Source organism: Campylobacter sp. US53 (assembly GCF_004378995.1).
Lineage (GTDB): Bacteria > Campylobacterota > Campylobacteria > Campylobacterales > Campylobacteraceae > Campylobacter_D > Campylobacter_D jejuni.
Genome location: NZ_RYYH01000002.1, coordinates 1 through 114,279, shown reverse-complemented (window position 1 = coordinate 114,279; position 114,279 = coordinate 1). Strand labels below are relative to the sequence as shown.

Below are 114,279 nucleotides of genomic sequence, written 5' to 3'. Positions count from 1 at the left end.
TGCTTACTTTTTTCTCCGCATATTGCAAAAATTTTACGCTTGCCTCTTTCAGCTACTGAAATTATTTTAGGGGCAATAATAGCATATTTTGGTTTCATAGGAAAAAGTGAAAATTTTGCACTTTTAGCCAATGTAGGTTTTTATTATCTAATGTTTATAGCGGGCATGGAGGTAAATTTAAGAGCCTTTTTTAATATGGATAAAGAAGTTGTCAAAAAAAGTTTTTTTTATATTTTTTTACTTTACGCTTTATCTTCTCTTATAGTATGGATTTTTGGACTTTCTTTAGTATTTGTTATCATTATACCTGTGATGAGTGTAGGGCTTTTATCTTTGCTTTTTAAGGATTTTGGAAAAGAGTGTTATTGGCTAAATATTGCTATGATAGTAGCTACTTTAGCTGAGGTGATTTCTATTGTGCTTTTGACTATAGCGGGAGCTTTTTTGCGCGAAGGAACAGATATTATTGATGTAGCGCAAAGTATTTTATATCTTAATATCTTTTTGGGGCTTTGTTTACTCGGATTTAAAATGCTTGGTGTGCTTTTTTGGTGGTATCCTCAGCTTAAAGTTGTGCTTATGCCATGGGAAGATAAAAATGAAAAAGATATAAGATTTTGTATGGCCATTTTTATACTGATCATTGTTGCTATGGTTATTACAAAACTTGAAATCGTTCTTGGTTCTTTTATAGCAGGTTCATTTATAGCTACTTTTTTTGATCATAAAAAAGATCTTGAGCACAAGCTTTCTACTTTTGGACACGGGTTTTTGATCCCTATTTTTTTTATCCATATAGGTTCAACCTTTGATCTTAAAATGATTTTAGATTATAAAATCGTTTTACAAGCATTTTTACTTATGTTTGTTATGGTGGGTTTAAGAATTTTATGTGCAAGTGTTTTTTTAAAAAGAATTGGTTTTAAAAATATGATTTTATTTGGTCTTAGTCATTCTATGCCTTTAACCTTGCTTATAGCAACAGCTACTTTGGGTTATTCGGGCAAGGTTATTGATGAGAAGCTTTATTCAGCACTTATTTTAACAGCGTTATTTGAGGCTATTATTGTTATGAGTATGATTAAATTTCTTTCTAATTCTAAAAAATGAAAGTTACTTTTTTACTCAAAAAAGCAAACAAAATCTTAAAAATTTAATAATAAAAAACTCATAATCGTCCTTTTTTGTTAGAATTAATAAAAGCAACAATAAAAGGAGCGAAAATGTCAAATTCCGTTACTATAACCGATAATAGAAATGGAAAAAGCTATGAATTTCCTATATATGATGGTACAACTGGGCCAAGCGTTGTAGATATGTCAAGTTTTTATAAACAAACAGGAATGTTTTCTTATGATGAGGGCTTGACTTCTACAGCTACTTGTAAATCAAAAATCACTTATATTGATGGAGAAAACGGGATCTTAATGCACCGTGGCTATCCTATAGAGTGGCTTGCTGAAAACAAACTTTATTTAGATGTGGTTCATCTTTTACTTTATAAAGAACTACCCGATGCTACGCGTCTTGAAGCGTTTCGTTATGAAATGAAAAAACGTTCTTTTATCCATGAAGGTATGCATCGTCTTTTTGATTCTTTCCCTGATAATGCTCATCCTATGGCAGTTTTACAAGGTGCTGTTTCATCGCTTAGTGCTTTTTATCCTGATCATTTAAACATGAATGTAAAAGAAGAATATATGGAAATGGCAGCTAGAATAGTCGCTAAAATCCCTACTATAGTCGCCACCGCTTATAGATATAAACATGGCTTTCCTATGGCTTATCCAAATTTAGATCGTGGTTTTACAGAAAATTTCTTATATATGCTAAGAACCTATCCTTACGATCATGTGGAGCTTAAACCTATAGAAGTAAAAGCACTTGATACAGTTTTTATGCTTCATGCAGATCATGAGCAAAATGCTTCAACTTCAACGGTTCGTGCTGTGGGTTCAACTCATGCTCATCCTTATGCCTGTATAGCAGCAGGTATTGGTGCACTTTGGGGTCATGCACATGGTGGAGCTAATGAAGGTGTTATTAGAATGCTTGAGCAAATAGGTAGTGTTGATAGGGTAGATGAATTCATTAAAAGAGCTAAAGATAAAAATGATCCTTTCCGCTTGATGGGCTTTGGGCATAGGGTTTATAAAAATTTTGACCCTAGAGCAAAAGTGCTTAAAAAACTTCGTGATCAACTTATTGATGAGTTGGATATTGATACCAATCTTATTAAAGTAGCAACTCGTATAGAAGAGATTGCTTTAAGTGATGATTATTTTGTTCAAAGAGGGTTATATCCGAATGTTGATTTTCATAGCGGACTTATTTTAAAAGCCTTAGGTATTCCAAATGAAATGTTTGCTACTTTATTTGTTATAGGGCGCACCCCAGGATGGATAGCTCAGTGGATAGAACAAAAAGAGCAAGAAAGTCTTAAAATAGTCCGTCCAAGACAACTTTATTTGGGTGAAACTAGTAAAGTTTAATTAAAATTTTTGTGGAAATTAAAAATTCCACAAAATCTTCTTGTATAATTTTAAAAAATCTTATAGAAAGTCTTATAATCATGCTTAATCTTGATAAATTTTTAGAAATTGCTATAAATGCTAGCAATCAAGCTTCTAAAGCTATTTTAGAAGAGAGAAAAAATTTCAAAACTTGGGAAAAAGAAGATAAAAGCCCGCTTACATCAGCAGATCTTGCTTCTAATAAAATTCTAAATGATATTTTAGGTTCTACGGATATTAAAATTTTATCAGAAGAAAAATTACTCAGCAAAGAAGAGTGTGAAGAATTAAAAACTTTTTGGCTTATCGATCCTCTTGATGGAACAAGTGGTTTTTTAAAAGGCAGTGATGAATTTTGCGTTATGATAAGTTTGGTTCATGACAATCGCCCTGTTTTATCGCTTATACAAAATCCATCAAAAGGTGATATATTCTATGCTCATGCAAAAACCAAGGTTTATAAAAACGATAAACCTTTGCAAATTGACCAGCAAGAATACGAGAAAAATAAATATAAAGCCTTATTGAGTGTTAATCATCTTAGCAAAGAAGATGAAGACTTTGCAAAAGAGTATCAACTAGAAGCTATTAATATAGGCTCTGGATTGAAATTTTGTGCTATTTTAGAGGCTAGGGCAGGAGTTTATAAAAGATTTGAAAAGCTTAATATTTGGGATATTGTAGCAGGAGATTTTTTGATTAATCAAAATGGAGGATTTATGGGCGATTTTTCTAAAAAATACATTTTATATAACCCTTTAAATTATAAATCCAGTCCTTTTATTTGTGTTTCATCTAGGAATTTTTTACAAGATTTTTTATAAAATAAAGAGTATAATTTTATATTTAAATAGTTTATAAGGATGAAGATGAGGTATTGTTTCATTTTGTTTTTAAGTTTAGTTTTAAGTTCTAATCTTTTAGCGAATAATTTTTCTCAGAAAAAGGTTATTAAAATTGAAAAAAGCGCAGATAGCTTTGAAGTAATAGATCTAAATCAAAATGTTGCAAATCCAAATTTAAATCAACAAAAAGCATTGTTTGATAGTTCTACTTTAATTGAAAAAAAATCGCAAATCACCAAAGATAAGGATATTGATTTTGCTATTGTATTAACTTCTAGGAAAAATTTTGGTTATTTTTTAGATGGTTTTAGGGTGAGTGATAAGGAATTTTCTACATTATTTGCTAAAAATTTGATTCAAAGTTTAAAGCTTAATTGGGTTAATTCTGTTGCAAATGGTATTTATCAAAGTCCTAAAACTTTGTCATATTTTAGCCCTAAAGATGCAAAACTTATAAATGTAAGTCCTTTTTTAACACAAGAAAAAGATAAGGCTAAAATGTATGCTAAATTTACAGATTATGTTGTGGTGGTAAATTTGCAAGATTTTTATGTAAATATTACAAATTATTTTATCACAACTAGTAAAGAGGGTGTGGCTAATGTTAATTTTAAAATTATTTCTACAAGGAATGGAAAAATTCTTGCAGCAAAAAATGCAGAATTAAATTTGACATTAAAAGATCAAGATGCAAAACAAAATTATCAAGATATTGTAAATCAAATGCCAAAAATGTTAGCTAGTGTTATAGATAATGAAATAAAAAAATTAAAATCAACTATCAATTAATTTAAAGATATATTGAAAAATTTTTAGATAATAATCACTTCATTTTCTAAGTTTATGCCAAATTCTTCAAAGACTTTTTTTCTAGCCAATTCGATAAGAAAAAACGCATCTTCAAAACTTGCATTTTTTTTATTGATTAAAAAATTTGCGTGTTTATCGCTTAACATAGCATCTCCTTTACTAAAGCCTTTAAGCCCTACAGCTTCGATTAAACGTCCTGCAAAGTCGTTTTTTGGATTTTTAAAGATAGAGCCAAAGCTTGCTCCACTAGGTTGGTTGCTTCTTGCATTTTTTAAAGCTTCATCTTTAAGGGTATCAAAGCCAAAATTTAGTTTAAATTCAGCCCAAAAAAAAGGCATATTTAAAGGACAAAAACGATAATCAAAATTTATATTTTCTCTTAGAATTTCGCCTTGAGAAGTAGCAATTTTGATTAAATTTTGACTGATGCACTCTCCTTTAAGCCCTGCATTCATTTTCAAAAGCCCACCAAGTGTGCCAGGAATTTTGCTTAAATACTCAAAACCCTTAAGATTATTTTCTTTAGCAAAGCGATACATTTTGCTTGATTTTGTTTTGCAGCCTATGCGAAGATGTATAAAATCTTTATTTTGATCTAAAATTTGTATAAAATCAAAACCATCTCCTAAAATTCCTATATTTTTAGGTTTTGGGCTAACTAAAAGGTTGTTTGCACCACCTATTAAAAAACCATCAAAATCACAAATTTGATCCAAAACTAAAACTTCAAATTCATTTCCTATACGCACAGAAGAGTATTTTTTAAAATCAATGATCATTTGATAAAAGTTGGAATTTGATTTAGTATATTCTCAGTAAAATCAATCATAGTCGTAGTCATCCAAGGCATTAAAAAGATTAAAATAACCACAACCAAGATGATTTTAGGAACAAAAGAAAGTGTCATTTCATTAATCTGTGTAGTTGCTTGAAAAATACTGATTACAAGCCCTGCAATAAGTCCTGCTAAAAGCATAGGCAAGGAAAGTAAAAGTGTGATTTTAAAGGTTTGTACTCCAAGAGCAACTAAGGTACTTTCGTCCATTTTTATCCTTTTTAAGAATTTCTAGCTTCTTCGTATTCGCTAGGGATAAGATAATCATTTACATGTATGATTTTATCATAAAATTTATAATCATATCCTAGTTTAAAAAGCGTATCTACAGCTAAAAGTTGAGTTTGATTCATGCTAATAGAGTTTTTATTGGCATATAAATTAAGATAAGTATTAAGTTTTTCTTCATTAACACGGATAAGTTTTCTTTCCATAAGCATGGGGGCTAAAATTTTACGATTTGCATCGGCAATTTTTACAGCATTGGTTAAATCTCTTTCGATCTTAATCGCATCGCTTAAAGGCAAAGAGCGACGCAAAGCCATTCCACCTAAAGGTAAAGGTAAATTTTCTTTAGCAAATTCAAGCCATATATCCCAAAGTTCTGCTTCTACACAAAGACTTTGATCAAATTCTAAAATGCTTTCATGGATCAAAACTCCTGCATCTACTTCACCACTTAAAACTGCATTTTCAATGTCTAAAAAATTCTTATAAATAATTCTTGCTTCAGGATATTTTATACGAAAAATTAAAGCATTGGTGGTATTTGCTCCACTTAAAGCAACTTTAAAATTTCTTTTTAAATGTGTATCTTTTTTTTTGATAAGCTTTGGTCCATAACCTTCGCCAAAACTTACTGCTGTGCGTAAAAGAGCGTATTCAGAAGCGATTAAAGGATAAAGTCCAAAAGAAATAGCCGTAGCATCAAATTCATTTTTCAAAGCAAATTCATTTAAAGTTTGTATATCTAAAGCTGTATTTTCATAAGCAAAATCATTCCCTATCCATCCAAATTTAATAGCCATATACATAAAAATATCATCAGCATCAGGAGAATGTGCGATAGTGATTTTTTTCATCTTTAATTTCCTTTAAATCTTTGCTTTAATTCTAGCAAAATAAATTGTTATTTAATTTTATTTTGTTAGAATTCTAACTAAAAATTTAGAATTTTTAAGGAAAGTTATGGATGATAATAAAAGAAAATCCCTAGACGCTGCCCTAAAAAGTTTAGATAAAACCTTTGGAAAAGGTACTATCTTAAGACTAGGGGATAAAGAAGTCGAGCAAATCGATAGCATAGGCACAGGTTCAGTTGGGCTTGATCTTGCTTTAGGTATAGGCGGTGTTCCAAAAGGAAGAATTATAGAAATTTATGGGCCTGAAAGTTCAGGTAAAACCACTCTAACTCTACACATTATCGCAGAATGCCAAAAAGCAGGTGGAGTTTGTGCTTTTATCGATGCAGAACACGCTCTTGATGTAAAATATGCTAAAAATTTGGGTGTAAATACAGATGATTTGTATGTTTCTCAACCTGATTTTGGAGAGCAAGCCTTAGAAATTGTAGAAACTATAGCAAGAAGTGGTGCAGTAGATCTTATCGTAGTAGATAGCGTTGCAGCACTTACCCCAAAAGCAGAAATTGAAGGCGATATGGGCGATCAACATGTAGGACTTCAAGCAAGACTTATGTCTCAAGCTCTAAGAAAACTTACAGGTATAGTTCATAAAATGAATACCACAGTAATTTTCATCAACCAAATTCGTATGAAAATCGGTGCTATGGGTTATGGTACTCCTGAAACCACAACAGGTGGAAATGCATTAAAATTTTATGCTTCTGTGCGTTTAGATGTTAGAAAAGTAGCAACCTTAAAACAAAACGAAGAACCTATAGGAAACCGCGTTAAAGTAAAAGTAGTTAAAAATAAAGTTGCTCCTCCATTCAGACAAGCTGAATTTGATGTGATGTTTGGAGAGGGTTTAAGTCGTGAAGGTGAATTGATCGATTATGGTGTAAAACTTGATATCGTAGATAAAAGTGGTGCGTGGTTTTCTTATAAAGATAAAAAACTTGGACAAGGTAGAGAAAACTCAAAAGCTTTCTTAAAAGAAAACCCTGAAATTGCAGATGAAATCACAAAAGCAATTCAAAATTCTATGGGAATAGAAGGTATGATCAGCGGTAGCGAAGATGACGAAGGAGAGGAATAATGTTAGTAATTGAAGATGTTAGAGCCTATGAAGTTCTTGATAGTAGAGGAAATCCAACCGTAAAAGCCGAAGTTACGCTAAGCGATGGAAGTGTAGGTGCAGCCATAGTTCCAAGTGGTGCAAGTACAGGTTCAAAAGAAGCTTTAGAATTGCGTGATAATGATGAAAGATTTGGCGGAAAAGGCGTTTTAAAAGCTGTTGCAAATGTCAATGAGGCCATTGCAGATGAAATTTTAGGACTAGATGCTTTTAATCAAACTCAACTTGATGATACTTTGCGTGAGCTTGATGGAACAAATAATTACTCAAATTTAGGTGCAAATGCGACTTTAGGCGTATCTATGGCAACAGCTCGTGCGGCTGCGGCTGCTTTGGGAATGCCTTTGTATCGTTACTTAGGTGGTGCAAATGCGAGCATTTTACCCGTGCCAATGTGTAATATCATAAATGGCGGTGCTCATGCAAACAACAATGTAGATTTTCAAGAATTTATGATCATGCCTTTTGGTTTTACTAGCTTTAAAGAAGCTTTGCGTTCAGTTTGTGAAATTTATGCGATATTAAAAAAAGAACTCGCAAATTCTGGACATTCTACGGCTTTAGGTGATGAAGGCGGTTTTGCTCCAAATTTAGCTAACAACACAGAACCTATCGATCTTTTAATGACTTGTATCAAAAAAGCAGGTTATGAAAATCGTGTAAAAATCGCTCTTGATGTGGCAAGTACAGAATTTTTCAAAGATGGCAAATATCACATGGAAGGCAAGGCTTTTTCAAGCGAGGATTTGATCGAATGCTATGTAGAACTTTGTGCAAAATATCCAATTTGCAGTATCGAAGATGGCTTAGCTGAAAATGACTTTGAAGGTTGGATAAAGCTTACTGAAAAATTGGGCAATAAAATTCAGCTTGTAGGCGATGATTTATTTGTAACTAATGAAGATATTTTAAGAGAAGGCATCATCAAAAAAATGGCAAATGCTGTGCTTATTAAACCAAATCAAATCGGAACTATTACCCAAACTATGAGAACTGTGCGTTTAGCGCAAAGAAATAACTATAAATGTGTGATGAGTCATAGAAGTGGCGAAAGTGAAGATGCTTTTATAGCAGATTTTGCTGTGGCTTTAAATACAGGACAAATCAAAACAGGAGCCCTAGCAAGAGGTGAAAGAACCGCAAAATACAATCGCTTGCTTGAAATTGAACTTGAAAGCGATGAATACTTAGGAGAAAAGCTCTGAGCGATTTACTTAAAGAATACGACGAAAGCACAAGAAAAAAAAGTTTTTATACCCATGTTATAAAAATGATTTTTTGGGCTTTTCTTGTTGTAATTGGAGCGATTTATTTTGGCAATATGTTTTTTGGGCAGTATTCTTTAGACACTTTATTAAGCTTAGAAAATACCAAAGAAGAGCTTAATAAAAAGATTATTTTGCTCAAAGAACAAAATGCTAAAGCACAAAAAGATTATTTTGAATTAAAAGGATTATACCCAAATGAAAACTAGAATTTTGGCAATATTTTTTATTTTTACCTCTCTTTTATATGCTGATGAAAATCCTTTCAAGGCAGATCAAAATATAACCTTGGTTGCTCCACCTGAATTTCAAAAAGAGGAAGTTAAATTTAATTCTAGTGCAAGAATTTTAAAAAGCATCACTTTTAATTATATCAATTTAGACGGAAGTGAAGATAAGATCGATTTAGATGTCAATAAAAGTATTGATTGGCACGATACTTATACTATATCAAGATTTAAAAGCCCTGATCCTTCAAAAGTACTTGATGTTTCAGTTACTATACCTGAAAAAAATAGCTCTAAACAAGAATCAAACTCAACAGCCAATGTTGAAATACCTTTACAGGTTGCAAAGATTTATGATTTTATTTCTTACGCGGTTTATAAAAACAAAATAAAACTTAACACTAGTGATGAAATGATCACAGATTTTTCAGTAGGAAATCCAAGTAAAATCGTTATAGATTTTAGATCTAATTTGATTAGCCCTACAAAAAACATACGCCTTAGCAATTCTATTTTTAAACGCATAGACTTTGGATCTCATAAAGGATATTATCGACTTGTAATATATCTTGATGGAACTTATAATTATAATATTCAAAAAGATGCAACTGGATATATGATTAATCTGCTTTGATGAGATTTATTTTTTTAATATGTTGTGCTTGTTTAGTTTTTGCTAATGAAATTTTACTTCTTAACAAATTCGATAAGCAAGATTTTAATTCTAAAGATTTTAATGCTTATTTGATGAGCGAAAAACTTGATGGGGTGCGTGGAATTTGGGATGGAAAATATCTAAAAACTCGCCAAAATTACCAAATAAAAACTCCTGACTTTTTTACAAAAAATTTCCCTCCTTTTGCTATTGATGGTGAGCTTTGGATAGCAAGAAATAAATTTGATGAAATTTCAGCTTTAATTCGTAGTGGCGATAGCAATTTGACCTTATGGAAGGAAGTAACTTATAATATTTTTGATGTGCCAAATGCTTGTGAAGAATTTCAAATTTCTACTTGCACTCTTAAAAATCGTCTGGCTGTTTTAGAAGAGTATTTACAAAAATATCCTAGTGCCTATATAAAAATTATTCCTCAAATTCCAGTTGAAAATCAAAATAATTTAAATCAATTTTACAAAAGCATTATAAAAAATCAAGGTGAAGGTATTGTTATACGCAAAAATTTAAGTCCTTATGAAAAAGGCAGAAGTAAAAATGCTATGAAATTAAAACCCTATGATGATGCAGAATGTGAGTTGGTAGGATTTCGCAAGGGCAAGGGTAAATTTGAAAATCAAGTAGGTGCCTTACTTTGTAAAATGCCTAATGGACAAATCATTAAAATAGGCAGTGGTTTAAAAGATGAAGATAGAAAAAATCCTCCAAAAATTGGTAGTATTGTGACTTATAAATTTAATGGATTGACCAAAAATTCCTTACCTCGCTTTCCGGTTTTTTTAAGAATAAGAGATGAAAATCCTTGACTTTAAAATTATTTTGTGATAAAATATTTCCTTTTATTTATTCGGGGTGTAGCGCAGTCTGGTTAGCGCACTTGGTTTGGGACCAAGGGGCCGAAGGTTCGAATCCTTTCACCCCGACCATTTTTTATAAATTTATACAAAATGGTGAGTGTAGCTCAGTCGGTTAGAGCATCAGATTGTGGTCCTGAGGGTCGTGGGTTCAATTCCCATCACTCACCCCACTAAGCGCTCGTAGCTCAACTGGATAGAGCGACAGACTTCGGATCTGTAGGTTATGGGTTCGATTCCTATCGGGCGCACCACCAAGATTTTATATGCGTTCATAGCTCAGCTGGATAGAGCAACGGCCTTCTAAGCCGTAGGTCAGAGGTTCGAATCCTCTTGGGCGTACCACTTTAGCGGATGTGGTGAAATTGGCAGACACGCCAGACTTAGGATCTGGTGCAGCAATGCGTGAAGGTTCAAGTCCTTTCATCCGCACCACTTACTTTTATCATTTTCAAACAAGAGTTGATTTCTCATAAATTTTTATTTCATTTTAAAATTTCTTATGATTGTTAGATGAAATGCAAAAATTAGGTTTAGCTTTAGCAGCTTTAGTTGCTTTAAGTGTTTCAGCATTTGCAGGTGTTATTGCTATACATGATTCTAATTTAGTTAAAGTATCAGGAGGAGATGATGCCTATGCAAAAATAGCTTTAGAAGATGCTAAAGAAGAAATGAAAAATCAATTTAACACTGATAACTTAGAGATTTATGCTATAGAAAGTATCAAAAAAGATGATCCAGAACAATATAATGTTATTCAAAGGGGCAGTTTTAAAGTAATGAAACAAAGGATAGCAAAAGGAAAGACTGTCTATTATAATGAATTCTTTCTTAGTTGTAGATAGAAAAACAAATTGGGCTGCTGAATGGGATATTGAATGTGATCATCTTGATAGACCTATAAAATTAAGCAATGATGTTAATTGTCGTTCTGATATCTCTTCAAAGCACTATAATTTCAAATAATACTTGAAAGCTCTATTATTTTAGAGCTTTCACACCATAAAGGTTTTGATTATAAAAAACATAGTATAAAATATATCTAAATTTTAAGCTTTTTAAGTTAAAAATTTCTAGTTTTTTTAAATCGTTTTATCTTTTATATCTTTGCTGTAAAGACAAAATCAGCACTCATTAAAATCTTTTCTTGATTAAATTTTTGTAAATTCATTTTTAGTGTTAAAAATGTGATGATATTAACTTTATAAAAGTATTATTATATATTTTTTACTTAGGATAGCAATTATGAAAAAAACAATTTTAACCATTCTTTTTTTACTCACTCTTACGCAGGCTAAGGAAATACAAGTTTATGAAAGTCCTACTTGTGGCTGTTGTGATCTTTGGGCTGATTATATGAAAGCTAAGGGTTATGAGGTTAGTGTTCATAAAACCAATGATTTTCTTAAAATCAAAGAAAAAATGGGTATAAAAGATGAGTATCAAAGTTGCCATACAGGTGTGATCGAAGGCTATGCTATTGAAGGGCATGTTCCTGAAAGTGCTATAGCATGGTTGCTTGAAAACAAACCTAAAGATGTTATAGGAATTTCAGCTCCTGGCATGCCGCAAGGAAGCCCAGGAATGGAACAAGGTTATAGTGAAAAATATCCTGTAATTTTGATGAAAAAAGATGGAAGCTATGAGCTTTATGGATATTTTATAGGAGATAAAAAGCTTTAAAGTAAATTTTTAGCTTTTTACTTTTTTGATTTCTTTTTCAAGTATGCTATAAGGAGTTAAGCCTATGAATTTTTCATCCATTTTTCCTTCTTTGAAAAAACTAAGCACAGGTACTCCATATATTTCCCCAATGGCACTTGAAAGGTATTTAGCTGCTCTTTTTTCATAAAACATTGCTAAATTAGATAAACCTTTTTCATCAGCCCAAGTTTTTGCATCATTTGCATCATTTGCATCACCTAAAACCACAAAGATACTAAAATCATAATTTTTAGCCAAATTCTGTAAAATAGGAATTTGTTCTTTACAAACTCCGCAATCTTTTGTGAAGAATACTAAGGCAAAATTTTGTGCTTTATCATTTAGTTTTAGGCTTTTTTCAAAACCATTGTAGGCAAAATTATAGGTTTTATCGCTATTTAAAGCTTTAAAATTTTCTCCACTATCACAAGCTACAAAAAATAAAGCTATGATTAAAGCAAAGAAATAAGCTTGGATTCGAAAAATTCCCATGGTTTTTCTCCTAAAATTCTATCTTTTATCATCCCATCTTTAATGATGATGGTAGTAGGGGTTGCAAACACAGCGTAACGATCATTGGTGATTTTAAGATCGTCTTTTAAAACTTTTACATTTTTAAAGTCAAATTGTTCGGCTAAAACCTTAACCACATTGGCATTATCGATGGAATTTATAGCATAAACACTGATTTTATTGGGGTGATTTTGTATGAATTCATCTAAAGAAGGGAGTTCTTTTAAGCAAGAAGGGCAGCCATTTTGAAAAAAGACTAAGATTTTTAAACTTGTGTTATCATCAGCAAGTTTTACAGCTTTTCCTAAGGTATCTTTAGCTGAAATTTCAGCGCTTTTTTCTCCAACTTTTCCAGTATCTTTTGAATTTTCAAAAGAACAAGCATTGAGCAAAAACAAAATGCTTAAGATTAAAAGGCTTTTTTTCATTTTAACACCCCATGTTGTAAAATAAGGGTTCGATCTGCGAATTTAGCCAAATCAGGATTGTGTGTGATTAAAACTATGGTTTTGCCTTCATTTTTTAATTTTTGCAAGGTTTGAAGAACGATTTGTTCATTGGCTTCATCTAAATTTCCTGTGGGTTCATCTGCGAGTAAAAGCTCTGGGTTGTTGATTAAAGCTCTTGCTATGCAAACTCTTTGTTGTTCCCCGCCACTTAATTGGCTAGGTAAATGAGTGAGTCTATGCGAAAGTCCTGCTTTTTCAAGAACCATTTTGGCATCTTCTTCATCTACGCTTGAGTGATAATACTGAGAGAGCATAACATTTTCTAAAGCGTTAAGATAGGGGATAAGATGAAATTGTTGAAAGACAAGCCCTATTTTTTCACGACGCAAGGTGATTTTTTGCTCCTCATCCATTTGCTCTAGGTTTTCATTGTCTAAGATATACTCTCCAGAGCTTGGAGTATCCATGAGTGATAGTATGTTTAAAAGCGTTGATTTTCCACTTCCTGATGGACCCATGATGGCAAGCCATTCTCCTTCATAGACGCTTAAGTTGATATTGTTTAAGGCTTTAACTTTGCCAAATTCTTTATTTAAGTTGTTTATTTTAATAAGTTCTTTTTTCATCATTCACCTTTCAAATTTTCACACACATTGATTTTTAATGCTCTTTTTATAGGAAAAAATGCAGCCAAAAAGGCAAAAATCAAAGAAATGATTAAGGCTATAAAAACAGCTATAAATCTAAAATCAATACTAGAATTAAAAATCAAATAACCAAAGACATTGGCTAAAAATATCCCACAAAAAGCTCCGATTAAACTAGCAAAAAAACTTACTATAAAGCATTCACTAGCAAAAAGTTTAAAAATTTCACTTTTTTTCGCACCCAAGGCTAAACGCAGTGCGATTTCTTTTTTGCGAGAAAATATAATAGAGCTTAAGGTCGTATTAACGCTAGTAGTGACTATGATCAATACTACAAGTATGATTAAAAACATTAAAGCTTTGATTTTTCCAAGCACTAAACCTTCACTTAAGGATACTGAAGATATAGGTTTTGCATCGATGAATTCATTGCTGATTGCTTGTGTTTTGGCTTTAACTTCATCAAAATTTCCATAAACTACAGCATTAGCATAGTTAATACCGGCTCTATCGCTTAAATTTTGCACCACGCTTAAAGGAGCTAAAACAATGCTATCAAATTCATCATTGCTTGAAAGTATGCCTTTTATGGTAAGTTTTGTGCTTTTTCCGTTGCTTGGATTGTAAATTTGAAGTTCATTGCCTGTTTTTAGGCCTAGTTGCTTGGCTAAATTAACCCCTAAAAAGGCTGAATTTTCATCAAAATCATTTAGAGAAAAGCTTCCTTCTTTAACTTCTAAAAAAGGTTTAGTGATTTTTAAAGCCCTAAAATCAGTGCCTAAAACCACTCCGCTTGTACTGCCTAAATTTAAAAAATCATACAAAAAAGGAGTTAAAGCTCTAGCCTTTAATTTTTCTTTTACTTTTTCATACTCAGCATTGGAGATAAAATTTTCATCCTGCTTAGGACTTATCATTACATTTGCTCCATAAGCTTTTAATTCTTTAGAAAGTTTGGTGTCAATATCAAAATAAATATTTAAAAAAGCTGAGCAAGTAAGTGCTCCTATAAAAACACTTAAAACTATAATAAAAAGTCTTTGATAAGAAAAGCTAATGCTTTTAAAAAGTTCATTAAGGAAAAACTTATCTACCATAAAGCACTCCTGCGGCTGAAAGTTGTGTGATATTTTTGATAGGAAGCAAGCAACCTAGCAAGGCAATAAGTCCTGCAAAAATAAAGCTTAAAGGTAAAGCTACAAAGGCTATATCAATAAAATATCCAAAAATACTAAGACTGATGATTTGAGAAAGTGCTGTGCCAAAAATAAATCCAAATAAAGCAGCAAATAAAGCTACGATTAAATTTTCACTAGCAAAGATGAGATAAATTTGAAAAGTATTAGCACCAAGCACTTTTAAAAGTCCTATTTCTTTTTTTCTACGATGAATTTCAGAACTCATCAGACTTGAAATCGCAATACTTGCAACAATAAGACAAATAATACAAGTAATGCCCATTAAGGATTGGATCTTTTTAACCACCAAGCTTTGAGCATCGCTTATAGCATTTAGAGCTTTTGCATCAGCACCTGGTAAGCCATCGCTAATTTGACTAGCGATTGAGCCTACATAAGCTGAGCAATACCATTTGTCATATTCTAACTGATCTAATTTTTCTTCGCCCATGCGACGCACTTTTTCAGAAAGGGCTGATTCAGGTATGGTAAAAGCTCTTACTTCTGCACTTGAGTAAAGCCCTTGTTTGTTGAGTAAATCTTGAGCTAAATTTAAAGGAGTGATGATTTTATTTGACATTTTAGGATTGGCATGAAGTAAAATGCCTACGATTTTTGCTTCTTTGCTTTGATTGTTTTCTCCTATGAGTTTGATAGTATCTCCTAATTTTAGTTTATTGTTTTTAGCAAAGTCTTCGCCTAGCATGATTTCATTGCTATCATCTTTTGCCCATTCTCCTTGGACTGCTAAATAAGGATAAAGACTTTTTATACCTGTGATATAATCATCATCATCTTTAATTTTTATGGCTTTTTGAAAGTAAGTGCCATAAATAAGTGCTTTTTGCTGGGAGTTTTCAATTGCGATTTTACCTTCTAAAAAAGGAGCAAGTGCGGTGATGTTGTTACGCCAATAAATGTCTTTAATCATATATAAATTTTTTTCTTCTAGGTAGTTTTTGTTTTTTAAGGGTTCATAAAGTTCATTACCTATTTCTATACTAAGACTTGAGCCTTTGGGTAAAACAAGGATATTAGAGCCATAGCTTTTGAGTTGTTTAGTTACTTCATCGCCTATACTTAGGGTAATATTTAGCATAGTAGAGAGCAAAAGCGTGGCTAAAAAACAAGTAAGAAAGGCTAAAAATTTTTGAATTTTGTTTTTAAATATAGAGTTAAAAATCATTTTAGCCAACATCGTTTCTCCTTTGGATTAAAAATTGGGCTTCGTTTTCTTCTACATATTTTATAGGATCTTTTTTAAATTCTTCATAGTTGTTTTGATTTGAAAAATAATAAGTAATCCCTTTATAGCTATAAGAAAAAGGAGCTTGGGTGTTTATAACCTTTGTTTTTGATACAGGATCTTGCACTTCAATTTCCTTGATTTGACTAAAATAATTAGATCCTGCTATTACATCTTTAACATCTATGGTGATTTTTTTACCATCGTATTCGTATTTGAGTGGGATAGGATTGCAACCCCCGCTTTTGCCTACACTAGGTAAGAAAATACGCACATTGCAAGAAATGCAAATGAGTTGTCCATCTTTTTTGATATAGCCCATATCTCCACAAATCATACAAGCATCAAAAACAGCTACAGGAGAATCCCTATCTTCTCTTTTGTTGATAAGAAAAAACCTTATCACCTTGCCTTCAGCACTGATATAAGCAAAGCGGTGGAGTTTGTTGTCCCTTAAAAGAGCTATATCAAAGATAAATTTGCCATTCTTATCGGGTAAAATTTCTTTAGGCTCATCTATGGTTAAAGGCTTAGAGCTTACCATAAAAAAGTATAAAATAATGCAAAAACTTATAACACAGGAGATAAAAACACTGGAAAAATAACGATTAATAAGACTTGTTTTAGCTTCGTTTTTGCGATAATTTATATCTAAAATTTGTTTTTTGCTTATATTTTTTTTGCGAATTTTTAAGCTTAAGAATGCTAAAAAAGCGATGAAAATTAAATAAACATAAATTCCAAAAACACCAAAATAATTACTTTTTCCTACAAAACTCACCAAAAAAGTATGAGTTTCTATGATGGAATTTCGCATTAAAGTAAGCAAGATATTGGCTAGAGCTTTATCGCTTTCCATAAGGATAAGCAGTAAAAACAGCATAAAGCTTGTTTTTTGATTAAAATTTTTTTGCCATTTTAAAAAGAAGAAAATCAAAATACAAACAAGCAAGGCTAAAGCAATAAAACCTAAAGAACTTATACTTTCGCTATCGATTAAAGAGCTAGTAAAAATAGGGAAATCTTGACTTAAAAAATAATAATGCAAAGCGGTGCAAAAACTTAAATTTCCCAATAAAATAAAATTTAAAAGTTCAATTTTTTTCCAAAAATAAAATATAAAGCTTACTAGCAATAAACCTATAAAAACAAAATCAAAATTAAAGATTAAATTTTCGGTTTTTAAAAATTGTGCTGCGATAAAAAAAGCAAAATATCCAAATAAAAAGCCCAAAAAAACTACTAAAAAACTTTTAAAAATATATTTTTTATCAGGAGTGATAAAGGCCATTAAAATACTTAGCGGTAAAACACTGATAAGAAAATGCACAAAATATATACTCATAATTTACTCTTTAAACATTGTTATTTTAATTTTTCAATAAAAATAAAAATATTTAAACACTCGGAAAATCCGAGTGTAAAATCATTTTGGCGTGCCTGTGTATTTGAATTTATAATCTACTTTAAAAGGTTCAAACCACTTACCCACGCCTGTTTCTTCATCAACATGGCGTCCAAAACCTTGTTTTTCTGGATTTGAGATATAAAAAGTAAGTTCATAGTTTCCTACGCCAAAGCCACCTTTTTTATCTTTTTCCATAGCGATATTTGCACCATAGTGAGGACCATCATCAGCCACCATAGGCATCAAAGTTCCGCGTTTAATTGCACCTGTGTCGGTATTTTTAAGTTCATAGGCTATGGTTAAATAAGGCATCCAAAAACCTTCTGGAAAACCATTTGGATTGTTTTTAAGTGCGTGAATGTCAGCTTCTAGGTGAATATCTGCTAAAGACGCAGCTAAATCAATACCTCTTGGTTCCATTTCAATAGGTTGTAAATAAACAGCGGCTATTTCCATACCATTAAGTTCTTTTGGATCACCGATTGGCACTTCGCCTGCAAATAAATTTGTACTAATAACCGCAGCTGCAGCAACTACTGATAAAACTTTTTTTATCATGATTTTACTCCTTTTTTTGAAATTTGTTTTGTTATTAAAATGCCAATAATTAGCATGATCAAAACTATAAATTGAGGGATTAAGGTTTCATAGTAAGGATAAATTCCAAGCCATAAAATCGGTTCAAAATTCATAGGTATAAGACTAGGAATAATGACTTTTCCTTCTATGAGTTCAGCTATGCCTTTGCCTGTAAAAACAAAAACCATGTAAAAAATAATGTAAGAAGTGATATAGAAAAATTGTTTTACAGGTATGCGAATGGCTCCTGCTTTTAAAAGAAAATATAAAACAATAAGTATTAAAATTCCAAGTCCAAGCCCGCCAAAAACAGCACCAAAATCAGTGCTTGTTTTAGCATCAAAAAGCAAGGCTTGATAAAAAAGCACAGTTTCTGCACCTTCTCTATAAACAGCTAAAAATACGGTGATCCAAAGGGTTTTTGCACTATTGTTTGATATGGCATCTATAGCACCTTGTTTGATAAAGCTTGTCCATTTTTTATTTTGTGCGTTTGAAAGTAACCAAAAGCCCACATAAAAGAGTAGCAATACGGCTATAAGCATGGTAATACCCTCTATAAGCTCTCTACTTTGTCCCGCATTTTCTTTAAATAGCCAAGAAACTCCAAAAGCGGTAACAAAACTTAAAATCACTCCTGTAAAAAGAGCACTATAGGCGATATTTAGACGATTTTTATTACCACTTTGCACAAGATAAGAAACAATGGCTACAACGATAATCAAAGCTTCCAAGCCTTCACGCAAAATAATACCTAAAGCCCATATAAACAGCGAATAAGGAGTAGAATCTTGAATTTTATCCACACTGCTTGCTATGAGTTGTTCTAAGTCATTAAAAGTAGCTTCAAGCTCTTTTTTATCTGCACTTGCTTTAATCAGTGCCACACCTTTGGAAAATAAACTTTCTATTTTAAGTTTTAAGCCACTATCTACAGCACCGATTTTATTTTCCATACCGCTTGCTTCAAAAATATCTAGATAAATTCCTTGTAAATCATCTACTATAGAAGCACTAAAGCCATCATAATTTTTTAAAATTTCATCTAAAGCAAGTTTGATATCATTAGAAACTTTGGTATAATCTTTGCCTTTTGTTTCATCATTAAAGCCTGAAATTTGCAAACTTGAAAGTTCTGAATTTGGAATTTGTAAGAAAACATCAAAAATTTGTTCTTCTATGCTATCTAAGCCATCTCTTAAGCCTTTTTCATCTATTTTTGCATCGTTGATTTGGCGTATAAGGGTGCGTATGGCTTGTTGAATTTTTTGATCGTTTCCTGCTTTGGTAAATTTATTTACTAAAATTTCTACTTTGGTATTGCGATAATCACTAAATAAGGCATCATTTAAAAAATCTTTACTAGCTTGGTAGTTTTTTTCTTTAAAAGCATTAGCTGCCTGTGAAAATTTGGTAGAGATATTATCTAGTATAAATTGCAATCTTGCGTCCATTGCAGCGGCAGCTTGTAAATCAGCGCTTGCATTATCATCTGTAAGTTTGCTTGTGTCGTCGTTTGCAGGTATAGGAGCTTGGGTGGTTAAAGAACTTTGTGCTAAATCTTTTTTATCTACACCCATCATTTGTGCGATTAAAGCTTCTGCATCAGCTTCGCGTTTGGCATTGGCTTCTAGGCTTGATTTTTCAGCTTTAGTCTTATCATAGTTTGTATCGCTTGCTTCTGCTTTTAAACGATATCCATTTTGTAAAATAGGGGCTACTTCATCAAGATCATAATAAAGGCTATCCACTAAAGCATTAATTTGTGTTAAAGGAGCTTCATCTTTATACATACGACGCAAATTTACAAATTTACGCTCCATGGTGATGGCTTTTCTTCCTATGTTTCTTCCTATAGGGCCTTCCATATTTTCAAAATGTTGAAAATACGCATCTTCGCTAAGCTTTTTAGCACCTAGATTATCACCCTTTTTGTAAGTTTCTATGCTTTGTTTTAGCATGTCTTTGATAAGATTTGCTTCATTAATATAATCATCTACTCTAGCAAAAGCTGAGCTTGATAAAAAAATACTTATAATTAAAAATATAATTTTAAAAATTTTCATTATCATTATCCTTAGTTTTTGATAAAAATAATATTTATTATCAAAATAAATAATGGCTAGTATAATATTAAAAATCTTAAATAGAACTAAAAAATAAGCTTTTGTATCGATAATATTTTTTATTAATTGTATTTAAGATATATTTTAATAAATTTTTAAATATATCTTATTTTTGTGATTTAATATGGGTTGTTTTTAAGTATCGCAAGGTTTTCTTTTAAGCTATGCACTTTGGGATATTGTTTTTGCATTTTTAATTTTTCCTTTTTTGATGTTTTAAAAGCTTAATAAAAATCAAAAAATCATTTATTGTATTCTTCAAGGAGATGGTTATAGCATATTTTAGATTAAGCAGATATATCCAAAAGTTTATCTTTTTTGTTGGTATCCGTGTTTGTAGAATTGCTATTGTCTTTATTTGCTTCTTCTTTCTCAGCTTTAGCTTCTACTTTTTCTTTTTTTTCTTGAAATTTTAAAGTTGAAGTTATATTAATTCTTTTACTTTCAAAATTTGTATCTACTATTCCCCTACAAGGTGTATTAAGTAACATTAGCAAACTCCTATATAATTGCAATAGCTTTTTAAGTTGTAATTTTTGATTATATTATAAATCGTATAAATAAGATAAAACTTAAATTTATTGAAGTAAAATTTTATCTATTTCATTTGCTTCTAAAAGTATCAACCATTTATATTTTGCTTATTGTTTCATAGTGTAAAAATTTTTAAAATAGGATTTTATCTTAAAAAATTTATGATTTTTAATTTCAGATATTGGTTTCCTTGAAAAATTTTAAAAAGTTTAGTAAAAAATATTAAGTTTTAAAAATATCATCCGATTTAAATAAAGTCTTAAGACTCAATCTAAAAGGAGGATGATATGGTTTCAGATGTTTCTATGGGTAATGCTAATTTAATGACTGCTGTTAATACTTCAGTTTTGAAAAAATCTATGGACACAAACGAGGCATTGATGAATGAACTCATCGAAGGTATGGAAGGTGTCTCTCAAGCCTCCGCTCCACAAGTTTCTAGCTCTAGTGGTTTGGATATTTACGCTTAAATATCTTAAGAACAAGCTTAAGAACTTGTTGGTATCTTGAGCTTGTTTTTTTAAATAATTATTTCTTTAGTATTTTTTCGTTATAATTTTGCCATTTTATTTATCGTATTAAATTTTTATAATATTTATTTAGGAGCAAGGATGCAAATGATAAAGAAGATGGTTTTAAGTGAAACTTTCCCTGGTATTTTGCTTATATTTTTTACATTTTTAGCCTTATTGTGTAAAAATTCTTCTTTAAGTGTTATTTATACAGATTTTTTTCATGCTAATTTTACAGTAGGATTTGATCATTTTCAAATTTCAAAGTCGTTGGATTTATGGATAAATGATGGTTTGATAGCTATATTTTTTCTATGTATAGGGCTTGAGTTAAAATATGAAATTTTACGCGGACAGCTTAAAAATATAAGAGCTGTATCTTTACCTATATTTGGAGCTTTGGGGGGTATGATTACTCCTGCTTTAATTTTTGCTGCTATTAATTATTCCCATGGTTTTGCTATGAAAGGTTGGGCAATACCTACAGCAACCGATATAGCTTTTGCAGTGGGTATTTTGATGCTTTTAGGAAATAAAATTCCTACAAGTTTAAAGCTTTTTTTACTTTCTTTAGCTATTTTTGATGATTTGGGCGCTATTGTTATCATTGCTTTATTTTATACAGATCAGCTTTCAGCTTTGGCGATTATTATTTGTTTGTTTTGTATATTTGCTCTACTTTTGTTAAATTATTATCACATCACCCATCTTTCTTTGTATGTGTTAGTAGGTGTTGTATTGTGGATAGCTATGCTTAAAAGTGGAGTACATGCGACTTTGGCTGGTGTGATCATTTCTTTATTTATACCGCTTGATACAAAAAATAAAAAACCTTATTTGCATGAAGTTCTTAAGGATTTAAATCCTTGGGTGGTTTATTTTATCTTGCCTTTATTTGCTTTTGCTAATGCTGGGATTGATATCCGAGATATGCATCTTGGTTCGGTATTTTCGCCTGTAAGTCTTGGAATTATTCTAGGATTATTTTTAGGAAAGCAACTAGGTGTTTTTACTTTTTGTTTTATTGCTATCAAACTTAAGCTTGCAAAACTACCTGAAAATATTAAATATGGAAAATTTTATGGTATATGTATTTTAACAGGCATTGGTTTTACGATGAGTTTGTTTATTGATGGTTTGGCTTATAAAAATAGTGATATTTTTGAACATGCGGATAAACTTGCTATTTTAATAGCTAGTTTTTTAAGTGCCATTGTTGGTTTTATTTATCTTAAGATTGTTAAATGAATAATATAGTACATAAATTAAAAACTTTAGTTTTAAACGAGGCTTTTGGTGGTGTTTTACTTATAGTTTGTACTTTGCTTGCTTTGCTTGTGCAAAATGGATCTTTTAGCGAACATTATCGAGAATTTCTAAATTTAAAAGTCGGATTTAGCGTAGGTGAATTTGAGCTTAATAAGCCTTTTTTACTTTGGATAAATGATGGGCTTATATCTATATTTTTCTTTGCTATAGGGCTTGAGCTTAAGAAGGAATTTTTGCACGGGGATTTTAAAAATCCTAAAAATATTGTTTTACCTTTTATGGCTGCTTTAGGAGGTATACTTATACCTGCGATGTTGTTTGCTTTGGTAAATATAGGAGATGCTTATACTTTAAAAGGTTGGGCTATACCTACAGCTACAGATACAGCGTTTGCCTTAGCGATTTTAATGATGTGTGGCAAGCATATTCCATCAAGTTTAAAAATTTTCTTACTTTCTTTGGCTATTTTTGATGATGTGGGTGCTATTTTAATTATAGCTATTTTTTATACGACAAAATTATCAATAGTTGCTTTTGTCGTTGCAGGAATTGCTATTTTGGCAATGCTTGTTTTAAATATTTTAGGAATAACAAGAAAGTCTTTTTATTTTATTTGCTCAGTTATTCTTTGGATTAGTGTTTTAAAAAGTGGTGTGCATGCAACTTTAGCTGGAATCATAACAGCATTTTTTATACCGATGCAAACTAAAAATGGAGAAGCATTTTTAGAAGAAATCTATGAAAGTCTAAAATTTTGGCTCGCTTTTGTTATCTTGCCTTTATTTGCTTTTGCTAACGCTGGAGTAAATTTATCCAATATCGATATAGGAGCAATTTTTTCAGGTGTAAGTATAGGTATTTTCTTGGGGCTTTTTGTGGGTAAACAAGTGGGTGTATTTTTGTTTTCTTATTTGGCAATCCGTTTTAAATTTGCAGCCTTGCCCCAAGGTTCAAATTTGAAACAACTTTATGGGGTTTGTATACTTACAGGAATTGGTTTTACAATGAGTTTGTTTATCGATGGCTTGGCGTATGAAGTTAGCGATATTTTTAATTATGCAGATAATTTAGCTATTCTCATAGCTTCATTTTGTTCTGGGATTTGGGGTTTTATTTATCTTAAATTCTTTGCTGCTCGATCTTAAGGGGACTGATGAGGCATATTTTTTTCATCATCACGATTATATTCTTTATAAGCGGATGTAGTTTTTATCAGAATTTAAACTATACTCGTCCAATTTATAATACAAATAAAGAAACAAAACTTAAGACTATAGCACATGAATGGAAAAAAACTCCTTATGTTTTAGGTGGAATTACTAAAAAAGGTGCTGATTGTTCAGGATTTACACAGAGTGCATTAGCTCAGCTTAATATACGCATACCTCGCACCACAAAAACTCAATTAGGTTCTGGGAGAAAAGTTTCTAAATCAAAATTGCAAACAGGAGATTTGGTATTTTTTAAGACAGGTAGAGGGCCAAATGGTATGCATGTTGGTATTTATATGAGCAAGGGAAAATTTATACATTTATCTACTAAAGGTGGAGTAAAAGAAGTCGAGCTAAATAGTTCTTATTGGAAGGCTCGTTATATAGGAGCAAGAAGGTATTAAAGTGAAAATAGGTGTATTTGATAGCGGGGTAGGGGGGCTTAGCGTTTTAAAATCTCTTTATGAAGCTAGACTTTTTGATGAAATTATCTATTATGGAGATACCGCAAGAGTTCCTTATGGAGTAAAAGATAAAGATACTATTATAAAGTTCTGTCTTGAAGCATTGGAATTTTTTGAACAATTTCAAATTGATATGCTTATCATTGCATGTAATACTGCTAGTGCTTATGCTTTAGATGCTTTAAGGACAAAAGCACATTTTCCAGTATATGGTGTAATTGATGCAGGGGTTGAAGCAACGATAAAAGCTTTGCATGATAAAAATAAAGAAATTTTAGTCATTGCAACAAAAGCAACCATTAAATCAGAAGAATACCAAAAGCGTTTATTATCCCAAGGATATACAAATATAAATGCTTTAGCTACAGGGCTTTTTGTGCCTATGGTTGAAGAAGGTATTTTTGAAGGAGATTTTTTGCAAAGTGCTATGGAGTATTATTTTAAAAATATCACAACTCCAGATGCTTTGATACTCGCTTGCACTCATTTCCCTTTACTAGGTCGTTCTTTAAGTAAGTATTTTGGCGATAAAACAAAATTAATTCATTCAGGAGATGCCATAGTTGAATTTCTTAAAGAAAGAGAAAATATAGATTTGAAAAATCATAAAGCAAGATTACATTTTTATGCTTCAAGCGATATTGAATCTTTAAAAAATACTGCTAAAATTTGGCTAAATTTATAAGGAAATAAAATGATAGAATTGAAAAAACCAGATGAAATAGAAAAATTAAGAATAGCAAATCAAATTGTAGCAAAAACTTTAAATTTTTTAGAGAATGAAATTAAAATAGGAATGAGCTTAAAACAAATTGATAAAATGGCAGAAGATTATATTTTAAGCCTTGGCGCCAAGCCATCATTTAAGGGACTTTATGGTTTTCCAGGTGCCATTTGCACATCTTTAAATCAAGTTTGTATCCATGGAATTCCAGATGATAAAATTATCAAAGAGGGTGATATTTTAGGTCTTGATGTGGGAAGTTTGATTGATGGGTATTATGGGGATGCAGCAAGAACTATTGCTATAGGAGAAGTTTCACCCACTGATAAAGCTTTAATCTCTTGTGCTAAAGATGCGTTATATCATGCTATAGATATTATTCGTGATGGAATGCGTTTTAAGGAACTTTCAGCTGCTTTAGGCGAATTTATCCATGCAAGAGGTTTTGTCCCGCTTCGTGGATATTGCGGGCATGGTATAGGACGAAAGCCCCATGGAGAGCCTGAAATTTTAAACTATTTAGAAAAAGGTGCGAGTGCAAAAAGTGGCCCTAAAATTAAAAATGGAATGGTGTTTTGCATAGAGCCTATGATATGCCAAAAAGATGGAACACCAAAGCATTATAATGGAAAATGGGATGCTGGAAGTATTGATGGGCTGAATGCGGCTCATTATGAACATTGTGTTGCCGTGATTAATGGGCGTGCTGAAATTCTTTCTATGATATGATATTAAATTATAAAATAATATTTTTTTCTTAAAATTCTAAAAATTTAAAATTTTTTAAATAATATTGTAGTAATATTCTTTAATAATTTAAGTTACTAAATGATATTTTTATAGCAGATTAAGTGTTTTTAGAATAAAATGTCACATCGTATTAAACTAAAACATAAATATGGTTAGATAATTTAATAATTTTTATTAAATTATCTAAATATTTATTTTAGTTTAAAGAGATCTTTTAAGATCTCGTTTGGGTTAGGCTATTTCCCTCCCCCTTTTTATTCGTAGCCTAACTCTCTTTTAAGAGTTTGGAAAATCTCTTTAAGCTAAAATATATTATATTTGCTTAAAGAGAACAAACGATTACTATTCTTATTTAAATAAATTTTTAAAATCCATTGTAGAGTTATAAATTCCAGCATTATCCATAGTTTCGCCCATAGTAATTGCGGTTGCTAATTCTGATAGAATGATTTTTATTTCATCTCTTTTATCTTGTATATAGGCCAATACACCTTCATAATTACTTGTTTGAAGAATTAAAAGCGGATTAGCAATTTCAAATTCAAAAAGTTTTTTACCAACATAAACATTGAAAATATTTCCAAAAAGGGCTGTTCCCATGAAAGAGCAGTTTTGTATAAGTTGTGATGCTGTGGCATCAAGAGTTCTTTTTTGCATATCATCTGAATTTTCATCTATTCTTTCTAGAATGCTTTTTTCTATTTTTTTTAAAGACATATCAAGTACTTGAAGTGCTCCTATAAAATCATTTGCATCATTGATTTGAGAGCAAATTTGATTTGCTTTAAATTCATTCACGCTTTGAATTTCGCCTAAGTGTTTTTTAAATATATCTAAATCACTTTTCATTGTTTACCTTTCAAAAATATTGCTAAATATTTAAAAAGCAAAAAGTGTTCCTAAATTAGGATAAGTTAGAATTTACCCAAAAAACAATCTCATTGCCAATTTTATTCAAGGCTTTTTGAAAAGCATCATAAGTAGAGCGGATATCTTTTTTTTCTATTTTTTCTTTAGTATTGAAAATTTTATGAGCTATTATTTGATTGTTTTCAAGATTTATGAAATTTACGCTTATAGAAATTTGAGCGTAGTTTTCATTGTTATTAAGAATTTGCTCAAAAGAGTTAATCCTGCTTTCAAGAGCATAATCCGCGCTTAAAGAGCTTGTTGAAGAAAGTAAGGTTGTAAAAATATTGCTTTGTTCAAATTTTGACAAAATTAAAAAAGAATAAAGATTGCTTGGCAAATCTCCCCAGAAATAATGTGCGTATTTGTTGCTAAAACCATTATCTATATAAACAATAGCTCGCGAGTTTAAATACAAAGGTGCATTTGCATTGCGAATTTTAAGAATTTTACTGGTTTTTTTAAAAAAAATATTTGAGTCTATTCCTTCGTCTTTTAATATGATATTTTCATTTTTATTGATGGTTTCGTGTCTTAAAGAGCATCCGCATAACATAAAAATAAAAGTCAAAATATAGAATAATTGCTTTAGCATTATTTTTCTCCTGGTCCTAGTTTAGGTTTGGTTTCTTTAAAAATCAAATCAGCAGGGCTGTTTTGTAAATTTTCTATTAGAATATTGCTTTCAATTAAAACTCGTTTAAAAAGCTCTAAATTTTGCATCAAAGATGCTTTAATATCATCATAAGTGTTTAATTTTTCATCAGCTTTTTTTATGAATTTTTTTAAAATCATCGTACTTTCTTTTATGTCTTTAAGACTAGAGTTGAAATTTTGTGCACTAAGGCTTATATTATCAGCCATTTTTCCTATTTTTAAACTTGCGTTTGAAAGATTAAGGCTTAAATTTTTAGAATTAGCGTTTAAATTTGCACTTAATTCTGCTAGATTTTGCAAAAGGATTTCTAGATTTTTAAGATTTTTTTCGCTTAAAAGTTCTTTTGATTTATCATCGGCCGTTTTAACCAAAGAAAAAATATGTTCACTTTGTCTGTCTATGGTTGCTAAAAAACTTTCTTTAAAAGGAATGACTGGAAGTTTTCCGTGGATAGATACTAGATCTTTACTATTTTTACTTCCGCCTTGAAGTTGGACAAATTTAAGTCCTGTGATACCTTGAAGTTGCAAAGTAGCAAAAGTATCTTCTTTTATAGGCGTGTTATTTTTGACCTTGATGCGTATGTTAACGCCGAGTTCATCTTGATTGTAAATGCTGATTTCTTCTACGCTACCTACTTCCACACCCAAAAGCCTTACAGGTGCTTTTATGCCAAGTCCTGCAACGGATTCTTGTGTGTGAATTTCATAATACTTAAAACTTTCTTCTTTAGAGTATCCACCAAGCCAAAGTATGAAACCAAGGCTTGCAAAAAATACCCCAAAAACAAAAAGTCCTACAAAAAAATAATTTGCTCTATTTTCCACTTTTACTCCATAAATCTTTTAAAAAGTCGTTCATTTTGCAGGCGTAATTCTTCATAAGTACCGCAAAATCCAACTTTTTTATTTTCTAAAATGATAAAGCGATCGAGTAAATTTTTCATACTTTCTTTATCATGTGTAACCAAAATGATATTTAAATCAAAACTTTTTTTTAACTCTAAAACCAAATCGTCAAATTCACGACTACTATGAGGGTCAAGTCCTGAAGTAGGTTCATCTAAAAAAAGCAATTTACTATCAAGTGCTAAAGCTCTAGCAATTGCCACTCTTTTTTGCATACCGCCACTAAGTTCGCTTGGAAATTGTTTTAAAACACTTTCGTTTAAGCCTACCATTTTTAGCTTCATTAAAACCAGTTCTTGTATGCTATTTTCATCTAAATGAGTGTATTCTTTTAAAGGAATGGCGATATTTTCATAAACATTAAAAAAGCTAAAAAGTGCAGCAAACTGAAAAACCACACCCCATTTTTTACGCAAAGTAAGTCCATCTTCTTCGTTGATATTTTTAAGTTTATAGCCTAAAATTTCATATTCTCCACCATCAAAATGTTCAAGCATAAGCATTTGTTTTAAAAGGACGGATTTTCCACTTCCGCTACCTCCTAAAATACCAAAAATTTCGTTTTTTTTGATTTCAAAACTTACGCCATTATGGACAATTTTTTCTCCAAATTTTGTAATGATATTTTGTGCTTTAATAACCATTTAAATTCCTGCAGAAGTTAAAATAACGGAGAATAAAGCATCAAAAGCTATCACCCAAAAAATAGCATTTACAACGCTTTTTGTTGTATAAATTCCTATGCTTTGTGTAGTATTTTTTACCTCAAAACCACGAAAACAAGCAATAAGTCCTATTAAAAATCCAAAAATAGGTGCTTTTGCAAGTCCTATAAAGATATGTTTTATATCGACAGCTTCTCTAAAGCGTCTTAAAAATTCGACAAAAGAAATATCAAGATTTAATTTTGCAACCATCATTCCACCTATAATACTGATTGCATCGCTAACGGCAACGATTAAAGGCATGGCCACTACCAAAGCCATGACACGTGGAATAATAATAAATTCAAAAGAGCGAAAACCCATAGTATTCATAGCTGCAATTTCATCAGTAATTTTCATCACTCCAATTTGTGCGGTATAAGAACTTGCGCTTCTTCCTGCGATCACTATGGCAGCGATTAAAGGTGCAAGTTCTCTAGTGGCTGAAATTCCCATCAAATCCACTATGAAAATATTGGCTCCAAATTGTGCGAGTTGATAAGCAGCCTGATAGGCTAAAACCACTCCTACTAAAAGAGCAGTTAAAATAACTATAGGCAAGGCTTTAAAAGCAGAATTTTCTATATGATATAAAAAAGCAATAAAGCGAAAATTTTTAGGATTTTTAAGGCATAAAAAAAGACTTGTGAAAAAAGCTCCTGTAAAATTGATGAATTTTCTTAAAATTTTTAAAAGTTCTAAACTTAATTTTCCAAGATCGATAAAGTATTCACTGAAATTTTTATGTGATTTTTTTGTTTTGCTTAGTCTTTGGTAGTTTTTTTCACAAAGTTCAAAAAGGGTTTGAAAGCTTGAATTTAAGCCTTCTTTGGTGATTTTAATATTTTTATCTTTAAGATCATTTTCCAAAGCAAGGAAAAATCTCACTCCAGCGGTATCGATTGCTTTTAGATCTTTAAAATTAAAAATCACTTCCTTGCTTTGAATCAAAGCTAAAAAATCTTTTATTTTTAACTTATAAATGCTTGTTTTATCCCAAATTCCAAAGATAAAAAGAGTGTTATTTTGAAATTTGAAATTTGTATTCATTTTATTTGCTAAGGATAAAATTTACAAGCTTTGAAACGCTAAATCCAAAGTGTTCAAACACATCTTTGTCTTTACCACTTTCTCCAAAACTTTCTATGCCATACACTTTGTGGCAAAATTTATAAAGTTCATTAGAATGCGCTGCTTCAACGCCTATAACTTCACCTTTTAACAATCTTTCTTGATAAGCTTTATCTTGTTTTTCAAAAAGTTCAAAACAAGGCATGGAAACAACATTACAAGCAAAACCTTGTTTTTCAAGTTCGTTTGCACTTTCTAAACAAAGCCAAACTTCACTTCCACTTGCTAAAAGTGTAAAATTAGCATCTTTGCTTTCTTTGAGTAAATACGCTCCATTTTTTACATCTCCAAAAATAGGTTCATTTAGAGCTTTGAGTTTTTGGCGTGAAAGCACAAAAGCACTCGGTATATCAGCATTTAGGGCTATTTGCCAAGCTTTGACATTTTCTACCCCATCAGCAGGCCTAAAGGTTAAAAAATTTGGCATAGCTCTAAAAGTGCTAAGTTGTTCTATAGGCTGGTGTGTTGGGCCATCTTCGCCCACGCCTATGCTGTCGTGTGTGAAAATAAAAAAATGTTTGATTTTCATTAGGGCTGCTATTCTTGCGGCAGGTTTTAAGTACTCACTAAAGATGAAAAAAGTTGCCGAAAATGGTAAGAAAATTCCATATCTTGCAAAAGCATTGTTAATCGCTGCCATAGCGTGTTCTCTGATACCAAAATGGATATTTTTACCTTTTACAAAGTCTCCCATACCGTGAAGTTCTGTTTTATTTGAAGGGCCTAAATCCGCACTTCCACCTAAAAATCCTTCTAAATTTTTAGCTAAAACATTTAAAATTTCACCATTGCTATCTCTTGTCGCAAGATCTTTTCCTTTAAAATCAGGATAAGCTATCTTGCTAAAATCAGGGTTTAATAGCCTTTCTAAAAGTTCTTTTTTACCACTTTTTTCAAGCTTATCTTTCCATTTTGCTTCTTCTAAATCCCCAAGTTCTACAGCACTTTCAAAGCGGATTTTGCTTGCTTGTGGGATATGAAAACTGATATTTGGATCAAAACCTGCTTGTTCTTTGGCTTTTTTAATCACTTCTTCACCCAAAGGTGCGCCATGGCTTTTATGACTGCCTTCAAGCTCTCCTGCACCCTTTGCTATAGTTGTTTTTGCGATGATAAGACAAGGTTTTGTGGATTTTTTAGCTTGTTCTAAGGCTTTATTAATTTCTTCATAATCATGTCCATTTATACTTAAAACTTCAAATCCTTGTGCTTCAAAACGCATTTTTACATTTTCATTAAAGGCTAAACCTACATCGCCTTCTATGGAGATATTGTTGCTATCATAAATGAGTATGAAGTTATCAAGTTTGTGAAGTCCTGCTAAAGAACAAGCTTCATAAGAAATGCCTTCTTGTAAATCTCCATCTCCGCAAAGACAATAAATTTTATGATCGATTAAATTGCTACCTAGTAAATTTTGTGCTTTTTTTGCCGCCATAGCAAAGCCTACAGCATTGGCAACGCCTTGTCCTAAAGGACCTGTAGCGATTTCTACTCCAAGAGTTGAAATTTCAGGGTGTCCTGGGGTTTTAGAATGAAGTTGGCGGAAATTTTTAAGATCTTCTAAGCTTAAATCATAGCCACTTAAATGTAAAAAACTATAAAGCAAAGCACTTGCATGTCCGCCTGAAAATACAAGTCTATCACGGTTTAGCCAAGTGGGATTTTTAGGATTGTGTTTTAAATGATAACTTAAAACACTTAAAATATCTGCTAAGCCCAAAGGTGCACCTGGGTGTCCTGAGTTTGCTTTTTGCACCATATCGGCACTTAAAAATCTTAGAGTATTTGCCTGTTCTTGTAAAATTTGAATGTCCATTTTTTACCTTTATAAGTATTGAATTATTAAATTTTGTATCATTTGTGCGAGTTTTTCATTGAGTTTTTCTAAATCTTGTTCGCATTCACTAAGAAGATTTTCTTTTGTTTTTATAGCTTGTTCAAGTCCAAGCAAATTGACAAAAGAATTTTTATGAATATCGTTATTAGTAGGCTTTCCGCTTTGTTCTTGACTTGTGGTTACATCGATAATATCATCATTGATTTGAAAAATCAGTCCTAATTTCAAACCAAGTTTGTAAATTTGATTGCTTTCTTCGTTGTTAAGTTCGCAAATTTCACAACCCATTTTTAAAGCTGCAGCGATTAATCTTGCGGTTTTGTGTGTATGTAAAAACTCAAGTTCATTTAAACTCAGTCTTTTGTCTTCAAAGAAACAATCAATAGCTTGTCCTATGACCATTCCATTAAGTCCTGCATTAAAGGCAAGGGTTTTGATGAGTTTGATTTTGATTTCATCTTTTAAATGAGCATGACTTAGAACTAAAAAAGCTTCAGTATTTAAAGCATCGCCCGCTAAGATGGCTGTAGCTTCATCGTAGCTTTTGTGTAAGGTTGGAATTCCTCGTCTAAAATCCGCATTATCCATAGCGGGTAAATCATCGTGTATGAGTGAATAAGTATGGATAAATTCCAAAGCTAAAGCCACATCTAAAGCTTGATTTAAAAGTTCAGGTTTATTGCTTTGTACTACGCTTAAAAGCAATTGTGCACGAAAATGCTTTCCTCCTGCTTTTAGCATAAGAGCTAAAGCTTCATTAAAAAAAGGATGAAAGCTTTCGACTTTAGGTAGATTTTTTTCTAAGTGATGGATAAAAAGTTCTTTTAAATTCACTTAGTAAGCCTTATGAAAAATTGAAATTTACCATCGCCACCTGAGTTGGCATTTCCGCCTAGTTCATTGTTGAAATTTGATAAAGGTAATTTAGTACTTTTGCGTTCAATTAAGATGCTAAAGTCATTACCAGCGCTTAAAATATTTTGTAATTCTTTAAAATTATTTAAAATAATATTATTAACGCGTAAAATTTTATCTCCTACCATAAATCCTGCATTTGATGCTTTTGATTTTGGATCTATTTTAGTTACAACAAGACTAGTATTAACCGTTAAACCAAGATTGCTTGTGAAATTTGTAATTTTTGGTTTTGGTTTAGAATCAGGAAGATTAAATTTGCTCAAATCTTTTGCAAAAACTTCAGTAGAAATATTTAAATCCATATTATCACGCAACACTTGAAAATAAAGAGTGCTTCCGCGATCTGCAAAAAGAATTTTTTCATTGAGTTTTCTTAAATCATTGGCGGGCAAGCCATCAACACTTATAACTTGATCGTTGATTAAAAATTGTGGATTTTTTCTTACATTGTTAACATAAATTTTATTTTCTCGAACAACAAAATCAACGCCAATATCCCCCCAATAAACATCGTTATATTTCATAAAATGTTTTAAATAGCGATTGCCTATAAAAGAGCTATTATTTAAAGCAATCCCCATCATTTCACAGCATGGAGTCCCTAAAAGTCCTATTTTAGAATTAAAATCAAGTTGATCTTTTTCATCAATATTTTGAGCTAAATACTTAATATGCCCTATATAAGGTTTATTAGGATCCCAAATTCCAACCCAATCATTACGAGTAAGTTTTTCTTCATCACCCATAGGAGTAGGGATTAGGCTAAAGTCAGTTCTTACAAGATATAAATTTAAAAATGGATCGTATTTTACATATTTGTTAAGCTTAGTATTAGGCTGTTTTAACACAGCAAGTAAATTTTCACTGAGTGCAAAAGCTGGCATTCCTTCATAGTTGAGCATGCTTGCCTTATTTCTTTCATAACCTGCTAAAAAATCTTCAAATTTAGGTCTTTCTATACCAAAAGACAAAGTAAAAAGCATGCAAATAATTAAAATTTTTTTCATAATTTCATACCTCCAAAACCGCCTAAAACATCATTCGCCATACTTGAGCGATTTTGCGCAACCATGGCTAAAACATCATTAATTGCAGAAATAAGTAAAATTTGCAAGGACTCTTTATCTTCAAGTAAAGAATCATCAATGCTAACATCGATAATCTCGCCTTTTCCGTTAGCACTTACTTTAACAAGTCCTGCTCCACTTTTGGCGCTAAATTCACGATTTGCAAGTTCTAGTTCTATATTTTTAGCTTTTTCTTGAACTTGATTCAAAAGTTCACCCATTTTAGAAAAATCCATATTTTCAAACATTGATTATCCTTGATTTTTTAAAATTTCATTAACAACTACTTTATCACTAAAAGGATATTTTATCCCTTTAATTTCTTGAGTAGTTTCATCACCTTTGCCTAAAATAACGACTAAATCGTCATTTTCTTTTAGTTCTAAAGCTTTTTTTATGGCTTCTTTTCTATCTTCTATCGTTAAAACTTTTTCTTTTTTAGCAAAGCCTGATAAAATTTCTTCCATGATGGTTTTTGGTTCTTCGCTACGTGGATTATCACTTGTAATGATAGCAATTTTTGCAAAATGTTCGACGATTTTTCCCATTAAAGGGCGTTTGGTTTTATCTCTATCTCCACCTGCTCCAAAAACAACGATGAGTTTTTTATTTTTAAGAGTGTCAAGTACTTTTTCAATGCCATCAGGCGTATGAGCAAAATCCACGATCACACCTTTTGCTACTTGTTCTACTCTACCACAAACCCCGCCAAATCCACTGATAGCTTTTTCCAAGTCTTTTAAATCAGGCTTTACGAGTTCATTCACACAAGCACTAGCAACTAGAAGATTGTAAAGATTAAAAAGTCCTAGCAAGGGCGAGTCTATGTGAAAAGTTTGATTTTTATTTGTTACAATAGCACTAATGCCTTCTTCTAAAGAATAAGCTTTGATTTGATATAAAGCAGGATTTTCTATGCCGTAAGTAAAAGCGTTACGCACATTAAATTTAATAGCCAAAGCATCTTTGTTGATAAATTTTAAACTCTCATCGGTAAAAAAAAGTTCTTTTGCTTCTTTGTAATTTTCAAAAGCACCGTGAAAATCTAAATGATCTTGAGTGATATTGGTAAAAATTTTAGCAACAAATTTTAAGCCTTCGATACGGTTTTGAACGAGTGCGTGTGAGCTTACTTCCATGATGAAAAAATCACATTTTTTTTGAGTGGCTATTTGTAGGTACTCTAAGGTTTTAAGAATAGGGGAGGTGGTTAAGGATTTTTCATCAATTTGTTCATCGTTGATAAAAGCTCCTCTTGTCCCGCAAAGCCCGCATTTATAACCTAAATCCAATAAGATAGAATAAATCGCTGCTGCGGTTGTGGTTTTGCCATTGGTTCCTGTGATTCCTATGATTTGAATCTTTTTATCGATTTTTAAAAGTTTTTTACACTCATTTACATCGATGATTTTTGCACCTTTTTCTAAGGCTTGAGCGTGAAATTTAGCATTTTGTGTGGTTTGTAAAAAAAAGCATTCTTTTTCACACTCTAAGGTATTATCTGTAATGAATGAATTTTCAAGTTTTAATTTCACTTTTAAATCCTATGAGTTTTTCTTGGAGTTTGATAAATCTATCATTTGCCCAAAAATGAGGCATAACATTTTCTATATAATTTAAAGTCATATCTTTATAGCCATTATCAAGTAATTTTTCCAAAAAATCTAAAAAATCATCACGATTATCAATAACTAATTTAGTGCTATTAATGATATTTTCAAAACTTTTTTGAAAGCCAAGTTCTTCTTCGCTTTTTAAAAAATCTTGATAATTTAACGCATGCCCATCTTCAAATTCGTTTTCCTGTTTGTTTTCTTGTTTTTTAAATTCAATTGTACTTAAAATTTCTTCTAAGTCTTTATCAATGCTAGAGATTTTGTAATGTTCTATATAAAAATCAAAAAGTAAAGAAGCTTCTTTAGGAGATTTTAAAGCAAGATCGCAAAGGCAGATAAAATTTAGCAAGCGTTTATTTTTGCGTTTTTCATAAGCCATAGAAAAATACATTTTTGCAGTTTTAAAATCTTTCTTGTAAAAATGTTCAATTCCAAGTTTTTTATAATTTTGCAAATTCGTCTGCTCCGCCGTTTAAATTGATTATAGTGATTTCTGGATGAATATCAATCTTAAGTTGCCTTTCAAGACCGTATTTTAGCGTTGTTCCACTCGATGCACAGCCTTTACAAGCTCCTATTAAATGGATATAAACGATCCCATTTTTAATTCCTAAAAATTCAAGCCCTCCGCCATCACGCTCAAGCATAGGCAAGCTCTTTTCTAAACTTGCTTTAACAGGATTTATAAGCTCTTCATCACTAAAAGGCATCATAATTTATCCTTAAAAATTTTTATATACTTTAGCGTGATTGTGTTTAAAAAAAGGTAAATTAAGGCTTGAAATTTAAATAAATTAAAAAGGTTCGTCACTATCTTGTACGCTAAATTCTAAATCATAAGCTGTAAAGTTTTTGTTACCAAAAATTCCATTTAAGTTTCTAAATGATTGTTGCAGAATTTCTTCGTTTTTTTCATATTTTAAGAAGCTTAAATATTCTTTTAAAAAATTATTTAATTCTTCGGTATTTAAATTTTTAATTAAAAGATTTAAATTTTTATCAATAAGCGTAAAAAGTTGTTTTTTTAATGCGAGTGTAGAATTTTTAATTTTTATATTGTTTAAAAAAGCTAAATTAACCTTGCAAACACCTAACAAGAATTCACTATAGTTTAAATTTTTTCGAATATTTTTACTTTCAAATTCTCTAATATCACTATCTTCATAACCTTTTTTTTCTAAAATTTTATCCAATAAAATCTTATGCTTAAAGCAAACACTATCACTAATTTGCTTAAAATCGTTACATATATCTGGATACTGTTTTAAAAAAGCTATAAGTTCTAATTCTGCAATGTGAATTTTTTCTTTAGGAAAATTGTATTTATTTTGAGAAATTAAAGGGGTTTGTATGGTTTTTTTTGAATTTTGTGATAAGATAATAAATTTTTCATCTACTTTTAATAAATTTGAAACTAAACTAGTGTAAGAATTTGCCACTAAAGGTTCAAGATTAAAGGTGAATTTTTGTATAGTTTCTAAAGCTTTTTGTCTATCAAGAGCAGAAATTATGGAATGGGTGGATATTAAGCGCCTGATATAAAATTCGCCAAGCTCTATTCCTTCATCGAGTATATTATGGAGTTTTGTGCTTTCATTTTTTGCTACGAGCTCGGCAGGATCTTTTCCGCCTTGCAAAATTGCCACTTTACCGTCTATTTTGTTTGTGCTCAATAAAAATGCAGATCGTGTCGCAGCTTTTAATCCTGCTTCATCATTATCAAAACATAAGATCACTTTTGCTTCATAACGACGAATTAAAGGTAGATGATGTTCGGTTAATGCTGTTCCAAGAACTGCTACAGCATTGTTAAACCCTGCTTTGTGAAAAGCTATTGCATCCATGTAACCTTCACATACTATTATTTCTTTTTTTTTGGCTATATTTTCTTTAGCGATGTTAAAAGCATAAAAAATTCTACTTTTATCAAAAAGTATATTTTGAGGTGAATTTACATACTTTGCCGGTACATTGGGATTTAAAGTACGCCCTCCAAACCCTACCAATAAGTCTTTATGATCGTAGATTGGAAAGGTGATACGCCATATAAAACTTGCGTAAAATTCATTATTTTCATCTTTTTTTAAAGCTCCAACACTCACAGCATCTTCTAAAGGAATTTTTTGATTTTGCAATAATCTTATACTATCTTCACTTGCTCCTGCAAAACCTAATTCGAATTTGGCTATATCTTTGTCATTTAAAGCTCTTTGGTAAAGATAGGTTAAAACTTCTTTGTGGTGTTTGAGATTATCTTTAAAATACGCATTTAAGCTTGGTAGTATAGACTTTAGCTCTTTTTTATTTTCTTGTTTTTCTTTTGTATAACTCAAAGTAAAATTACTGAGGCTTGCAACTTTTTCAACTGCATCGGAAAAACTTAATTTTTCATAATCCATTACAAATTTAAAGGCATCTCCACCAGCTTTGCAAGCAAAACAATGATAAAAACCTTTGGTAGGATTGATATGCATAGACGGGTTTTTATCTGCATGGAAAGGACAGATACACACAAAACTAGAGCCTTGTTTTTTTACTTCAATATAATTTTCTATAATATCGACAATATTAAGTCTTTGGGATAAATTTTCTATACTTTCTTTAGTTATCATTTTACAAACCTTGTTAAAATTATACAAAGATTTGGCTATAATTTGGCATAAAATTTTTAGAGCGAGACTATGGATTTTTTCTTTGTAGAATACAGAGACCCTTTAGTAGGGCTTATAATTTTAACCATTTTAGTATTTGTTGTAGCTGTTGCAAATTATATTTGGAAAATATTTGCTAGCAAAGATGAAGAACAAAAGCTTGAAAAATTTATAAAAAAATTTGAAATGGATAACGTTCATAAAGAGTTGTTAAGAAATAGTAGCTTGAGTTTTGGAAATTTAAGTTTTTTGGCCGAAATTTTTACTAAAAGCGGGGAATTTGAAAAAGCAACTCAAATTTATTTGATTGCTCTTGAAAAATGTAAAGATAAACAAGAAAGAGAATTTATTTTCCTTTCTTTAGCAAAAGTTTATTTTAAAGCAGGATTTTTAGAGCGTGCAAAAGAAGTTTTATTACAAGCCTTAAAACTGCGTCCAAGAAATATACAAGCCTTAAAACTTTTAAAAATTGTTTATTTAAAACTTCATTCTTATAAAGAAAATTTAGAACTTTTAGAATGTCTTTTTGAGCTTAATGAAGATGTACAAAAAGAGTATGATTTTATCAAAGCTTTAGAACTTTGTACTTTTAATATCACTGATGAACAAAAAAAGAAAAAACTTTTAGAATTTAAAATAGAAGATAATCCTATGTTAGGGCGTTTAGTTTTTGAAAAATATCATATGTTTTTAGGGCAAAATTTTTTTGATATTTGTGATTTGCTTTATAGAGAAAATGAAGCGTTTAATTTAGAAAATCAAGATTTTTTAGAATTCTTTTATGCTTTGGGTAAAATTTCAAAGCATGATGATACGCATCAGTTTGTTTTTAAAAATTCTAATTTTAAAATGTTAAAAATTTTAAAAGATAATTCTTTTAATGCGGGGTTGGAATTTTCATATCGTTGTTCTGAGTGTAAAAATGTTATACCTTTGTTTTTTTATCATTGTCCTGTTTGTTATGAGTTTAATACTTGTAAAATTATTTATGAAGTGAAAAACAATGAAACACATTGAAATTTATACAGATGGCTCATGTCTTAATAATCCAGGTTTTGGCGGATGGGCTTATATTTTGCGTTATAAGGAGTATCAAAAGGAAGGTTTTGGAGCTGAGGCTAATACCACTAACAATAGAATGGAGCTAATGGCAATTATTGAATCTTTGAAGGCTTTAAAAGAGCCTTGTGAAATTTCGCTTTTTACAGATTCTAACCTAATGGTTCAAAGTATTAATGAATGGCTAGAAGGATGGATAAAAAAGGATTTTAAAGGTAAAAAAAATATAGATTTATGGAAGGAATATATTAAAGTGGCAAAATCTCATAAGATTAAGGCTTTTTGGGTAAAAGCACATAATGGACATTTGGAAAATGAAAGGTGTGATACATTGGCGCGCGAAGCTGCTTTGAAAATTGCAAGGGAAAATGATGAAAAACATTGAAAAACTAGAGCAGAGTTTAACTTATAAATTTAAAGATAAAAATCTTCTTATACATGCTTTAACCCATAAAAGTTTTAAAAAATCTTACAACAACGAACGCCTGGAATTTTTAGGTGATGCCGTGCTTGATTTAGTTGTGGGTGAATACCTTTTTCATAAATTCGCCAAAGATGCCGAAGGAGATTTATCTAAGCTTAGAGCGGCTTTAGTGAATGAAAAGTCTTTTGCAAAAATTGCAAATAGTTTAAATTTGGGCGATTTTATTTTTATGAGTGTTGCTGAAGAAAACAATGGAGGAAAAGAAAAGCCTTCTATACTTTCAGATGCGTTAGAAGCCATTATAGGTGCTATACATTTAGAAGCCGGGTTTGAGTTTGCAAAAACTATTGCTTTAAGGCTTATAGAAAAAAATTTCCCTCAAATTGATGCAAAAATTCTTATAAAAGATTATAAAACAAAATTACAAGAGATTACACAGGGAAAAATCGGACAAACTCCGCAGTATGAAACAGTGCGTGCTTTTGGTCCTGATCATTTAAAGCAATTTGAAATTGCTTTAATGCTTGATGGTAAAGAACTTGCAAGAGCTATTGCAGGAAGTAAAAAAGAAGCACAACAAATGGCAGCAAAAATTGCACTTGAGAAATTAGGAGCTTTATAGTGAATACATTTGGTACGAGATTGAAATTTACAAGTTTTGGTGAGTCTCATGGTGTGGCTGTTGGATGTATTATTGATGGAATGCCTGCTGGAGTTAAATTTGATGAAGAATTTTTACAAAATGAGCTTGATAAACGCAAAGGCGGAAGTAAATTTGCAACACCAAGAAAAGAAAGTGATAAAGCTCAGGTTTTAAGCGGGGTTTTTGAAGGATATACAACGGGTCATCCCATAGCTATAGTAGTTTTTAATGAAAATGCTCATTCTAAGGATTATGATAATTTAAAAGATCTATTTCGTCCTGCTCATGCGGATTTTACTTATTTTTATAAATATGGCATAAGAGATTATAGGGGTGGGGGTAGATCAAGTGCTAGGGAAAGTGTTGCTAGAGTGGCTGGTGGTGCAGTTGCAGCGATGCTTTTGCGTGAATTTGGCATTTGTATTCAAAGTGGTGTTTTTGGAGTAGGAACTTTTGTATCAAATTTGAAAGAAGAAGAATTTGATTTTGAATTTGCTAATAAAAGTGAAATTTTTTGCCTTGATCCAAAACTAGAAAGTGACTTTAAAAATGAAATTTTAAATGCTAGAAATTCAAAAGATAGTGTAGGTGCTGCTGTTTTTACAAAAGTTAGTGGTATGCTTGTGGGACTTGGAGAGGTTCTTTATGATAAGTTAGACTCTAAATTAGCTCATGCTTTAATGGGAGTTAATGCTGTTAAAGCAGTCGAAATAGGCGAAGGTATTAATGCAAGCAAAATGCGCGGATCGTGTAATAATGATGCTTTAAAAGATGGAAAGTTTTTAAGCAATCATAGCGGAGGAATTTTAGGAGGAATTTCAAATGGAGAAAATCTTATTTTAAAAACTTATTTTAAACCTACTCCTTCTATTTTTGCCAAGCAAGAAAGTATAGATAAATTTGGCAATAATTTGGAATTTGAACTCAAAGGTAGGCATGATCCTTGTGTAGGTGTTAGAGGAAGTGTTGTAGCTAGTGCTATGGTGCGTTTAGTTTTGGCTGATTGTTTGCTTTTGAATGCGAGTGCGAATTTAAACAATTTAAAAAATGCTTATGGATTAAAATAAAAAAAGCCCATTTTCATGGGCTTGATTGCAATATTTTGAAAAGATTCATTGTAATATCGTCTATTTTTTAAGATTTTTTATTAAATGTGTAAAAAAAGAATGAAATTTATTTTTTTATTTTTTTAATTTAAAAATATTGATAAAAATTACTATATTTAGTATAAAATAATTAAAATATTATTTTTTAGGAGGGGTTTATGGAATTCAATAAAAAGAAAATTGTTCGTTTATCGTTAAATTTAACGCTTCTTAGTGCTTTATTTCCTTGCGTATTACTATCAGCAGATTTACGTCAAAGAAATGGCAATATTATTGTTTCAAGAACCACTGATATGGTAAAATCTAGCAATAATACAGATGTAATTAATATTAAAAATCCAAATAAAAATGGGGTTTCGCATAATCAATTTGAAGATTTTAATGTTAAAGATGGGGTTATTTTTAATAATAGCTTAATTGATGGCAATTCTCAAATTGGTGGATGGGTAAATAAAAATCCTAATTTAAAACAAAATGCCAATACTATTATTAATGAAATTTTAAGTAAACAAGCTTCTAATATTAATGGTCCTGTTGAGGTATTTGGAAAAAGTGCTAATTTAATTTTTGCCAATGAAAATGGTTTTAGTGTTAATGGAGCAACTTTTTTGAATACTAAAGGAGTTACTCTTAGTGCTGGTAAATTTAATGAAGATTTTACAACAGAAACAACAAGCAATGGTAGAATAGATATTGGAGAAAAAGGCGTTGCAGTTGATGGAGATTATTTCAATGTAATTAGTCGTAGCATAGGTATTGCCGGTAATATTGCTCATTATCAAGCAGGAAAATACTTATCTAATATTAATTTTATAGCTGGACTTAATAAAGTAGATTTAAGCAATAGCAATATTCCTAACATTCTTGCTTCAAGACAAACAAATGATAAAATTGATTATGGAATTGATGGTAGGAATTTAGGTTCTATGTATGCAAATACAGTTACCTTTGTTAGCACAGAAGAGGGTGTTGGTGTAAGACACACCGGGATTATAAGAGGTCTTAAAGATATTATTGTCAAAGTCAATGGCAAGGCAGAATTTCAAGCTCTTGGCGTAAATCAAGGAGGAAGTATTGATGTAAATGCTAGAGATATTACAACTTCTTTGATTGACGCAGATAATATGAGATTAAATGCTGATGGAAAAATCATTAATGAGGGATTATATAGAGGTAAAAATATCAAGATTGATGCTCAAGATTTTGAAAATGCAAAACAAACTCATTTTAATAAAGAGACTAAGGATGTATTTAAAACTAATGTAGAAAATTCACAAATTGATACTGATAATTTAGATTTGCATACTAAAAATAAAACGGCCAATTTTGGTTCTATAAATACTTTAGGTGATGCGAAAATCAATACAGGATCTTTTGAAAACCAAGGTAAAATTTCGGCAAATAAAGATGTATATTTAACTTTAAACAATGATGATTTTGCTAATCAGGGAAAAATTTTTAGTCAAAATAATATTTATTTACAAGCTAATAAAAATTTAACCCTCAATAACGGTAATTTATATGCAAAAAATTTACTTGATATTAAAAGTTTGGGTGATTTATATATTAATTCAAAGCTTGAAAATTCTTCTTCAATAGGACTTGAGGCAAAAGATATTTTTAATAAAGATCTTGTTGCTAGTGGAAAGGATTTAACTCTTAATGCGAGAGGGAGTATAATCAATGATGGATATTTCTTGGCACGCAATGATTTGAAAGCAACTGCTTCGCATATTACCAATAATTCTACTTTTAATAGTTTAAATAATGCTTATTTAAATGCCGATATTATTGATAATAATGGTTTGATTGTCGCTAACAAAGACATTAACATTGAAGTAAAAGAATTGAATAATAATGCAAGTTTAACAGGCTCTATTCAAAGCTCTGATGAAAAAATTAAAGGTAATGGTTGGGCTAATTATGGTGATACACTTTTTAAACGTTGGAATATGGAAGTTGGAATTGATAATTTAAAGTATGTTAATAATTTAGATGCTAAACAAGCTTCTATTCAAGCAGGTGGGAATGTCAATATCAATACTACTTCAAAAAATAAATCAGCACAAATTAATAATAGTGGTAAAATTATAGCTCAAGGTAATATTGTTTCTTATGGAAATATTAATAATAAATCTTTAAGTCAAGATCTTAATATAGAAGATGTTTTATCTCATGTTAAACTAGATGGTTTTTTTGCTAAAGAGTATTTAGGATCTTGGAATACTAACTGGACTGATTATTTTACCAAAGGCGGTAGCTTGCTTGACGCTTTAAAATACTTTGCAAGTAATAAATCAAAAGATCATCAACGAGAATCTGCTTGGAATGCTCTTAAAGATGCTGCTGCTCATAATGAGACTTTGCATTTATATTTTTCTTTATTGTTTGGCAGTGACTATGCTTCAAAAAGATTTGTTCCAGACCCAAGTCAATGGAATCATGATGCTAAAATTGTTTTTAAAGCAAAATCTGAAGCTTTAATAGCATCTAATGGAAAATTAAATTTAAATTCTAAAGAATTTAATCAAGGTTTGGTAAGTTCTTTTGATGAGAATTCTGCTTTGATAAAATCTCATTTAGAAGATGCAATAAATAATAAAGATTTAGCTTCGCAACTGATACCAGATATTGCTAATTCTGGATTGTTTCATTTTACAAATACAAAAAATGGAAATATTTCTTATCAGTATACATCAGATTCTGTAGCAGTGGATGCAGATAAGTATTTTGGATTTAAAGATGTTGCAAAAGAATTTAAAGATAAAAATTTAGATGATGCTACTGTTGTAGGGGATTCTTTCTTTCAAAATCAACTTATTAAAAATATGTATGCAAAATTGGGTATGCATGGTGCTTTAAGTGATGAAGATATTAAACGACTTCTTGAAAATGGGGTAAAATACGCTAATGGGCATGGTTTGAAACTAGGCCAAGGATTGGGTAAAAATCAAACGACTGATGATATGATTTTATTTGAAAAAGTTGATAGAGATGGAAAAACAGTCTTTGTTCCTAAATTTTATTTTTCTCATAAAACTTTAGAGGCAAATAAAGGTGGAGTAAATATTGTTGGAAAAAATGGAGTTGATATAAATACAGATAAATTCGATTCTTCATTAGGTAATATTGCTTCGGAAGGTACGGTTAATATCAATGTTAATGATAAAATGAATTTACATAGTTCAAGCGTAAGTGGAAAAAATGTTAATATCCAAGGTAATGAAGTTAATATAGATACGCTTTTGGGCGTTGATGAAAAAGGTTCTCATAGCTCCATCAATAAAGGTCAAATCAGTGGAAAAGATACTATTGTTATTAGTGCCAACCAGGATGTAAATGTTAAAAATAGCAATGTTGTGGCAGATTCTGAAAATTCTAAAATTACTTTACATTCCAAAGATGGAAATATTAATATAAGCAATGATTATGCTAATTCATCATCTTTTAAAAATACTAATACAGATGTTGAAAATACTAATGCTTTACAGACAACAGATAAAGTTTTAAGCTCAAATTTTAAAGCAGGTAATATAGATATTATGTCTAATAAAGATATTAATATAGTAGGTAGTAATGTAGATGCAAATCATGAAATTAATATTAAGGGTAATGATGTTAATATAAAAGATGCTCATGAAAAATCTAATGTTACTTTTGATGGAATACGATATGGAACAGCATCTATCTCTTATGAAAAAGGTAATTCAGAAATTACTAAATCGATTGGTAGTAATTTGAATTCAAAAGGAGATATTAAAATTGATGCTAAAAATAATATAAATGTTGTAGGTTCTAATGTTAAAGCTGAAAATTCAGTTAATTTAAATGGAGAAAATATTAATATAAAAAATGGAGAAAATAAAATTTCTTCTTCTTTAGATTCTTCAACTCTTAGTGCATTAGGATATAGATATGATTCTGTAAGTAGTGACAGCTCTTTGGCTTCTTCATCTAATGTTGAAGCAGGTAATTTAAATTTACATGCAAAAAATAAAGCAACTATTACAGGAAGTCATTTAGACGGTAAAGATATTAACATACATGCTAACGAGGTTGATTTTGTAGCAGCAAAGAATCAAAATCACATGCAAAGTAATTCTTCAGCTATAGGATTCTTTGGTGATGCTAATATAGGATTAGGTGGACATGAAGTCGTCGCAAAATATAGTTTTACAGATCAAATATCCGGTGCTGGTCAAACATATGATGGTAATTTTAGAGGATCTAGTACTTTAGGTTCTTCTGAAATAGGAATAGAATTTGCTAAAACTCAAAAAACAGAAGATGAATCTTCTTATCTTTCTAGTTCAGTTAAAGGAACAAATATCAATATTGAAGCAGATGACACTTTGGATATAGGTGGAGGTAACTTTGAAGCAGATAAAGATATTAACTTAAAAGGAGGGGAGATTAAAAGCACTAAGTATGAAAATACTAAAACTGAAGATAGTACAAGATTTGGTATTTATAGCAAAGAAAAACTTGAAGCAGGTGGTTTAGCAGTATCTGCTCTTAATCAGGGGATTGGTAATCTTAGTAATGATAAAGGGTCAAATTATGTGGTACCAACAGTTCAAGCTCTTTCAAATACTCTTGGTGTGTTTCATGATAATATTGCAGAAGCAAGCTCCGGCGAAAGTATAGGTTTTACGTTTGAGAAAGAACATGAGCAAAGTTCTAAAGAAAATACCACCCATGTTAAAGCAGGAGGTAAATTAAATATAGAAAGTACAAAAGGAGATATCATTTTAAATGGGACTGATGCTAAGGCAGATGAAATTAATATCAAAGCAAAAGATAATTTTATAACTAATGCTGCAAAATCAAGCTCTTCTTCTTCAGGTGTTTCTTTTGAAATGGAAATGGGCAATAAAAGAGTAGCAGGATATAATGTTTTTGATGGAGGAACCGCTGGAGGTGAAATTGAGTTTTCTGCTGGAGGATCACGTTTTAAACAAGATGAAGCTAAATATTATAATTCTAATTTTGATGCAAATAATGTTAAGATTACTACAGGAAAAGACACCACATTAAATGGTGCCAATATAAAAGCTTCTAATAACATTGATTTAAATATAGATGGAGATTTAAATGTTAATTCTTTAAAGGATCAATTTCATTCAGAACAACGTAGTGGTTCCTTAGGTGGATCTGTAGGGTTAGATTTATCGTCAAATCATGTTATTTCAGGAGAATTTTCAGGGACAATTGGTATAGGATATGCTAAAACTGATAACCAAGCTGTAGAAACTCAAAGTGGTATTAGTGCCGGTAATGAGTTAAATGGTCGTGTGAATGGAGATTTATCATTGGAAGGAGGAATTTTAAATTCTGATGTTAAAAAAGGAAATTTATCGCTTGGTGGAAAAGTTACAGGGTCTAATATAGATGTTCATGAAAAAAGCGATGGAGCTAATGTTGCATTAACTGTAGCGACAGAGCATGTTTATAAAGGTAATATTGATTTAAATGATCATATTGATAGGACAGGCAAAATTAACTCTGCAATGAATATCAATATTAATGATAAAAAGGATTATGACTTGAGTCAAAATACTCAAAATACTCAAAATACTCAAGATCATTCTTGGAGTGGTGGAACTATGAATATTGGGATTTTTACTCATAAAATAAAAGATGGGGTGGATCATTTTATTCATGCTGGTTCCGATTCTCATCTTGATCACACATCAAACTCAGAACCAATTTTTAATCAAAATGATAAATAAGGTTATGAGTGCGATTTGTTAAAATTGTATTTTTGCTTATGAGTCATCTTTGTTTATTGCAGGCAGATGACTCTACAAAAATGTTTAATTTACTAGATAAAAGACAACAGCAATTGCATATACAAAAAGAATTTAATGAGTTAGAAAAAAAGCAACAGAAAAAAGAAGATGAGTATTCAAAAAATGAAGATTTTGAGTCTCAAATTTATATTTTTAAACAAATTCGATTTAAAAAAAATGATAAGCTTACTATGCAAGCTGAAAGTATTTTAAAAAGATACATAAACAAACCCTTAAGAGTTGGTGATATTTATAATATAGTTAAAGAGCTTACCAATTTTATTATTTCAAAAGGTTATTCAACCTCTAGTGTAACTATTGATGAAATAGATTGGCAACATGATATACTTTTTCTTGATTTAGAATACGGTTTTGTAGGAGAGATATATCTTAATGGAGATAATAATACAACAAGATTAGATTTTGGTATGCCTTTGAAAAAGGGTGATAAATTTAACATTTATGATTTGGATACAGGAATAGAAAATCTAAATAATGGCGCAAGAGATGTTAAAATTGCTGTAAAAGCTAATGAAAATTATGGTTATTCTGACATATTTGTTAATCTTGAACCAAAGTTACCTGATTTGATATTAGATTTTGATAATAGCGGTTCTAAGGCTAAAGGAGAATACAAAGCTAGCACATATCTTTCTTTAAGTAATGTTTTCAATCTAAATGATTCTATACGATTTGGTTTTATTAAAGGATTATTGAAAAATATGAGTCAAAATCGAGAAAATGTTTATATATTAAGCTATAACTTACCTATACAAAGTTATCAATTATCGTATTCTTTACAATATAGTGATAATAGAAATTTGATAGCAGGATATGATGATTCTTTTATAAACAATAAAGATACAAGTTTAAGACATAAAATTATGTTAAAAAAAATTTTACATCGTACAAACAAAGATAAATTTTCAATTTATGTTAATGTAAATATTAAAGATGATATTAATGAAATTAATAATTTTCGCTTAGAGAGTTCAAGTGGTAGATATTCAAATATTGTTAGTGGTGTTGAGTATTCAACAGTAGCATTTAGCGGATTTTTATTTGTAAATCTGGAATATGAAAAAGGAATTCCATTTTTAGGTTCTAAAAGGGACTCTAGAGATTCTTTATATAAAATTGAATTTAATAAAGTAAATTTTAATTTAAGTTATCAAAAAAATTTTTATATAAATGATGATATAGCATTTTTATATCAAAATAGTTTTGGTGCAAGTTATTCTAATGAACCATTGTTATATTCTAATAAATTTTTAATAGGTGATGAATATACGGTTAGAGGATTTAAGGAAAGTTCTGCTGCTCTTGATTATGGAATGTATAGTAATAATACAGTTTATTTGCAATTTTTAAATGCTTCTAAATATTTAAGAAAGCTAGAGCCTTTTATTGGAATAGATATGGGTTATGGTAGAGATTATCTTTTGCCCAATAAAGACTTTTTAGCTGGAGTTGCTTTTGGATTTAGATATAATTTAAATCATTTTTCTTTAAATTTAACAGCTTCGAAAGCTATACATAAATCTTCTAATATGCCAAGCGAAACAATTCCTATTTATCTTAGAGCCTCTGTATCTTTTTAGTTTTAAGAAATAAAAAATGGACTAATTTCTTTTTTGTCTTCAAAGGCTAAGTTTTTATAAATTCGGTTTTTAAATTTAAGTTCATAACTTTTTCCTGTTTCGTGTTTAGTATAGGTAAGGGCTATTTTTAAGGCAAGTTCTAAGTCTTTTTCTGAAATTTTTTCATCTACCAAAGAGTAAGCTCCGATTAAATCCCCAAGTTCTATTACTTCATATTTAGGAGTTTTTAAACTTTTTAAAAGAGTATTTTCAAGTTCATTTCTACCTATGATCATTTTAGCTCCATTGGGCAATCTTAAATGACGACCATATTTTAAAAGTTGTGCGTCATTAACCTGCATATCTTTGTCAAATTCTATGAAATCTCGAATTTTTTTAGCAAAACTATCAAGAGTTAGCAAACAACCTCCACCTGGGCTTTCAAAGTCTTCCAAACCAAACTTAGCTGCAAGTTCAAGTTGTCTTTTGCGACTTCTTCCGCTAATATCTTCGAGTTTTTCTCTATCTACCCAACCTTCTCTTTCGGGTTTGGTTAGAGGTAGGTTTTTTGCACACATAGGACGCAAGATCAGATCCTCTTCATCAAGGGCAAGTTTTTTAACCTTTGTCATCGCATCACTTCTTTGACTCATAGGGCGTTGTCCTAAAACTTCTCCTGTGATGATAAAACTTGCATTTTCTTCTTTTAACATAGCAAGAGCAGTTTTAAACATAAAAGCATGACAATCTATACAAGGATTAAAATGTTTGCCATAGCCATATTGTGGATTAAAAAGCACCTCTTGAAGATAGGAGTTTCTTACATCTATCATTTCAAAATCTGCACCTACCATTGCCGCACGCTTTTTCATGATTTCGCTTTTATCGCTTGTGCTTCCAAAACCTATATTGATATTTAGAGCTTTAACTTCTATGCCTTGTGTAGTGATGAGTTTCATTGCAAGCATGCTATCAAGCCCACCGCTAAAAAGAGCTAATGCTTTCATTTATTCCTTTCTAAGATAATAAATTTTTTAAAATTTTGTCGATTATAAAAGGTATAATTTTAACTAAAAAATCTTTAAAATAAGGATTAAAAGTGTAAAAATAATTTTGGTTTTAAGCATTCTGAGTTCTTTTTCTTTTGCAAATTCTTGTGTTAACTACAAGCAAGAACTTAAAAGTGTAATTCTTTAAAAAATTCACATGAGAGAAAAATGTGTCGTTTAGGTTTATTTGTAAAATGTAAAAAAGGATAAATAATGAAAATCGATACTTCTGCTAGTGTAACTCATTCTTTAACTAATAATGTTGATAAAAAAGAGCTTAGCGTATTAAAAAAAGAAGATCAAGATAAAATTCCCGTGCAATTAAATAGCAATAGTGTTAAGGTTGTTTTTGAGAATAAGCAAGGTGAACTTTATAGCTTTAAATTTAAGTGATGAAAATTATTAGTGGTTTACAAAAATTTCGGTTCTTATACGAATTATGTTGCTAGAAATGATGGTAGTATAAGGCTTAATGGCGAGTCAAATCAATTTGTTTCAAATTGGTTTGAAAGTGTAAAAGATAATTTTGGTTCTTTAAATTCAAATTTAAATAATAAACAACAAAGTGTAAAATTAAATTTTAATACAAGTACCCTTCAACAAAGTATGCAAAATTTAGGCTTTAAAACAAGCGATGAAAAAATATCTGATGATGCAAATATAGAAGAAAAATTAAATTTTTTTTATTGATAAAGATGTAAATAAAGATGGTAAGATTGATGTTAGTGATGTTAAAGAACCTAGCATGAGAGAAATTTTAAGCGACATTAGAAGCATCAGGTGGTGGAGCTAATACTATGAAAACCATAGATCCGCAAAAAATCAATAAAAAAGATGATAAGGAAAATAATATCAAAGAAAAAGAAGACGAAGATTTGCTTCAAAAAGTCCAATAAAAGGTTTAAGTGCTGATGAGCAGGTAAAGCTTGAGGCTAGTAATCCTGAAGAATTTGAAAAACTGAAGCAAAAATCTTTTCAAGAATTAAGTCAGAATTTAAGTCAAGATTTTCAAAATAAAATTGAAAATCAAGAAGCACAAATTGTAGATAAGAGAGTGTAGCAAATTATAATTTTATCCTCTTAGGATTTTAAAATCATATATAATAGGTAGTGTAATTCTTAAATCTCCATTATACTGCGGAAAATTTAAAGAAGCTTTTCTTATGCTTTCTAAAGCACTTTTATCTAACAAATCATATCCTGAGCTTTCTATGATTTTTAAATCTGCTAAAGTTTTATTTTCTTTCCATAAAAATTCTACTTTTACAGTTCCTTGCATACGCATTTTTTTTGCTTGCCTTGGATAAAATTGTGCTTGTTGTATAGCTTTTTGGATTTCTTTTAATACAGGGTGATTATCTTTTCCTTGTGTTAATTGGGTGATTTTAGGTTTGACATTTGTATCAGTTGTTTTTGCAAAAGTTTTAACTTCTTGAGTTGGTGCTATTGGGGTTTTATTTGGTATTGGGTGTGGAGGTGTTTTTTTTACCTTTTTTTGAATTTTTTCAGGAGTTTTTTTAATAACTTTTGGCTGAGGTTTTGGTTTGATAGGTTCTATAATGGATTCTGTTGGTTTAGTCTCATTTGTTGGATTAGTTTGGGTAAATTGTTTTATTACTAAAGAAAAAGAATCTTCATTTTTAATTTCCATTTTAAAAAAGTCATTCGAGTGAAAAATGACAAAAAGCAAAGGTATAAAGACTATAAAAGTTATATAAGAAGCTTGGTATTTATGATTTAAAAATAAAGTTTTCATTTGTTTTTCTCAGTAAGAATCTGAAAATTTTCATGTTCTTTGGCTTTTAAAAAATCTATAATTTTTACAAAGCTTTCAAATTTAGCATTTTTATCGCTTTTTAGTTCTACTATGGTTTTTTTATCAAGTGAAAAAATAGCATTTTGAACTTCATTTAAATCAGCTAATTTATCATTTAAATAAAAAGTATTTTTTTCGTCTATGGTTATAAGAAGTTTTTTTTCATTATTGTTTATATTGGTAGCATTTTCACTTGAAGGAAGTGAGATTTGAATTTTTCCATGCGCAATAAAGGTTGAAATACTAAGCACTATAGCAAGTAAAACAAGCATAATATCTATAAATGGAACTATATTCAAACCTTCATTTTTTGGTAGTTTAAGCATTTTTATTTGCCTTATAAGCATTGCTTAAGAGAGAAACTTTTCTAAGTAGAGCATTATAAGCCATTAAAGTAGGAATAGCAACCAAAAGTCCCAAAGCTGTAGCCTTAAGAGCTAAAGAAAGTCCCACGACTATGGATTTGACATCTATATTGCCTGCCAAGCCCATTTCGTAAAATGTAACCATGATGCCTATTACAGTACCTAAAAGTCCTATATAAGGGGCATTGGAATAGATGATATATATAGTGGTCAAATTTTCACTAATCGCATCATTAAATTGCTCTTGATTCTCATAATTTTTAAAGTTAATTTTTCTAAAAAATAGCATTCTTTCTACAACACACCAAAAAGCTATAAATGCCATAATTCCTAGAATTAAAAAGATAATTAAATCGATGTAATCTTTTAGAAATTCCACATTTTTCTCCAAAAATATACTTATAAATTTTAAAAGATTATACTATATAAAAAATAAATTTATAATTAATATCAATTATCATAATTTTTAAGAAATTCTTGTTTATAGTTTTTATTTTTATTAGGTTATAATTTATAAAAAATTAATAGGGTTTAACATGACTATAGATTTAAATCACAATTTTACCTCTTTTGTTCTTCTTGATGAAGTTGATTTTAATTTTTCGGAGTTAAAAAGCATTTTAGAAGATAAATTTAATATAAAAATAGCTGATGAAAATTTTACCAAAGAGGGAGTGATTTTTTCACATGAAAATATGTTGATTACTCTAAATTTGATTAAAAATCCTATACCTAATCACGAAGCAGAATACTATGCAAATTTTAATTTTATGTGGAAAGATGCCTTAGAGCAAACTAAAAAACATAAAGCTCATCTTCTTATAGCGGTGCTAAGTCAAGATCAAAGCAAATTAGAACAAGCTAAAATGTTTACGAAAATTGCAGCTTTATGTTTGGATAATAAACATGCTTTAGGTTTTTATACAGGTGCAGTTGTTTTAGAGCCCAGTTTTTATATAGAAAATGCAAAAATGTTAGATGATAATCGCTTGCCGGTATATAATTGGATATATGTTAGTGTTTATCCTAGTGAAAATGGAGTTAATGCTTATACTTATGGGCTTAGAAATTTTGATAAATTAGAACTTGAAGTTTGTGATTTAAACATAGAAGAAAAAGAACTTTTCTTTTGTATTTATGATATTGTTTTGCATATTTTAACTTATGATATTAATCTAAAAGATAAAGATATTTTAAAATTTGAAGATGGAAAAGAAATAAAATTTATAAAAAGTCAAGGTATAAGTGTTGAGAATGAAAGCTTGAAAATTATTTTTTAAGTTTCACATTCACTTCACAGTTTTGAGTTAAACTTTCGCCAACCAAGACAAAAAAGGAGAAACTATGAAAGCAAAATTAACTTTACTTGCTTTGTTGGGTGCTACGGTGCTTTTAGCTAAAGATATGGTTGTTCCTGCTAGCGAACTTCCAAATAATGCCAAAGAATTTATTTCTAAAAATTTTAAAACCGCTCAAATTGGTTTGGTGAAAAAAGATATAGATTCTTATGATGTAATTTTAAATGATGGAACTGAAATTGATTTTATGATCAATGGAGATTGGAAAGAAGTTGATGGAAAATATAAGGCTTTACCACATACTATTTTACCTAGTGTTATGAAAAAAGTGAGTGCAACTCAACCAAATGCTCAAATTCTTGAAATAGATAAAGAAATTAATGGTTATAAATTTAAGTTTAATAATAACATGAAAGTTTATACGGATATGCAAGGAAATGTCCTAGGTCAAAAATTAGATTAATTTTTGAAAATTTAACTCCCTTAGAAAATTTGATGCAAAAATTTGGAAGCATAGTCTTCCAAATTTTTATTTTTTGATTGCAAAACCCAAAATATATTTAGTTTTAAAATAATACTTTATTGATACAAGTGATTGTTTTTTTATAAAATTAAATTTACAAAATGTTACATAAGATTTAAAATATTTTTTTTAAAAAATAATTATTTATAAATATTTTGCTAAAATAAAAGAGATGTAATCTTAAATTTAAGGAAGAATAATGAATACTCCTAAATGGACTAGTCACGATACAAGGTGGGTTTTATCTCTTTTTGGAACAGCTATTGGAGCCGGCGTACTTTTGTTACCTATTAGTGCTGGGCTTGGTGGATTGATACCTTTGTTAGTTATACTTGTTTTAGCTTTTCCTATGACTTACTTAGCTCATAGAAATTTATGTCGCTTTGTGCTTTCAAGTTCTAATCCAAAAGATGATATTACTTTTGTTGCAGAAAGTTATTTTGGCAAGGGTGGTGGATTTTTAATTACGCTTTTGTATTTTTTTGCTATTTTGCCCATTTTATTGGTTTATAGTGCTAATCTTACAACAACTTTACTTGAATTTTTAGTCAATCAGTTTAATTTCAATGCAGATCTTACTCATGCTGCTCGTTGGTGGGTGAGTTTTTTGATTGTTGGAGTTTTGGTTTTGATTTCTATTCTTGGTGAGAATGTTGTGACAAAAGCAATGAGTTTTCTTGTTTTTCCTTTTATTATATTTTTATTTATTTTTTCATTGCTTTTAATTCCACAATGGAATTCATCATTATTTACAAATGCCGATTTTTCTGTAATTTCAACAAGTAATTTTTGGGTTACTTTATGGCTTGTTGTTCCTGTGATGGTATTTAGTTTTAATCACTCTCCTATTATTTCTTCGCTTGCTTGTTATTGTAAAAAAGAATATGGTGATTATGCTGAACCTCGCGCTAGAAAAATTATTTCTTTGGCAATTATTCTTATGGTTTTTGTTGTAATGTTTTTTGTTTTTTCTTGTGCTTTAACTTTTACACCAGAAGATTTTGCATCAGCAAAAGATCAAAATATCAATATTCTTACCTTTATAGCAAATAAATTTCCTGAAGTTTCTTTGCTGACTTATGTTGGGCCTATTGTTGCACTTGTGGCCATTAGTAAAAGTTTCTTAGGACATTATCTTGGTTCTCAAGAGGGCTTAAATGGTATTTTATATAAAGCAAGTAATGGTAAAATTCAAGGTAAATTCGCTCAAACTTTAACAGCGATCATTACCTTTGCTATCGCTTGGTTTGTTGCGTATAAAAATCCAAGTGTTATAGGAATTATTGAGGCTATTGGTGGTCCTGTTTTGGCTATTTTGCTTTTCTTAATGCCGCTTTATTGTATTTATCGTTTTGATATTTTGGCAAGATTTCGTAATAAATTTTTAGATCTTTTTATTTTGGTAATGGGAATAGTTGCAATTTCTGCTGCAATTCACAATCTTTTATAAATTAAGGATAAAAAATGAGTAATTTAAGCATTTTTAAAATAGGTGTTGGCCCTTCTTCTTCTCATACTTTAGGGCCTATGCTTGCTGGAAATTTATTTTGTAAAAAAGTTGCTAAAAAGCTCGATGAAATTGATAGAGTTGAAGTCACTCTTTACGGTTCTTTGTCATTAACAGGTAAAGGACACTTGAGTGATAAGGCTGTAATTTGGGGGTTAAATGGCCTAGAAGCTAAAAATTTAAGTGCGGCAATACAAGATGAAGTAAATAAAAATGCTATTGAAAATGCTCAAATTGATTTTTGTGGCGAGAAAAAACTTTGTTTTAATTATGAAAAAGATTTGATATTTTCCAAAGATTTTTTACCTTTGCATGAGAATGGTATGAAGATTAAAGCTTATGATTGCAAAGGTGTGTTAATTGATGAAGAAACTTATTATTCTGTAGGTGGAGGCTTTGTTTTAACAGCTGCACAATTAGAAAAAAAAGGTAAAAATTCCAACCAAAATAAAAAGAAAAAACTAGATATAGAGCTTAACAATGCAAAAGAAGCTTTAGAACTTTGCGATAAAAGAGATTGGGATTTAGCAGAGCTTTCTTATCGTTATGAATTGCAATTTCACACTAAAGAGGAAATTCGAGCTTATTGTCTTGAAATTTGGGAAGTGATGCAAGAAGTGTATTATAATGGCACACATCCAAATGAAGATTATTTGCCTGGAAAACTTCATTTAAAACGTAGAGCCAAAGGGCTTAAAGAAAGAGTGGCGATGACAGCTGATCCTATGGGCATTATAGATTTTATTTCTTTATATGCTATTGCGATTGCTGAAGAAAATGCTAGCGGAGCAAAGGTTGTAACCGCACCAACAAATGGAGCATGTGCTGTTATCCCTGCTGTTATGCTTTATCTTAAAAATCATACTATAGGCTTTAGTGATGAAAAGGCTATAGAGTTTTTATTAACAGCAATGCTTATAGGTTCTTTTTATAAGAAAAATGCAAGTATTAGCGGAGCAGAAGCAGGCTGTCAAGCAGAAATTGGTAGTGCTAGTTCTATGGCAGCTGCGGCTATGGCAACAGTTTTAGGAGCTAATGCTTTTAAAGCATGCAACGCTGCTGAAATGGCAATGGAACATCATCTAGGTTTAACTTGCGATCCAGTTGCAGGACTTGTGCAAATTCCTTGTATAGAAAGAAATGCCTTTGGAGCTATTAAGGCTATAAGTGCTGCTAGAATGGCAATGACACGTAAATCTACTCCCATGGTAAGCCTTGATGATGTTATAGAAACCATGTACGAAACAGGAAAAGATATGAATTATAAATACAAAGAAACTTCTTTAGGTGGTCTTGCTACAAATTTAAAAACAGTATGCTAAAGTATTTTTTACACTTTAGTGTATTTTTTCATTCTTTGACTTAAAAATTCTTTCATTTCTTCTTTGGAAAAACTTTTAAGAATACGAATTTGCTTAAAAAGCAAGCCAAGATTGATTGCTCCCATCACTAAAAGCAATAAGCAAATCATTAAAAAAACAAGATCTATGGCTCCAAATTCATTAATCATAGCCAAACTTGCAAAAAATATGCTCGCTAATAATAAAAAAAATAAAAGCAATATTTGTTTTAATTTTGCTTCATTAAAATTATCGCAATTTTGAGTGAAATTTCTAAAAAGTATGATCTTTTTACCCAAATTTGAAATTAAAATCTCATCATTTTCTTTAAATAAGCCTTCTTTTAAACTTTGATAAAAAAAGATTTCATTGTTTAAATTTAAATTATCTTTGTAGCTTGATAAGGTGTAGTCTTTGTAAAAAAAGGATTTTAATTCATTTTTCTTTTCTATTTTAAATAATCTTAAATCATTTCTCGCATAAAAAAACCCACTAAAGTTCATAAATGCCATAAGTATCACTCCCTAAAAAATTTCTATAAAGTGGCTTGAAATTTAAAGGTATTGTAACATTTTTTTCATCATTTAAACTTGAACTTTGGAAAATCAAAAACATATCTATTTCATCTTTAAAGATTTCTAGAAAATTTTCTCCACCCTCATACATTAAAAATTTTGCTTCACTTGGAATTTGGGTATAAATTTGGCGGTTTGGAACTTTAAATAAAGGGATATTTTTATCAAAATTATCTATATTTTGACGGCTTAAGATACAAAGATTAGGCGCTTTTGCTTTGCAAAGCCTAGCATCTAGTATAGGATGATCTTTTCTTATGGTTTCTCCACCGACTACAAGCAAATCAATCACCGCTCTAATTTTATGTGCATAAGCGCGACTTAGCTCATTGCTTACGATTTTGCCAAAAGGCGAGCCATTCATAGAAAGGGCTAATTTAAAAAGTTTAAATTGCCCTTTTTGCCATTTTAAAAAAGGTTTTAAAAGTTTTTTTCCTTCTTCTTTAAGTATGTCAAATTCAACCTCTATGCCTTGTTTTTTTAAAAATTCAGCCCCACCACTTGCGATTTTATTTCCATCTTTAACGCTGATGAAAATTTTTTTAAAACCTAGCTCGCTAAAGAGTTTTGCACAAGGAGGCGTTTTTCCTTGATGAGAGCAAGGCTCAAGTGTGACAAAAGCTATGCTATCTTTAAATACACCTTGATGGTTTTTGCAAATAAACTCATGTAAGGCGTTTGCTTCTTTAGGCAATGAAATTTCAGGTCTTAAGCTTTTAAAAGCATGAGTTATGGCATTAAGTTCTGCATGAGCTAATCCAGCTTTTTCATGAGCTTTTATGGCTAAAATTTTTCCATTTTTATCTAAGATTACACAGCCTACAGCCGGATTTGGATAGGTTAAAAACTGATATTTCCAAGCCTCATTTAAGGCTAAATTCATATAAAATTCTTTCATTTGCCTACCTTGTATTTTAAAATTTGACATATTTTTAAAATTTTATATTTTTGTTTTAAGATAACAAATTCTAAATTTTCCATTTGTATTTCTTATTTTTAGTTATATTAGTCATAGTTTTTCTAAGTTTTTTAGGATATAACAAAAATAGTAAGACCGAAGTATTATTTTTCATTTGTAGTATCCTTTATAATTTCAGGAATGATATAATTGATAAACTAGAAAGTCTTGGTGGCCGGGAGAAAGGGATTCGAACCCCTGGAGGTGTGACCCTCAACGGTTTTCAAGACCGCCGCTTTCGACCACTCAGCCATCTCCCGATAAAGTAAAGTTTTGCCTTTTGGAGGCGACATCCGGATTCGAACCGGAGATCAAGGCTTTGCAGGCCCATGCCTTACCGCTTGGCTATGTCGCCCTGATAATGTTGAAAAAGTGGTGCCCGAGGCCGGACTTGAACCGGCACGGAAGAAAAATTCCGAGGGATTTTAAGTCCCTTGTGTCTACCAATTCCACCACCCGGGCGGGTGATTATGGAGCGGGAAACGAGATTCGAACTCGCGACCCCAACCTTGGCAAGGTTGTGCTCTACCCCTGAGCTATTCCCGCATAAATTTCTGAAAGAATTGAAGATAAAAGTATAGCAAAATAAACTTAAAAGGAGTTTATTTTGCCTTAAGTTATTTGCAAATAAATAAAGCTTTTGCACTTAAAATTTGTTCTTTTTCGCTGATAATTGGAGATGAAAGTTCTATATTGTCAGATTTTGCATTTAACATTCTAGGTGCGATATTGGCATTTGTATTTACTTGTAAATTTTTCAATACACAAGTTTTATTAAGATCTAAAGAGTAAGTTTTTTCATATTCGTATGATGTTTTTAAAAGCTCTTTGTAGAGATTTTCTTTGTTGTTGTTTAGTGTATCTTTTGAAAATCTTGTTTGTATGGCTGGTGTTGAAACGCTGATGAAATTATTTTTAGCTATGATAGAATTGATGTCATTTAAAAGCTTGTTAAAATCTGCAAGTCGGTTTTCTTTAAATTCACATTCTAAATTCGCATCAAATCTTTGACCTTTTGGGGTTTGTATACCATCTTTATAGGAAAAATTAGGCTCTAAAGAAAAACTTCCTTCGCTACAAAAATTTTCTTTTTTTGAGCGTTCTAAAATTTGATTGAAAGTATTTGCGATTTCGGCTTTTTCACTATTGTCTAATGTGATTTTTGAGCTTAAATTTTCATTTGCCCAAAAATTAATATTTGCATATAAAATATCGGGTTTTAGTGTATTGCTTACTTCTATATTTCTTGAAAAATATAAATCATGATTAGAGTCTTTTTTGCCTAAAAATTCTACATTAAAAACTACTCCTGTAACAAAAAGTAATAAACATAAAAAACCTACGCCTAAACTTTTAAAAAAAGCTAACATTTAATATCCTTAATAATTTAATTTGAGCTAATTTTAGCAAAAAATTTTAAAATTTTTTGTTATACTTTCATTTATGCAAAAAAAAGAGCTTGAAAAACTGCAAGAAAATTTACTTCTTTGGTATGAAAAAAATGGACGCAAAACTTTGCCTTGGCGTAATTTACAAAGTCAAAATTGTGATGAAAATTTAAAGCATATTGATAGAGCTTATGGGGTTTATATCAGCGAAATTATGCTTCAACAAACTCAAGTTAAATCAGTTTTAGAAAGGTTTTATTTTCCCTTTTTGCAAAAATTTCCTACTTTGCAAAGTTTAGCTAAAGCCAATGAAAATGAGCTTTTAAAGGCTTGGCAAGGGCTTGGCTACTATACTCGTGCTAGAAATTTAAAAAAGGTAGCCTTAGAATGCGTGGATAAGTTTGGAGCTAAATTGCCCAAAGAAGTTGAGGAACTAAAAAAACTAAGCGGTATAGGAGCTTATACAGCAGGTGCTATAGCTTGTTTTGGCTATGATCAAAAGGTTTCTTTTGTTGATGGTAATATACGCCGTGTGCTTTCTCGTCTTTTTGCTTTGGAAAATCCTAGTATGAAAGAACTTGAAAAAAGAGCTAAAGAGCTTTTAAATATAAATCATGCCTTTGATCATAACCAAGCTTTGCTTGATATAGGAGCATTGGTTTGTGTGAGTAAAAATGCAAAGTGTGGAATTTGTCCTTTGTATGATTTTTGTCAAGGCAAATTTCATACAGAGCTTTATCCAAGAGCTAAAAAAATACTTTATCAAAGTGTAAATTTAAATCTTTTTTTGTTTGAATTTAATAAAAAATTTGCGATACAGAAAAGCCAAGATAAGCTTTATAAGGGTATGTATAATTTTCCTTTTTTTAAAGAAGGAGTGTATAAACTTTCTAAAGATATGAGTTTTGTAGGGGAGTTTAAGCACGGCTATACTAAGTATAAACTTAATATCAAGGTTTATCATCAAATTTTAAATAATGAAAATAAAAATTATGAATTTCAAACCTTAAAAGAGTTAGAAAGTACCGCACTTTCAGCACTTTCTTTAAAAGTGTTAAAATTAATTAAGCTCTGATTTTTTAGGCAAGCATAAAGTAGCTATAAGCATGATGATTGTAAAAATGGCTATATAGATAAAAAAGCCATTTTCTATACCTGCATTTTTAAATTGCAAAGCAACCCAAGGAGCAGATCCTCCAAAAACAGCATTTGAAATAGCATAACCCAAACCTGTCCCTAAAGCTCTTACATGTTCAGGAAAAAGTTTTGCTTTAAAAATCCCGGCAACTGAAGTATAAAAACTTAAAATAACAAACAATAATACTACTAACATAAATGTCAAAGAAGGATTATTTTGCACGTTATTAGCTATAAGTGAAAAAATAGGATAAATTCCTACCAATGCCAAAATACAAAATACAATTAAAGATCGTTTGTGACCTATTTTATCTCCTATATATCCAAAAAGAGGTTGAATGATCATTAGTATAAATAAAGCACCTAAGAAAAGATTATTAACAAGCATTTTATCCATACCCGTATTTTCCATAAAAGTTTTAGTATAAGTTGTAATAGTATAAAAAGCTAAAGAACCTCCAGAAGTAACCCCAAGCACCATTAAAAAAGGTTTCCAAGATTTGCATAATGCTTTTAAAGTACCACGATCTTCATGCTGGTGAAGTTTTGTAGCACTTTCATTCATCATTTTTCTTACAAAAAGCGAGCCTAGTGCTAAAATTCCGCCTATTACAAAAAGTATTCTCCAAGCGTAATCTTTCATATCATCAATACTAAAAAATAAAAACATTATACTAATGCTTGCAACGGCCAAAAGTTGACCACCTATTAGGGTTACATACTGAAAAGATGAGTAAAAACCGCGTTTTCCTTCTGTAGCAAGTTCTGAAAGATAAGTAGCTGCTATACCATACTCCCCACCTACACTAAGACCTTGAATAAGTCTTGCTATTAAAAGCAAGATAATAGCAAGATCGCCCACTGTATCTTTGCTTGGCAAGGCTGCTATCATAAAAGAGCCCAAAGCCATTAAAACCACTGATATAACCATAGATTTTTTACGACCTACTTTATCAGCTAAAGAGCCAAAAAGCCAAGAGCCTATAGGACGCATAAAAAACCCTGCTGCAAAAACCCCAAAGGCATTGATTTGCTGGATAACAGGATTATCTGAAGTTGAAAAAGTATGAGCAAAATAAGTTGCTGTAAAAGCATAGATATAAAAATCAAACCACTCTACTAAATTTCCGCTACTTGCAGCAATAATAGAGCGAATTTTTTTCGTGCGAGTAAGCTCTTGCATAAACCTTTCCTTAATTTTAGATTTTTATTTAAGTATAGTGTGATTTTTGTTTGATATATTTAAAAATAAAGAAGAGAAATAAAAAAGATAAAAATATCGATAAAAATGTTACATATTTTAATAAATTTCATAAATTTTGGTAAAATGTTTACTCTAGGAAATATAATGAAATTTAAAAAAATATATATAGAATTAAGCGATATTTGTGGTTTAAAATGTGATTTTTGTCCTTCTCAAAAAGGAATTCGCGGGGTAATGAGTGAAGAAAAATTTCAAAACTTAGCTTATGAAATTTCTAATAAAGCTGAGCTTTTTACCTTTCATCTTTTGGGCGATCCTTTGCTTTTACCTAATTTGGAAAATTATCTAAAAATCGCAAAAAATGAAGCTATGAAACTTGAAATCACTACAAGTGGCTTTTATCTAAATTCTAAAAATCAAGCTTTATTGTTAGGGTATGAGAATATCCATCAAATCAATATTTCTTTAATGTCTTTTTTAAGTCAAAGCAAAATTTCTTTAGAACAGTATTTTAAGCCTATTTTAGAACTTTGCAAAAAGCATTTAGAGCAAAAAAGCCTTTCTTTTATCAATCTAAGACTTTGGAATTTAGATGCTAATTTTAAAGCACCTAAGTCAAATTTAAAAATTTATGAGTTTTTAGCTAAAGAATTTGAAGTTAAGATCGATACAAACTTAAGTAAAAATCGCTTGCAAAGACATATTTTGCTTCATCAAAATAAACTTTTTAAATGGCCAAATTTAAAAGATGAACCCCTTTATAAAAAAGGAAAATGTCATGCTTTAAAAGAGCAAATTGGGATTTTAAGTGATGGAAGTTTAGTGCCTTGCTGTTTGGATACTAAAGCAGATATTAACTTGGGAAATGTTTTTGAAAATAACTTTGATAAGCTTTTTAAATCACCGCGTATAAAGATGATGAAAAAAGCTTTTGAAGAAGATAAACGCATAGAAAAACTTTGTCAAACTTGCGAATTTTTTAAAGCAAGATTGGGTGATTAAAAATTGTTATTTTCTAGCTTTGTTTTAAATTCTTGAATTCTATCTATTATCTTAGGACTAAGACGTAATAATATATGTGTATCTTTGTTAAAATAAATACTTCCTGTTTTAACTGCTTTGGTATTTTTCAATAAAGCATTTGTATCTAAAAGGTTGTTTTTAGCATTAATTCCAAGAATGAGTATGTCTGGATTTTGTTTCAGTATATATTCTGCTGATATAACAGGTCTTGAAATTTGACTTTGCGGGCTTAAATTTTTAATCCCTATAAGTCTTAAAATATCAGCTATTAAAGAATTATTATTAAAGGCCATTAAAGGGTTGCTAGAATAAAGATAAATCGCACTTTTATTTAGGGGTTTATCGCTTAATTTTTTTAAATTTTGGGTAAATTCTTGTTTTAAAAGCTCTGCTTCTTTTTCTTTTTTGGTGATTTGGCCTAAGGTTGTGATATTTTTTGTTATATCTTCTAAACGCTCGGCTTTTAAATTGATACTTTTGATACCAAAATTTTTAAGTCCTTCTTCTAAATTTAAAGAATAAGAGCTTAAAATCACCAAACTTGGTTTTAATGCTACTATTTTTTCAAGTGAAGGATTTGAAAAAGTGCCTACACTTGTAAGTTTTGAGGTTTGATCTTTAGGATAGATATTTGAGTGTTGTAAAGTGGCAATGCCTACGATTTGATCTTCAGCCTTAAGCATAAAAAGGGTTTCTATGCTTGCAGGATCAAGCACTACAAGGCGTTCTTTTGCATTTAGTGTGATTAAAAATAAACTCATAATAATTAAAATTTTTTTCATTTTTTCTCCTTTAAAGCTAAAATATAAGGTTTAGAATTTTTATAAATAATCTCGCAGTTTAAATCATAAATTTCTTTTAAAATTTCTTGAGTAAAAAGCTCTTTGCTCGTTCCAAAATACTTTATTTCCCCTTCTTTTAAAAAAAGGATTTTATCGCAAAACATGGAAGCTAAATTTAAATCATGCAAGATAGCAACAACGGCTATATTTTTTTCTTTAACTAGTTTTTCGCAAAGAGTTAAAAGCTCTATAGCATAGTTTAAATCAAGGGCTGAAGTAGGTTCATCTAAAAAAAGAATTTTTGGCTTTTTAAGCAAAGCTCTTGCTAAAAGCATTCTTTGAAATTCACCCCCACTTAAAGAAAGTATGCTTCTTTCTAGAAAATTTTTAAGTCTTAAATCCTTAGCAAATTCTTTAATTTCTAAAATATCTTCTTTAGAATAAGAACTAAAAGCGTGTTTTAAATTTGCATATTTGCTCATTAAAAGCACATCGATGACTTTTAAAGGGGTGTTTAATTCTGATTTTTGAGGCACAAAGCCACAAATTTTGGCAAATTCTTTAAGAGAAAAATCCTTGATATTTGTGTTAAAAAGACTTATCTCTCCTTTATTTGGACTTAAATTTTTAAGTATAAGTTTTAAAAGAGTGCTTTTGCCTGAGCCATTTGGCCCTAAAATTCCTATAAAAGCCTGATTTTTAAGTTCTAAATGAATGTTTTTTAGTAAATCTTTTTGGTGATAAGCAAAGCTTAAATCTTGTATTTTTAGCATTATAAAAATCTCCTAGCGCTTAAAGCCAAATATAAAAAAATAGGAGCTCCAAAAAATGCAGTTAGGATTCCAATCGGAATTTGTACAGGGGCTAAAAGAGTTCTTGCTAAAGTATCACAAATAAGTAAAAATAATCCTCCAAATGCTGTACATAAAGGGATAACCAAGGCATTATCATAATTTTTAAGCAAAAGTCTTATAGTATGAGGAATGATGAGTCCAACAAAGCCTATAAGTCCGCTAAAAGCAACCGCAAAAGATACAGCTAAGGATGAAACAATGAGTAAATTTATCTTTAATTTTTGAGCATTTACCCCTAGATTTCTAGCTTCATCATCTCCGCTTAAAAGTATGTTTAATTCGTTTTTATGAGCGTAAAAATAAAACAAACAAAAAATTAAAGGCAAGATTAAAATTCCCACACGAAACCAAGAAGCATTGCCTATATTTCCCATAAGCCAAGCGACTATTTTAAAAGAATCCTCGCCTATAAGATAAGTGAAAAAAGAAGTAAAAGCTCCTAAAAAAGATGAAGCTGCTATACCGATAATGAGTAAAGTCGCTATAGAAGCTTTAGAAGAAATTTTAAAAACTCCTAGGGCAAAAAAGGCAGAGCAAACAAAACCTAAAATTCCATAATAATAATCATTCAATTTTAACAAATACGCCAAAACCGCTCCAAAGGTTGCCGCAGAAGCTATACCTATGATATAAGGATCGGCTATAGGATTTGAAAATACATTTTGAGTGATAGCTCCACTACTAGCTAAAAGCATACCGATTAAAATCGCCATTATAATCCGTGGTAAGCGTCCATCTATGATGATTTGTCTTAAAATTTCATCTTGGCTAAAGATATATGAAAAAAGTTCTTTTGGGTTTAAATTCTCATCTCCTAAGCAAAGTGCTGTAAAAGAAGCGATTATATAAGCTACCAAAAGCCCTATAATCACTAAAATTTTAGAATGCGTATTTAAATTCAACATAGTAGTTTCTGCCATTCCCAACTAGGTATTGATCATTTATACTGTCTTGGTATGTGTAGTATCTTTTATCGAAAAGATTGCGAATTCCTGCTAAAATTTGTAATTTTTTATAATTATATTTCATACCAATATCTGTTAAAAAATAATCCCTTATCCAAGAATTTTTAGACATTTTTCCTGTATTTTCATTTATAGTTCCACCATCTTTTGCTCTAGAAAAATAGGTTAAATCAATAAAATTTGAGAAATTTTTATTCCAAGCGTATTCAAGCCCAGCTGTGGCTTTGATTTTTGAAACATAAGGAATTCTCATGCCGTCATTAACACCTTTAGAAATTTTAGCATCAAGATAAGTTAGACTTTCTCTAAAGATTAAATCATCATCTAAGAAATTTTGACTCAGACTTAATTCTACTCCTAAACGGCGAGTTTGATCTATATTATAATATTTCCACCAAGATCCACTAGTAGAATGAGGGTTTCCAAGATAAGAAATTTCATCTTTGCTTAGAGTGTAAAATAAAGTTAGATTAAAGCCGTAAAAATCCCACCAAAAATCATCAATACCTAGTTCAAAGGTATCAAAGATCTCAGCTTTTAGGTTCGACGAATAATAGGGTGGTATTCCATTACCAGTTTTGTTGCGATTGACAAATTGAGCAGGTGTAGGAGAAACAAAACCTCTTTCGTATTTAAGATAAAGATTACCTGTGTCAGAGTATTTAAAGTTAGGAGTGATTTCAAAAGCAAAATTATTGGTGTTTTTATCGGTATCAAAAAGGGTTGTTGAGTCTGTGATTATAGGATTTGATGATGGCGGTCTTCCGTTCATACTCATTTCATTTCTATAAGATCTATTGGTATTATAAGTGCTAAATTCATATCTAGCTCCACCGGATAAAGTGAAAAATTCATTAAAATTATGAGAATCAAGAGCAAAAATAGAATGGCTTTGTTTAGTCATATCCATTAAAGTTGTCATCCTGTGATAATTTATGAAACTTGGAACGCTATAATACACCAAACTCTTTCTTTTTGCATCATGGTTTGCAAATTCATAACCAAAAATAAAATAAGAATTATTTGCATAATTTAGTTTGTTTTTTAAACTTATCCCTGTAAGCGTGTCTTCAAAACCACTTCCATTTTGATAAGCTGTAGTTCCCATCATAGAAATTTCATCTTTTAGATAATTGATCTTTTGATTTTGCCAAAAAGCTTCTAGGTTAAATTCCCATATATCATCAAAATAGTAATGATAATCCAAAGAAATTTCAGGGCGATTGATTTGTGTGATATTGTCACTATTGCCTTTTTGAGTTGGATCGCTTTGAGCTTGTACTTTTGTTAGATAGCCACTGCTGGTATTTTTGCTTTTAAAATAATTATAACCCAAAGTTAAATCGCTATTATCATTGATATCAATATAGGTTTTTGTGTTAATAAAATAACCTTTTTCATTATAACCTTCTTGATATCCATCAAGGTTAAAACTTTGTATATCAAAGCTAAAAGCTAAATTTTCATTTATTTGTTTGGCACCATTGATACCTAAATTTCCACCTAGTCCACCATGATCATAAGCACTGCTTTTTAAATTTATAGCAAAAGCATCTGATTTTTGTTTTTTTGTAATGATATTAATCACACCCCCTCTAGTACCACTTCCATAAAGCACAGACCCACCTCCAGGTATGATTTCTATGCGTTCTACATTATCTAAATTGATACTATCTAGCGGGGTTACACCATGGGAATTATCAAGAACATTAATAGCACGCCCATCGATCATAACTTTTACAGCTATATTGGATTTATCTCCTTGTCCACGCATATCTATATTGCGTCCAAGTCCAAAATTTACAAAGCTAATACCCGAAATTCTTTCTAAGGCTTGTTCTAAGGAAACATAACCTTTATTTTGCAGATCTTTGCCTTCTATGCTGATTACATTGCGTAAATTTGAGTCTGCATCTTGCTCAAAACCTGTTGCACTAACAACAACTTTTTGTAATTTAATAGCTTCATTTGATTCTTGCGCATTTAAATTAGTTATTAGCAATAATGCAAATAAAGATAACTTAAAAGCTTTTTTATTTGGATGCAAATTTTACTCCTTAAATAAAATAAATAATGATAATTTATATCATAATAATTTAGAATGAAATTTATCCTTTATTAACTTAATTTAGTATAAATTTTTGTTAAAATAGATAATTTATATATTTTAAGTGCTTTTTAATTTGATAATTGATACCATTTTTTTTAATATTTTATTTTAAAATCAAGAAAGGATAAAAATGAATTTTCAAAGCATTATTTCTCATATGAATGATCATCATAAATCAAATTTAGTTGATCTTTGTAAAAAATTTGGTGGTATTGAGCAAGTGCAAGATGTTTTTCTAAAAAGTGTTGATTTTAATGGCTTGGATCTTGTTTACAATGATAAAGAAAATTTACGAGTGGAATTTCCTAAAAAAGCCGATGAAAACACAATTAAAGATACTATAATATCCCTTTGCATGAGTGCAAAGAGTGAGCAAAATTTTAGTGGTGTAGAAAAAGAATTAAATGAATTTATGCTAAGTTTTAATTCTGTAGCTTTGGCAACTTTAAATACAAATGGAGAAGTTGTTTGCTCGTATGCACCTTTTGTAAGCACAGAATGGGGAAATTATATTTATATAAGTGAAGTAAGTGAACATTTTAACAACATCAAAGTAAATCCAAACAATATGGAAATAATGTTTTTAGAGGATGAGAGTAAAGCTGCTTCTGTGATACTTCGCAAAAGATTGCGCTATAGAGTAAATGCAAGCTTTTTAGAGAGAGGTGAAAGATTTGATCAAATTTATGATGAGTTTGAAAAACAAACCGGAGGAGAAGGAGGCATTAAAACTATACGCAAGATGCTTGATTTTCATCTAGTAAAGCTTGAATTTAAAAAAGGACGCTTTGTAAAAGGTTTTGGTCAAGCTTATGATATAGAAAATGGAAATGTTGCACATGTAGGTGCTAGTGGAAATCCACATAAATTCCCACATAAGCATTAATTTGTATAAAATCTTATAAATTTTGTTCTTGTAAAGCTTGGGCTTGATGATGAGTGATTAAAGGTTCTATGATTTCATCAAAAAGCCCATCTTGCATAATGGCATCTAAGCGATATAAAGTAAGATTTATTCTATGATCGCTGATACGATTTTGTGGAAAATTGTAAGTGCGAATGCGTTCGCTTCTATCTCCGCTTCCTACTTGTGATTTTCTTGCTTCACTTTCTTTTGCTAGTCTTTCACTTTCTTGCATTTCATAAAGCCTTGCTTTTAGGACTTTCATCGCACTTTCTTTATTTTTGTGTTGGCTTTTTCCATCTTGATTGACTACAACTATACCTGTGGGGATATGAGTGATACGAACAGCTGAATCAGTAGTATTTACACTTTGTCCACCATGTCCTGAAGATCGCATAACATCAACTTTAAGATCGTTTGGATTGATTTCGATTTCTATATCATCAACTTCTGGCATTACTGCCACGGTGATAGCAGAAGTATGCACGCGTCCTTGGGATTCTGTTTGAGGAACTCTTTGAACACGGTGCGTTCCACCTTCATATTTAAGTCTTGAATAAGCCCCTGTTCCTTTAACAAGCATGATGATTTCTTTAAATCCACCTACACTTCCTTCACTAGAGCTTACAATCTCAAGTTTATAGCCGCGATTTTCAGCATATCTTGCATAAGCTTTTACAAGATCTCCTACAAATAAAGATGCCTCATCGCCACCTGTACCTGCACGAATTTCAAGAAAAATATTTCTTTCATCATTTGGATCCTTAGGAAGAAGTAAAATTTTAATCTCTTCTTCAAGTTTTGGTTTTAATTCTTCTAAAGTTTTTAGTTCTTCTTTTGCAAGTTCCCCAAGTTCTGGATCGTTTAGCAAAGCTTTATTTTCTTCTATATTGTCTAAAGTTTTTAAATACTCTTTAGCTTTTAAAACGATAGGTTCTAAATTTTTTTGTTCTTTAGAGAGTGTAGTCATTTTACTGATATCGTTGAGTATATCAGAACTGCTAAGAAGAGAATTTAACTCTTCAAAGCGTTTTAAAAAAGGATCTAGTTTGCTAGCTAACATTAAAAACTATATAGAAAATTATGCGATTTTATTTACTAAAAGGGCTAAGCGGCTTACACGGCGAGAAGCAGTTTGTTTTTTAATGAAACCGCGACTTACCATAGCATGAATGCTTTTATTAGCTACTTTTAAAGCTTCATTAGCAGCATTTTTATCTCCATTTGCTGCAGCTTCTCTTACGGCTTTAGTTATATTTTTAAGTCTTGTTCTATAGAATCTATTTCTTTCTGTTTTTTTAATAGTTTGTCTTGCTCTTTTTTCAGCAGATTTATGGTTTGCCATTTATATTTTCCTTTTTTGAAATTAAAGACTAAATTATATAAGAATAAAATTTAAAATTTAATTAATTTAAGCAAAATTTCAAAATAAATCCTTTAAATTTATATCCCAAAAAACTAAATTAAATTTAAGTAAAAATCCATAAATTACCGCACTTAAAAGTCCAGCAAACAATCCTGCTAGCATATCATCAAGCATTACACCTAGTCCGCCTTTGACTTTTTTATCTATCTTGCCAATAATAGAAGGTTTTGTAATGTCAAAGAGTCTAAATAAAACAAAAGCCAAAATAAAATTGACTATCGAGTTTTCAACACTTGCTGCAATAGCACAAGCAAGAAAAACCCCAGCAACTTCATCGATAACTATGTGTTTGTCATCGTGAATTCCTGTTTTTTTTTCATAATCATCTATAACACGAATACTTGCAACAAAAATTAAAATACTTAGTAAAAACAAAGTATTAATCCCGAGATATTTAAGTATAAAAAAAGCAGGTATTAAAGCAGCGATAGTACCAAAAGTCCCACTTGCCTTTTTTATAGAACCTGAATAAAAAAAAGTTAAAAATAATTTTTGCATTTTGTTACACCATATAAGACATTTGATGAATTTCTAAAAGTTTTTGATAAAATTCTTCATCATTTTTGTATTCTAAAATTCCATCAGTTGGAAAAAGCTCATTATAAATTTTTTGCATATTTTTTAATCTATTTGGAAAAAGAGAAGTTAAAATAACACTAGATACTTCCTTGCGCATGAAAATTGCTGGAGGAATGATACCCGCTCTTAGTAAATCTTTTAAAGACTGAGAATTATAGTGCAAATGGTGATGACAACCATGAGGGCAAGATCTTGTGCTAACAATCATGCGACATTGATCGCAAAATACAAATTCAGGCAAAACAATCACTTCTATGCCATAATCCTTGGAAAAATCATCAAGTATGGTTTTTGGTTGATTATCATCATAAAACATTCCAAGTCCTGTATGATTTTGTCCTACTACTAGTTTGGTACAACCTAGACTTTTTGCGATAATGCTTTCTAAGCCAGGATTTAAATGAGCGTGAAAAATATTAATATTTTTTAATGGAAAAATGAAAATTCTATCCGGTGGAAGATAGTTTTGAATAAATTTTTTCAAATAAGCTTCTTTAAGTTCGAATTCAAACCCATTTGCATCAAAAGATTCTACAAGAAAAATTACAACTAAATCTGCTTTATCAATAGTCCAACGAAACATTCTTTCATGGGCACGATGCAAAGGATCAAAACTTGAAACTATAGCGGTAATTTTTTGTGCATTAAGATTGTTTTTGATTTGTTGAAAATTTTCTTTTATTTTTTTAATTTGAGAATTGTAAATTTCTATTTTTCCACTTATACAAGTTGTTCCCATATCTTCCAAAGAGCAAGTGTTAGGACTGAAAATATCAGAAAAATTTTTATTATTTTTAAATCGGCTTTTAAAATCTATATGTCCTACTACTTTTTCGTCTAGTATGAGATCGATTCTATCGCCAGATTTTATATCATTTAGTGCTTCTTCAGCATTTTTTGGTGCAAAGCTTAAGGGATAGGGAAAACTTTCTCCTTTAAATTTTCCTGATTTAATGATTTCATTGACTTCTTTTTCATTCATTAAATGAGTGCAAGTACCTAGCAAACCTTCTTTAATAAGTGACAAGATACCAAATTCATTTTGATCTATGGTAATGTTTTTATTTTTTCTTGCTGATTTCATATTTCTTCCTTTTTTCCCATAAAGATTTACGTGAAATGCCTAATTTTTTTGAAAGATCAGTATCAGGAAATATATTTTGGTAATTTATAATAACATATTTTACATACTCATCTATGGTTAAAATTTCATTGCTATCGATATTTTTTTCATTATCATTTAAATTAATGCAGTTTATTTTTAAATCATCTGTATTTGAATTGGTATGCAAAATAACATTTTTGTTTTGTATAAAATCTAGGAGTTTTTCCTTTTCTGCTGCTTTTAATGCTTGAAAATTACTCAAAAATAAGAGATTGTTTTCTGTGGGAAGTTTCATAACTTTTTCAACTGAATTTGTAGATGTTAAATCAATAAAAGAAAGAGTAATGTCACATTCATTTGCATAATTAAAAACAAAAGCATCAGCACTGCTTTGCTTGTTGGATTTTAATATCAATGGAAGTTTTAATTTTTTATAATTATACTCTGGAATTTTGATTGTTTCTAATCTTGATTTGATATAGCTTTGATAAGCTTTATTAAGGATTGAAAGTTTTCTAAAATCTTGATAATGCTTTATTTTTCTAATCAGCTCTTCTATCATAAAGGGTTTTTGAATATAATCACTAGCACCTAATTTCAAAGGATTTGAAACTGTATCTGTACTTATATAAGAAATAAGCAAAATAATAATACTATGTTTAAACTGACCTACGGCTTTTAGAAAGTTATTAGTATTTGTAGAAAGCAGTACAATATCATAGTATTTTTCACCATTGTATTCATCAAACGAGTTGATAATTTCACAGCTATATCCAGCATCACTTAGTTTAATGCTAATGCTTTGTGCTAGATAAATTTCATTTTCAATAATTAAAACTTTCATAATCTTGTCCAATCAAAATATTTTAAATTTACACTACTAAGCACCGCCATACCTTCTTTTCTTCCAATAAAACCCAATTTTTCCGTTGTTGTGGCTTTAACATTGATTCTAAATTCATCTAAATCTAAAGTATGAGCTATATTGCTTTGCATAGCTTGTTTAAAGTCTTTAAGTTTAGGGCTTTGTGCCATGACGCAAATGTCTATATTAATGAGTTCAAAACCTACTTCTCTGACTTTATCATAAGCCTGTTTTAAAAGCTCCATGGAGTTGGCATTTTTAAATTTCATATCAGTATCAGGATAAAGCTCTCCTATATCTCCAAGTCCTGCAGCACCTAAAATCGCATCGGTTAAAGAGTGAGCTAAAACATCTCCATCGCTGTGTGCTTTAAGCCCCATAGTAGGATGAATTTGCACTCCTGCTAAAAGCAAAGGGCGATTCTCTCCAAATTCATGCACATCAAAACCATTGCCAGTAAAAATTTCAAAGCTAGGTGTAGGCAAATCAAGCTTTTTAAGATCTTCTTTAAAGGTTAGTTTTCTTGCATTTTCTTCACCTTCAACAAACCAAATTTTTCCACCCATTGCAGCTATAGCTGTGCTATCATCTGTAAATTCTAGGTTTTGATCCAAGGCTTTTTTAAGCAATTTGGTTTTAGAAATTTGCGGGGTTTGAATGAGTTTGATTTTTTCTCTTTGCAAGGCTTCATTGTCAAAAAGTGTTGTATCTGCAACTTTTAAAGCAGGGGTAATACAATCTGCTTTATCTAAATTTTCAATCAAACGATCAAACAAATTTTTACTCACCAATACCCTTGCTACATCACTTACCATAACAAATTCGCTATCTATGAGCTCTAAGGCTTTTTTTAAGGATTCTGCTCTGGTATCACCACCTTCTATGAATTCATAGTTTTTAGTAAATTTTTTCATATAAGTGATATTACTAGAGGTAACAACTATTTTTTTAAAAGGATAAAAAGAGCTTAAATTTTTTGTTGCATAAAGCCAAAGAGGGTCATTTCCAAGTCGTAAAAATTGTTTTTTTACCTTTGTGTTAAAACGAGTAGAATTTCCAGCTGCTAACATAATGAGGCTAATTTCACTCATTTTTTCATTCCTCTTTTTAATATTGTTGGTTTTTATAATGTTACCATATTATACACTTATAAAAAGCTAAATTTTATCATTTTATTAGTAAAATTGATTTTTTTAAAAGACAAGGAAAAAATATGAAAGAACAAATTTTAGAGAAATTAAAAACTGTAAAATATCCTGGTTTTGAAAAGGATATAGTGAGTTTTAACTTTGTAAAAGATATTAAAATTCAAGATGATGGTGTATTTATTGATATAGAAATCGTTTCAGCAAATCCTGAAGTAGCTAATGAAATTCGTAAAAATGCTATTGAAGCTTTATCGAGTTTGGCTTTAAAAAATATTGAACTTAATATCATTACTCCAAAAATTCCTGAAGAAAAAAGCAATTCAAGAAGTGGAAAAAATATCGCTCCACAAGTAAAAAATTTCATCATGGTTTCAAGTGGAAAAGGTGGTGTGGGCAAATCTACAACTACAGTAAATTTAGCAATTTCCATGGCTAAAATGGGAAAAAGAGTAGGGATTTTAGATGCAGATATTTATGGGCCAAATATTCCAAGAATGCTAGGCGAAACCAAAACTCAGCCTGAAGTAGTAGGGCAGAGATTAAAGCCTATTTTAACTCATGGTGTTTATATGATGAGTATGGGGGTTTTGATCGAAGAGGGTCAAGGTCTTATGTGGCGTGGAGCTATGATTATGAAAGCAATCGAGCAACTTTTAGCCGATGTGATTTGGCCTGAACTTGATGTATTGTTTTTGGATATGCCTCCAGGAACAGGCGATGCGCAAATTACTTCTGCACAAAGTATTCCTATTACTGCAGGAGTTTGTGTAAGCACACCTCAAACCGTATCTTTAGATGATAGTAAAAGAGCTTTAGATATGTTTAATAAGCTTCACATTCCTATAGCGGGTGTAATTGAAAATATGAGTGGATTTTTATGCCCTGATAATGGTAAAGAGTATGATATTTTTGGCAAAGGAACGGCTGAGAATATGGCAAAAGCCTATAAAAGTGAAGTTTTAGCACAAATTCCTATAGAAATGATAGTAAGGGAAGGTGGAGATGAAGGCAAGCCTGTGAGTTTTTATCACCCTGAAAGTGTGAGTTCAAAGCGTTATTTAATGGCAGCTGAAAAAATTTGGAGCTTTATAGAAAAGATTAACAATGAAGGTGGTGCGGATAATTCTGCTATACAACCTGTGATGAATGGAAAAAGTGCGTGTTCGCATTAAAAATTAAGTGGATAAGGAAAAGAAAATGATTAATACTAAAGAAGATTTTTTACTTTTAATCAAACAAATCGAGCAAAAAAGTGGCTATAAAAAACCTAAAGCTTTTGGTATAGCAAGGCTTGATAGAGGACAGTTAAATAAAAATAAAATCTTACAAGCAAGTTTTGCTTTGATTAATTATGAGCAAAATTTTGGCTCAGCGGCAATCATGCTTGAAGCTTTTATGCAAAGGGGTGTGGAGATTGACTTTAATGCGAGCGAGTTTGTGCAAACTTTAAAATTAGAAGATATTGATTTTGCACTTTCTTGTTTTAAACCTTTTTTAGAAGAAGAAGGGCATCAAAATATTGATTTATTAAAGATTATCAAAGATAAATTTAAAGACGATGAGTTTGCTTTTGTTTGTCTTTTTGAAGATAAAGAACCTTTAAGTGTAGAAAGTGTTTATCTAAAACTTTATTTGCTTTCTACTAAAAAAGTACCTTTAAGAAGTATTAATCTAAATGGAGCTTTTGGACTTTTAAGCAATGTAGCTTGGAGCGATGATAAACCTATCGAGCTTGAGTATTTAAGAGCAAATGAAATGCGTTTAAAAATGAGCAATCAATATCCAAAAATCGATTTTGTTGATAAATTTCCAAGATTTTTAGCGCATATTATCCCTGAGGATAATACAAGAATTTTAGAAAGTTCCAAAGTAAGAATGGGTGCATCTTTAGCAGCAGGAACAACCATCATGCCAGGGGCAAGTTATGTGAATTTTAATGCAGGTACAACAGGAGCTTGTATGGTTGAAGGGCGTATTAGTTCAAGTGCTATAGTAGGAGAAGGTTCTGATGTAGGTGGCGGAGCTTCGATTTTAGGTGTTTTAAGTGGAACAAGTGGTAATGCTATAAGCGTAGGCAAGGCTTGTCTTTTAGGGGCTAATTCAGTGACAGGAATTCCTTTAGGGGATAATTGTATAGTTGATGCAGGTATTGCGGTGCTAGAAGGAACGAAATTTTTACTCAAAGATGCCGAAGAACTTGCTAAACTTAATCCTTATTTTAATTTTGATAAAGAAATTTACAAAGGCTTAGAGCTTAAAGGTTTAAATGGACTACATTTCCGTCAAGATTCTATAAGTGGTGCTATGATAGTAGCTTTAAATAAAAAAGCAGTCAAACTTAACGAAGCCTTGCATTGATATAAATTCATTTACATAAAGCTTTAAGCTTTATGCCTTTCTTTCAACTTTGAAATCACATCTGAGAAACTAAGATTTGCATCTGCAAGTAAAACACTTAAATGATACATTAAATCCGCTGCTTCACAAATAAGCTCTTCTTTATCTTTTACTGTCGCTGCTAAAGCTGTTTCTACGCCTTCTTCACCAACTTTTTGTGCGATGCGTTTTGTGCCACTTTTGAAAAGTTTTGCTGTATAAGAAGTATTTTCATCGGCATTTTTGCGTGCATTGATAAGCTTTTCAAGTCTGGCTAGAAAAACAAAATCCGCATTTTTAGAAATTTTTTCAAAACAAGAAATATCGCCCGTATGACAAGTAGGTCCTACAGGATTTGCTAAAATTAAAAGCGTGTCATTATCACAATCTAAGCTTAAATCTATGATATTTAAGAAATTTCCACTTTCTTCACCCTTCATCCAAAGACGCTGTTTTGTGCGTGAAAAAAAGACTACTTTGCCACTTTCTAAGCTTTTTTCTAAGGCTTCATTATTCATAAAGCCTAGCATTAAAACTTCACAAGTTTTTGCATCTTGGATGATGACAGGTAAAAGATGATCCACTTTTTGCCAAGCAATTTTTTCATTAAGTTCTTTGAAATTTTGCATATTATATCCTTATACTTAAACCTTGATTTTTAAGATAAATTTTTAATTCTTTAATGTCTATAAGTTTTTGATGAAAAACAGAAGCAGCTAAAGCCCCATCTATACCCAGTTTAAAAGCTTCTAAAAAATGCTCCATTTTTCCCGCTCCCCCACTTGCGATCAAAGGTACTTTACAAATTTTATATACAGCTTCTAATTGTTCTAAATCATAGCCATTTTTAACACCATCTTGATTCATCATATTTAAAACAATTTCGCCTGCACCTAGATCTTGCACTTCTTTAACCCATTCTAAAGTGCTTTTTCCACTATGCTTGCTTGTTTTTTCATCGCCTGTGTATTGAAATACTTTTAAATTTCCATTTTCATCTTTGAAGCTATCAATCCCTACTACTACGCATTGCACGCCAAAGCTTTTAGCAAGGCGTGTGATTAGGCTTGGATCATTTAAAGCAGGAGAATTGATAGAAATTTTATCTGCCCCATTAGCCAAAAGTTCAGCTGCATCTTCTTCGCTTTTAATACCCCCTGCAACACAAAAAGGAATATTGATATTTTTTGCTACTTCACTTACCCATTCTCTTGATATGCGTTCTTTTCTAGCACTTGCAGCAATATCATAAAAAACAAGCTCATCAATACCATTTTGAGAATAATACCTAGCAAGTTCTATGATATCTCCCATATCTTTATGGTTTTTAAATTGTGTTCCTTTTACTACTCTGCCATCTTTGACATCTAAACATGCAATTATGCGTTTTGTAAGCATTTATTTCTCCAAAATACATTTTTCTTTAAAAGATATTTTTCCATTTCTTCATCGCTTTTAATTTCATCAAAATTAGCTTGAATTTTTGCTTCTTTGCCCACTTTAATTTGTTTGTTTATATCATCAATAAATTCTTTAAAATTTGGATTTTTATTAATCAGCATATTTAGTGTTTGAATATCAAGTTCTTTTTCTTTTGCACTAATTAAAATTTGAGAATTTGAAATATCTTTTTCAAGTTTTATCACTCCTATGTCAAAACTTTGATTTAAGCGTCTTAACTCGCTTAAAACCTCGCTATCAATTTCTTGTAAAACAACCAAATAGCCCTCATTTGCCCAGCTAGAATTGCTTACAGCTTGAAAATAGCATTCTTTTAAATTTGAAAAATTTAAAGCAATTTTAAGTTCAAAAGAAAAAAGTTTATAGCTGTTTTGTTTGATATTTTCTAAAAGTGTTATGGTTTCTTTTTCATAATCATCATAAGGAAAATAAACCCCTACAATATCAGGATAATTCCACTTATCTTCCCCGCCTTTACCCTTTTTGCTTTGTTCGTGATAAATTGTTTTGCAATTTAAATTAAAATCTAAATTTTCATATAAAAATTTTACAAGCAAGGGGTGTAAATCTCTTTCATGAAATTTATTTTTTTCTTGTTTTTCGTTAGTAATTTCATTTTTATTATCAAGCTTTAAAAGTTCATTTTCTCTTTCTTTTAGCCAAAAAGTTGTAGGTTTTTGAGAAGCTTTGATAAATAAAGAATTGTGTTGCAATTCTTTTATATCAACATATATCCTAGCCCCTAAAGTAGCAATTGGAGTTTGTCCTATGCTAGAAAGCTTTTTATCTAAGCCTTGTTCAAGAGCTTTTTGCCAAATTTCATTAACACTTAAAGGTCTGTCACTTTGTTTTAAAATTTCTAAAGTAAGTTCTTTGTAGCTTAATTTGCTAGACATCTTATCCCTTCTTCTACGCTAAAAACTCCGTCTAATAAAGCTTTTCCTACGATAACCCCACTACAAATTCCTTTTAAGTTTTCAAGGTCTTTTAAGCTCGCTACTCCACCACTTGCCTGAATGCAAATATTAGGAAAAATTTCATGGATAAGTTTGTAAAGTCTTACATTTACTCCTTGCATGGTGCCATCTTTTGAAATATCTGTGCAAAGTATGTGTTTTAAGCCTTTATTGCTATAAAAATCTAAAACTTCCATAAGCTTTTTATCACTTGCTTCTTGCCAAGCATTTACAGCCACAACATAATCTTCTTTTAAAATCGTATCTAAGGCTAAAACTATAGCTTCACTACCAAATTCTTTTAAAATTTCAAGACATAAAGTCGCATCTTTAATCGCCATAGATCCTATCACTACTCTTTTTACTCCACAATCAAGCAAAGCTTTAACTTCTTCTTTAGAGCGTATGCCTCCACCTACTTGTAAATTGACACTGACTTCTTTAGCTAATTTTTTTATCAAAGCAAGTTGTCTTTTGCTAGGATATTTTGCACCTGTAAGATCTACAAGATGAAGTTCTTTCGCTCCTGCTTTTTCGTATTCTTTGAATTTTTCCAAGGGATTGTATTTATATACTTTTTTTTGTTCGTAATCCCCTTTTACAAGACGCACCACTTCGCCATCTATAAGATCGAGTGCGGGTATGATTTGAGTCATCCTATATCCTTAATAAAATTTGAAATTAAAATTTCCCCCGCCTCGCTACTTCTTTCAGGGTGAAATTGCACCCCGTAAAAATTATCTTTCATTACACTTGCGCTAAATTTTTGCGAATACTCACAATCTGCTATAGTGTATTCTCCAAGTCCTACACAATAACTATGCACAAAATAAAAATAAGCTCCTTCTAAGCCTTTAAACAAAGCATGAGAGCTATGAACTTGATTCCATCCCATATGTGGAAAAGTAAAGCCTTCTTTAGCTTTAAATTTTTGAGTTGTAAAATCTATGAGTTTTAAGGTTTCTTGATTTAATTCTTCGGAAAAATTTCCTAAAATTTGCATACCTAAACAAATACCAAGCAAAGGTTTTTTGGTATTTTTAATAAAATCAATAAGATTAAATTGTTCTAAATTTTTCATCGCTTCTTTTGCGGTACCCACTCCAGGTAAAAAAAGCTTATCCGCACTTTCAAGCTCTTTTAAATCCCTGCTGATAGTTGCATTAAAACCTAATCTATCCAGACAAAATTTCAAAGATGCCAAATTCGCACAGGCTGTATCGATGATGATGATTTTCATATCACTCCTTTAGAGCTGGCTAAATTTTCACTTTCTATTTTCACTGCCATTTTCAAAGCTTTTGCAAAGGCTTTAAAAAGCCCCTCGGCTTTATGATGATCATTTTTGCCTTTAACTTTTAAATGCAAACTTATACCCATAGCATAGCTTAAAGAATAAAAAAAGTGCTCGATCATTTCTGTGCTTAAAGCCCCTAAATGAGATTTTTTAAATTTGGCTTTATAGACTAAATGAGGACGATTGCAAAAATCCATCGCACAACTTGCCAAACACTCATCCATAGGTAAAGCAAAACCATATCTTGCAATGCCGATTTTATCCCCTAAGGCTTTTTTGATACAAGCTCCAAGTGCTAAGGCTACATCTTCAACGCTATGATGCTCATCGATTTCTAAATCCCCTTTGCAAGAAATTTCAAGCCCTATGCCTCCATGTACAGCGATTTGCTCTAACATGTGATCAAAAAAATCAATGCCTGTTTTAATGCTAATCTTATCCCCATTTAAGCACACTTTCACTTTTATATCTGTTTCTTTAGTAGTTCTTTGATAACTCGCGCTTCTAAAAGAACTTAAAATTTCATTTTCTATTTCTTTCCAAGAAAGTTCACCGTATTTTAAACCACGCACGCCTAAATTTGAAGCCAAGATCATATCACTCTCACGATCTCCGATAACAAAACTTTGTTCTTTATCGTAAAGTTCGTGTTTGATATACTCTTCTAACATAGCGGTTTTAGGTTTTCTACAAGCACAATTTTCATTTTCAAAATGCGGACAAATAAAAATATCTTGAAATTCTATACCGCAACTTTTTAAAATATCAAGCATTTTTTCATGAGCAATTTCAAAATTTTCCTTTGGAAAACTTGGCGTTCCAAGACCATCTTGATTGCTTACCATGACAAATTTAAATCCAAAATTTTTTAGTTTTAAAAGAGTAGGTATAGCATCTTTTTCAAAACGCAATTTTTCAAGAGTATCGATTTGAAAATCGCTTTTTGGCTCCTCTATTAAAGTGCCATCTCTATCTATAAAAAGGATTTTTTGACTCATTTTAAGCTCTCTAAACGAAAAGTTACTGCATTTTTGTGTGCGTCTAAATGCTCATTTTGCGCTAAAATTTCAACACTTTTACCCAAAGCTAAAAAGCCTTCTTTACTTAATTCTTGAACGGTCATTCTTTTACTAAAATCTGCCAAACCTAAACTAGAATGCGTTTTAGTAAGTCCATAAGTAGGTAAAACATGATTTGTTCCACTTGCATAATCACCCATAGACTCCGGAGAATAAGCTCCTAAAAATACTGATCCTGCGTGTTTTACACCTTTTAAAAGTTCTCGTGGATTTTGAGTTTGTATGATCAAATGTTCAGGGGCATAAAGATTTGAAATTTCTAAGGCTTGATTTAAATCTTTAGCTATGATAATGCGTGAATTAGCAATGCTTTTGCTTGCAAGTTCTTTACGAGGTAAAAGTTCTAATTGAATTTGGACTTCATCACTTGTTTTTTGAGCAAAATCTTGACTTAAACACACCAAAATCACTTGAGAATCTGCACCATGTTCAGCTTGTGAAAGCAAATCACTAGCTACAAATTTTTCATTAGCCAAATCATCAGCTATTACTAAAACTTCACTAGGTCCTGCTTGCATATCAATAGCTGCTCCGTTTATATCGTTACTTACTTGGCGTTTTGCTTCGGTTACAAAGGCATTTCCTGGGCCAAAAATTTTATCCACCTTTAAAACACTTTGCGTACCGTAAGCTAAAGCCGCTATAGCTCCTGCACCACCCATTTGATAAATTTCATCCACGCCGCAAAGCTTAGCACAAAAAAGCACAGCATCATTGATTTTTGCAGGACTTGCTAAAACGATTTTTTCACAACCTGCAATTTTTGCAGGAATAGCTAGCATTAAAACCGTTGAAAACAAAGGTGCTAAACCCCCTGGTATGTAAAGTCCTACTTTTTCTATAGGACGTGTTAAAACTTCACATTTAACGCCTTTTGTAGTTTCAAGAGCGATTTCATGTGGGATTTGAGCTTCGTGGAATTTTTTGATATTTTCATAAGCTACTAAAATAGCTTCTTGTAAATCTTTATCCAAACGATTACTTGCTTGAGTAATTTCTTCTTGAGTGATTTTAATCTTTGAAATTTCAGCTTTATCAAATTTTAAAGCTTGTTCTATCAAAGCTTCATCACCTTTTTCTTGCACTTCTTTAATAATGGAGCTTACTATTTTTGAAATTTCATCTTTCGCACTTATAGCAGGGCGTTTTAATGCTTCTTCTTTTTGTTTTTCATCTAAATTATCATATACTAAAATTTGCATTTTTTACTCACTTTAACATTTTTTCTATAGGCAGAACTAAAATCGAACTCGCACCTTCTTCTTTTAAAGCCTCCATAGTTTCCCAAAAAAGATTTTCTTTACTTACCATATGTAAAGCTACATTTTTTTCATCGTGTGCTAAAGGTAAGATAGTCGGTCTTTCAACTCCTGGAAGTAGGGCTTGAATTTTATCAAGCTTTTCTTTTGGAGCATGAAGCATAATGTATTTAGATTCTCTTGCTTGCATTACTCCTGCTACACGCAACATAATTTTATCCACTAAGGCTTGTTTTTCTTTACTTAAAGCATTTTCTTTTTGAATCAAACAAGCACGAGATTCATAAATGACTTTAACTTCTTTAAGATTATTTGCTTGTAAAGTTGCTCCACTTGAAACAAGATCGCAAATTGCATCGGCTAAATTTGCCCTAGGGGCTACTTCAACAGAACCTGTAAGCATACAATTTTTATAATTAATCCCATTTTCTTTCATAAAACGCTTTAAAAGTTGTGGATAAGAAGTAGCTATCCTTAAGCCTTCAAAATCTTTCAAATTTTGAAATTTTTTTTCTTGAGGTAAGGCAAGAGAAAGACGGCAATATCCAAAATCTAGTTTTTTTAAAAGCTTATAACTTGGATTTTCTCCTAAAGACTGGCGTTCAAGTTCATTTTCTTCTAAAACATTTTCCCCTATAATGCCTAAATCTACAACCCCATCAAAAATAAGCCCAGGGATATCATCATCTCTAACGCGTAAAATATCTATGGGTAAATTTGTAGAAAAAGCGATCAAACTTTGTTCATGGATATGCATTTTAACACCACATTCTGAAAGAAGCTCTATGGATTCTTTTGAAAGTCTGCCTGATTTTTGTATCGCAATGCGTAAACGAGTGTTTTCTTGCATAACATATCCTTGAAATTAAAAATTAAAAACTTATATTAGCATAAGTAGTTGAATTTTTAGCAAGGGTTTTAGAAAATAAATAAATTTAATTTTATTTAAAATAATTATTTAAAACTTTTTATTTTTAGGATATTTAATTGAAGTATTAATCCTAGCAAAAGCTAGGATTTGATTAAGCTACAAATTCGATGAAAGCCATTTCAGCAGCATCACCACGGCGAATTCTTGTTTTGATGATTCTTGTATATCCACCATTGCGATCTTTGAATTTTGGAGCAATTTCAGTCACTAATTTATTAGTAGCGTTTTTATCTTGTAATGAAGCAAAAACTGCTCTATGAGCGTTAAAATCTCCAAGTCTTGCTCTAGTAATCAATCTTTCTACATAACCTCTTAATTCTTTAGCTTTTGGTAGAGTAGTTTCAATTTTTCCGCTATTTACTAAAGCTATAGTTAAATTTTTTAATAAGGCAGCACGATGAGATGAAGTTCTGCCAAGTTTTCTATATCCATGTTTATGTCTCATTCTTTATCCTTCGTTTTGTGCTTTTAATTCTGCGATTTTATTTTTAAGTATTTCTTTATTATCGCTAAGCTTAGAAGTTCCCACAGGAAAACCTATGCTTTCCATGATGTTTTTAATTTCATCAAGAGATTTTTTACCTAAATTCTTAAGTCCTGCAAGTTCACTTACACTCATCAAAGCAAGCTCGCCTATGTAAACTACTCCTGCTTTTTCAAGACAATTATAACTTCTAGCACTTAAATTTAAATCTGTAATGTTTTGCAATAATTTAGTATTTTCTAGTTCATTGCTTGTTGCTTGATTTTTAATTACGCTTCTAACATTGGTAATTTTATCAAATACTGATAATTGTTTATACATAGCTTCTAGAGCATTTTGAAAAGCTTCATTTGGAGTGATTTGTCCGTCAGTTGTTACGGTTAAAACCACTTTTTCATAATCAGGATTATCTTCAAATAAAACTTTTTCAATATCATAGGTTGCTTCTCTTACAGGTGTAAAGAAAGCATCTAAAGCTATAAATTTAGGATCATTTATAAGCTCTTTAATTTCTTCGCTTGGTACATAGCCAATACCTTTTTCAACGATCAATGTGAATTTGAGTTCAGCATCTTCGTTGATAGTTGCTAGATAGGCGTCTTTATTTACTACTTCTACTTGATCATTATTTAGATCTTTGCCGTAAATTTCTTTTGAGCCTTTAAAGCTAAATTCTACTATTTCTTTATTTGATTCGCCTTTAATTTTAAAGCGTAGTTTTTTTAGATTAATGATAAAAAGTGCTACATCTTCAAGCATACCACGCATGCTATCAAATTCATGAGCTACGCCATCAATATGGATCGCAGTTGGAGCATATCCTATGGTGCTAGTGTAAAGCAAACGGCGTAAAGGATGGGCTAGGGTGATTCCATAGCCGATCTCAAAAGGCCAAGCACTGATTTTAGCCACAGTATCACTAATGTTTTCTATTGTAAATTCTGTTGGCGTATAAGCAGATGTTGTAATATTTCTCATATTTAGCCCCTATTACTTAGAGTAAAGCTCAACGATAAATCTTTCCTCAACCGGAATGACAACTTCTTCTCTCTCAGGTTTTCTTGTGAAAATTCCAAATCTCTTATCTTTTTCAACATCAACCCAAGCAACGATTCCAGTTTGTGCTGTAAGTTCGATAGCTCTTGTTATTTGTGGATTGTTTTTGCTTTTTTCGATAATTTCGATTTTAGCACCTGCTTCTACTCTAAAGCTAGGAATATCCACTCTTTTACCATTTACTAAAACATGTCCATGTGTTACAAGTTGTCTTGCAAAACGACGTGTTGTAGCAAAACCCATTCTATATACCACATTGTCTAATCTTTGTTCTAAAAGCTGGATAAGTAATACCCCTGTATTTCCTTCTCTTCTTGCTGCTTCAGCAAATAAACGACGGAATTGCTTTTCGCTTACTCCATACATAAATTTAGCTTTTTGTTTTTCTCTTAATTGAAGTCCATACTCACTAATTTTACCTTTTCTTGCTCCGTGTTGTCCTGGTGCATAAGGGCGTTTATCTAGTGCACTTTTGCCAGCTAGTCTTCTTTCTCCTTTTAATGCTAAGCTAACACCAAAGCGTCTTTCTAATTTTTCTACTGGTCCTCTATATCTTGCCATAATATTCTCCTAAATTTTTCTTATATCTTAGACACGACGACGCTTAGGCGGTCTGCAACCATTGTGAGCTAATGGAGTGATATCTTTTAAGAAAGTTACTTTGATTCCTTCCATAGCACCTACACTCTTAACAGCAGTTTCTCTACCGCTTCCTGGTCCTTGTACTTTAATGCCTACTTCTTTAATTCCGTGTTCTTTTGCTTTATTTAAAGCGTCTTCTACTGCTTGTTGTGCCGCATAAGGAGTTGATTTTTTAGAACCTTTAAATCCTAAACCACCTGCACTACTCCAAGCGATAGCATTTCCCATTTCATCAGTTACTGTAACCATAGTATTGTTAAAAGTCGCACTGATATAAACAATACCTTTTGCTATATTTTTTTTAACTACTTTTTTCTTTACGATTTTTCTTTTTGCCATGATTTATCCTTATGATTTTGCACCAACAGTTTTTCTCTTACCTTTTCTAGTTCTTGCGTTTGTTTTTGTTTTTTGTCCGCGAACTGGTAAGCCTTTTCTGTGTCTTAAGCCTCTAAAGCTTCCTAAATCCATAAGTGCTTTAATATCCATAGCAACTTGTTTTCTCAAGTCCCCTTCAACCATATAGTTTTCTTGAATTTCTTTACGGATAGCTGCTGCTTCATCTTCACTTAACTCATGAACTCTTTTATCATAAGAAATTCCTACTTTATCTAGAATTTTTCTTGAAGTGAAAAGTCCTATACCATAAATATAGGTTAGTCCATACTCAATTCTTTTTTTCTTTGGTAAATCCACACCTGCAATACGAGCCATGTTTATCCTTGTCTTTGTTTATGTTTTGGATTTTCGCAAATAATGCGAACCACGCCTTTACGGCGAACTACTTTGCACTTGTCGCACATCTTTTTAACCGATGGTCTCACTTTCATGAGCGTCTCCTTGAATGAATTCCACTTGATTTACGACTACATCAGGTTTTATGAATAACCAACTATTTTCAAAATAAGTGGTGGATTTTAAAAATACTTCTTCATATAGTTCGATGTAATTTGTCGCAAAAACTCTAATTTTATCTAAAATTAGCTTTTAAATAACTTAGATTATTTATATCTAAAAGTTATACGCCCTTTATCAAGGCTATAAGGTGTAAGTTCTACTTTTACTTTATCACCTGGCATTATTCTTATATAATGCATACGCATTTTTCCTGCAATATGACATAAAATTACATGTTTGTTGTCAAGTTCAACCTTGAAATTTGCATTAGGCAATGCTTCAAGTACGGTGCCATCAATTTCGATTACATCATCTTTTGCCAAAATTTTCTCCTTTCATGAAATAAAAAGGCTATAATTTTAGCAAAAATTATTAAAATTTTTACTTAATTTTTAGTAATTTTTAAGTAATTAATCTAAAAATTTAGGCTCAATAAAAGGCACATGAGTCCCTATAACTTTGAGTTTTCTTTCTTTAAATTCTTTAAGTAGTTTTTCCCTTGTTTGTATAGCCTCATTTTGATCTATATCAAATTTTATAGCGATTTTAGGTTTTGGGATTTGTATATCATAAAGATGAAGTAAATCTCCCCAAAAGACTATTTTATCATCAATTATGATAGCATTTTGACCTGGGGTATGTCCATAAGCAGGTATGGCTTTAATGCCTGAATTTTGAAAGATCAAATCTTTAGAGTGGTTAATAAATTCTATATTTTTAAGTTTAAGCAAGGTGTTTTTAATTTCTTGTCTATCGCTTTTGATCCAAAAATCATATTCTTTTTTATCGATTAAAATTTGAGCTTTTGGAAAAAGATTTTCTTCGCTCATTAAAGCTCCTATATGATCAGGATGCGCGTGTGTTAAGATAATATGAGTGATATCTTTGAAATCGGTTTTGTGGGTATGCAATTTTTCTTTTAATGTGTCAATAGTATCTAAAAACCCTGTGTCTATTAAAGCATTAAAATTTGGATTTTTTATCAGAGCAATATTATGCTCATTTCTTTTGATTTTTGTGCGAGTTTTTCCTATAAAATTCTTATCTTCATCGCTTTGTGGCACTAAAAAAGAAAATAATAAATTTAAAAATTCATCATCAGATTGTTTAAGTGAGATTATATGGGTTTGATTTGAACTTTTGCTTGTGGTTTTTTCTTCTAAAAAATAAAGATTGGTTTTTAAAAGAGTGGTTATAAAATTAAACATATTTATCCTTAAATTTTTTAGATAAATATTTTGGAAATGATTATAGTATAATAAAAACAATGTTTTTAAAATTTAAGGTAATTAATCAATGAAAAAATCAAAATTTGGAACAAAGGAAATTAAGATCTTAGGACTTTCTTCGCTAGGAGGAACTTTAGAATTTTATGATTTTATTATTTTTGTATTTTTTGCTGAATATATAGCCAATGTATTTTTTCCTAAAGATATGAGTGAATTTTGGGCTTTATTAAATACTTATGGAGCATTTGCAGCTGGATATTTAGCACGTCCTTTAGGTGGTATAGTTATGGCACATTTTGGAGATAAATTTGGGCGTAAAAATATGTTTATGCTAAGTATTTTACTAATGGTTCTTCCTACCTTTGTCTTAACTTTTATTCCAGGTTATGAAACTCTTGGGTTTTTAGCTCCTGTTTTATTGATACTTATAAGAATTTTTCAAGGCATAGCTATAGGTGGAGAATTGCCTGGAGCTTGGGTTTTTGTAAGAGAACATTGTCAAGAAAAACAAAAAGCTTTCTTTTTAAGCTGTTTAAATTCAGCTATGGCTTTAGGAATTTTGTTAGGAAGTATAGTATTTTTAATCATTAATGCTTTTTTTAGTATAGAAGAAATTGCTGCTTATGCATGGCGTATTGCTTTTTTTGTAGGTGGAATTTTTGGGATTATTTCTATTTATTTGCGTAGATTTTTGCAAGAAACTCCTGTTTTTAAACAAATGAAAAAAGAATCATCACTTAGTTCTTTTCCACTTAGAGATTTATTTAAAGAAAAGGATATTGTAAAAAATTTATTTTCATCAATGATGATGACTTGGGTTTTAACAGGTTGTGTTATTGTGCTTGTTTTATTGATGCCTAAATTTATGCCTAGTATTTTAAATTTAAGTGGGGTTGAAGGAAGTTATTTACAGATATTAGGAATTTTGGGAATAGCTTTAGGCGGGGCTTTTATGGGTTATCTTGTAGATAAATTTGGTTTATTTAAAATTTGCATTTTCTTTTCTTTAACTTTTGTATTTTTTTCTTTTTTATATTTTTATACTTTATATGAGCTTAAAAATTTGGTTTTGGTGTGTATTTTGTATTCGATTGTTTGTTTTTTAGGTGGGATTAATGTGTTTGCGCCTATTTTAATGAGTGAAGTTTTTAGAGCTAAAATAAGATTTTCAGGAATTTCTTTTTCTTATAATATTGCTTATGCAATTTCAGGCAGTATTACTCCGCAACTCGTTTTTTGGCTTAATACACTTGCGAGTAAAAATGAAAATCCATTTTTATATGGTATGAGTATATATATGATTTTTTTAGCGTTATTGGCTATTTGTGCTGTTTTTATAGTAAAAGATAAAATAAAATTTTGATAATCACTCTTAAAATGTTATAATTAAAATTATATTTTGGAGTTTATAAATGCCTTTTATTATGGAATTACTTAAGCAAAATAAATTAAAGTTGATTTCTTTTTTGCTTTTTTCTTTTATTACAAGTGCTGTTGGAGTTTTAACTCTTGTTTTTATCAATGATTATTTGCTTAAAAATGCACAAAACATTCCTATTTTTTATTTTATTGTTTTGCTTTTGATATTTTTTATAAGTTCTACCATAGTTGAACTTGGACTTAGTATTTTTGGACAAAATTTTATTTTTAAAATGCAAAGGCGTGTAGTAAAGCAGATCTTAGACACCCCTTTGTTAAGAGTGGCTAAAGTAGGTAAGGCTAGAATTTTAGCTTCTTTGGGAAGTGATGTGAGAAATATATCTTTTGGGCTTTTAAGATTGCCTGATTTTTTACAATCAAGTATATTGATTTTATGCACTAGTGTTTATTTATGTTATCTTTCACCACAAATTTTTGCTTTGTGTGTGGTATGGATTATGGTTATTTTTATTACTAATAATTTTTTGATGATGAAAGTATATCAGTATTTTCGAAAGGCAAGGGAAAATGACGATGCTTTGCAAAATAATTACCAAAATATATTAGATGGACATAAAGAACTTTTGATCAATCGTGATAGAGCCAAGCTTTACTATGAAGATGAATTTGAAAATAATGCAAGATTGAAAAAGAAAAATAGTACTTTAGGTAATCTTTTTAACAATCTCTCAAACAACTGGACAAATGTAACTCTTTTGGCTTTAGTGGGTGTAGAGTTTTACTTAGCTTTAAAATTTGAATGGGCAAGTGTTGCAGATGCTACAACTATAGCTCTTTCTATTTTGTTTTTACGAACCCCTTTAGTATCTATGATAGGATCTTTTCCTACTTTGCTTTTGGCAAAAATCGCTTTGGATAAGATCGCAAAATTGGAATTAGATGATTATATAGAAGGTTTTAAAAAAACACATTATATTAGTGAATGGAAAAAAATTTCTTTTAGAAATACTCAATTTGCTTATGAAGAAAATTTTCACTTAAATCCTGTAAATATAGAACTTAAAAAAGGTGAATTGGTATTTTTAATAGGTAAAAATGGAAGTGGTAAATCCACTTTTTGTATGCTTTTGACAGGACTTTTTAAGCCAAGCAAAGGCGGAATTTATGTTGATGATACGCTTATAGATGATAAAAAGTTAGATGAGTATAGATCTCTTATTTCTGCCGTTTTTAGCGATTTTCATCTTTTTACTAAAACCTTAAATAAAGAAAATTTTGCAAGCGAAGAAAAAATTGCTTTTTGGTTGGAGTTTTTAGAACTTAAAGATAAAACAAGTGTTAAAGATAATGAACTGACCTTAACCAAACTTTCTACAGGGCAAAAAAAGCGTTTAGCTATGCTTATAGCCTTGCTTGAAGAAAGGGATATTTTAGTGCTTGATGAATGGGCGGCTGATCAAGATCCTGTTTTTAGAAGATTTTTTTATAAAAAACTTTTACCTTTGCTAAAAGAGCAAGGTAAAACAATCTTTGCTATCACACATGATGATGCATATTTTGATAGTGCTGATAGAATTTTCTTGGCTCAAAATGGTGAAATCAGCGAATTAAAGGGTGAGAATATAAAGGAATTAGCTAAAAATTTAGTAGAAAAATTTGATTAAAGCCCAAAATGGGCTTGTATTATTTATCATAGAGCTTTTTTTCTATATCGATATAAAATTCAGCAATTTTTCCATAAGCAACTTCCCAAGCTTTAAGAGTGGCTTCATCAGGATTTAAAAGATTTTTAATAGCCTTTAAAAGGCAGGCTCCAACTATAGGATAATGCTCTTCTTTAACCCCTAAATTAACATGAGTTATGGCAACTTTATCAACAAAGCTTCTCATATTTTCTAAATTTTCTATATTTTTAGCTGCCATTAAAATCGCCATCGCTAAAGCTTTTGGTTGTTCTCCTGAAATTTGTTTTTCCATATTAAACATAGGTTTTACCTCAGGATAATCATTAAACATTATTTTATAAAACTCATTAGTTAAATCCTCTCCATTTTTTTGCAAAATAGGCACACAATCTTTGATGATTTGAATTTGTTCTTTTGTCATAATTTCTCCTTTTTAATGTAAAAGAGATATTTTATATCTTAAAAAGGAGAAAAAAATTGATTTAAGTTAAATTTACACTAAAAACATGAAATTAGAATTGTTTTTTGTGTACATCTTCAAGTATGTTTGAAGAAATATCGTTTATTTTTTTAGCTATACTATCAGCATTATTGGCTATTTTAAGATTATCATCCGTAACACTTCCTATTTGATCTACTGCTATATTGATTTGAGAAATACTTTCTGATTGTTTTTTTATATCCATAGCTACATCAGTTATGGTTTGAACAAGTAAATTAATATTAGCTTCTATTTCAGATAAGGAACTTTGAGTTCTTTCAGCTAGTTTTCTAACTTCATCAGCCACAACAGCAAATCCTCTACCATGTTCTCCAGCACGTGCAGCTTCAATAGCAGCATTTAAAGCTAGAAGATTAGTTTGTTCTGCTATATCTGTTATAATATCTATAATATTTTTTATATCTTGGGTTTGAGAAATCATTGTTTCTGTTTCACTTGTGACATTGCTCATAGAGTTAGTGATCTCTTCTATGCTACTAGAAGATTTTTTTAGGGAAGAAGCTTGTTTATTTACTCCTTCTTGAAGTTTGCTAATCGCATCTTCTAGTAAAATACTTTGATTTGAAAGTTCATTAGCAAATTCTTTTGAAGTTGTAAGCATAGATTTAATTTCAGCTCCTAAAGCATTAGCAACAACTTCAATTTTTCCATAAGTGTGTTCAATTTTACTTCTAAAATCAAGATTAGCGTAGTTATCAAAAACTTTTATAATTTCATTAATATCTCCACCTATATTTTTCTTTAAAGTATTAAGCATTTGATTTAAAACTATTTTTAATTCTTTAAGTTGTGGACTAGCAGGATCTATATCAAGTTTAATATTTAAATTCCCTTTTTCGATTTGTTTGGCAATTTTAGTGGATTTATCTATAGCTTGAAAATCCAAGTTTAAAATTTTTTGAGTTTTAATTATAGCTTGATTGACAGCCTTTGATAATTTTCCTATTTCGTCGTTATTTTTTTCTTTTTTAAGCAAAGGAAGGTAATCTATTTCGTGGCTAACATAGGCTAAAAAATCAAAAATAGTTTGAGATACATTGTATAATCTTTCTAATATAAGTTTTTTTAATACAATAAGAGTAGATATCATAATAACTATAAATAAAATGATTATACTTGTAATAATAATTTTAGTTAAAACAGAATCATTTTTGGTAAAATCTTTGATAAAAGCTTCGCTAATGATATATAAATCTAAAGCATCATTATAGCTAGAATAAGATTCAAAATTTTCACCATATTTTTCAAATTTTACAATACCGTTTTTAGGAGGTTGTTTATAATATTCAACTTGACTTGGTTTCTGATTTTTATAACCTATCACAAAAATATCTTTTTTAGGATCTATAACTATATTATTTCCATTTTTTCCTATTTTAACATCCTCTAAACTATTTTGTATAAGTTTATAAATTTGGTCCATTGTGCTAACTACGGCAATAACACCTATAATTTCTTTTTTGGAATTTTTTATAGGTTTATAAATTGTAATGTAATCTTTTCCATATAAAGAAATTCTACCATAAAAATCATTTCCTTTTGAAACAGATACATAAGCAGGAGAATCATGTTCCAAAGTTGTACCTACAACACTTTCTTCATCTTCATTTTTTAGCGATGAAGCTATTCTTATAAAATCATTGTTATATTTTACAAATATTGTTACTTCACCATTAGTTGAATTTTTAAAAGCCGAAATATAATCAGTTCCATTAGCTAACTTACCTCCATTATAGGTTAAATTAGGAATATTTATGATTCTGTTATTTGCAAAAAGATTGGTTTGACCACTTATAGCGAAAGTTTCTTTATTTTCATCAGAAAAGCCAAAATATCTTTTTAGGGTATTATCAAAATAATGCAGTAAAGTTTCTCCATCTTTTTGAATAATTTGATTTAAGAAATTATTTATAATTCTATTTTCTTGTCTTAATGTATCATATAAAGTTTTTTCTGTAAAATTTGACATAATAGTTATAAGACCTATAAAAAATATAGTTGCTAATGTAAAAATTAGCATAATATTTAAGCTCAAAAATTTTTTACCTAATGAAGCATTTTTTAAATTAAACATAACTTACTCCTTAAATATAAATTTTTATAACATTAATGATCTAGGATATATTTTATCTTTTTAAAATTTAATTTTTTTTAATTATTATATTTTTTGATTATAAATCCCCTATAGGGGCTTGTTATTAAAACATTTTTAATATATAATTCTAATCATTTTAAAAAGGTTTTTTATGTTGAGATTTTTAATTTTTGTATTGTTACTTTTTGTAAATTTAGAAGCAAAAATCCCAAAAGATACACTTATTGTAGCGGTTGAAAATGAAATCGCAAGGATAAATCCTGCTTATAGCGAGGATCACGATGCAGTGATTAATCTTGTATTTTCAGGGCTTACGCGTTTTGATGAAAATATGAGTTTAAAGCCTGATTTGGCTAAGTCTTGGGATGTTAGTAAAGATGGACTTGTTTATGATATTTTTTTAAGAGATGATGTTTTATGGCATGATGGAGTCAAATTTAGCGCTGATGATGTGAAATTTAGCATAGAAGCCTTTAAAAATCCTAAAAATAATTCTTCTGTTTATGTCAATTTTGAAGACATTAAAAGTGTGGAAATTTTAAATCCTTCTCATGTAAAAATCACACTTTTTAAACCTTATCCTGCATTTTTAGATGCTTTAAGTATAGGAATGCTTCCTAAACATTTGCTTGAAAATGAGAATTTAAACACAAGCTCTTTTAATCAAAATCCTATAGGTACAGGTCCTTATAAATTTGTAAAATGGAAAAAAGGTGAATATGTTGAATTTAAAGCTAATGAAGATTTTTATCTTGATAAGGTAAAAACTCCAAGACTTATTATAAAACACATTTTTGATCCTTCTATAGCTAGTGCCCAGCTTAAAAATGGCAAGATAGATGCAGCTTTAATCGATGTTTCTTTGCTAAATATTTTTAAAAATGATGAAAATTTTGAAATTTTACGCGAAAAATCAGCTGATTATCGAGCTTTAATGTTTAATTTTGATAATGAATTTTTAAAAGATTTAAAAGTAAGACAAGCCTTAAATTACGCAGTTGATAAAGAAAGTATAGTAAAAAATCTTTTACATGATTATGCTTTTGTAGCCAATCACCCTTTAGAGCGTTCTTGGGCAAATTCTAAGAATTTTAAAATTTACAAATATGATCCTAAAAAAGCCGAGGACTTGCTTGTAAGTGCAGGTTTTAAGAAAAATAAAGATGGAAATTTTGAAAAAGATGGGAAAATTTTAGAATTTGAAATTTGGGCGATGAGCAATGATCCTTTAAGGGTAAGTTTAGCTGGAATTTTGCAAAGCGAATTTAGAAAAATAGGAGTTGTAAGCAAGGTAGTGGCTAAACCTGCTGGAAGTTTTGATTATTCTAAAGTAGATAGTTTTTTAATAGGCTGGGGAAGTCCTTTAGATCCTGATTTTCACACTTTTAGGGTATTTGAAAGTTCGCAAGATAGTGCTTTAAATGATGAGGGTTGGAATTTTGGACATTATCATGATAAAAAAGTGGATATAGCCTTGCAAAAAGCAAGAAATACTTCAAATTTAGAAGAGAGAAAAAAATATTATAAAGATTTTATAGATGCTTTATATGAAAATCCTCCTTTTATTTTTTTAGCCTATCTTGATTTTGCTTTGGTTTATAATAAAGATTTAAAAGGTATCAAAACAAGGACTTTAGGTCATCACGGAGTGGGTTTTACTTGGAATGTTTATGAGTGGAGTAAATAGTGCTAAAACGCTTAGTTTTTAGTATTTTCATAGCATTTTTTAGCACTTTTTTATGTTTTGTTTTACTCCATTTTAGCAAAGGTAGTATAGCTTATGCTAATGGAGTTAATTCACAAAGTAAAGAATTTATTCAAAGAATAGAACAAAATTTAGGGCTTGATAAGCCTTTGTTAGAGCAGTATAAAATTTGGCTTTTTAGGGCTTTAAAAGGAGATTTAGGAGTTTCTTTTTTAAGTGGAGAAAGTGTTTTAAAGCTTATAAAAGAAAGAATTTTTAATACTTTTATTTTGGGTTTTGGTGCCTTAATGCTTTTATTTTTACTCAGCGTTTTTTTGGCACTTTTGGGATATTATTATAAAGAAAGTTTTATAGATAAAATCATCACTTTTTTAGCTTTTAATTTTTTTGCTTTACCTCCTTTTGTTTTGGCTTTATTGTTTGTTTTGATTTTTGGAATTTTTTGGAAAATTTTGCCTGTTATGGGAAGTAGTGATATAGGCTTTGAAGATGATTTTTTAAATCGTTTAGAGCATTTGATTTTGCCTGTTTTGGTGCTCGTTTTATCACATTTGGCGTTATTTTTAAGGATTGCTAGAAATTTTATCAATGAAAGTTTTTCTCAAATTTTTATTCAAAATTTATACGCTAGGGCTTTGAGGGAGAAAGATATTTATTTTTTAGTTTTGAAATATTCTTTAAGCCCTATTGTGGCTTATTTTGGGGGAAGTGCTTTAAGTTTTATGATGGGAACTTATGTGGTAGAAAGTGTCTTTGCTTACGAGGGACTTGGGTCTTTACTTTTTAAAAGTATTATTTTTAAAGATTATCCTGTTGTACTTGCGCTTATATTTTTTAGTGTTTTACTTGCAGCATTTTTTACATTTTTAAGTGATATTGTAGCTAGGATTTTAAATCCTAGATTAAGAAGGCTTGATTTTGTTTAAATTTCTTATCATTCTTGCGCCTTTAATTTTTTTGTTTTTATGCGCCTTGTTTGCACCTTTTTTGGCTCCTTTTGATATTTTAAGTACTCATTTAGAAAATTTGCATCAAGCTCCTAATTTTACTTATATTTTAGGGACTGATTTTTTAAGCAGGGATTTGTTTTCTCGTTTGCTTTTTGCTTTGAGAAATTCTTTGCTTATAGGTGTTGGTGGATCTTTATTGTCTATTATCTTTGCTTTGTGTTATTTGTTTTTAGCGCGATGTTTTTTTTATGTTTTTTGGATGCGTATTTTAGAGTTTTTTTTAGCCTTGCCTGCTTTTTTACTTATGATGTTTTTTCAAAGTATGATAACTTCTGATGTGTTTTTGATGATTTTTTTAATCGCTTTAATTCATTGGTGTTTCATAGCAAGAATTATAGAAAGTGAATTAAAAAGACTTGAAAATTTAGATTTTTACAAAGCAAATATAGTGCTTGGAAGAACTAAATTTAGAGCTTTTTTTAAAGATTTAATACCTGTTTTAAAAACACTGATTTTTACACTTTTTATATTTAATATCGTTCATGCTATAGCCACAGAAGCTACTTTGAGTTTTTTTGGACTGGGTTTAGGATTTGAAATTCCAACTTTAGGTACTCTTTTGAGTGAGTCTTCAAAAGCAGTTTTTATGGGTGCTTGGTGGATGATACTTTTTCCACTTTTAAGCTTGCTTTTGTTGTTTTTACCTCTTTTATGGTTGGGTAATTTTTTACAAAAAATTTGGGGTATAAGATCTTGAAGGTAAGAAATTTAAATATCAGTTTGAAGAATAATTTATTGCTTAAGGATATTAATTTAGATATAAAAACAGGCAAAACTTTAATGATACTAGGACAAAGTGGAGTGGGCAAAAGTTTGTTAGGAAAAGCTTTGGTAAGACTTTTAGATTCTAATTTCACAATAAGTTTTGATGAATTAAGTTTTCATAATTCTTGTATTTTTAATTTTAACAAAGAAGAACTTAGAGATTTTCGTTCTAATGTAGCACTTGTTTTGCAAGATGCAGAGCTTAGTCTTTATCCTTATTTGGATATTGGAAATTTATGTCATCTTGTTTTAAAAACTCATACAAAATTAAAACAAAAAGAAAGAAAAGATTACGCTTTTTCTTATTTTCAAAAATTAGGATTTGAAAATCTTGATCGTTTGTGGCATTCTTATGCTAATGAATTAAGTTTGGGTATGGCAAGAAGGGTGAGCCTAGCTTTGGCATTATTAAATCAACCCCAAATTTTAATTTGTGATGAAATCACAGCTTCTTTGGATAAAGAAAACGCTTCTAAGATTATATCGATTTTAGAAGAATTAAAAAATAACACAGCCTTAGTTTGCATCACTCATGATTTAAATTTGGTAAATTCTTTAGCAGATGAAATTCTTATGCTAGAAAAAAATAGTTCAAATTTATATAGCTTAGATGAGTTTTTAAGGTATTATAATGCTTAAAGTTTGTAATTTAAGTAAGTTTTATGAGCTTAAAAAGCATTGGTATTTAAAAAAAGAAAGACATATTATTTTTGATAATATCAATTTTTCTTTAAATGAAAATGACAATTTAATAATTTTAGGTAAAAGTGGTGCAGGTAAAAGTACATTAGCTAGAATTCTTTGTTTTTTAGAAGATCCAAGTGAGGGTGAGGTATGGTATGAAAATCTTAACTTACACAAGCTTGATAAAAACAAACAAAGACTTTTAAGAAACCAAATTCAGTATTGCTTTCAAGATCAAAAAATGGCTTTAAACCCTTATAAAAAAATCAAAAATCTTATACAAGATGGTTTGGAAAATTTTAATTTACAAAAGAATGATGACTTGATTTTAGAATTTTTTGATTTTTTTAGTCTAAAAAAACAAATTTTAGAACAAAAACCCTATGAGTTAAGCGGAGGAGAAGCCACGCGTGTAGGTCTTATCCGTGCTTTGGTTTTAAATCCTAAATTGTTGATTTTAGATGAAATTACTTCAGCGCTTGATATTAAAACTTCTAAAGAAATTTTAACTTTTTTATATGACTATCAGCAAAAAAATAATATTTCTTATATATTTATAACCCATCAAAGTGATCTTTTTTATAAATTTAATCATAAAAAATTAAAACTTTAAAAAATATTTTTTAATATAAGTTTCAATATAGAAAGTTTAGAGTAAAATAAAGAAAAGTGTAAATTTAATTTTTGTTGTGGAGTGATTAAAGTGCTTTAAAAAAGGAGAATAAATGTCTCATATAGATGCTTCGCATCCTTATTTTGGTATTTTTTTAATGCTAGTACTTGCTAGTGTTATTTTTTTTGGACTGGTTTTTTTAGCTTCAAAAATCGGTAATAATTTTGCCGCAAAAAATCGCAAAAAATTAGGACTTGGAATTTATGAATGCGGTCCTATTCCTGTTAAACAAGCTAACAAGATTAACTCTCAATTTTTCATCATCGCCTTAATCTTCATACTTTTGGATATAGAAGTTGTGTTTTTATTTCCTTGGGCTTTGATTTTTAAAGATTTAGGTTGGTTTGGACTTTTAGAAGTTTTTGTTTTTATCGTACTTTTAGGAGTTGGATTTTTATATGCTTATAAAAAAGGAGCGTTTGCATGGCAGAGCATCAAGTAAATTATGCAAGTGGTTTGCCCGTAGTTTTAACTAGCGTTGATAAACTAGTTCAATGGGGTAGGAGTAATTCTTTATGGGCTTTATCTTATGGACTTGCCTGTTGTGCGATTGAGATGATGGCGGCTGGGGGTTCAAGATATGATTTTGATAGATTTGGAACGATTTTTAGAGCTTCACCACGCCATAGTGAAGTGATGATTATCGCAGGAACTTTATGTAAAAAGCACGCTGAATTTACAAGAAGACTTTATGATCAAATGCCTGATCCTAAATGGGTGATTTCTATGGGAAGTTGTGCTAATACAGGCGGTATGTTTAATACTTATTCTACTGTTCAAGGAGTGGATAGAATCATACCTGTAGATATTTATGTGCCAGGCTGTGCTCCACGCCCAGAAAGTTTTCAGTTTGCTTTGATGATTTTGCAAAAAAAGATTCGCAAAGAAAAAGCAAGTCGCAAGATCGCACCTAAAAGGTTGATATGATGAGAAAGTATAGCGATAAAAAAAATGCTCAAACTCAAAATTACTACAAAGATAGATTTTATCACGCACCACACACTGTAAAATCTGATGTTAATGAAAGTGTTTTTAAAGATGATTTTGAAGTTTTAAAAACTCAAGTAGAAATTTTAAATTCCTTTGTAGAGCTTGATTTTTGGGTAATAGAAATCAAAAAAGAAGACAACGTTAAAACCTTGCAAATGCTTAAAACTTTAGGTTATTTAAGTTTTACAGAAGCAAGTGCTATTGATTTTATAGCAGATAAAAATGGTTTTGAAGTGTTTTATCAGCTTTTAAATTTAGAAAAAAAATTAAGAGTGAGAATAAAAACTTTTGTAGGCGTAAAAGAGCGTTTGCAAAGCGTGGCTTATGTTTTTAAAGGAGCAAATTGGAGTGAGAGAGAAATTTATGATATGTTTGGAATTTTCATCATAAATCATCCCAATTTAAAACGCATTTTAATGCCTGATGATTGGTTTGGACATCCGCTTTTAAAAATTTATCCTTTAAAGGGCGATGAGTTTGCAAGATGGTATGAGATTGATAAAATTTTTGGCAAAGAATACCGCGAAGTAGTGGGCGAAGAACAAAGAGATTCTGGTTTTGTTGATGATAAAGATACGCTAAATTTTGCAAGACTTTATCATGAAGTGCCAAAAGGTGGTCAAAAGAAGGAAATTTCCTTTAAACAAGAATATCAAGAAGATGAAGGCGTGGCTTTTGTAAAAAAAGTAAAACGCGATGAAGCAAAAATTTTAGAGAAAAGGCGTTAAAATGCAAATTCCTAGCAAGTTAAAACCTTATTATGAAAATATAGCTTTTGAGCAAGAAGACTCAAAAATGATTATCAATTTAGGCCCTCAACACCCTTCAGCACATGGAAATTTACGTCTTATTTTAGAACTTGATGGAGAGCAAGTTGTAAAAGCGCGTCCTTGTATAGGTTATATGCATCGTGGTATGGAAAAAATGGCTGAAAATATGATTTATCAAGAATTTATTCCTACTACTGATAGAATGGACTATATCGCTGCTTCAGCAAATAATTATGCTTATTGTGCGGCGGTCGAAAAACTTTGTGGTTTAGAAATTCCACGTCGTGCAGCAGTCATACGCATGATACTTTTAGAATTAAACCGTATCGCATCACATTTGCTTTGGCTTGCCACTCATGCACTTGATATTGGTGCGATGAGTGTGTTTTTATACTGCTTTAGAGAACGAGAATATGTTTTGGATTTGATAGAAAAGTATTGCGGTGCAAGACTTACGCATTCTTCTATGAGAATAGGCGGGGTTATGCTTGATTTACCTGAGAATTATTTAGAAGAAATGCTTGCATTTTGCGATAAATTTCCAAATGATTTAAAAGATTATGAAGATCTTTTAGATGATAATAGAATTTGGCGTTTAAGAACTGAAAATGTAGGTGTGGTTACTAAAGAACAAGCCTTAAATTGGGGTTGTACGGGTGTGATGTTAAGGGGAAGCGGTATAAAATACGATATACGCAAAGAAGAGCCTTATTTGCTTTATAATGAAGTTGAATTTGGTGTGCCTTATGCTACACAAGGGGATTCTTATGCAAGATATAAAGTTTATATGCAAGAATTTCGTGAAAGTTTGAAAATCCTTAGACAATGTGCCACGCTTTATAAAGATACTCCGCCTGAAATTTTAGCTACGCATCCTGAGTATGTAAGTGCTTCAAAGGAACAAATTTTAACGCAGAATTATTCTTTAATGCAGCATTTTGTTTTAATCACTCAAGGCTTAAAACCCCCTAAAGGCGAAGTTTATGTGCCTACTGAAAGTCCAAAAGGTGAGCTTGGCTTTTTTATCCATAGTGATGGCACAGGAAGACCTTATCGTTTAAAGGCTAGAACACCTAGTTATTGGCATTGTGCGTTTTTTGAAGAAATGCTTGTAGGTACTTATTTAGCTGATGTTGTAGCCATTATGGGTAATGTAAATATAGTTTTAGGTGAGATAGATCGATGAGAAGAGTAGATTTAAGAAAAAGCAAAGAACTTTTTGAAGATTTAGCGCAAATCATAAAAGAAGCAAAACAAGGCGAGGTTTTAGTGGTGCTTTTTGAAATCGGCGATTTTTCTCCTGTTGAAAAAAGTTTTTCTTTTATAAAAGAACAAGGCTGTGAGCTTTTAAATTCTTTGAAATTTAATCAAGTAGATTGGACTATTGTTATAAAAAAGGAGAGAGTATGATTTATGATAATGCTCTTTGTTTTTTAGATATGCTAAGCCTTAAAAACAAAAATTTATGTGAAAAAATAGGTGTAAATAGCATTAATATTTCTTGTTTGGAAGATAAAAATTTAAAAGCTAAATTTTATAAATGTGAAATTGCAAGTTTGAGTTTTGTTTTGGCTTTGCTTTGTAAATTAAGCGATGAAGGACAATTTAGCGATTTAGATGAGGGATATTTAAGTGCTGAATCTTGTTTTGGAGAGGAAGAAGCAGGTGAAGTGCTTGCTTTTTTAAAAGAGGCTAAGTATTTAATTATAGATAAAAATATCCATTCTTACAAAGATAGCGAAAATATCAAATATTTTTTGAATTTCTTAAGCGTAAAATATGAATTAAAGATTTTAGATAGCGATGAAGAAGAATGCGATTTTAAAAAGGCCAAATTAAACACCCTAAAAGAACTAGATAATTATGACGGTTTAGTGCTTTTTAGAGTAAATTTACAAGATAAAAATTTACATTGTTCAAAGCAATTTTTACAAATTGCAAAATGCAAAGATCAAAGTGAAGTTGAAATTTTGGCTAAAGATTTTAGTCTTAAAGCCAAGCTTTGTTTAGATGAAAATTTACAAGGCACCATAGCTTTTTTAAATTATGAAAACAATGGTTTTGATTTTATTCCAATTCGCATAAAGGAAGCAAAATGACAGTTAAGATTAATGGTATAGATTGCGCCTTTGAAGAAGGCGAATATATTTTAAATATAGCAAGAAGAAATGATATTTTTATTCCAGCGATTTGCTATCTTTCAGGCTGTAGTCCTACTTTGGCTTGTCGTATGTGTATGGTTGAAGCTGATGGTAAAAAGGTATATTCTTGTAATACTAAAGCAAAAGAGGGTATGGTTGTAGAAAGTGATTTACAAAATCTTTGGGATGAAAGAAATGAGATCATGCAAGCTTATTGTATCAATCATCCTTTAGAATGTGGAGTTTGCGATAAATCAGGCGAGTGTGAATTGCAAAATTTCACTCATAAAAGCCGTGTAAATGTTCAAAAGCATTGGATTAAAGACACACATAAACCACATAAACATTGGGGAATGATTAATTACGATCCCGCACTTTGCATAGTATGTGAGCGTTGCATTACAGTTTGTAAGGATAAAATCGGAGAAAGTGCTTTAAAGACTGTTCCTCGTGGCGGAGATAGTGTGGATAATAGCTTTAAAGAGAGCATGGGAAAAGATGCTTATGCGATTTGGACTAAATTTCAAAAAAGTTTGATAGGCCCTGCAAATGGTGATACGCTTGATTGTTCATTTTGTGGAGAATGTACAAGTGTGTGTCCAACAGGAGCTTTGATAGGTTCGAAATTTCAATACACTTCAAATATTTGGGAACTTAAAAAAATCCCTGCTTCAAATCCGCATTCAAGCGATTGTGAGTTGATGTATTATGATATTAAGCAAAGCGGCATTAGTAATCAAAAAGAAAAAATTTATCGTGTGAGTAATGATTTTGCCTTTGCGAGTTTAAATAAGGCTGCAAGATTTGCTTTTGATACGCAAAATGAGGCGGATAAAGATGAAAAAGCCTTTGAAGAACTTGTGAAACTTTTTGAGAAAAATGAAATTAAAAACATTAAATTTAATAGTTTTATTACCAATGAAGAAGCTTTGATTTTACAAAATTTAAAAAAGAAATTTAATCTTTCTTTGATCAATGAAGAAGCTTTGAAATTTAAAGAATTTTTACAAGAATTTATCGCTAATTCTGGCGAGTTTTATAGTGCTAATACTCAAGATATAACAAAAAGTGATTTTTTGGTTGTGGCTGGAACGCTTTTAAGATATGATGCTCCAACGCTTAGCTATAAAATCAATAATGCCTTAGTGATGAATAAAGGCTCAGGGCTTTATTTTCATCCTATGGAAGATGTGGGTATAGCAAAATATTCCAAAAATTTTATCTCACACATTCATAAAAGTGGCGATGAAGAGCAAATTTTATATTTTTTACTTCAAAAATTTAGTCAAGATGAAGGTATTAAAACTCATTTAGCAGAGTTTTTTGTTAGTGAAAATAAAGAAATAGAAGAAAGTATCAACGAAGAAGTTGTAGAACAAGTTATAGAAAAAGATGAAGAAGGCAATGAAATCCAAAAAGAAGTAAAAAAAGTCATACCTAAAAAAGTGAAAAAAATCATAGAAGTGCAACGTTCTGTTTTTGCTAAAAATTTAGGTATAGATGAAGATAAATTAGAAGATTTATTGCTTAAAAAAGCAAATTTTACTCTTGTTATAGGGAGTGATTTTTATTTTCATAAAAATGCGAAAAAACTTGCTAAATTACTTGCTTTGATTCAAAATACTACTCCTTTTAAAGTCTTTTTAAATCCTACGCATACTAATACCTTAGGTGTGGCTATGATTTGTGATTTGGATAAAAATACACAAGAAGGCAAGACTTTAGGCTACAATGAAAAAGGTGATTTTAGTTTTTCTTATGAAGAGCATGCAAATTTAGCTAGTGCGAGTTTAAATCAGCAAGAAGGAACTTTTTTAAATTATGATAAAAGAGTGGTGCCAACTAACGCTGCTTTAGAATTTAAGGGATATTTTTTAAATGATTTGGCTAATGCTTTAGGTTTTGATGAGGAATATACTATAAATTATACTAAGAGACTCCCTATAAATAAAGGTTTTTCTCCGATTGATTTTGATCATTTAGATAATTTTTATACCAATGCAGGTGATTGTAAAAGGGGATATGAGCTTAATTTAGAATGTTTTAAACAAGTTGCTAAAAAAGAATTCATCTCTCCAAATTTTGAAAATTTAAACCCAAAAGAAGATGAAATTTTGCTTTATAGTGCTAATCCTAGCTATCAATTTGGTAGATTTTCAAATCGTGCTAGTGCGATTAATGAGGTGATTTTTTTAGGTGTAAGTGAAAATTTAGCTAAAGAGAAAAATTTAAAAGATAAAGATCTTGTAAAACTTAAAATAAAAGATAAAGAATTAAGCCTTAGCGTGCGTGTGGATAAGGATATAAAAAATGGAGCTTTCTTGCCGTATTTCGATGAAAAACTTGATACGCTAAGCTTTTTTGATGAAAGATTTGTTGTGGCGAATTTAGAAAAATTAGGAGCAAACCATGAGTGATTTTGCTTTTTTTGCTTTAGAGGCTTTAATTAAATGTATTATTATCATTGCAATATTTGCGAGTTTAGCAGGTCTTGCAACTTATGCTGAAAGAAAGGTTTTAGCTTATTTTCAAAGACGTATAGGGCCTGATATGGTAGGGCCTTTTGGGCTTATTCAACTTGTAGCTGATATGATAAAACTTTTTACTAAAGAAGATATAATCCCTTCAAATTCGCAAAAATTTATTTTTGCTATAGCACCTTTAATTTCTGCTATTTGTGCTTTTGTTTCTTTAGCAGCTATTCCTATGCTACCTGAATTTACTTTATTTGGAAGGGTGATTCAGCCTATAGTGGCAGATATTAATGTAGCTTTGCTTTTTGTCATTGGTACTTCAGGACTTTGCTTTTATGCGGTGTTTTTGGGTGGACTTGCAAGTAATAATAAATGGTCGATTTTAGGGGCTGCAAGAGGGCTTGTAGCAATTATTTCCTATGAAAGCGTAGGAGCTTTAGCTTTGATTGCTATTGTAATGCTTGTAGGTTCTTTTTCTTTGGTGGATATTAACAATTATCAAAGCGATGGATTTTTTTCTTGGCTTATTTTTAAACAGCCCTTGGCTTTTGTGCTTTTTATAATTGCTTTATTTATAGAGACTAATAGAACTCCGCTTTGTTTGACGGAAAATGATGCTGAAATTGTAGCGGGTTATGGAACGGAGTATTCGGGTTTAAGATGGGGTATGTTTTTCATAGGTGAATATGCTTCTATGATAGCTGGAGCTATTTTGGTAACTCTTTTGTTTTTAGGGGGTTTTAATAGCTTTTGGATTATTCCTGGTTGGATTATGATGATAGTAAAATCAAGTTTTATTTTCTTTTGGTATTTTTGGGCAAGAGCTGCTTTTCCGCAATTGCGTCCAGATCAAGTGATGAAAATGTGCTATTTAATCTTAATCCCTTTAGCGGTTTTAAACCTTTTAATCACTGCTTTGGCAGTTCTTTTATAGGAGTTTGATATGAAAAATTATTATTTAGTAGATGAGAAAAGAAAAACTCCTGTTAGTACTTGGGAAAAAATTTCACAAGCTTTGCGTAGAAGCGTTAAACTAGAGCTTTTTGTAGGACTTTTTGTGATGATGAGAGAATTACTTAAGAGAAATAATAGCGCTACGATTAAATATCCTTTTGAAAAGGTAAAGCTTGATAATCGTTACCGTGCTGTTCATCGTTTGATGCGTTTTATAGAAAGCGAAAATGAAAGATGTATAGGTTGTGGGCTTTGCGAAAAAATTTGCATTAGTAATTGTATCAGAATGGAAACTTCTTTAGATGAAAATGGGCGTAAAAAAGTAGGAAATTATAGTATTAATTTAGGGCGTTGTATTTATTGTGGTTTTTGTGCTGAGGTTTGTCCTGAACTTGCTATAGTACATGGCACAGAGTATGAAAATGCGGCCGAGCAAAGGTCTTATTTTGGTTACAAGCAAGATTTTTTAACTCCTATTGATAAGCTTAAAAATCAAGTTGAATTTGAAGGAGCAGGAAGCCTTAGAAAAGATGCTGATTTACTGGTGGTAAAAACACCAAATTATTACGATGTGATGATTGAAAGAGCCTTAGAAAATCAAAATACACAAGAGCAAGGAGAAAATAAATGATAGAAAATTTGGCTTTTGTATTTTTTAGTGTAGTGGTTTTAGGCTTTTTTGGCATTGCGGTTTTAAGTAAAAATATGCTTTATTCTCTTTCGGCTTTAGCGGGCGGAATGGTGTTTTTATCGGGATTTTATTTTTTACTTGATGCAGAGTTTTTAGGTGTGATACAAATTATTGTTTATAGTGGAGCTGTGCTTGGACTTTATAGTTTTGCGATGATGTTTTTTGATGCTTCTAAAGAATTTAAAGAACAACTTAAAGCTAAAAAAAGTTTTTTTACTTTGGTGGTTTTAAGTGCAATTTTACTTTTGGCCATGCTTATAGGTTTTAAATACCAAAATATCAGCACGGATTTACCTTTAAATGATCCTGCTTTGTTTGATTTCAATAAACAACTGGCTTTAGCGATTTTTTCAAAATATCTTTTAGCTTTTGAGTTTATAGCTATTTTGCTTTTGATCGCTTTAGTTTGTGCTATCACTCTTACTCATAAAGAGCTTACAAAGGAAAAACAATGATAGAAAAGTATTTTTTCGTTGCTATTTTAATGTTTGTCATAGGGCTTGTAGGGATTTTAAAAAGACAAAATCTCATTATGCTTTTTATTTCGAGTGAAATTTTATTAAATAGTGCTAATTTAGCCTTAGTAGCAGCTTCTAAAATGCACAATGATTTAAATGGACAGGTTTTTGCGCTTTTTATCATGGGTGTAGCCGCTTGTGAAGTAGCTGTTGGCGTAGCTTTGTGTGTGCTTTGGTATAGAAGAAAAGGCACTTTGGAATTAAAAAGCTTAAAAGAAGTGGAGGCTTAGTATGCAAAATTTAGCTTTGATTTCTCTTTTTAGTCCTTTTGTAGCTTTTTTGTTTGCAAGCTGTTTTGCTTTGAGTGAGAAAAAACAATTTGTAGGGATAATTTGTTCACTTTTAGTAGCTTTAAGTGCTTTTTGTTCTTTGTATTTGCTTTTTTGCAATGAAGCTTTTAATGTGAGTTTGTTTGAATGGTTTGCTGGAGTAAATTTTGGCTTTGATATAGATGCCATTTCGCTTACTATGATGAGTGTTGTAGGTATTGTAGCTACTTGTGTGCATTTTTATAGTATTTTTTATATGGCTCATGATGAAGGTTTTAATAAATTTTTTGCTTATTTGGGGCTTTTTGTCTTTTCTATGCTTTTTTTAGTCATGAGTGATAATTTTTTAGGACTTTTTGTAGGTTGGGAAGGTGTTGGGCTTTGCTCTTGGTTGCTCATAGGTTTTTGGTATAAAAATGATACTTATTCTTTTGCGGCTAATGAAGCTTTTATTATGAATCGTATTGCGGATTTGGGTATGCTTTTGGGAATTTTTTGGCTTTATTTACAAGCAGGAACTTTAAAATATGATGAAGTTTTTTCCATGGCACAAAGCCTAGATCACAACGCTTTGATCTTAATCGCAACTTGTTTATTTATAGGGGCTATGGGAAAATCTGCACAATTTCCTTTTCACACTTGGCTTGCTGATGCTATGGCAGGGCCAACTCCTGTTTCTGCATTAATCCATGCAGCAACCATGGTAACAGCGGGGGTTTATTTGGTAATTCGTGCGAGCACGCTTTATGATTTAGTTCCTGAGGTTTCTTATATTATTGCCTTACTTGGAGCTTTTGTAGCGATTTTTGCAGCCTCTATGGCTTTGGTGGCTAGGGATTTAAAACGCATTATTGCTTATTCTACCTTATCGCAACTTGGATATATGTTTGTGGCTGCAGGACTTGGGGCTTATGGTATAGCTTTATTTCACTTAGCTACACATGCTTTTTTTAAATCTTTACTTTTTTTAGGTGCTGGAAATGTAATGCATGCTATGAATGATAAATTAGACATTAAAAAAATGGGTGGACTTTTTAAACCTTTAAAATTTACAGCTATTTTGATGTGTATAGGATCTTTAGCTTTAGCAGGAATTTATCCTTTTGCAGGATTTTTCTCTAAAGATTTGATTTTAGGATATTCTTTTATTTCTTTTCACCATGGTATTTTTTTAGTGCTCTTAATCGCAGCTTTTTTAACAGCATTTTATAGCTTTAGACTTTTAATGTTGGTATTTTTTACCCCTGTAAGACACAATGAACATCCACATGAAGCAAGCAAAATCGCACTTTTGGCTATGAGTCCTTTGATGGTTTTAGCTATTATTGCAGGATTTTTTGAACATAGTTTTTTTGAATATTTAAGCACAAAATTAGTTTTTATTGATGCACAAAATCAAATTGTAATGATTTGTGCGAGTGTGGCAGCTATTTTGGGTGTAATTTTGGCTATTTTTGCTTATAAAAATTCTTGGTTTAAAGAAAGTATTGAAGAAAATAAAATTCACAAACTTTTAAGTAATGATTATTTTATTCCTCAATTCTATCATCAATTTATCGTTTCAAAATATGAAAGTTTATGTGCGATTTTAAAGCATTGTGATCTTTATATTTTTGATAGAATAGTTGAAAAAATTGCTTTGTATTCTCAAAATATTTCACAAAAAATGATTATGCCAAATAGCTTAAACTTAATGCTTAGATTTTTGGTGGCAGCTTTTGTGATTTTGTTGATTTTGGTATGGATGGTGTAAAATGCTAAATTATTTGATATTTTTTCCTTTAATTTCTGCTTTTGTGGTTTTGCTTTTAAATCGTGGGGGTGTTAAGGTTTTTAGCGTTGTTGTAAGTTTTATGATTTTGGCTTTAAATTTGGATATTTTTGCGGATTTTTTACAAGGGGTAAGCTTTGATTATAATCTCTCTTTTAAAATTTTGAAATTTTTTAGCTTTCACGTAGGAGTAGACAGTATCGCACTTATATTGATGCTTTTAAGTTCTTTGATGATATTTTTAAGCTTTTTATTTTTAAAGCTGGAACAAAAAGCACTTGTATCTTGTATATTCTTTTTAGAATTTGCTATTATGGGACTTTTTAGTGCAAAAGATGGTTTGTTATTTTATGTTTTTTGGGAATTTTCTCTTTTGCCTTTGCTTTATATTATGGGAGTTTATGGTAAAGATTTTAGAGCAGGGGTGAAATTTTTTATCTATGCTTTTGCGGGTTCAATTTTAATGCTTGTGGCATTGATTTATCAAGCTTATTTAAATTATCAACTTTTAAACATCTTCACTTTTGACTTAGAAATTTGGAAAAATAATGCCTCGGCGGTAAATTTTATAGAGCAACTTTTACTTTTTGGAGCATTTTTTATCGCTTTTGCTATCAAAGCTCCTTTATTTCCACTTCATACTTGGGCACCTAAGGTTTATGCAAATTCGCCTGTTCTTGTTTCTGTAATGCTTGTAGTTTTTAAAATGGCTCCTTTTGGATTTTTGCTTTTTTGTTTACCGCTTTTTCCAGATGCGAGTGTGTATTTTATGCCTTTAATTGTAGCTTTATGTATAGTGAGTATTGTTTATAATGCTTTAATTGCTTATAGGGCAGAAAATATTAAAGAATTGATCGCTTATAGTTCTATTTCACATCTTGGTGTGATGATTTTGGGAATTTTTTCTTTAAATGCTTTGGGTATTAGCGGTGCGGTTTTTTATATGTTTGCACATGGTATTGTAACGGGAGCTTTATTTTTAATGGTTGAACTTTTATATCAAAGATATCATACTTATGATATTTCTTTTTATCATTCTTTGGCTAAAAAAGCACCTTTATTTTCAATTTTCTTTATGTTAATTTTACTCGCAAGCGTTTCTTTGCCTTTAACTGTTTCTTTTGTGGGAGAGTTTTTAATTCTTTTAGGTATAGCAAAGATTAATTTGCTTTATGCTTTGTTGGCAGGTTTGGTGATTATTTTAGGAGCGATTTATATGTTCGCAGTATTTAGAAAAATATTTTTCATACAAAAACAAAGCTTTATAGAGAGTTTTTCTTTACGTTTTAGAGAAATAGTAGCTCTTGTGTGTATTGTAGTAATGATTTTTGGACTAGGGCTTATGCCAAATATACTTTTAAAGCCGATACAAAAAGATGTGGATAATCTTATAAAAACAATGAATATTAGAGCTGTTGAGCAAAATACTTTAGATTTTTTATCCAAAATAGGAGAGGCAAATGTTAAATAATTTTTTAAATTTAGAACTTTTAAATATAAGCTTATCTTATCCATTTTTATTTTTAATTATAACTGCAATAGTTCTTTTGCTTTGCTCTGGTTTTTGGAAATTTCATCGATCGTTTTATATCGGTATAAGTTCTTTATCTTTAATTGTAAGTGTTTTTTTGATTTTAAATAATGCAAATGCTCAAGGTTTAGAAGCAAAAGCTTTTTTGGCCACTTTAAATAATGATATTGTTTCATTTTATGCTTCTTTGGTGATTTTGTGTTTTTCATTTTTATATCTTTTTATGCAAAAAGAAGAAAATCAAGGTGAATTTTATGCTTTATTTTTATTTATGATTGCATCTTTGCTGTTGATGGTTTCAAGCTCAAATTTAGTACTTATTTTTATAGGACTTGAAAGTTCTTCTTTGGCACTTTATACTTTAATAGCAATGCGTGGAAGTGATAATGCTATTTCAAGTGCGATAAAATACTTTAGTGTAGCGGCTGTAGGAGCTGGGTTTTTTGTTATGGCTGTAGCTTTTATTTATTTAAAAACAGGAACTTTAGATTTATCTGCTAATTTAGCGTTAAAAAATGAGTTTCAAAAAGATCCCATGCTTTTGGGTGCTGGAGTGATGATTTTTGTTCTTTGTGCAATCAAGCTTTCTTTGGCGCCTTTTCATTTTTGGCTTAAAGATGTGTATTATGCAGCACATACAAATTTGGTTGCTTTTATTTCAGTTGTGCCAAAAGTTGCCATGTTGGTTGTGGTTATTCGTTTGTTTGATTTTTTAAATAATACAGGTTTTGAATATATCATAATAGTTCTAGCGATTTTTTCTATGTTTATAGGCGCTTTTGCGGCTCTAAGTCAAAACAATATCAAAAAAATGTTCGCTTATAGTTCTGTAGTACATTCTTCTTTGGTTTTGGTAGCTTGCATTCCTTTATTAAAAGAACAAAATTTTGATGGAATTTTGCTTGCTATTTTTGGATATTGGACTTTATTTGCTTTTGCAAATTATGCTGTATTTATGATTTTAAGCAATTATGAGAATAATTCTTATGAGAGTTTAAATGGGCTTTTGGTTAAAAAACCTTTAATTGCTTTTTGTTTGAGCATTAGTGTGCTTTCTTTAGCAGGTATCCCGCCTTTTGGAGTATTTTGGGGTAAATTTATGATTTTAAATACAGCAATTTTAAATGGATATTGGTATTTGGCGCTTTTTGTGGCTTTATCTTCTGTTATTATGCTTTATGCGTATTTAAAAATTTTAATTCATGCTTTATTTATGAGAAATGATAGGGTTCATAGTATTAAGTTTAGTTTTATACAAAATTTTATTTTAGCTTTTTGTGTTTGTGTAAGCACTTTTGCTATATTGTTAATGTTATAAGAGTTTTGCTATAATTATTTTATGAGAATATTATTTTTAATTTTATTAAGTTTTTTAAATGCTTTTGCTTTTGAGCTTGTTTTAAACACGGGTCGTGAAAATAATCAAGCTTTTGCAGTTTTACATGCGAGTAATGATTTAGAATTTACATGTCAAAAATTTATTACCGAAGCAAAAGTTCATTTTGAATGTGATATTGCAGGTATGGTTGATAATAAATTAAAAGATCAGAGTTTTTCTGCTTTTGATTTAAAATTTATACAAGAAGCTCAAAAAATTAAAATGATCATTTTGCCAAAAATACAAGCAAGAATGTTTGACACTTCTCAAAATATTTATATAGATAAAGAACTTAGTTCATCAAGTTCGTATAAAAGCAAAGCTTTTACTTTTATTTTTACACCAGAACTAGCACGCGTTAAAGACTATGATGGACTTGATTTTAATATCAATTTTCCACATGAGAGCTTGCCTTATGTTGGAGCTTTGGATTTAAATTCTGATCCTGTTGTCATCCCTCAAAGTGCAGATATCAATACTTATTTACGCATTAAAAAAGAATATGATAAGGCTAATTACAATCAAGTGGTGATTGATGCACAAAATGCTATCAATAGATATCGTGGCAGTATTTTTACTAGTGAATTTATACTATATAAATTAAGAGCTCAAAATAAACTTTACACCCAAGATCCAAGTATGCGTGATCAACAAATTTTAGAAAAGATGATTGATGATGCTAAAAATTGGACGCGTACTTTTACAAGTGATAAAAATTTTTCAGAAGTTTTACATATAATGTTAAGAACTTATATCGCTTTAGCTCAGCGTGCTGATGTAGAGTATACAATGTCGATTTTGGATAATGAACAACCCAATAATTATTTTACTCAGTTATCTAGGCTTGATTATGCAGACTATATTTATAATTTAAATGAAAAAGAAAAAGCTGTAAATATTTATGAAAATACTTATTTTAATACAAAAAATTTAGATTTAGCTGCAAGAGCAGCTATGAGTTTGGCAAAGAATTTGCTTTCAAATGAGCAGGTAAATAAAGCTATAGAATATATTAATACCATTTTAAAAGCCAATCCTGAATATTTTGGAAAAGATATTCCAAGATCTTTAGAGCTTGCTAAATTATTTAATCAAAAAGGACAATTTGATATAAGTGCAAGTATTTATGAAGATGCCTTTGCTAAAATGTCAAAACTTGATCCGAGTTATGAAGAAACTTTAAAAGACTTAGCCTTGGTTTTATCGCATACTAACAGACCTAGTGATGCTAAAAAATACCTTGATTTATATATGGATGATTATTTAGATGGTAAGTATTTAGATGAAATTAAAAAAGCAAGTGACGAGGTATTTTTTGCTTTAGGCGATAATAATGCAAGTTTTTTGCATCAACGTTATACAGATTTAATGAAGCAATATGCAAATAAAGATGAGAATATTGCAAATAAAGCTTTAGATGAAGATGTTGCACTTTATTATAAAGAGGGAAATTTTAGTGCGATTTTAGCTTATAAAGATCTTATAGAAAGTAAAAAAATTCCAAATGCCACTCAATTTTTAGAGAAAGCAGCCATTAATGATTTAAAAAATGCGATAAAAGCTGATAATTGTATCAATGCTGCAAATATTTTTATGCGTTTTAGTGCTTATGATATAGGTCAGAAAATTGAGAATAAAAAACAAATGTTAGCTTGTCTTATTAGAACTTCTAATGTTGAACAAGCGCTTGATTATATAGATAAAAATTATAATGAAGATTCTATATTTTATGGTCTTCAAAAAGCATCTATTCTTTTTGACAATAAACAATATCCTCAGGTTATCAAAATTTCTAAAGATATAGCTAATTCTAGAATTTTAAAAAGCGACGATGAGAATTTTAAGGCTTATTATTTACAATTTTTATCTTTATTGCGCTTAAATGACTACAATCAAGCCATTAAAATTTTGCAAATTTTAGAAAGTTTTCCAATGAATTTTAGTATAGTAGAAGCCTATGATGCTTTACTTTCTTATGCTAATGATCATAATATGCAAACAACCATTTTAACTTACGCACCTAAGGCTATTGACTATCAAAATTTTAAAGGTATAAATCTTTTTAGTCCTAATTTAGAATTTATGTATCTTGATACTTTGGCTAAAATCAATAAAAATGAAGAAAGTTTAGCTGTTTTAACAGATTTGCTTAAATTAAAACTTTCAGATGAAGATAGAGCAAGAGCTTTATATATCCAAGCTTTAACTTATGAAAGAATGCAAAATATACAAGCTGAAAAAGAAAGTTTAAAACAATGTCTTGAAATCAAAGGTGTTTCAAATTGGCAGAATTTATGCAAGAGTAAAAATCAAATTTTAAATCAATAAGTAAATTTAGAGATAACTAGCTTTTTAGCTAGTTATCTAAGGTTAAAACCTCTTCTTCTTAACATCTTCTAAGATATTATTAGCTATATCACTTACTGTGCTAGAAATAATAGCTGATTCATTAGCAATCTCAACATTATCTTTAGTAGTTTGATCAATTTGTGCTACGCTATCATTGATTTGAGTAATACCTGCAGTTTGTTCTTTAATGCTTTCTGCCATATCATTGATGGATTGAACAAGTAAATTAGTATTAGCTTCTATTTCAGATAAAGACTTTTGAGTTCTTTCAGCTAACTTTCTAACTTCATCAGCCACAACCGCAAAGCCTCTACCATGTTCTCCAGCACGTGCAGCTTCAATAGCAGCATTTAAAGCTAAAAGATTGATTTGATCTGCAATATCACCTATAATACCTGTAACATTTTTAATCTCTTCAGATTGAGTGATAACATCACTAGTCTTAACTGAAACATTTTGCATAGAAGAAGTGATCTCTTCTAAAGCTGCAGCAGTTTCTTCTAAAGATTGAGCTTGAGAATTTGAAGAAGTGGTTAAGCTTTGAACAGCAGTTTGTAGTTTTGAACTTTCATTAGCTAAAGCATTAGCAAAGTCTGAACTTTGTTTTAGCATTTTAACTATTTCATCACCTAAAGCATTAGTAGTTAATTCAACACTTCCTGAAGCATTAGAGATTTTATTTCTAAAATCTAAGCTTTTATATTCTTCAAATATTTTATGAATAGCATTCATATCAGAACCTACTCTAGCTT

116 protein-coding genes, 9 tRNA genes and 4 pseudogenes (1 of these 129 only partly in view) are annotated in these 114,279 nt (G+C 30.5%); 62 read left to right on the top strand and 67 right to left on the bottom strand.

Annotated elements, in window-relative coordinates; all coding sequences use genetic code 11:
• From ELQ05_RS02740 to ELQ05_RS02725, 4 genes are all read left to right on the top strand, one after another.
• Positions 1-1,110 carry the 3' portion of a cation:proton antiporter gene (locus ELQ05_RS02740; RefSeq protein WP_070300798.1) on the top strand. The gene continues 66 nt to the left of window position 1, outside the view, so 1,110 of the gene's 1,176 nt are visible here — the last part of the coding sequence; its start codon lies beyond the left edge, outside the window; its stop codon occupies positions 1,108-1,110.
• A gap of 113 nt (positions 1,111-1,223) precedes the next feature.
• Positions 1,224-2,492 (top strand): citrate synthase, encoded by a 1,269-nt coding sequence (locus tag ELQ05_RS02735; protein ID WP_070316600.1) that lies wholly within the window; start codon positions 1,224-1,226, stop codon positions 2,490-2,492.
• A gap of 80 nt (positions 2,493-2,572) precedes the next feature.
• Complete coding sequence (locus ELQ05_RS02730) at positions 2,573-3,337, top strand: 3'(2'),5'-bisphosphate nucleotidase CysQ (RefSeq protein WP_044306343.1); 765 nt, start codon at positions 2,573-2,575, stop codon at positions 3,335-3,337.
• A 39-nt stretch (positions 3,338-3,376) separates the two neighbouring features.
• A complete protein-coding gene (locus ELQ05_RS02725; protein WP_079862121.1) occupies positions 3,377-4,147 on the top strand; it encodes a hypothetical protein in 771 nt (256 codons plus the stop codon).
• Positions 4,148-4,170: 23 nt separating this feature from the next.
• Here ELQ05_RS02725 and ELQ05_RS02720 read toward each other — a convergent pair whose 3' ends face one another.
• From ELQ05_RS02720 to ELQ05_RS02710, 3 genes are read right to left on the bottom strand one after another with little or no spacing between them, the layout of a single operon-like run.
• Positions 4,171-4,947, bottom strand: coding sequence for a UDP-N-acetylmuramate dehydrogenase (locus tag ELQ05_RS02720; protein WP_070316598.1), 777 nt, complete (start codon positions 4,945-4,947; stop codon positions 4,171-4,173).
• Positions 4,944-5,213, bottom strand: coding sequence for a flagellar biosynthesis protein FliQ (fliQ, locus tag ELQ05_RS02715; protein WP_002851290.1), 270 nt, complete (start codon positions 5,211-5,213; stop codon positions 4,944-4,946). The genes ELQ05_RS02720 and fliQ overlap by 4 nt, the downstream gene beginning before the upstream one ends.
• 11 nt (positions 5,214-5,224) lie before the next feature.
• Positions 5,225-6,085 carry a menaquinone biosynthesis family protein gene (locus tag ELQ05_RS02710; protein WP_052794989.1) on the bottom strand — a complete coding sequence of 287 codons (861 nt, stop codon included), beginning with the start codon at positions 6,083-6,085 and terminating at the stop codon, positions 5,225-5,227.
• Between the two features lie 106 nt (positions 6,086-6,191).
• Here ELQ05_RS02710 and recA point away from each other — a divergent pair, with 106 nt between their 5' ends.
• The 13 genes from recA (at position 6,192) to ELQ05_RS02650 (ending at position 11,967) form a co-directional block, all read left to right on the top strand.
• Positions 6,192-7,223, top strand: a complete 1,032-nt coding sequence (gene recA / locus ELQ05_RS02705; protein WP_002851424.1) for a recombinase RecA — start codon at positions 6,192-6,194, stop codon at positions 7,221-7,223.
• Positions 7,223-8,467, top strand: a complete 1,245-nt coding sequence (gene eno, locus ELQ05_RS02700; RefSeq protein WP_052794988.1) for a phosphopyruvate hydratase — start codon at positions 7,223-7,225, stop codon at positions 8,465-8,467. Before recA ends, eno begins: the two co-directional genes overlap by 1 nt.
• A 65-nt stretch (positions 8,468-8,532) precedes the next feature.
• On the top strand, positions 8,533-8,736 hold the full coding sequence (locus tag ELQ05_RS02695) for a hypothetical protein (RefSeq protein WP_002839177.1): 204 nt from the start codon (positions 8,533-8,535) through the stop codon (positions 8,734-8,736).
• A complete protein-coding gene (cgpA, locus tag ELQ05_RS02690) occupies positions 8,726-9,388 on the top strand; it encodes a glycoprotein CgpA (protein WP_052794987.1) in 663 nt (220 codons plus the stop codon). The genes ELQ05_RS02695 and cgpA overlap by 11 nt, the downstream gene beginning before the upstream one ends.
• Positions 9,388-10,236, top strand: coding sequence for a DNA ligase (locus ELQ05_RS02685; RefSeq protein WP_070316597.1), 849 nt, complete (start codon positions 9,388-9,390; stop codon positions 10,234-10,236). Before cgpA ends, ELQ05_RS02685 begins: the two co-directional genes overlap by 1 nt.
• A 42-nt stretch (positions 10,237-10,278) precedes the next feature.
• A tRNA-Pro gene (locus tag ELQ05_RS02680) sits at positions 10,279-10,356 on the top strand.
• Positions 10,357-10,380: 24 nt separating this feature from the next.
• Positions 10,381-10,457 (top strand) — tRNA-His (locus tag ELQ05_RS02675).
• A 4-nt stretch (positions 10,458-10,461) separates the two neighbouring features.
• Positions 10,462-10,538: transfer RNA gene (locus ELQ05_RS02670), tRNA-Arg, on the top strand.
• 14 nt (positions 10,539-10,552) lie between these two features.
• Positions 10,553-10,629, top strand: a tRNA-Arg gene (locus ELQ05_RS02665).
• Between the two features lie 5 nt (positions 10,630-10,634).
• Positions 10,635-10,719, top strand: a tRNA-Leu gene (locus ELQ05_RS02660).
• Positions 10,720-10,802: 83 nt separating this feature from the next.
• A complete protein-coding gene (locus ELQ05_RS02655; protein ID WP_240692702.1) occupies positions 10,803-11,129 on the top strand; it encodes a hypothetical protein in 327 nt (108 codons plus the stop codon).
• A complete protein-coding gene (locus ELQ05_RS08530; protein ID WP_240692701.1) occupies positions 11,104-11,250 on the top strand; it encodes a hypothetical protein in 147 nt (48 codons plus the stop codon). The genes ELQ05_RS02655 and ELQ05_RS08530 overlap by 26 nt, the downstream gene beginning before the upstream one ends.
• Positions 11,251-11,529: 279 nt before the next feature.
• On the top strand, positions 11,530-11,967 hold the full coding sequence (locus tag ELQ05_RS02650; RefSeq protein ID WP_002858990.1) for a DUF411 domain-containing protein: 438 nt from the start codon (positions 11,530-11,532) through the stop codon (positions 11,965-11,967).
• Positions 11,968-11,976: 9 nt separating this feature from the next.
• On the opposite strand, the gene ELQ05_RS02645 is transcribed toward ELQ05_RS02650, so the two are convergent.
• From ELQ05_RS02645 to ELQ05_RS02605, 9 genes are all read right to left on the bottom strand, one after another.
• On the bottom strand, positions 11,977-12,480 hold the full coding sequence (locus ELQ05_RS02645; protein ID WP_070316596.1) for a conjugal transfer protein TraF: 504 nt from the start codon (positions 12,478-12,480) through the stop codon (positions 11,977-11,979).
• Positions 12,441-12,929, bottom strand: a complete 489-nt coding sequence (locus ELQ05_RS02640) for a TlpA disulfide reductase family protein (protein ID WP_070316595.1) — start codon at positions 12,927-12,929, stop codon at positions 12,441-12,443. The genes ELQ05_RS02645 and ELQ05_RS02640 overlap by 40 nt, the downstream gene beginning before the upstream one ends.
• Complete coding sequence (locus ELQ05_RS02635) at positions 12,926-13,579, bottom strand: ABC transporter ATP-binding protein (RefSeq protein ID WP_079862120.1); 654 nt, start codon at positions 13,577-13,579, stop codon at positions 12,926-12,928. Before ELQ05_RS02635 ends, ELQ05_RS02640 begins: the two co-directional genes overlap by 4 nt.
• Positions 13,576-14,694, bottom strand: a complete 1,119-nt coding sequence (locus ELQ05_RS02630) for an FtsX-like permease family protein (RefSeq protein ID WP_096702751.1) — start codon at positions 14,692-14,694, stop codon at positions 13,576-13,578. Before ELQ05_RS02630 ends, ELQ05_RS02635 begins: the two co-directional genes overlap by 4 nt.
• Complete coding sequence (locus tag ELQ05_RS02625; protein ID WP_096702749.1) at positions 14,684-15,973, bottom strand: ABC transporter permease; 1,290 nt, start codon at positions 15,971-15,973, stop codon at positions 14,684-14,686. Before ELQ05_RS02625 ends, ELQ05_RS02630 begins: the two co-directional genes overlap by 11 nt.
• Complete coding sequence (locus ELQ05_RS02620) at positions 15,963-17,366, bottom strand: Fe-S-containing protein (protein WP_096702747.1); 1,404 nt, start codon at positions 17,364-17,366, stop codon at positions 15,963-15,965. The genes ELQ05_RS02625 and ELQ05_RS02620 overlap by 11 nt, the downstream gene beginning before the upstream one ends.
• Positions 17,367-17,447: 81 nt before the next feature.
• Complete coding sequence (locus ELQ05_RS02615; protein ID WP_002778842.1) at positions 17,448-17,987, bottom strand: iron transporter; 540 nt, start codon at positions 17,985-17,987, stop codon at positions 17,448-17,450.
• Positions 17,984-20,074, bottom strand: a complete 2,091-nt coding sequence (locus ELQ05_RS02610) for an FTR1 family protein (RefSeq protein ID WP_096702745.1) — start codon at positions 20,072-20,074, stop codon at positions 17,984-17,986. Before ELQ05_RS02610 ends, ELQ05_RS02615 begins: the two co-directional genes overlap by 4 nt.
• Before the next feature lie 347 nt (positions 20,075-20,421).
• Complete coding sequence (locus ELQ05_RS02605; protein WP_096702743.1) at positions 20,422-20,625, bottom strand: hypothetical protein; 204 nt, start codon at positions 20,623-20,625, stop codon at positions 20,422-20,424.
• 330 nt (positions 20,626-20,955) lie between these two features.
• Between ELQ05_RS02605 and ELQ05_RS02600 the strand changes: the two genes are divergently transcribed.
• The 6 genes from ELQ05_RS02600 (at position 20,956) to map (ending at position 25,577) form a co-directional block, all read left to right on the top strand.
• Positions 20,956-21,138 (top strand): YjfB family protein, encoded by a 183-nt coding sequence (locus ELQ05_RS02600; protein ID WP_002856010.1) that lies wholly within the window; start codon positions 20,956-20,958, stop codon positions 21,136-21,138.
• A 141-nt stretch (positions 21,139-21,279) separates the two neighbouring features.
• A complete protein-coding gene (gene nhaA / locus ELQ05_RS02595) occupies positions 21,280-22,428 on the top strand; it encodes a Na+/H+ antiporter NhaA (RefSeq protein WP_070300797.1) in 1,149 nt (382 codons plus the stop codon).
• Positions 22,425-23,594 carry a Na+/H+ antiporter NhaA gene (nhaA, locus tag ELQ05_RS02590; protein ID WP_038816441.1) on the top strand — a complete coding sequence of 390 codons (1,170 nt, stop codon included), beginning with the start codon at positions 22,425-22,427 and terminating at the stop codon, positions 23,592-23,594. Before nhaA (ELQ05_RS02595) ends, nhaA (ELQ05_RS02590) begins: the two co-directional genes overlap by 4 nt.
• 8 nt (positions 23,595-23,602) lie before the next feature.
• Positions 23,603-24,064 (top strand): C40 family peptidase, encoded by a 462-nt coding sequence (locus ELQ05_RS02585; RefSeq protein WP_070316587.1) that lies wholly within the window; start codon positions 23,603-23,605, stop codon positions 24,062-24,064.
• Position 24,065: 1 nt separating this feature from the next.
• On the top strand, positions 24,066-24,809 hold the full coding sequence (gene murI / locus ELQ05_RS02580) for a glutamate racemase (RefSeq protein ID WP_070316586.1): 744 nt from the start codon (positions 24,066-24,068) through the stop codon (positions 24,807-24,809).
• Positions 24,810-24,818: 9 nt separating this feature from the next.
• The gene (gene map, locus ELQ05_RS02575; protein ID WP_002868878.1) at positions 24,819-25,577 is read left to right on the top strand and encodes a type I methionyl aminopeptidase; all 759 of its coding nucleotides are present in this window, start codon (positions 24,819-24,821) and stop codon (positions 25,575-25,577) included.
• Between the two features lie 369 nt (positions 25,578-25,946).
• Here the strand turns inward: map and ELQ05_RS02570 are convergent, their stop codons facing one another.
• The 13 genes from ELQ05_RS02570 to dnaG all read right to left on the bottom strand — a co-directional run bounded on the left by ELQ05_RS02570 (position 25,947) and on the right by dnaG (position 37,961).
• A complete protein-coding gene (locus ELQ05_RS02570) occupies positions 25,947-26,447 on the bottom strand; it encodes a flagellar FLiS export co-chaperone (RefSeq protein ID WP_002871263.1) in 501 nt (166 codons plus the stop codon).
• A gap of 55 nt (positions 26,448-26,502) precedes the next feature.
• On the bottom strand, positions 26,503-27,102 hold the full coding sequence (locus tag ELQ05_RS02565; protein ID WP_070316585.1) for an ABC-type transport auxiliary lipoprotein family protein: 600 nt from the start codon (positions 27,100-27,102) through the stop codon (positions 26,503-26,505).
• Positions 27,102-27,992 carry an MlaD family protein gene (locus ELQ05_RS02560; protein ID WP_070316584.1) on the bottom strand — a complete coding sequence of 297 codons (891 nt, stop codon included), beginning with the start codon at positions 27,990-27,992 and terminating at the stop codon, positions 27,102-27,104. The genes ELQ05_RS02565 and ELQ05_RS02560 overlap by 1 nt, the downstream gene beginning before the upstream one ends.
• Positions 27,993-27,994: 2 nt before the next feature.
• A complete protein-coding gene (locus tag ELQ05_RS02555) occupies positions 27,995-28,717 on the bottom strand; it encodes an ABC transporter ATP-binding protein (protein WP_070300793.1) in 723 nt (240 codons plus the stop codon).
• Positions 28,718-29,827: an ABC transporter permease gene (locus ELQ05_RS02550; protein WP_134239922.1), complete on the bottom strand. Its 1,110-nt coding sequence runs from the start codon at positions 29,825-29,827 to the stop codon at positions 28,718-28,720.
• Between the two features lies 1 nt (position 29,828).
• Positions 29,829-31,727, bottom strand: a complete 1,899-nt coding sequence (tkt, locus tag ELQ05_RS02545; RefSeq protein ID WP_070316582.1) for a transketolase — start codon at positions 31,725-31,727, stop codon at positions 29,829-29,831.
• 9 nt (positions 31,728-31,736) lie between these two features.
• On the bottom strand, positions 31,737-32,582 hold the full coding sequence (locus tag ELQ05_RS02540; RefSeq protein ID WP_070316581.1) for a polyprenyl synthetase family protein: 846 nt from the start codon (positions 32,580-32,582) through the stop codon (positions 31,737-31,739).
• A complete protein-coding gene (locus ELQ05_RS02535) occupies positions 32,579-33,673 on the bottom strand; it encodes a PDZ domain-containing protein (protein ID WP_002862279.1) in 1,095 nt (364 codons plus the stop codon). Before ELQ05_RS02535 ends, ELQ05_RS02540 begins: the two co-directional genes overlap by 4 nt.
• Complete coding sequence (locus ELQ05_RS02530) at positions 33,670-33,981, bottom strand: YbaB/EbfC family nucleoid-associated protein (protein WP_002851172.1); 312 nt, start codon at positions 33,979-33,981, stop codon at positions 33,670-33,672. The genes ELQ05_RS02535 and ELQ05_RS02530 overlap by 4 nt, the downstream gene beginning before the upstream one ends.
• Positions 33,982-33,984: 3 nt before the next feature.
• Entirely contained in the window at positions 33,985-35,268 is a 1,284-nt protein-coding gene (locus tag ELQ05_RS02525) for a UDP-N-acetylmuramoyl-L-alanyl-D-glutamate--2,6-diaminopimelate ligase (protein WP_070316580.1), read from the bottom strand.
• Positions 35,252-35,803, bottom strand: coding sequence for a hypothetical protein (locus tag ELQ05_RS02520; protein WP_002855727.1), 552 nt, complete (start codon positions 35,801-35,803; stop codon positions 35,252-35,254). Before ELQ05_RS02520 ends, ELQ05_RS02525 begins: the two co-directional genes overlap by 17 nt.
• Positions 35,790-36,062 (bottom strand): NifU family protein, encoded by a 273-nt coding sequence (locus ELQ05_RS02515; RefSeq protein WP_002871253.1) that lies wholly within the window; start codon positions 36,060-36,062, stop codon positions 35,790-35,792. Before ELQ05_RS02515 ends, ELQ05_RS02520 begins: the two co-directional genes overlap by 14 nt.
• 81 nt (positions 36,063-36,143) lie before the next feature.
• Entirely contained in the window at positions 36,144-37,961 is a 1,818-nt protein-coding gene (gene dnaG / locus ELQ05_RS02510; RefSeq protein ID WP_070316579.1) for a DNA primase, read from the bottom strand.
• Between the two features lie 69 nt (positions 37,962-38,030).
• Here dnaG and ELQ05_RS02505 point away from each other — a divergent pair, with 69 nt between their 5' ends.
• From ELQ05_RS02505 to ELQ05_RS02480, 6 genes are all read left to right on the top strand, one after another.
• Complete coding sequence (locus tag ELQ05_RS02505) at positions 38,031-39,017, top strand: CDC27 family protein (RefSeq protein WP_070316578.1); 987 nt, start codon at positions 38,031-38,033, stop codon at positions 39,015-39,017.
• Positions 39,004-39,444 (top strand): ribonuclease HI, encoded by a 441-nt coding sequence (rnhA, locus tag ELQ05_RS02500; protein WP_002851277.1) that lies wholly within the window; start codon positions 39,004-39,006, stop codon positions 39,442-39,444. Before ELQ05_RS02505 ends, rnhA begins: the two co-directional genes overlap by 14 nt.
• Positions 39,431-40,105: a ribonuclease III gene (gene rnc, locus ELQ05_RS02495; protein WP_070307044.1), complete on the top strand. Its 675-nt coding sequence runs from the start codon at positions 39,431-39,433 to the stop codon at positions 40,103-40,105. The genes rnhA and rnc overlap by 14 nt, the downstream gene beginning before the upstream one ends.
• Entirely contained in the window at positions 40,105-41,193 is a 1,089-nt protein-coding gene (gene aroC, locus ELQ05_RS02490; RefSeq protein ID WP_070316577.1) for a chorismate synthase, read from the top strand. The genes rnc and aroC overlap by 1 nt, the downstream gene beginning before the upstream one ends.
• 197 nt (positions 41,194-41,390) lie before the next feature.
• A complete protein-coding gene (locus tag ELQ05_RS08500) occupies positions 41,391-46,964 on the top strand; it encodes a hemagglutinin repeat-containing protein (RefSeq protein WP_088303412.1) in 5,574 nt (1,857 codons plus the stop codon).
• 8 nt (positions 46,965-46,972) lie between these two features.
• Positions 46,973-48,625, top strand: coding sequence for a ShlB/FhaC/HecB family hemolysin secretion/activation protein (locus ELQ05_RS02480; RefSeq protein WP_079862118.1), 1,653 nt, complete (start codon positions 46,973-46,975; stop codon positions 48,623-48,625).
• A 2-nt stretch (positions 48,626-48,627) separates the two neighbouring features.
• On the opposite strand, the gene ELQ05_RS02475 is transcribed toward ELQ05_RS02480, so the two are convergent.
• Positions 48,628-49,611 carry an MnmA/TRMU family protein gene (locus ELQ05_RS02475; RefSeq protein WP_088303410.1) on the bottom strand — a complete coding sequence of 328 codons (984 nt, stop codon included), beginning with the start codon at positions 49,609-49,611 and terminating at the stop codon, positions 48,628-48,630.
• A gap of 85 nt (positions 49,612-49,696) precedes the next feature.
• On the opposite strand from ELQ05_RS02475, the pseudogene ELQ05_RS02470 reads away from it, so the two are divergent.
• A pseudogene (locus tag ELQ05_RS02470) lies at positions 49,697-49,863 on the top strand (hypothetical protein).
• Positions 49,864-49,866: 3 nt separating this feature from the next.
• Positions 49,867-50,713: pseudogene (locus tag ELQ05_RS02465) on the top strand (hypothetical protein).
• A 12-nt stretch (positions 50,714-50,725) separates the two neighbouring features.
• On the opposite strand, the gene ELQ05_RS02460 reads toward ELQ05_RS02465, so the two are convergent.
• From ELQ05_RS02460 to exbB, 3 genes are read right to left on the bottom strand one after another with little or no spacing between them, the layout of a single operon-like run.
• Positions 50,726-51,409 carry an energy transducer TonB gene (locus ELQ05_RS02460; protein ID WP_088303409.1) on the bottom strand — a complete coding sequence of 228 codons (684 nt, stop codon included), beginning with the start codon at positions 51,407-51,409 and terminating at the stop codon, positions 50,726-50,728.
• Positions 51,406-51,795 carry a TonB system transport protein ExbD gene (gene exbD, locus ELQ05_RS02455; protein WP_052802183.1) on the bottom strand — a complete coding sequence of 130 codons (390 nt, stop codon included), beginning with the start codon at positions 51,793-51,795 and terminating at the stop codon, positions 51,406-51,408. Before exbD ends, ELQ05_RS02460 begins: the two co-directional genes overlap by 4 nt.
• Positions 51,788-52,213: a TonB-system energizer ExbB gene (exbB, locus tag ELQ05_RS02450; protein ID WP_002896877.1), complete on the bottom strand. Its 426-nt coding sequence runs from the start codon at positions 52,211-52,213 to the stop codon at positions 51,788-51,790. The genes exbD and exbB overlap by 8 nt, the downstream gene beginning before the upstream one ends.
• A gap of 157 nt (positions 52,214-52,370) precedes the next feature.
• On the opposite strand from exbB, the gene ELQ05_RS02445 reads away from it, so the two are divergent.
• The 4 genes from ELQ05_RS02445 (at position 52,371) to ELQ05_RS02430 (ending at position 56,484) form a co-directional block, all read left to right on the top strand.
• Positions 52,371-53,114, top strand: coding sequence for a DUF4261 domain-containing protein (locus ELQ05_RS02445; RefSeq protein ID WP_044306321.1), 744 nt, complete (start codon positions 52,371-52,373; stop codon positions 53,112-53,114).
• A gap of 64 nt (positions 53,115-53,178) precedes the next feature.
• A complete protein-coding gene (locus ELQ05_RS02440) occupies positions 53,179-53,595 on the top strand; it encodes a PepSY-like domain-containing protein (RefSeq protein ID WP_002856602.1) in 417 nt (138 codons plus the stop codon).
• Positions 53,596-53,854: 259 nt separating this feature from the next.
• Positions 53,855-55,105, top strand: a complete 1,251-nt coding sequence (locus tag ELQ05_RS02435) for a serine/threonine protein kinase (RefSeq protein ID WP_070316570.1) — start codon at positions 53,855-53,857, stop codon at positions 55,103-55,105.
• A 14-nt stretch (positions 55,106-55,119) separates the two neighbouring features.
• Entirely contained in the window at positions 55,120-56,484 is a 1,365-nt protein-coding gene (locus tag ELQ05_RS02430; protein ID WP_088303408.1) for an L-serine ammonia-lyase, read from the top strand.
• A gap of 8 nt (positions 56,485-56,492) precedes the next feature.
• On the opposite strand, the gene ELQ05_RS02425 is transcribed toward ELQ05_RS02430, so the two are convergent.
• The 7 genes from ELQ05_RS02425 to ELQ05_RS02395 all read right to left on the bottom strand — a co-directional run bounded on the left by ELQ05_RS02425 (position 56,493) and on the right by ELQ05_RS02395 (position 59,405).
• The gene (locus tag ELQ05_RS02425) at positions 56,493-57,014 is read right to left on the bottom strand and encodes a hypothetical protein (protein WP_002938629.1); all 522 of its coding nucleotides are present in this window, start codon (positions 57,012-57,014) and stop codon (positions 56,493-56,495) included.
• On the bottom strand, positions 56,995-58,005 hold the full coding sequence (ribD, locus tag ELQ05_RS02420) for a bifunctional diaminohydroxyphosphoribosylaminopyrimidine deaminase/5-amino-6-(5-phosphoribosylamino)uracil reductase RibD (RefSeq protein ID WP_096702731.1): 1,011 nt from the start codon (positions 58,003-58,005) through the stop codon (positions 56,995-56,997). The genes ELQ05_RS02425 and ribD overlap by 20 nt, the downstream gene beginning before the upstream one ends.
• A gap of 202 nt (positions 58,006-58,207) precedes the next feature.
• Positions 58,208-58,295 (bottom strand) — tRNA-Ser (locus ELQ05_RS02415).
• A gap of 21 nt (positions 58,296-58,316) precedes the next feature.
• Positions 58,317-58,390, bottom strand: a tRNA-Cys gene (locus ELQ05_RS02410).
• A gap of 18 nt (positions 58,391-58,408) precedes the next feature.
• Positions 58,409-58,497, bottom strand: a tRNA-Leu gene (locus tag ELQ05_RS02405).
• 9 nt (positions 58,498-58,506) lie between these two features.
• Positions 58,507-58,581: transfer RNA gene (locus ELQ05_RS02400), tRNA-Gly, on the bottom strand.
• Positions 58,582-58,652: 71 nt separating this feature from the next.
• Complete coding sequence (locus tag ELQ05_RS02395; RefSeq protein ID WP_134239921.1) at positions 58,653-59,405, bottom strand: hypothetical protein; 753 nt, start codon at positions 59,403-59,405, stop codon at positions 58,653-58,655.
• 73 nt (positions 59,406-59,478) lie between these two features.
• On the opposite strand from ELQ05_RS02395, the gene mutY reads away from it, so the two are divergent.
• Positions 59,479-60,498, top strand: a complete 1,020-nt coding sequence (mutY, locus tag ELQ05_RS02390; RefSeq protein ID WP_134239920.1) for an A/G-specific adenine glycosylase — start codon at positions 59,479-59,481, stop codon at positions 60,496-60,498.
• Here the strand turns inward: mutY and ELQ05_RS02385 are convergent.
• Positions 60,484-61,743, bottom strand: coding sequence for an MFS transporter (locus ELQ05_RS02385; protein ID WP_070241009.1), 1,260 nt, complete (start codon positions 61,741-61,743; stop codon positions 60,484-60,486). The two genes, mutY and ELQ05_RS02385, sit on opposite strands and share 15 nt — an antisense overlap.
• 165 nt (positions 61,744-61,908) lie before the next feature.
• Between ELQ05_RS02385 and ELQ05_RS02380 the strand changes: the two genes are divergently transcribed.
• Positions 61,909-62,766 (top strand): radical SAM/SPASM domain-containing protein, encoded by an 858-nt coding sequence (locus ELQ05_RS02380; protein WP_070241011.1) that lies wholly within the window; start codon positions 61,909-61,911, stop codon positions 62,764-62,766.
• Here the strand turns inward: ELQ05_RS02380 and ELQ05_RS02375 are convergent.
• From ELQ05_RS02375 to ELQ05_RS02360, 4 genes are read right to left on the bottom strand one after another with little or no spacing between them, the layout of a single operon-like run.
• A complete protein-coding gene (locus ELQ05_RS02375; protein WP_070241013.1) occupies positions 62,763-63,569 on the bottom strand; it encodes an ABC transporter substrate-binding protein in 807 nt (268 codons plus the stop codon). The genes ELQ05_RS02380 and ELQ05_RS02375 overlap by 4 nt on opposite strands.
• On the bottom strand, positions 63,566-64,342 hold the full coding sequence (locus tag ELQ05_RS02370) for an ABC transporter ATP-binding protein (protein ID WP_070241015.1): 777 nt from the start codon (positions 64,340-64,342) through the stop codon (positions 63,566-63,568). Before ELQ05_RS02370 ends, ELQ05_RS02375 begins: the two co-directional genes overlap by 4 nt.
• Positions 64,342-65,328 carry an iron ABC transporter permease gene (locus ELQ05_RS02365; RefSeq protein WP_002856526.1) on the bottom strand — a complete coding sequence of 329 codons (987 nt, stop codon included), beginning with the start codon at positions 65,326-65,328 and terminating at the stop codon, positions 64,342-64,344. The genes ELQ05_RS02370 and ELQ05_RS02365 overlap by 1 nt, the downstream gene beginning before the upstream one ends.
• Positions 65,303-67,435 carry a TonB-dependent receptor gene (locus ELQ05_RS02360; protein ID WP_134239919.1) on the bottom strand — a complete coding sequence of 711 codons (2,133 nt, stop codon included), beginning with the start codon at positions 67,433-67,435 and terminating at the stop codon, positions 65,303-65,305. Before ELQ05_RS02360 ends, ELQ05_RS02365 begins: the two co-directional genes overlap by 26 nt.
• A gap of 193 nt (positions 67,436-67,628) precedes the next feature.
• Here ELQ05_RS02360 and ELQ05_RS02355 point away from each other — a divergent pair, with 193 nt between their 5' ends.
• A complete protein-coding gene (locus ELQ05_RS02355; protein ID WP_052793662.1) occupies positions 67,629-68,384 on the top strand; it encodes a HugZ family heme oxygenase in 756 nt (251 codons plus the stop codon).
• Positions 68,385-68,397: 13 nt separating this feature from the next.
• Here ELQ05_RS02355 and prfA read toward each other — a convergent pair whose 3' ends face one another.
• From prfA to ELQ05_RS02325, 6 genes are all read right to left on the bottom strand, one after another.
• The gene (gene prfA, locus ELQ05_RS02350; protein ID WP_002858952.1) at positions 68,398-69,465 is read right to left on the bottom strand and encodes a peptide chain release factor 1; all 1,068 of its coding nucleotides are present in this window, start codon (positions 69,463-69,465) and stop codon (positions 68,398-68,400) included.
• Positions 69,466-69,483: 18 nt separating this feature from the next.
• On the bottom strand, positions 69,484-69,747 hold the full coding sequence (gene rpsT / locus ELQ05_RS02345; protein WP_002856547.1) for a 30S ribosomal protein S20: 264 nt from the start codon (positions 69,745-69,747) through the stop codon (positions 69,484-69,486).
• Positions 69,748-69,825: 78 nt separating this feature from the next.
• Positions 69,826-70,326 carry a phosphatidylglycerophosphatase A gene (locus ELQ05_RS02340; RefSeq protein WP_002858951.1) on the bottom strand — a complete coding sequence of 167 codons (501 nt, stop codon included), beginning with the start codon at positions 70,324-70,326 and terminating at the stop codon, positions 69,826-69,828.
• Positions 70,327-70,330: 4 nt separating this feature from the next.
• Positions 70,331-71,491: a sulfate adenylyltransferase gene (locus ELQ05_RS02335; protein ID WP_002866588.1), complete on the bottom strand. Its 1,161-nt coding sequence runs from the start codon at positions 71,489-71,491 to the stop codon at positions 70,331-70,333.
• Positions 71,469-72,356, bottom strand: a complete 888-nt coding sequence (locus ELQ05_RS02330; protein ID WP_002862251.1) for a response regulator — start codon at positions 72,354-72,356, stop codon at positions 71,469-71,471. The genes ELQ05_RS02335 and ELQ05_RS02330 overlap by 23 nt, the downstream gene beginning before the upstream one ends.
• Positions 72,353-73,468 carry a bifunctional 2-C-methyl-D-erythritol 4-phosphate cytidylyltransferase/2-C-methyl-D-erythritol 2,4-cyclodiphosphate synthase gene (locus tag ELQ05_RS02325; RefSeq protein WP_002877789.1) on the bottom strand — a complete coding sequence of 372 codons (1,116 nt, stop codon included), beginning with the start codon at positions 73,466-73,468 and terminating at the stop codon, positions 72,353-72,355. Before ELQ05_RS02325 ends, ELQ05_RS02330 begins: the two co-directional genes overlap by 4 nt.
• A 122-nt stretch (positions 73,469-73,590) precedes the next feature.
• Between ELQ05_RS02325 and ELQ05_RS02320 the strand changes: the two genes are divergently transcribed.
• Entirely contained in the window at positions 73,591-74,697 is a 1,107-nt protein-coding gene (locus ELQ05_RS02320) for an Mrp/NBP35 family ATP-binding protein (protein ID WP_088303402.1), read from the top strand.
• 25 nt (positions 74,698-74,722) lie between these two features.
• Positions 74,723-75,883, top strand: a complete 1,161-nt coding sequence (locus tag ELQ05_RS02315) for a tetrahydrodipicolinate N-succinyltransferase N-terminal domain-containing protein (protein WP_002866583.1) — start codon at positions 74,723-74,725, stop codon at positions 75,881-75,883.
• A 23-nt stretch (positions 75,884-75,906) separates the two neighbouring features.
• Here the strand turns inward: ELQ05_RS02315 and hisIE are convergent, their stop codons facing one another.
• From hisIE to ELQ05_RS02235, 16 genes and pseudogenes are all read right to left on the bottom strand, one after another.
• Positions 75,907-76,530: a bifunctional phosphoribosyl-AMP cyclohydrolase/phosphoribosyl-ATP diphosphatase HisIE gene (gene hisIE / locus ELQ05_RS02310; RefSeq protein ID WP_002867574.1), complete on the bottom strand. Its 624-nt coding sequence runs from the start codon at positions 76,528-76,530 to the stop codon at positions 75,907-75,909.
• Between the two features lies 1 nt (position 76,531).
• A complete protein-coding gene (hisF, locus tag ELQ05_RS02305) occupies positions 76,532-77,299 on the bottom strand; it encodes an imidazole glycerol phosphate synthase subunit HisF (RefSeq protein WP_002862247.1) in 768 nt (255 codons plus the stop codon).
• Positions 77,300-78,258: pseudogene (locus ELQ05_RS02300) on the bottom strand (COG2958 family protein). It abuts the gene before it with no gap.
• The gene (gene hisA, locus ELQ05_RS02295) at positions 78,243-78,974 is read right to left on the bottom strand and encodes a 1-(5-phosphoribosyl)-5-[(5-phosphoribosylamino)methylideneamino]imidazole-4-carboxamide isomerase (protein ID WP_057042603.1); all 732 of its coding nucleotides are present in this window, start codon (positions 78,972-78,974) and stop codon (positions 78,243-78,245) included. Before hisA ends, ELQ05_RS02300 begins: the two are co-directional and overlap by 16 nt.
• Positions 78,971-79,558, bottom strand: a complete 588-nt coding sequence (hisH, locus tag ELQ05_RS02290; protein WP_002862245.1) for an imidazole glycerol phosphate synthase subunit HisH — start codon at positions 79,556-79,558, stop codon at positions 78,971-78,973. The genes hisA and hisH overlap by 4 nt, the downstream gene beginning before the upstream one ends.
• On the bottom strand, positions 79,555-80,613 hold the full coding sequence (hisB, locus tag ELQ05_RS02285; protein WP_057042602.1) for a bifunctional histidinol-phosphatase/imidazoleglycerol-phosphate dehydratase HisB: 1,059 nt from the start codon (positions 80,611-80,613) through the stop codon (positions 79,555-79,557). Before hisB ends, hisH begins: the two co-directional genes overlap by 4 nt.
• Positions 80,610-81,896, bottom strand: a complete 1,287-nt coding sequence (gene hisD, locus ELQ05_RS02280; RefSeq protein WP_057042601.1) for a histidinol dehydrogenase — start codon at positions 81,894-81,896, stop codon at positions 80,610-80,612. The genes hisB and hisD overlap by 4 nt, the downstream gene beginning before the upstream one ends.
• Before the next feature lie 7 nt (positions 81,897-81,903).
• Positions 81,904-82,803, bottom strand: a complete 900-nt coding sequence (gene hisG / locus ELQ05_RS02275; protein WP_002873484.1) for an ATP phosphoribosyltransferase — start codon at positions 82,801-82,803, stop codon at positions 81,904-81,906.
• Positions 82,804-82,975: 172 nt separating this feature from the next.
• The gene (rplQ, locus tag ELQ05_RS02270; protein WP_002851332.1) at positions 82,976-83,329 is read right to left on the bottom strand and encodes a 50S ribosomal protein L17; all 354 of its coding nucleotides are present in this window, start codon (positions 83,327-83,329) and stop codon (positions 82,976-82,978) included.
• 3 nt (positions 83,330-83,332) lie between these two features.
• The gene (locus ELQ05_RS02265; RefSeq protein ID WP_002855748.1) at positions 83,333-84,346 is read right to left on the bottom strand and encodes a DNA-directed RNA polymerase subunit alpha; all 1,014 of its coding nucleotides are present in this window, start codon (positions 84,344-84,346) and stop codon (positions 83,333-83,335) included.
• Between the two features lie 12 nt (positions 84,347-84,358).
• Positions 84,359-84,985, bottom strand: a complete 627-nt coding sequence (gene rpsD, locus ELQ05_RS02260) for a 30S ribosomal protein S4 (RefSeq protein WP_002856574.1) — start codon at positions 84,983-84,985, stop codon at positions 84,359-84,361.
• A gap of 27 nt (positions 84,986-85,012) precedes the next feature.
• Entirely contained in the window at positions 85,013-85,405 is a 393-nt protein-coding gene (gene rpsK, locus ELQ05_RS02255) for a 30S ribosomal protein S11 (RefSeq protein ID WP_002779544.1), read from the bottom strand.
• A 9-nt stretch (positions 85,406-85,414) separates the two neighbouring features.
• On the bottom strand, positions 85,415-85,780 hold the full coding sequence (gene rpsM, locus ELQ05_RS02250; RefSeq protein ID WP_002800121.1) for a 30S ribosomal protein S13: 366 nt from the start codon (positions 85,778-85,780) through the stop codon (positions 85,415-85,417).
• Between the two features lie 2 nt (positions 85,781-85,782).
• Entirely contained in the window at positions 85,783-85,896 is a 114-nt protein-coding gene (rpmJ, locus tag ELQ05_RS02245; protein ID WP_002781429.1) for a 50S ribosomal protein L36, read from the bottom strand.
• A gap of 171 nt (positions 85,897-86,067) precedes the next feature.
• Positions 86,068-86,286, bottom strand: a complete 219-nt coding sequence (gene infA, locus ELQ05_RS02240) for a translation initiation factor IF-1 (protein ID WP_002781436.1) — start codon at positions 86,284-86,286, stop codon at positions 86,068-86,070.
• 87 nt (positions 86,287-86,373) lie between these two features.
• Positions 86,374-87,171, bottom strand: coding sequence for an MBL fold metallo-hydrolase (locus ELQ05_RS02235; protein WP_057042600.1), 798 nt, complete (start codon positions 87,169-87,171; stop codon positions 86,374-86,376).
• 88 nt (positions 87,172-87,259) lie between these two features.
• On the opposite strand from ELQ05_RS02235, the gene ELQ05_RS02230 reads away from it, so the two are divergent.
• Both ELQ05_RS02230 and ELQ05_RS02225 read left to right on the top strand, forming a co-directional pair.
• Complete coding sequence (locus ELQ05_RS02230; RefSeq protein WP_134239917.1) at positions 87,260-88,555, top strand: MFS transporter; 1,296 nt, start codon at positions 87,260-87,262, stop codon at positions 88,553-88,555.
• A gap of 49 nt (positions 88,556-88,604) precedes the next feature.
• Positions 88,605-90,236, top strand: coding sequence for a multidrug ABC transporter permease/ATP-binding protein (locus ELQ05_RS02225; RefSeq protein ID WP_002938403.1), 1,632 nt, complete (start codon positions 88,605-88,607; stop codon positions 90,234-90,236).
• A 19-nt stretch (positions 90,237-90,255) separates the two neighbouring features.
• On the opposite strand, the gene cgb is transcribed toward ELQ05_RS02225, so the two are convergent.
• The 3 genes and pseudogenes from cgb to ELQ05_RS08520 form a co-directional block, all read right to left on the bottom strand.
• Positions 90,256-90,678 (bottom strand): single-domain globin Cgb, encoded by a 423-nt coding sequence (gene cgb, locus ELQ05_RS02220; RefSeq protein ID WP_002862237.1) that lies wholly within the window; start codon positions 90,676-90,678, stop codon positions 90,256-90,258.
• A 91-nt stretch (positions 90,679-90,769) separates the two neighbouring features.
• Positions 90,770-91,360, bottom strand: a complete 591-nt coding sequence (locus ELQ05_RS08525) for a methyl-accepting chemotaxis protein (protein ID WP_374220060.1) — start codon at positions 91,358-91,360, stop codon at positions 90,770-90,772.
• 729 nt (positions 91,361-92,089) lie between these two features.
• A pseudogene (locus ELQ05_RS08520) lies at positions 92,090-92,728 on the bottom strand (Cache 3/Cache 2 fusion domain-containing protein); the annotation flags it as partial.
• A gap of 277 nt (positions 92,729-93,005) precedes the next feature.
• Here ELQ05_RS08520 and ELQ05_RS02210 point away from each other — a divergent pair.
• From ELQ05_RS02210 to ELQ05_RS02115, 20 genes are all read left to right on the top strand, one after another.
• Positions 93,006-94,541: an ABC transporter substrate-binding protein gene (locus tag ELQ05_RS02210; protein WP_070316549.1), complete on the top strand. Its 1,536-nt coding sequence runs from the start codon at positions 93,006-93,008 to the stop codon at positions 94,539-94,541.
• Positions 94,541-95,485: an ABC transporter permease gene (locus tag ELQ05_RS02205; RefSeq protein ID WP_096702717.1), complete on the top strand. Its 945-nt coding sequence runs from the start codon at positions 94,541-94,543 to the stop codon at positions 95,483-95,485. Before ELQ05_RS02210 ends, ELQ05_RS02205 begins: the two co-directional genes overlap by 1 nt.
• The gene (locus tag ELQ05_RS02200; RefSeq protein WP_134239916.1) at positions 95,472-96,266 is read left to right on the top strand and encodes an ABC transporter permease; all 795 of its coding nucleotides are present in this window, start codon (positions 95,472-95,474) and stop codon (positions 96,264-96,266) included. Before ELQ05_RS02205 ends, ELQ05_RS02200 begins: the two co-directional genes overlap by 14 nt.
• Positions 96,263-96,973, top strand: coding sequence for an ATP-binding cassette domain-containing protein (locus ELQ05_RS02195; protein WP_057042635.1), 711 nt, complete (start codon positions 96,263-96,265; stop codon positions 96,971-96,973). Before ELQ05_RS02200 ends, ELQ05_RS02195 begins: the two co-directional genes overlap by 4 nt.
• On the top strand, positions 96,966-97,631 hold the full coding sequence (locus tag ELQ05_RS02190; RefSeq protein ID WP_070316546.1) for an ATP-binding cassette domain-containing protein: 666 nt from the start codon (positions 96,966-96,968) through the stop codon (positions 97,629-97,631). The genes ELQ05_RS02195 and ELQ05_RS02190 overlap by 8 nt, the downstream gene beginning before the upstream one ends.
• Positions 97,632-97,743: 112 nt before the next feature.
• Complete coding sequence (locus tag ELQ05_RS02185) at positions 97,744-98,133, top strand: NAD(P)H-quinone oxidoreductase subunit 3 (RefSeq protein WP_002824972.1); 390 nt, start codon at positions 97,744-97,746, stop codon at positions 98,131-98,133.
• Positions 98,115-98,618 (top strand): NADH-quinone oxidoreductase subunit B family protein, encoded by a 504-nt coding sequence (locus ELQ05_RS02180; protein WP_002851253.1) that lies wholly within the window; start codon positions 98,115-98,117, stop codon positions 98,616-98,618. The genes ELQ05_RS02185 and ELQ05_RS02180 overlap by 19 nt, the downstream gene beginning before the upstream one ends.
• Positions 98,615-99,409, top strand: a complete 795-nt coding sequence (locus ELQ05_RS02175; protein ID WP_079862114.1) for an NADH-quinone oxidoreductase subunit C — start codon at positions 98,615-98,617, stop codon at positions 99,407-99,409. The genes ELQ05_RS02180 and ELQ05_RS02175 overlap by 4 nt, the downstream gene beginning before the upstream one ends.
• 1 nt (position 99,410) lies before the next feature.
• Positions 99,411-100,637, top strand: coding sequence for an NADH dehydrogenase (quinone) subunit D (gene nuoD, locus ELQ05_RS02170; protein WP_002862216.1), 1,227 nt, complete (start codon positions 99,411-99,413; stop codon positions 100,635-100,637).
• Complete coding sequence (locus ELQ05_RS02165; RefSeq protein WP_052834354.1) at positions 100,634-100,861, top strand: NADH-ubiquinone oxidoreductase subunit E family protein; 228 nt, start codon at positions 100,634-100,636, stop codon at positions 100,859-100,861. The genes nuoD and ELQ05_RS02165 overlap by 4 nt, the downstream gene beginning before the upstream one ends.
• Positions 100,858-101,550 (top strand): hypothetical protein, encoded by a 693-nt coding sequence (locus ELQ05_RS02160; protein ID WP_057042639.1) that lies wholly within the window; start codon positions 100,858-100,860, stop codon positions 101,548-101,550. Before ELQ05_RS02165 ends, ELQ05_RS02160 begins: the two co-directional genes overlap by 4 nt.
• Complete coding sequence (locus tag ELQ05_RS02155) at positions 101,547-104,009, top strand: NADH-quinone oxidoreductase subunit G (RefSeq protein WP_070300787.1); 2,463 nt, start codon at positions 101,547-101,549, stop codon at positions 104,007-104,009. The genes ELQ05_RS02160 and ELQ05_RS02155 overlap by 4 nt, the downstream gene beginning before the upstream one ends.
• A complete protein-coding gene (gene nuoH, locus ELQ05_RS02150) occupies positions 104,002-105,000 on the top strand; it encodes an NADH-quinone oxidoreductase subunit NuoH (protein WP_002866861.1) in 999 nt (332 codons plus the stop codon). The genes ELQ05_RS02155 and nuoH overlap by 8 nt, the downstream gene beginning before the upstream one ends.
• A gap of 9 nt (positions 105,001-105,009) precedes the next feature.
• The gene (gene nuoI, locus ELQ05_RS02145; protein WP_002873772.1) at positions 105,010-105,651 is read left to right on the top strand and encodes an NADH-quinone oxidoreductase subunit NuoI; all 642 of its coding nucleotides are present in this window, start codon (positions 105,010-105,012) and stop codon (positions 105,649-105,651) included.
• Entirely contained in the window at positions 105,648-106,166 is a 519-nt protein-coding gene (locus ELQ05_RS02140; protein WP_002856161.1) for an NADH-quinone oxidoreductase subunit J, read from the top strand. The genes nuoI and ELQ05_RS02140 overlap by 4 nt, the downstream gene beginning before the upstream one ends.
• Positions 106,163-106,459 carry an NADH-quinone oxidoreductase subunit NuoK gene (gene nuoK, locus ELQ05_RS02135; protein WP_002851490.1) on the top strand — a complete coding sequence of 99 codons (297 nt, stop codon included), beginning with the start codon at positions 106,163-106,165 and terminating at the stop codon, positions 106,457-106,459. The genes ELQ05_RS02140 and nuoK overlap by 4 nt, the downstream gene beginning before the upstream one ends.
• Before the next feature lies 1 nt (position 106,460).
• A complete protein-coding gene (nuoL, locus tag ELQ05_RS02130) occupies positions 106,461-108,251 on the top strand; it encodes an NADH-quinone oxidoreductase subunit L (RefSeq protein WP_057034799.1) in 1,791 nt (596 codons plus the stop codon).
• Between the two features lies 1 nt (position 108,252).
• Positions 108,253-109,740, top strand: a complete 1,488-nt coding sequence (locus ELQ05_RS02125; RefSeq protein WP_057034800.1) for an NADH-quinone oxidoreductase subunit M — start codon at positions 108,253-108,255, stop codon at positions 109,738-109,740.
• Positions 109,730-111,118, top strand: coding sequence for an NADH-quinone oxidoreductase subunit N (locus tag ELQ05_RS02120; RefSeq protein ID WP_070316543.1), 1,389 nt, complete (start codon positions 109,730-109,732; stop codon positions 111,116-111,118). Before ELQ05_RS02125 ends, ELQ05_RS02120 begins: the two co-directional genes overlap by 11 nt.
• 21 nt (positions 111,119-111,139) lie before the next feature.
• Entirely contained in the window at positions 111,140-113,506 is a 2,367-nt protein-coding gene (locus tag ELQ05_RS02115; protein ID WP_134224642.1) for a flagellar protein, read from the top strand.
• Positions 113,507-113,548: 42 nt separating this feature from the next.
• Here ELQ05_RS02115 and ELQ05_RS02110 read toward each other — a convergent pair.
• Positions 113,549-114,279, bottom strand: a 731-nt coding sequence (locus ELQ05_RS02110) for a methyl-accepting chemotaxis protein (protein WP_243832728.1), incomplete at its 5' end; no start/stop codon positions are given.

Excerpts from the sequence above, each read along its gene's own strand:
- ELQ05_RS02160 (WP_057042639.1), top strand. The coding sequence starts at position 100,858 with ATGATTTATGATAATGCTCTTTGTTTTTTAGATATGCTAAGCCTTAAA.
- mutY (WP_134239920.1), top strand. The coding sequence starts at position 59,479 with ATGCAAAAAAAAGAGCTTGAAAAACTGCAAGAAAATTTACTTCTTTGG.
- hisD (WP_057042601.1), bottom strand. The coding sequence starts at position 81,896 with ATGCAAATTTTAGTATATGATAATTTAGATGAAAAACAAAAAGAAGAA.
- ELQ05_RS02365 (WP_002856526.1), bottom strand. The coding sequence starts at position 65,328 with ATGTTGAATTTAAATACGCATTCTAAAATTTTAGTGATTATAGGGCTT.
- ELQ05_RS08525 (WP_374220060.1), bottom strand. The coding sequence starts at position 91,360 with ATGCTTACAACTTCAAAAGAATTTGCTAATGAACTTTCAAATCAAAGT.
- ELQ05_RS02620 (WP_096702747.1), bottom strand. The coding sequence starts at position 17,366 with ATGAGTATATATTTTGTGCATTTTCTTATCAGTGTTTTACCGCTAAGT.
- rpsM (WP_002800121.1), bottom strand. The coding sequence starts at position 85,780 with ATGGCTCGTATTGCAGGTGTGGATTTACCAAAGAAAAAAAGAATTGAG.
- ELQ05_RS02235 (WP_057042600.1), bottom strand. The coding sequence starts at position 87,171 with ATGTTTAATTTTATAACCACTCTTTTAAAAACCAATCTTTATTTTTTA.
- ELQ05_RS08530 (WP_240692701.1), top strand. The coding sequence starts at position 11,104 with ATGAATTCTTTCTTAGTTGTAGATAGAAAAACAAATTGGGCTGCTGAA.
- ELQ05_RS02725 (WP_079862121.1), top strand. The coding sequence starts at position 3,377 with ATGAAGATGAGGTATTGTTTCATTTTGTTTTTAAGTTTAGTTTTAAGT.
- ribD (WP_096702731.1), bottom strand. The coding sequence starts at position 58,005 with ATGTCAAATTTTAAAATACAAGGTAGGCAAATGAAAGAATTTTATATG.
- ELQ05_RS02225 (WP_002938403.1), top strand. The coding sequence starts at position 88,605 with ATGCCTTTTATTATGGAATTACTTAAGCAAAATAAATTAAAGTTGATT.
- eno (WP_052794988.1), top strand. The coding sequence starts at position 7,223 with ATGTTAGTAATTGAAGATGTTAGAGCCTATGAAGTTCTTGATAGTAGA.
- ELQ05_RS02555 (WP_070300793.1), bottom strand. The coding sequence starts at position 28,717 with ATGGTTATTAAAGCACAAAATATCATTACAAAATTTGGAGAAAAAATT.
- rplQ (WP_002851332.1), bottom strand. The coding sequence starts at position 83,329 with ATGAGACATAAACATGGATATAGAAAACTTGGCAGAACTTCATCTCAT.
- prfA (WP_002858952.1), bottom strand. The coding sequence starts at position 69,465 with ATGTTAGCTAGCAAACTAGATCCTTTTTTAAAACGCTTTGAAGAGTTA.
- ELQ05_RS02370 (WP_070241015.1), bottom strand. The coding sequence starts at position 64,342 with ATGCTAAAAATACAAGATTTAAGCTTTGCTTATCACCAAAAAGATTTA.
- ELQ05_RS02340 (WP_002858951.1), bottom strand. The coding sequence starts at position 70,326 with ATGCAAAAATTATTTTTAACTTTTTTTTATTCAGGTTCTATAAAAAAG.
- ELQ05_RS02315 (WP_002866583.1), top strand. The coding sequence starts at position 74,723 with ATGATTAATACTAAAGAAGATTTTTTACTTTTAATCAAACAAATCGAG.
- hisA (WP_057042603.1), bottom strand. The coding sequence starts at position 78,974 with ATGACTCAAATCATACCCGCACTCGATCTTATAGATGGCGAAGTGGTG.
- nhaA (WP_038816441.1), top strand. The coding sequence starts at position 22,425 with ATGAATAATATAGTACATAAATTAAAAACTTTAGTTTTAAACGAGGCT.
- ELQ05_RS02585 (WP_070316587.1), top strand. The coding sequence starts at position 23,603 with ATGAGGCATATTTTTTTCATCATCACGATTATATTCTTTATAAGCGGA.
- ELQ05_RS02610 (WP_096702745.1), bottom strand. The coding sequence starts at position 20,074 with ATGAAAATTTTTAAAATTATATTTTTAATTATAAGTATTTTTTTATCA.
- nuoK (WP_002851490.1), top strand. The coding sequence starts at position 106,163 with ATGATAGAAAAGTATTTTTTCGTTGCTATTTTAATGTTTGTCATAGGG.
- dnaG (WP_070316579.1), bottom strand. The coding sequence starts at position 37,961 with ATGATAACTAAAGAAAGTATAGAAAATTTATCCCAAAGACTTAATATT.
- ELQ05_RS02615 (WP_002778842.1), bottom strand. The coding sequence starts at position 17,987 with ATGATAAAAAAAGTTTTATCAGTAGTTGCTGCAGCTGCGGTTATTAGT.
- ELQ05_RS02645 (WP_070316596.1), bottom strand. The coding sequence starts at position 12,480 with ATGGGAATTTTTCGAATCCAAGCTTATTTCTTTGCTTTAATCATAGCT.
- ELQ05_RS02115 (WP_134224642.1), top strand. The coding sequence starts at position 111,140 with ATGAGAATATTATTTTTAATTTTATTAAGTTTTTTAAATGCTTTTGCT.
- nuoI (WP_002873772.1), top strand. The coding sequence starts at position 105,010 with ATGAAAAATTATTATTTAGTAGATGAGAAAAGAAAAACTCCTGTTAGT.
- ELQ05_RS02155 (WP_070300787.1), top strand. The coding sequence starts at position 101,547 with ATGACAGTTAAGATTAATGGTATAGATTGCGCCTTTGAAGAAGGCGAA.
- ELQ05_RS02605 (WP_096702743.1), bottom strand. The coding sequence starts at position 20,625 with ATGTTACTTAATACACCTTGTAGGGGAATAGTAGATACAAATTTTGAA.
- ELQ05_RS02535 (WP_002862279.1), bottom strand. The coding sequence starts at position 33,673 with ATGAAAAAAATTTTAATTATTTGCATGCTTTTTACTTTGTCTTTTGGT.
- ELQ05_RS02460 (WP_088303409.1), bottom strand. The coding sequence starts at position 51,409 with ATGAAAACTTTATTTTTAAATCATAAATACCAAGCTTCTTATATAACT.
- nuoD (WP_002862216.1), top strand. The coding sequence starts at position 99,411 with ATGCAAATTCCTAGCAAGTTAAAACCTTATTATGAAAATATAGCTTTT.
- rnc (WP_070307044.1), top strand. The coding sequence starts at position 39,431 with ATGAAAAACATTGAAAAACTAGAGCAGAGTTTAACTTATAAATTTAAA.
- ELQ05_RS02190 (WP_070316546.1), top strand. The coding sequence starts at position 96,966 with ATGCTTAAAGTTTGTAATTTAAGTAAGTTTTATGAGCTTAAAAAGCAT.
- ELQ05_RS02625 (WP_096702749.1), bottom strand. The coding sequence starts at position 15,973 with ATGTTGGCTAAAATGATTTTTAACTCTATATTTAAAAACAAAATTCAA.
- rpmJ (WP_002781429.1), bottom strand. The coding sequence starts at position 85,896 with ATGAAAGTGAGACCATCGGTTAAAAAGATGTGCGACAAGTGCAAAGTA.
- ELQ05_RS02175 (WP_079862114.1), top strand. The coding sequence starts at position 98,615 with ATGATGAGAAAGTATAGCGATAAAAAAAATGCTCAAACTCAAAATTAC.
- ELQ05_RS02320 (WP_088303402.1), top strand. The coding sequence starts at position 73,591 with ATGAAAGAACAAATTTTAGAGAAATTAAAAACTGTAAAATATCCTGGT.
- rnhA (WP_002851277.1), top strand. The coding sequence starts at position 39,004 with ATGAAACACATTGAAATTTATACAGATGGCTCATGTCTTAATAATCCA.
- ELQ05_RS02125 (WP_057034800.1), top strand. The coding sequence starts at position 108,253 with ATGCTAAATTATTTGATATTTTTTCCTTTAATTTCTGCTTTTGTGGTT.
- rpsT (WP_002856547.1), bottom strand. The coding sequence starts at position 69,747 with ATGGCAAACCATAAATCTGCTGAAAAAAGAGCAAGACAAACTATTAAA.
- ELQ05_RS02550 (WP_134239922.1), bottom strand. The coding sequence starts at position 29,827 with ATGAATACAAATTTCAAATTTCAAAATAACACTCTTTTTATCTTTGGA.
- hisB (WP_057042602.1), bottom strand. The coding sequence starts at position 80,613 with ATGAGTCAAAAAATCCTTTTTATAGATAGAGATGGCACTTTAATAGAG.
- recA (WP_002851424.1), top strand. The coding sequence starts at position 6,192 with ATGGATGATAATAAAAGAAAATCCCTAGACGCTGCCCTAAAAAGTTTA.
- nuoL (WP_057034799.1), top strand. The coding sequence starts at position 106,461 with ATGCAAAATTTAGCTTTGATTTCTCTTTTTAGTCCTTTTGTAGCTTTT.
- ELQ05_RS02635 (WP_079862120.1), bottom strand. The coding sequence starts at position 13,579 with ATGATGAAAAAAGAACTTATTAAAATAAACAACTTAAATAAAGAATTT.
- ELQ05_RS02435 (WP_070316570.1), top strand. The coding sequence starts at position 53,855 with ATGAATACTCCTAAATGGACTAGTCACGATACAAGGTGGGTTTTATCT.
- ELQ05_RS02325 (WP_002877789.1), bottom strand. The coding sequence starts at position 73,468 with ATGAGTGAAATTAGCCTCATTATGTTAGCAGCTGGAAATTCTACTCGT.
- rpsD (WP_002856574.1), bottom strand. The coding sequence starts at position 84,985 with ATGGCAAGATATAGAGGACCAGTAGAAAAATTAGAAAGACGCTTTGGT.
- ELQ05_RS02710 (WP_052794989.1), bottom strand. The coding sequence starts at position 6,085 with ATGAAAAAAATCACTATCGCACATTCTCCTGATGCTGATGATATTTTT.
- ELQ05_RS02430 (WP_088303408.1), top strand. The coding sequence starts at position 55,120 with ATGAGTAATTTAAGCATTTTTAAAATAGGTGTTGGCCCTTCTTCTTCT.
- cgb (WP_002862237.1), bottom strand. The coding sequence starts at position 90,678 with ATGACAAAAGAACAAATTCAAATCATCAAAGATTGTGTGCCTATTTTG.
- ELQ05_RS02375 (WP_070241013.1), bottom strand. The coding sequence starts at position 63,569 with ATGAAAAAAATTTTAATTATTATGAGTTTATTTTTAATCACACTAAAT.
- ELQ05_RS02445 (WP_044306321.1), top strand. The coding sequence starts at position 52,371 with ATGACTATAGATTTAAATCACAATTTTACCTCTTTTGTTCTTCTTGAT.
- ELQ05_RS02695 (WP_002839177.1), top strand. The coding sequence starts at position 8,533 with ATGATTTTTTGGGCTTTTCTTGTTGTAATTGGAGCGATTTATTTTGGC.
- ELQ05_RS02650 (WP_002858990.1), top strand. The coding sequence starts at position 11,530 with ATGAAAAAAACAATTTTAACCATTCTTTTTTTACTCACTCTTACGCAG.
- ELQ05_RS02655 (WP_240692702.1), top strand. The coding sequence starts at position 10,803 with ATGCAAAAATTAGGTTTAGCTTTAGCAGCTTTAGTTGCTTTAAGTGTT.
- ELQ05_RS02120 (WP_070316543.1), top strand. The coding sequence starts at position 109,730 with ATGTTAAATAATTTTTTAAATTTAGAACTTTTAAATATAAGCTTATCT.
- ELQ05_RS02530 (WP_002851172.1), bottom strand. The coding sequence starts at position 33,981 with ATGTTTGAAAATATGGATTTTTCTAAAATGGGTGAACTTTTGAATCAA.
- ELQ05_RS02230 (WP_134239917.1), top strand. The coding sequence starts at position 87,260 with ATGAAAAAATCAAAATTTGGAACAAAGGAAATTAAGATCTTAGGACTT.
- ELQ05_RS02735 (WP_070316600.1), top strand. The coding sequence starts at position 1,224 with ATGTCAAATTCCGTTACTATAACCGATAATAGAAATGGAAAAAGCTAT.
- hisIE (WP_002867574.1), bottom strand. The coding sequence starts at position 76,530 with ATGCAAAATTTCAAAGAACTTAATGAAAAAATTGCTTGGCAAAAAGTG.
- ELQ05_RS02140 (WP_002856161.1), top strand. The coding sequence starts at position 105,648 with ATGATAGAAAATTTGGCTTTTGTATTTTTTAGTGTAGTGGTTTTAGGC.
- nuoH (WP_002866861.1), top strand. The coding sequence starts at position 104,002 with ATGAGTGATTTTGCTTTTTTTGCTTTAGAGGCTTTAATTAAATGTATT.
- ELQ05_RS02180 (WP_002851253.1), top strand. The coding sequence starts at position 98,115 with ATGGCAGAGCATCAAGTAAATTATGCAAGTGGTTTGCCCGTAGTTTTA.
- ELQ05_RS02720 (WP_070316598.1), bottom strand. The coding sequence starts at position 4,947 with ATGATCATTGATTTTAAAAAATACTCTTCTGTGCGTATAGGAAATGAA.
- rpsK (WP_002779544.1), bottom strand. The coding sequence starts at position 85,405 with ATGGCAAAAAGAAAAATCGTAAAGAAAAAAGTAGTTAAAAAAAATATA.
- ELQ05_RS02475 (WP_088303410.1), bottom strand. The coding sequence starts at position 49,611 with ATGAAAGCATTAGCTCTTTTTAGCGGTGGGCTTGATAGCATGCTTGCA.
- map (WP_002868878.1), top strand. The coding sequence starts at position 24,819 with ATGATAGAATTGAAAAAACCAGATGAAATAGAAAAATTAAGAATAGCA.
- ELQ05_RS02385 (WP_070241009.1), bottom strand. The coding sequence starts at position 61,743 with ATGCAAGAGCTTACTCGCACGAAAAAAATTCGCTCTATTATTGCTGCA.
- ELQ05_RS08500 (WP_088303412.1), top strand. The coding sequence starts at position 41,391 with ATGGAATTCAATAAAAAGAAAATTGTTCGTTTATCGTTAAATTTAACG.
- ELQ05_RS02505 (WP_070316578.1), top strand. The coding sequence starts at position 38,031 with ATGGATTTTTTCTTTGTAGAATACAGAGACCCTTTAGTAGGGCTTATA.
- exbD (WP_052802183.1), bottom strand. The coding sequence starts at position 51,795 with ATGCTTAAACTACCAAAAAATGAAGGTTTGAATATAGTTCCATTTATA.
- tkt (WP_070316582.1), bottom strand. The coding sequence starts at position 31,727 with ATGGACATTCAAATTTTACAAGAACAGGCAAATACTCTAAGATTTTTA.
- ELQ05_RS02600 (WP_002856010.1), top strand. The coding sequence starts at position 20,956 with ATGGTTTCAGATGTTTCTATGGGTAATGCTAATTTAATGACTGCTGTT.
- ELQ05_RS02165 (WP_052834354.1), top strand. The coding sequence starts at position 100,634 with ATGAGAAGAGTAGATTTAAGAAAAAGCAAAGAACTTTTTGAAGATTTA.
- ELQ05_RS02570 (WP_002871263.1), bottom strand. The coding sequence starts at position 26,447 with ATGAAAAGTGATTTAGATATATTTAAAAAACACTTAGGCGAAATTCAA.
- nhaA (WP_070300797.1), top strand. The coding sequence starts at position 21,280 with ATGCAAATGATAAAGAAGATGGTTTTAAGTGAAACTTTCCCTGGTATT.
- ELQ05_RS02395 (WP_134239921.1), bottom strand. The coding sequence starts at position 59,405 with ATGTTAGCTTTTTTTAAAAGTTTAGGCGTAGGTTTTTTATGTTTATTA.
- hisG (WP_002873484.1), bottom strand. The coding sequence starts at position 82,803 with ATGCAAGAAAACACTCGTTTACGCATTGCGATACAAAAATCAGGCAGA.
- ELQ05_RS02210 (WP_070316549.1), top strand. The coding sequence starts at position 93,006 with ATGTTGAGATTTTTAATTTTTGTATTGTTACTTTTTGTAAATTTAGAA.
- ELQ05_RS02685 (WP_070316597.1), top strand. The coding sequence starts at position 9,388 with ATGAGATTTATTTTTTTAATATGTTGTGCTTGTTTAGTTTTTGCTAAT.
- ELQ05_RS02330 (WP_002862251.1), bottom strand. The coding sequence starts at position 72,356 with ATGAAAGTTTTAATTATTGAAAATGAAATTTATCTAGCACAAAGCATT.
- ELQ05_RS02335 (WP_002866588.1), bottom strand. The coding sequence starts at position 71,491 with ATGAAATCAGCAAGAAAAAATAAAAACATTACCATAGATCAAAATGAA.
- hisH (WP_002862245.1), bottom strand. The coding sequence starts at position 79,558 with ATGAAAATCATCATCATCGATACAGCCTGTGCGAATTTGGCATCTTTG.
- ELQ05_RS02630 (WP_096702751.1), bottom strand. The coding sequence starts at position 14,694 with ATGGTAGATAAGTTTTTCCTTAATGAACTTTTTAAAAGCATTAGCTTT.
- ELQ05_RS02355 (WP_052793662.1), top strand. The coding sequence starts at position 67,629 with ATGAATTTTCAAAGCATTATTTCTCATATGAATGATCATCATAAATCA.
- ELQ05_RS02185 (WP_002824972.1), top strand. The coding sequence starts at position 97,744 with ATGTCTCATATAGATGCTTCGCATCCTTATTTTGGTATTTTTTTAATG.
- ELQ05_RS02515 (WP_002871253.1), bottom strand. The coding sequence starts at position 36,062 with ATGATGCCTTTTAGTGATGAAGAGCTTATAAATCCTGTTAAAGCAAGT.
- ELQ05_RS02440 (WP_002856602.1), top strand. The coding sequence starts at position 53,179 with ATGAAAGCAAAATTAACTTTACTTGCTTTGTTGGGTGCTACGGTGCTT.
- ELQ05_RS02640 (WP_070316595.1), bottom strand. The coding sequence starts at position 12,929 with ATGAAAAAAAGCCTTTTAATCTTAAGCATTTTGTTTTTGCTCAATGCT.
- cgpA (WP_052794987.1), top strand. The coding sequence starts at position 8,726 with ATGAAAACTAGAATTTTGGCAATATTTTTTATTTTTACCTCTCTTTTA.
- ELQ05_RS02730 (WP_044306343.1), top strand. The coding sequence starts at position 2,573 with ATGCTTAATCTTGATAAATTTTTAGAAATTGCTATAAATGCTAGCAAT.
- fliQ (WP_002851290.1), bottom strand. The coding sequence starts at position 5,213 with ATGGACGAAAGTACCTTAGTTGCTCTTGGAGTACAAACCTTTAAAATC.
- ELQ05_RS02380 (WP_070241011.1), top strand. The coding sequence starts at position 61,909 with ATGAAATTTAAAAAAATATATATAGAATTAAGCGATATTTGTGGTTTA.
- ELQ05_RS02425 (WP_002938629.1), bottom strand. The coding sequence starts at position 57,014 with ATGGCATTTATGAACTTTAGTGGGTTTTTTTATGCGAGAAATGATTTA.
- hisF (WP_002862247.1), bottom strand. The coding sequence starts at position 77,299 with ATGCTTACAAAACGCATAATTGCATGTTTAGATGTCAAAGATGGCAGA.
- ELQ05_RS02265 (WP_002855748.1), bottom strand. The coding sequence starts at position 84,346 with ATGAGAAATATTACAACATCTGCTTATACGCCAACAGAATTTACAATA.
- ELQ05_RS02565 (WP_070316585.1), bottom strand. The coding sequence starts at position 27,102 with ATGCTAAAGCAATTATTCTATATTTTGACTTTTATTTTTATGTTATGC.